The 113821-nt window shown below is 72.0% G+C and carries 95 protein-coding genes, 2 tRNA genes and 11 pseudogenes (2 of these 108 cut by a window edge); 72 read left to right on the forward strand and 36 right to left on the reverse strand.

Going from position 1 to position 113821, the window contains the following annotated elements; genetic code table 11:
* The 3 genes in view from E2C04_RS03515 to E2C04_RS03525 are tightly spaced (at most 17 nt apart) and all read right to left on the reverse strand, a layout consistent with a single transcriptional unit that may run on beyond the window.
* A protein-coding gene (locus E2C04_RS03515) for a DMT family transporter (RefSeq protein WP_135831564.1) crosses the window boundary here: on the reverse strand, positions 1 to 600 show its 5' portion. The gene continues 276 nt to the left of window position 1, outside the view; only the first 600 of its 876 coding nucleotides appear in the window; its start codon is at positions 598 to 600; its stop codon lies beyond the left edge, outside the window.
* A gap of 17 nt (positions 601 to 617) precedes the next feature.
* The gene (locus E2C04_RS03520) at positions 618 to 1295 is read right to left on the reverse strand and encodes a response regulator transcription factor (protein WP_135831565.1); all 678 of its coding nucleotides are present in this window, start codon (positions 1293 to 1295) and stop codon (positions 618 to 620) included.
* Positions 1292 to 2476 carry a sensor histidine kinase gene (locus E2C04_RS03525; protein WP_135831566.1) on the reverse strand — a complete coding sequence of 395 codons (1185 nt, stop codon included), beginning with the start codon at positions 2474 to 2476 and terminating at the stop codon, positions 1292 to 1294. The genes E2C04_RS03520 and E2C04_RS03525 overlap by 4 nt, the downstream gene beginning before the upstream one ends.
* Positions 2477 to 2598: 122 nt before the next feature.
* Between E2C04_RS03525 and phoU the strand changes: the two genes are divergently transcribed.
* Positions 2599 to 3249 carry a phosphate signaling complex protein PhoU gene (phoU, locus tag E2C04_RS03530; protein ID WP_135831567.1) on the forward strand — a complete coding sequence of 217 codons (651 nt, stop codon included), beginning with the start codon at positions 2599 to 2601 and terminating at the stop codon, positions 3247 to 3249.
* 75 nt (positions 3250 to 3324) lie between these two features.
* Here the strand turns inward: phoU and E2C04_RS03535 are convergent.
* Both E2C04_RS03535 and E2C04_RS03540 read right to left on the reverse strand, forming a co-directional pair.
* Positions 3325 to 4067, reverse strand: a pseudogene (locus tag E2C04_RS03535) (phosphoglyceromutase).
* Entirely contained in the window at positions 4067 to 4591 is a 525-nt protein-coding gene (locus E2C04_RS03540) for a hypothetical protein (protein WP_135831568.1), read from the reverse strand. Before E2C04_RS03540 ends, E2C04_RS03535 begins: the two are co-directional and overlap by 1 nt.
* A gap of 314 nt (positions 4592 to 4905) precedes the next feature.
* Here E2C04_RS03540 and E2C04_RS03545 point away from each other — a divergent pair.
* Together E2C04_RS03545 and E2C04_RS03550 are read left to right on the forward strand one after the other, a co-directional pair.
* Positions 4906 to 5390 (forward strand): annotated as a pseudogene (locus E2C04_RS03545) (CarD family transcriptional regulator).
* Between the two features lie 114 nt (positions 5391 to 5504).
* Positions 5505 to 6086 carry a 2-C-methyl-D-erythritol 4-phosphate cytidylyltransferase gene (locus tag E2C04_RS03550; RefSeq protein WP_238694411.1) on the forward strand — a complete coding sequence of 194 codons (582 nt, stop codon included), beginning with the start codon at positions 5505 to 5507 and terminating at the stop codon, positions 6084 to 6086.
* 34 nt (positions 6087 to 6120) lie between these two features.
* On the opposite strand, the gene E2C04_RS03555 is transcribed toward E2C04_RS03550, so the two are convergent.
* Positions 6121 to 6903 carry an IspD/TarI family cytidylyltransferase gene (locus E2C04_RS03555; RefSeq protein ID WP_135831569.1) on the reverse strand — a complete coding sequence of 261 codons (783 nt, stop codon included), beginning with the start codon at positions 6901 to 6903 and terminating at the stop codon, positions 6121 to 6123.
* Positions 6904 to 7017: 114 nt separating this feature from the next.
* On the opposite strand from E2C04_RS03555, the gene nirD reads away from it, so the two are divergent.
* On the forward strand, positions 7018 to 7455 hold the full coding sequence (gene nirD, locus E2C04_RS03560; protein WP_135831570.1) for a nitrite reductase small subunit NirD: 438 nt from the start codon (positions 7018 to 7020) through the stop codon (positions 7453 to 7455).
* Here the strand turns inward: nirD and ispF are convergent.
* Positions 7376 to 7813: a 2-C-methyl-D-erythritol 2,4-cyclodiphosphate synthase gene (gene ispF, locus E2C04_RS03565; protein ID WP_229721425.1), complete on the reverse strand. Its 438-nt coding sequence runs from the start codon at positions 7811 to 7813 to the stop codon at positions 7376 to 7378. The genes nirD and ispF overlap by 80 nt on opposite strands.
* 121 nt (positions 7814 to 7934) lie before the next feature.
* Here ispF and E2C04_RS03570 point away from each other — a divergent pair, with 121 nt between their 5' ends.
* A complete protein-coding gene (locus E2C04_RS03570; protein ID WP_229721333.1) occupies positions 7935 to 9512 on the forward strand; it encodes a molybdopterin-dependent oxidoreductase in 1578 nt (525 codons plus the stop codon).
* A 15-nt stretch (positions 9513 to 9527) separates the two neighbouring features.
* Here the strand turns inward: E2C04_RS03570 and E2C04_RS03575 are convergent, their stop codons facing one another.
* On the reverse strand, positions 9528 to 10715 hold the full coding sequence (locus tag E2C04_RS03575; protein ID WP_238694412.1) for a peptidase C39 family protein: 1188 nt from the start codon (positions 10713 to 10715) through the stop codon (positions 9528 to 9530).
* A gap of 172 nt (positions 10716 to 10887) precedes the next feature.
* On the opposite strand from E2C04_RS03575, the gene cysS reads away from it, so the two are divergent.
* From cysS to E2C04_RS03590, 3 genes and pseudogenes are all read left to right on the forward strand, one after another.
* Positions 10888 to 12324: a cysteine--tRNA ligase gene (cysS, locus tag E2C04_RS03580; protein WP_135831572.1), complete on the forward strand. Its 1437-nt coding sequence runs from the start codon at positions 10888 to 10890 to the stop codon at positions 12322 to 12324.
* A gap of 16 nt (positions 12325 to 12340) precedes the next feature.
* Positions 12341 to 13278: pseudogene (gene rlmB / locus E2C04_RS03585) on the forward strand (23S rRNA (guanosine(2251)-2'-O)-methyltransferase RlmB); the annotation flags it as partial.
* Positions 13279 to 15081: 1803 nt separating this feature from the next.
* Complete coding sequence (locus tag E2C04_RS03590) at positions 15082 to 16233, forward strand: calcium-binding protein (RefSeq protein ID WP_135831573.1); 1152 nt, start codon at positions 15082 to 15084, stop codon at positions 16231 to 16233.
* Here E2C04_RS03590 and E2C04_RS03595 read toward each other — a convergent pair.
* On the reverse strand, positions 16227 to 16814 hold the full coding sequence (locus tag E2C04_RS03595) for a mismatch-specific DNA-glycosylase (protein ID WP_135831574.1): 588 nt from the start codon (positions 16812 to 16814) through the stop codon (positions 16227 to 16229). The genes E2C04_RS03590 and E2C04_RS03595 overlap by 7 nt on opposite strands.
* 56 nt (positions 16815 to 16870) lie before the next feature.
* On the opposite strand from E2C04_RS03595, the gene E2C04_RS03600 reads away from it, so the two are divergent.
* Complete coding sequence (locus tag E2C04_RS03600) at positions 16871 to 17404, forward strand: hypothetical protein (RefSeq protein ID WP_135831575.1); 534 nt, start codon at positions 16871 to 16873, stop codon at positions 17402 to 17404.
* Between the two features lie 10 nt (positions 17405 to 17414).
* Entirely contained in the window at positions 17415 to 18581 is a 1167-nt protein-coding gene (locus tag E2C04_RS03605) for a site-specific DNA-methyltransferase (protein WP_135831576.1), read from the forward strand.
* 10 nt (positions 18582 to 18591) lie between these two features.
* Here the strand turns inward: E2C04_RS03605 and E2C04_RS03610 are convergent.
* Positions 18592 to 19723: pseudogene (locus tag E2C04_RS03610) on the reverse strand (glutamate--cysteine ligase).
* Positions 19724 to 19810: 87 nt separating this feature from the next.
* Here E2C04_RS03610 and E2C04_RS20685 point away from each other — a divergent pair.
* Genes E2C04_RS20685 through E2C04_RS19195 form a run of 3 tightly spaced genes read left to right on the forward strand, consistent with a single transcriptional unit; the run spans position 19811 to position 21163 of the window.
* A complete protein-coding gene (locus E2C04_RS20685; RefSeq protein WP_275106555.1) occupies positions 19811 to 20173 on the forward strand; it encodes a threonine/serine exporter family protein in 363 nt (120 codons plus the stop codon).
* Positions 20128 to 20352, forward strand: coding sequence for a threonine/serine exporter family protein (locus tag E2C04_RS20690; RefSeq protein WP_275106556.1), 225 nt, complete (start codon positions 20128 to 20130; stop codon positions 20350 to 20352). The genes E2C04_RS20685 and E2C04_RS20690 overlap by 46 nt, the downstream gene beginning before the upstream one ends.
* 46 nt (positions 20353 to 20398) lie before the next feature.
* Positions 20399 to 21163, forward strand: a complete 765-nt coding sequence (locus E2C04_RS19195) for a threonine/serine exporter family protein (RefSeq protein ID WP_275106557.1) — start codon at positions 20399 to 20401, stop codon at positions 21161 to 21163.
* Between the two features lie 28 nt (positions 21164 to 21191).
* Here the strand turns inward: E2C04_RS19195 and E2C04_RS03620 are convergent, their stop codons facing one another.
* Positions 21192 to 22019, reverse strand: a complete 828-nt coding sequence (locus E2C04_RS03620) for an SDR family NAD(P)-dependent oxidoreductase (protein ID WP_135831577.1) — start codon at positions 22017 to 22019, stop codon at positions 21192 to 21194.
* Positions 22020 to 22088: 69 nt separating this feature from the next.
* Here E2C04_RS03620 and E2C04_RS03625 point away from each other — a divergent pair, with 69 nt between their 5' ends.
* The 3 genes and pseudogenes from E2C04_RS03625 (at position 22089) to E2C04_RS21215 (ending at position 26552) form a co-directional block, all read left to right on the forward strand.
* A complete protein-coding gene (locus E2C04_RS03625; RefSeq protein ID WP_135831578.1) occupies positions 22089 to 22595 on the forward strand; it encodes a pyridoxamine 5'-phosphate oxidase family protein in 507 nt (168 codons plus the stop codon).
* Positions 22596 to 22648: 53 nt separating this feature from the next.
* Positions 22649 to 25411 (forward strand): annotated as a pseudogene (hrpA, locus tag E2C04_RS22235) (ATP-dependent RNA helicase HrpA); the annotation flags it as partial.
* Positions 25412 to 25518: 107 nt separating this feature from the next.
* Positions 25519 to 26552 (forward strand): annotated as a pseudogene (locus tag E2C04_RS21215) (DUF3418 domain-containing protein).
* An 11-nt stretch (positions 26553 to 26563) separates the two neighbouring features.
* On the opposite strand, the gene E2C04_RS03635 reads toward E2C04_RS21215, so the two are convergent.
* Together E2C04_RS03635 and E2C04_RS03640 are read right to left on the reverse strand one after the other, a co-directional pair.
* Positions 26564 to 27514, reverse strand: a complete 951-nt coding sequence (locus E2C04_RS03635) for an HNH endonuclease signature motif containing protein (protein ID WP_135831579.1) — start codon at positions 27512 to 27514, stop codon at positions 26564 to 26566.
* Positions 27511 to 27837, reverse strand: a complete 327-nt coding sequence (locus tag E2C04_RS03640) for a DUF222 domain-containing protein (RefSeq protein ID WP_135831580.1) — start codon at positions 27835 to 27837, stop codon at positions 27511 to 27513. Before E2C04_RS03640 ends, E2C04_RS03635 begins: the two co-directional genes overlap by 4 nt.
* A 272-nt stretch (positions 27838 to 28109) precedes the next feature.
* Between E2C04_RS03640 and E2C04_RS03645 the strand changes: the two genes are divergently transcribed.
* The 3 genes from E2C04_RS03645 to E2C04_RS03655 all read left to right on the forward strand — a co-directional run bounded on the left by E2C04_RS03645 (position 28110) and on the right by E2C04_RS03655 (position 30943).
* Positions 28110 to 28715 carry a hypothetical protein gene (locus tag E2C04_RS03645; protein ID WP_135831581.1) on the forward strand — a complete coding sequence of 202 codons (606 nt, stop codon included), beginning with the start codon at positions 28110 to 28112 and terminating at the stop codon, positions 28713 to 28715.
* Positions 28716 to 29002: 287 nt separating this feature from the next.
* Positions 29003 to 29458 (forward strand): type II toxin-antitoxin system PemK/MazF family toxin, encoded by a 456-nt coding sequence (locus E2C04_RS03650; protein ID WP_238694413.1) that lies wholly within the window; start codon positions 29003 to 29005, stop codon positions 29456 to 29458.
* Between the two features lie 285 nt (positions 29459 to 29743).
* Complete coding sequence (locus E2C04_RS03655) at positions 29744 to 30943, forward strand: ABC transporter substrate-binding protein (protein ID WP_135831582.1); 1200 nt, start codon at positions 29744 to 29746, stop codon at positions 30941 to 30943.
* Between the two features lie 31 nt (positions 30944 to 30974).
* Here the strand turns inward: E2C04_RS03655 and E2C04_RS21220 are convergent, their stop codons facing one another.
* The 3 genes and pseudogenes from E2C04_RS21220 to E2C04_RS03665 all read right to left on the reverse strand — a co-directional run bounded on the left by E2C04_RS21220 (position 30975) and on the right by E2C04_RS03665 (position 32973).
* Positions 30975 to 31163 (reverse strand): hypothetical protein, encoded by a 189-nt coding sequence (locus E2C04_RS21220; RefSeq protein ID WP_338088802.1) that lies wholly within the window; start codon positions 31161 to 31163, stop codon positions 30975 to 30977.
* A pseudogene (locus E2C04_RS03660) lies at positions 31154 to 32350 on the reverse strand (ribonuclease D); the annotation flags it as partial. The gene E2C04_RS21220 and the pseudogene E2C04_RS03660, both read right to left, overlap by 10 nt.
* On the reverse strand, positions 32347 to 32973 hold the full coding sequence (locus E2C04_RS03665; RefSeq protein ID WP_135831583.1) for a DUF3000 domain-containing protein: 627 nt from the start codon (positions 32971 to 32973) through the stop codon (positions 32347 to 32349). The gene E2C04_RS03665 and the pseudogene E2C04_RS03660, both read right to left, overlap by 4 nt.
* A 69-nt stretch (positions 32974 to 33042) precedes the next feature.
* On the opposite strand from E2C04_RS03665, the gene hemE reads away from it, so the two are divergent.
* From hemE to E2C04_RS03715, 9 genes are all read left to right on the forward strand, one after another.
* The gene (gene hemE / locus E2C04_RS03670) at positions 33043 to 34083 is read left to right on the forward strand and encodes a uroporphyrinogen decarboxylase (RefSeq protein ID WP_135831584.1); all 1041 of its coding nucleotides are present in this window, start codon (positions 33043 to 33045) and stop codon (positions 34081 to 34083) included.
* Between the two features lie 480 nt (positions 34084 to 34563).
* Complete coding sequence (gene sfnG, locus E2C04_RS03680) at positions 34564 to 35679, forward strand: dimethylsulfone monooxygenase SfnG (RefSeq protein ID WP_135831585.1); 1116 nt, start codon at positions 34564 to 34566, stop codon at positions 35677 to 35679.
* Positions 35676 to 36887 carry an SfnB family sulfur acquisition oxidoreductase gene (locus tag E2C04_RS03685; RefSeq protein WP_229721328.1) on the forward strand — a complete coding sequence of 404 codons (1212 nt, stop codon included), beginning with the start codon at positions 35676 to 35678 and terminating at the stop codon, positions 36885 to 36887. Before sfnG ends, E2C04_RS03685 begins: the two co-directional genes overlap by 4 nt.
* Positions 36888 to 36905: 18 nt before the next feature.
* Complete coding sequence (locus E2C04_RS03690; protein ID WP_135831586.1) at positions 36906 to 38060, forward strand: LLM class flavin-dependent oxidoreductase; 1155 nt, start codon at positions 36906 to 36908, stop codon at positions 38058 to 38060.
* Positions 38057 to 38575: an NADPH-dependent FMN reductase gene (locus E2C04_RS03695; protein ID WP_135831587.1), complete on the forward strand. Its 519-nt coding sequence runs from the start codon at positions 38057 to 38059 to the stop codon at positions 38573 to 38575. The genes E2C04_RS03690 and E2C04_RS03695 overlap by 4 nt, the downstream gene beginning before the upstream one ends.
* 25 nt (positions 38576 to 38600) lie before the next feature.
* On the forward strand, positions 38601 to 39194 hold the full coding sequence (locus E2C04_RS03700) for a flavin reductase family protein (RefSeq protein WP_135831588.1): 594 nt from the start codon (positions 38601 to 38603) through the stop codon (positions 39192 to 39194).
* A gap of 75 nt (positions 39195 to 39269) precedes the next feature.
* Positions 39270 to 40613: an FAD-dependent oxidoreductase gene (locus tag E2C04_RS03705; protein ID WP_135831589.1), complete on the forward strand. Its 1344-nt coding sequence runs from the start codon at positions 39270 to 39272 to the stop codon at positions 40611 to 40613.
* 85 nt (positions 40614 to 40698) lie between these two features.
* Entirely contained in the window at positions 40699 to 41427 is a 729-nt protein-coding gene (gene hemQ / locus E2C04_RS03710) for a hydrogen peroxide-dependent heme synthase (RefSeq protein WP_135831590.1), read from the forward strand.
* A gap of 13 nt (positions 41428 to 41440) precedes the next feature.
* Positions 41441 to 41872 carry an SRPBCC family protein gene (locus tag E2C04_RS03715; protein WP_135831591.1) on the forward strand — a complete coding sequence of 144 codons (432 nt, stop codon included), beginning with the start codon at positions 41441 to 41443 and terminating at the stop codon, positions 41870 to 41872.
* A 7-nt stretch (positions 41873 to 41879) separates the two neighbouring features.
* On the opposite strand, the gene msrB is transcribed toward E2C04_RS03715, so the two are convergent.
* Positions 41880 to 42278, reverse strand: coding sequence for a peptide-methionine (R)-S-oxide reductase MsrB (msrB, locus tag E2C04_RS03720; RefSeq protein ID WP_135831592.1), 399 nt, complete (start codon positions 42276 to 42278; stop codon positions 41880 to 41882).
* 69 nt (positions 42279 to 42347) lie between these two features.
* Here msrB and E2C04_RS03725 point away from each other — a divergent pair, with 69 nt between their 5' ends.
* Positions 42348 to 43691 carry an HNH endonuclease gene (locus tag E2C04_RS03725; protein ID WP_135831593.1) on the forward strand — a complete coding sequence of 448 codons (1344 nt, stop codon included), beginning with the start codon at positions 42348 to 42350 and terminating at the stop codon, positions 43689 to 43691.
* A gap of 96 nt (positions 43692 to 43787) precedes the next feature.
* On the opposite strand, the gene E2C04_RS03730 is transcribed toward E2C04_RS03725, so the two are convergent.
* A complete protein-coding gene (locus tag E2C04_RS03730) occupies positions 43788 to 44831 on the reverse strand; it encodes a YncE family protein (protein ID WP_202977884.1) in 1044 nt (347 codons plus the stop codon).
* A 500-nt stretch (positions 44832 to 45331) separates the two neighbouring features.
* On the opposite strand from E2C04_RS03730, the pseudogene E2C04_RS03735 reads away from it, so the two are divergent.
* The 4 genes and pseudogenes from E2C04_RS03735 (at position 45332) to E2C04_RS03750 (ending at position 49463) form a co-directional block, all read left to right on the forward strand.
* Positions 45332 to 46257 (forward strand): annotated as a pseudogene (locus E2C04_RS03735) (DNA polymerase domain-containing protein).
* Between the two features lie 166 nt (positions 46258 to 46423).
* Positions 46424 to 46927 (forward strand): hypothetical protein, encoded by a 504-nt coding sequence (locus tag E2C04_RS03740; RefSeq protein WP_135831595.1) that lies wholly within the window; start codon positions 46424 to 46426, stop codon positions 46925 to 46927.
* A 161-nt stretch (positions 46928 to 47088) separates the two neighbouring features.
* Positions 47089 to 47520 carry an FAD synthase family protein gene (locus tag E2C04_RS03745; RefSeq protein ID WP_135831596.1) on the forward strand — a complete coding sequence of 144 codons (432 nt, stop codon included), beginning with the start codon at positions 47089 to 47091 and terminating at the stop codon, positions 47518 to 47520.
* Positions 47517 to 49463: a DUF6752 domain-containing protein gene (locus E2C04_RS03750; protein WP_135831597.1), complete on the forward strand. Its 1947-nt coding sequence runs from the start codon at positions 47517 to 47519 to the stop codon at positions 49461 to 49463. The genes E2C04_RS03745 and E2C04_RS03750 overlap by 4 nt, the downstream gene beginning before the upstream one ends.
* A 21-nt stretch (positions 49464 to 49484) precedes the next feature.
* On the opposite strand, the gene E2C04_RS03755 is transcribed toward E2C04_RS03750, so the two are convergent.
* Positions 49485 to 52805 carry a stealth conserved region 3 domain-containing protein gene (locus E2C04_RS03755; RefSeq protein WP_238694414.1) on the reverse strand — a complete coding sequence of 1107 codons (3321 nt, stop codon included), beginning with the start codon at positions 52803 to 52805 and terminating at the stop codon, positions 49485 to 49487.
* Positions 52806 to 52816: 11 nt separating this feature from the next.
* The gene (locus tag E2C04_RS03765; RefSeq protein ID WP_135831599.1) at positions 52817 to 53947 is read right to left on the reverse strand and encodes an ATP-dependent DNA ligase; all 1131 of its coding nucleotides are present in this window, start codon (positions 53945 to 53947) and stop codon (positions 52817 to 52819) included.
* Positions 53948 to 54031: 84 nt separating this feature from the next.
* On the opposite strand from E2C04_RS03765, the gene E2C04_RS03770 reads away from it, so the two are divergent.
* Positions 54032 to 55147 (forward strand): hypothetical protein, encoded by a 1116-nt coding sequence (locus E2C04_RS03770; protein ID WP_135831600.1) that lies wholly within the window; start codon positions 54032 to 54034, stop codon positions 55145 to 55147.
* 29 nt (positions 55148 to 55176) lie between these two features.
* A tRNA-Gln gene (locus E2C04_RS03775) sits at positions 55177 to 55255 on the forward strand.
* A 91-nt stretch (positions 55256 to 55346) separates the two neighbouring features.
* Here E2C04_RS03775 and E2C04_RS03780 read toward each other — a convergent pair.
* Positions 55347 to 56438 carry an ABC transporter ATP-binding protein gene (locus tag E2C04_RS03780; RefSeq protein WP_135831601.1) on the reverse strand — a complete coding sequence of 364 codons (1092 nt, stop codon included), beginning with the start codon at positions 56436 to 56438 and terminating at the stop codon, positions 55347 to 55349.
* Positions 56439 to 56682: 244 nt separating this feature from the next.
* Between E2C04_RS03780 and E2C04_RS03785 the strand changes: the two genes are divergently transcribed.
* Genes E2C04_RS03785 through E2C04_RS03805 form a run of 4 tightly spaced genes read left to right on the forward strand, consistent with a single transcriptional unit; the run spans position 56683 to position 62344 of the window.
* Positions 56683 to 57957: an ABC transporter substrate-binding protein gene (locus tag E2C04_RS03785; RefSeq protein WP_202977885.1), complete on the forward strand. Its 1275-nt coding sequence runs from the start codon at positions 56683 to 56685 to the stop codon at positions 57955 to 57957.
* Positions 57958 to 57967: 10 nt separating this feature from the next.
* Positions 57968 to 59782 carry an ABC transporter permease gene (locus E2C04_RS19215; protein WP_238694415.1) on the forward strand — a complete coding sequence of 605 codons (1815 nt, stop codon included), beginning with the start codon at positions 57968 to 57970 and terminating at the stop codon, positions 59780 to 59782.
* On the forward strand, positions 59779 to 61263 hold the full coding sequence (locus E2C04_RS03800) for a glycoside hydrolase family 1 protein (RefSeq protein ID WP_135831603.1): 1485 nt from the start codon (positions 59779 to 59781) through the stop codon (positions 61261 to 61263). The genes E2C04_RS19215 and E2C04_RS03800 overlap by 4 nt, the downstream gene beginning before the upstream one ends.
* Before the next feature lie 43 nt (positions 61264 to 61306).
* A complete protein-coding gene (locus E2C04_RS03805; protein ID WP_202977886.1) occupies positions 61307 to 62344 on the forward strand; it encodes a LacI family DNA-binding transcriptional regulator in 1038 nt (345 codons plus the stop codon).
* A gap of 9 nt (positions 62345 to 62353) precedes the next feature.
* On the opposite strand, the gene E2C04_RS03810 is transcribed toward E2C04_RS03805, so the two are convergent.
* Complete coding sequence (locus E2C04_RS03810) at positions 62354 to 63979, reverse strand: HAMP domain-containing methyl-accepting chemotaxis protein (protein ID WP_135831604.1); 1626 nt, start codon at positions 63977 to 63979, stop codon at positions 62354 to 62356.
* A gap of 167 nt (positions 63980 to 64146) precedes the next feature.
* Here E2C04_RS03810 and glmU point away from each other — a divergent pair, with 167 nt between their 5' ends.
* Together glmU and E2C04_RS03820 are read left to right on the forward strand one after the other, a co-directional pair.
* Positions 64147 to 65580 (forward strand): bifunctional UDP-N-acetylglucosamine diphosphorylase/glucosamine-1-phosphate N-acetyltransferase GlmU, encoded by a 1434-nt coding sequence (glmU, locus tag E2C04_RS03815; RefSeq protein WP_135831605.1) that lies wholly within the window; start codon positions 64147 to 64149, stop codon positions 65578 to 65580.
* A gap of 146 nt (positions 65581 to 65726) precedes the next feature.
* Complete coding sequence (locus E2C04_RS03820; protein WP_135831606.1) at positions 65727 to 66698, forward strand: ribose-phosphate diphosphokinase; 972 nt, start codon at positions 65727 to 65729, stop codon at positions 66696 to 66698.
* Positions 66699 to 66775: 77 nt separating this feature from the next.
* Here the strand turns inward: E2C04_RS03820 and E2C04_RS03825 are convergent, their stop codons facing one another.
* From E2C04_RS03825 to E2C04_RS03830, 3 genes are read right to left on the reverse strand one after another with little or no spacing between them, the layout of a single operon-like run.
* Positions 66776 to 67366 (reverse strand): TetR/AcrR family transcriptional regulator, encoded by a 591-nt coding sequence (locus E2C04_RS03825; RefSeq protein ID WP_135831607.1) that lies wholly within the window; start codon positions 67364 to 67366, stop codon positions 66776 to 66778.
* A gap of 4 nt (positions 67367 to 67370) precedes the next feature.
* Positions 67371 to 67631 carry a neutral/alkaline non-lysosomal ceramidase C-terminal domain-containing protein gene (locus tag E2C04_RS19220; protein WP_238694550.1) on the reverse strand — a complete coding sequence of 87 codons (261 nt, stop codon included), beginning with the start codon at positions 67629 to 67631 and terminating at the stop codon, positions 67371 to 67373.
* Positions 67525 to 69477, reverse strand: a complete 1953-nt coding sequence (locus tag E2C04_RS03830; RefSeq protein WP_202977887.1) for a neutral/alkaline non-lysosomal ceramidase N-terminal domain-containing protein — start codon at positions 69475 to 69477, stop codon at positions 67525 to 67527. Before E2C04_RS03830 ends, E2C04_RS19220 begins: the two co-directional genes overlap by 107 nt.
* 310 nt (positions 69478 to 69787) lie before the next feature.
* Between E2C04_RS03830 and E2C04_RS03835 the strand changes: the two genes are divergently transcribed.
* From E2C04_RS03835 to E2C04_RS03845, 3 genes are all read left to right on the forward strand, one after another.
* Positions 69788 to 70432, forward strand: coding sequence for a 50S ribosomal protein L25/general stress protein Ctc (locus tag E2C04_RS03835; RefSeq protein ID WP_135831608.1), 645 nt, complete (start codon positions 69788 to 69790; stop codon positions 70430 to 70432).
* Positions 70433 to 70561: 129 nt separating this feature from the next.
* Positions 70562 to 71152: an aminoacyl-tRNA hydrolase gene (gene pth, locus E2C04_RS03840; RefSeq protein WP_135831609.1), complete on the forward strand. Its 591-nt coding sequence runs from the start codon at positions 70562 to 70564 to the stop codon at positions 71150 to 71152.
* Positions 71153 to 71303: 151 nt separating this feature from the next.
* The gene (locus E2C04_RS03845) at positions 71304 to 72737 is read left to right on the forward strand and encodes a sugar transferase (RefSeq protein WP_202977888.1); all 1434 of its coding nucleotides are present in this window, start codon (positions 71304 to 71306) and stop codon (positions 72735 to 72737) included.
* Positions 72738 to 72817: 80 nt separating this feature from the next.
* On the opposite strand, the gene E2C04_RS03850 is transcribed toward E2C04_RS03845, so the two are convergent.
* Positions 72818 to 73747: a glycosyltransferase family 2 protein gene (locus E2C04_RS03850; protein WP_135831610.1), complete on the reverse strand. Its 930-nt coding sequence runs from the start codon at positions 73745 to 73747 to the stop codon at positions 72818 to 72820.
* Between the two features lie 150 nt (positions 73748 to 73897).
* On the opposite strand from E2C04_RS03850, the gene E2C04_RS17610 reads away from it, so the two are divergent.
* From E2C04_RS17610 to E2C04_RS03860, 3 genes are read left to right on the forward strand one after another with little or no spacing between them, the layout of a single operon-like run.
* Positions 73898 to 74065 carry a hypothetical protein gene (locus E2C04_RS17610; RefSeq protein WP_158630582.1) on the forward strand — a complete coding sequence of 56 codons (168 nt, stop codon included), beginning with the start codon at positions 73898 to 73900 and terminating at the stop codon, positions 74063 to 74065.
* A complete protein-coding gene (locus E2C04_RS03855) occupies positions 74062 to 75204 on the forward strand; it encodes a GumC domain-containing protein (RefSeq protein WP_135831611.1) in 1143 nt (380 codons plus the stop codon). Before E2C04_RS17610 ends, E2C04_RS03855 begins: the two co-directional genes overlap by 4 nt.
* On the forward strand, positions 75102 to 75983 hold the full coding sequence (locus E2C04_RS03860; protein ID WP_135831612.1) for an ICP22 family protein: 882 nt from the start codon (positions 75102 to 75104) through the stop codon (positions 75981 to 75983). The genes E2C04_RS03855 and E2C04_RS03860 overlap by 103 nt, the downstream gene beginning before the upstream one ends.
* Here the strand turns inward: E2C04_RS03860 and E2C04_RS03865 are convergent.
* Complete coding sequence (locus E2C04_RS03865) at positions 75936 to 76577, reverse strand: RAD23 family protein (protein WP_135831613.1); 642 nt, start codon at positions 76575 to 76577, stop codon at positions 75936 to 75938. The genes E2C04_RS03860 and E2C04_RS03865 overlap by 48 nt on opposite strands.
* Positions 76578 to 76840: 263 nt before the next feature.
* Here E2C04_RS03865 and E2C04_RS03870 point away from each other — a divergent pair, with 263 nt between their 5' ends.
* The 4 genes from E2C04_RS03870 to E2C04_RS03885 all read left to right on the forward strand — a co-directional run bounded on the left by E2C04_RS03870 (position 76841) and on the right by E2C04_RS03885 (position 84533).
* Positions 76841 to 79948, forward strand: a complete 3108-nt coding sequence (locus E2C04_RS03870) for a fibrinogen-like YCDxxxxGGGW domain-containing protein (protein WP_135831614.1) — start codon at positions 76841 to 76843, stop codon at positions 79946 to 79948.
* Between the two features lie 35 nt (positions 79949 to 79983).
* Positions 79984 to 83145 carry a PKD domain-containing protein gene (locus E2C04_RS03875; RefSeq protein ID WP_158630583.1) on the forward strand — a complete coding sequence of 1054 codons (3162 nt, stop codon included), beginning with the start codon at positions 79984 to 79986 and terminating at the stop codon, positions 83143 to 83145.
* Positions 83146 to 83187: 42 nt separating this feature from the next.
* Entirely contained in the window at positions 83188 to 83670 is a 483-nt protein-coding gene (locus E2C04_RS03880; protein WP_202977890.1) for an acyltransferase, read from the forward strand.
* A 122-nt stretch (positions 83671 to 83792) separates the two neighbouring features.
* Complete coding sequence (locus E2C04_RS03885; protein ID WP_135831616.1) at positions 83793 to 84533, forward strand: class I SAM-dependent methyltransferase; 741 nt, start codon at positions 83793 to 83795, stop codon at positions 84531 to 84533.
* Positions 84534 to 84555: 22 nt separating this feature from the next.
* Here the strand turns inward: E2C04_RS03885 and E2C04_RS03890 are convergent, their stop codons facing one another.
* The gene (locus E2C04_RS03890; RefSeq protein WP_338088803.1) at positions 84556 to 86118 is read right to left on the reverse strand and encodes an oligosaccharide flippase family protein; all 1563 of its coding nucleotides are present in this window, start codon (positions 86116 to 86118) and stop codon (positions 84556 to 84558) included.
* Positions 86119 to 86147: 29 nt separating this feature from the next.
* Between E2C04_RS03890 and E2C04_RS03895 the strand changes: the two genes are divergently transcribed.
* Complete coding sequence (locus E2C04_RS03895) at positions 86148 to 87479, forward strand: O-antigen ligase family protein (RefSeq protein ID WP_135831618.1); 1332 nt, start codon at positions 86148 to 86150, stop codon at positions 87477 to 87479.
* Here E2C04_RS03895 and E2C04_RS03900 read toward each other — a convergent pair.
* The 3 genes from E2C04_RS03900 to E2C04_RS03910 all read right to left on the reverse strand — a co-directional run bounded on the left by E2C04_RS03900 (position 87422) and on the right by E2C04_RS03910 (position 91562).
* The gene (locus tag E2C04_RS03900; protein WP_135831619.1) at positions 87422 to 88321 is read right to left on the reverse strand and encodes a sulfotransferase domain-containing protein; all 900 of its coding nucleotides are present in this window, start codon (positions 88319 to 88321) and stop codon (positions 87422 to 87424) included. The genes E2C04_RS03895 and E2C04_RS03900 overlap by 58 nt on opposite strands.
* Before the next feature lie 9 nt (positions 88322 to 88330).
* Positions 88331 to 89620: a phosphotransferase family protein gene (locus E2C04_RS03905; protein ID WP_135831620.1), complete on the reverse strand. Its 1290-nt coding sequence runs from the start codon at positions 89618 to 89620 to the stop codon at positions 88331 to 88333.
* Positions 89621 to 89720: 100 nt separating this feature from the next.
* Entirely contained in the window at positions 89721 to 91562 is a 1842-nt protein-coding gene (locus tag E2C04_RS03910) for a glycoside hydrolase family 16 protein (protein ID WP_158630585.1), read from the reverse strand.
* A 717-nt stretch (positions 91563 to 92279) separates the two neighbouring features.
* Between E2C04_RS03910 and E2C04_RS03915 the strand changes: the two genes are divergently transcribed.
* On the forward strand, positions 92280 to 92870 hold the full coding sequence (locus E2C04_RS03915; RefSeq protein ID WP_238694416.1) for an inositol monophosphatase family protein: 591 nt from the start codon (positions 92280 to 92282) through the stop codon (positions 92868 to 92870).
* A 96-nt stretch (positions 92871 to 92966) separates the two neighbouring features.
* On the opposite strand, the gene E2C04_RS03920 is transcribed toward E2C04_RS03915, so the two are convergent.
* Entirely contained in the window at positions 92967 to 93641 is a 675-nt protein-coding gene (locus E2C04_RS03920; RefSeq protein ID WP_135831623.1) for a hypothetical protein, read from the reverse strand.
* Between the two features lie 268 nt (positions 93642 to 93909).
* On the opposite strand from E2C04_RS03920, the pseudogene mfd reads away from it, so the two are divergent.
* From mfd to E2C04_RS03960, 8 genes and pseudogenes are all read left to right on the forward strand, one after another.
* Positions 93910 to 97502 (forward strand): annotated as a pseudogene (gene mfd / locus E2C04_RS03925) (transcription-repair coupling factor).
* A gap of 11 nt (positions 97503 to 97513) precedes the next feature.
* The gene (locus tag E2C04_RS03930) at positions 97514 to 98233 is read left to right on the forward strand and encodes a hypothetical protein (protein WP_135831624.1); all 720 of its coding nucleotides are present in this window, start codon (positions 97514 to 97516) and stop codon (positions 98231 to 98233) included.
* Between the two features lie 17 nt (positions 98234 to 98250).
* Complete coding sequence (locus tag E2C04_RS03935) at positions 98251 to 98913, forward strand: MazG nucleotide pyrophosphohydrolase domain-containing protein (protein WP_229721441.1); 663 nt, start codon at positions 98251 to 98253, stop codon at positions 98911 to 98913.
* A 113-nt stretch (positions 98914 to 99026) separates the two neighbouring features.
* Positions 99027 to 100304, forward strand: coding sequence for a phosphopyruvate hydratase (gene eno, locus E2C04_RS03940; RefSeq protein ID WP_135831625.1), 1278 nt, complete (start codon positions 99027 to 99029; stop codon positions 100302 to 100304).
* A gap of 171 nt (positions 100305 to 100475) precedes the next feature.
* Positions 100476 to 100988 carry an FtsB family cell division protein gene (locus tag E2C04_RS03945; protein ID WP_229721442.1) on the forward strand — a complete coding sequence of 171 codons (513 nt, stop codon included), beginning with the start codon at positions 100476 to 100478 and terminating at the stop codon, positions 100986 to 100988.
* On the forward strand, positions 100985 to 101518 hold the full coding sequence (locus E2C04_RS03950) for a DUF501 domain-containing protein (RefSeq protein WP_135831627.1): 534 nt from the start codon (positions 100985 to 100987) through the stop codon (positions 101516 to 101518). Before E2C04_RS03945 ends, E2C04_RS03950 begins: the two co-directional genes overlap by 4 nt.
* A 4-nt stretch (positions 101519 to 101522) precedes the next feature.
* Positions 101523 to 102449 (forward strand): Ppx/GppA phosphatase family protein, encoded by a 927-nt coding sequence (locus E2C04_RS03955; protein WP_135831628.1) that lies wholly within the window; start codon positions 101523 to 101525, stop codon positions 102447 to 102449.
* Positions 102450 to 102473: 24 nt separating this feature from the next.
* Entirely contained in the window at positions 102474 to 103334 is an 861-nt protein-coding gene (locus E2C04_RS03960) for a uracil-DNA glycosylase (RefSeq protein WP_135831629.1), read from the forward strand.
* 254 nt (positions 103335 to 103588) lie between these two features.
* On the opposite strand, the gene E2C04_RS19225 is transcribed toward E2C04_RS03960, so the two are convergent.
* Positions 103589 to 103957, reverse strand: coding sequence for a hypothetical protein (locus E2C04_RS19225; RefSeq protein ID WP_238694417.1), 369 nt, complete (start codon positions 103955 to 103957; stop codon positions 103589 to 103591).
* 18 nt (positions 103958 to 103975) lie between these two features.
* Here E2C04_RS19225 and E2C04_RS18480 point away from each other — a divergent pair, with 18 nt between their 5' ends.
* The 4 genes and pseudogenes from E2C04_RS18480 to E2C04_RS03980 all read left to right on the forward strand — a co-directional run bounded on the left by E2C04_RS18480 (position 103976) and on the right by E2C04_RS03980 (position 105442).
* Positions 103976 to 104266 carry an EamA family transporter gene (locus E2C04_RS18480; protein WP_202977891.1) on the forward strand — a complete coding sequence of 97 codons (291 nt, stop codon included), beginning with the start codon at positions 103976 to 103978 and terminating at the stop codon, positions 104264 to 104266.
* Positions 104259 to 104789, forward strand: a complete 531-nt coding sequence (locus tag E2C04_RS03970) for a glycine cleavage system transcriptional repressor (protein ID WP_135831630.1) — start codon at positions 104259 to 104261, stop codon at positions 104787 to 104789. The genes E2C04_RS18480 and E2C04_RS03970 overlap by 8 nt, the downstream gene beginning before the upstream one ends.
* 98 nt (positions 104790 to 104887) lie before the next feature.
* Positions 104888 to 105405: pseudogene (locus tag E2C04_RS03975) on the forward strand (peptide deformylase).
* Positions 105369 to 105442 (forward strand) — tRNA-Leu (locus E2C04_RS03980). Before E2C04_RS03975 ends, E2C04_RS03980 begins: the two are co-directional and overlap by 37 nt.
* A 91-nt stretch (positions 105443 to 105533) precedes the next feature.
* On the opposite strand, the gene E2C04_RS03985 is transcribed toward E2C04_RS03980, so the two are convergent.
* Entirely contained in the window at positions 105534 to 106631 is a 1098-nt protein-coding gene (locus tag E2C04_RS03985; protein ID WP_202977892.1) for a zinc-binding dehydrogenase, read from the reverse strand.
* A gap of 163 nt (positions 106632 to 106794) precedes the next feature.
* Between E2C04_RS03985 and E2C04_RS03990 the strand changes: the two genes are divergently transcribed.
* The 3 genes from E2C04_RS03990 (at position 106795) to E2C04_RS20695 (ending at position 109388) form a co-directional block, all read left to right on the forward strand.
* Entirely contained in the window at positions 106795 to 108411 is a 1617-nt protein-coding gene (locus tag E2C04_RS03990) for an esterase-like activity of phytase family protein (RefSeq protein WP_135831631.1), read from the forward strand.
* Between the two features lie 123 nt (positions 108412 to 108534).
* Positions 108535 to 109077: a Bax inhibitor-1/YccA family membrane protein gene (locus E2C04_RS03995; protein ID WP_275106558.1), complete on the forward strand. Its 543-nt coding sequence runs from the start codon at positions 108535 to 108537 to the stop codon at positions 109075 to 109077.
* On the forward strand, positions 108984 to 109388 hold the full coding sequence (locus E2C04_RS20695) for a Bax inhibitor-1/YccA family membrane protein (protein WP_275106559.1): 405 nt from the start codon (positions 108984 to 108986) through the stop codon (positions 109386 to 109388). The genes E2C04_RS03995 and E2C04_RS20695 overlap by 94 nt, the downstream gene beginning before the upstream one ends.
* A gap of 418 nt (positions 109389 to 109806) precedes the next feature.
* Here E2C04_RS20695 and E2C04_RS20700 read toward each other — a convergent pair.
* Positions 109807 to 110370 (reverse strand): annotated as a pseudogene (locus E2C04_RS20700) (SGNH/GDSL hydrolase family protein); the annotation flags it as partial.
* A gap of 179 nt (positions 110371 to 110549) precedes the next feature.
* Here E2C04_RS20700 and E2C04_RS04005 point away from each other — a divergent pair.
* From E2C04_RS04005 to E2C04_RS04020, 4 genes are read left to right on the forward strand one after another with little or no spacing between them, the layout of a single operon-like run.
* Entirely contained in the window at positions 110550 to 111962 is a 1413-nt protein-coding gene (locus E2C04_RS04005; protein ID WP_135831633.1) for a cystathionine beta-synthase, read from the forward strand.
* Positions 111963 to 111964: 2 nt separating this feature from the next.
* Positions 111965 to 112387 carry a hypothetical protein gene (locus tag E2C04_RS04010; RefSeq protein ID WP_135831634.1) on the forward strand — a complete coding sequence of 141 codons (423 nt, stop codon included), beginning with the start codon at positions 111965 to 111967 and terminating at the stop codon, positions 112385 to 112387.
* 6 nt (positions 112388 to 112393) lie between these two features.
* A complete protein-coding gene (locus tag E2C04_RS04015) occupies positions 112394 to 113173 on the forward strand; it encodes a TSUP family transporter (protein ID WP_135831635.1) in 780 nt (259 codons plus the stop codon).
* On the forward strand, positions 113173 to 113814 hold the full coding sequence (locus tag E2C04_RS04020) for a YigZ family protein (protein WP_135831636.1): 642 nt from the start codon (positions 113173 to 113175) through the stop codon (positions 113812 to 113814). The genes E2C04_RS04015 and E2C04_RS04020 overlap by 1 nt, the downstream gene beginning before the upstream one ends.
* On the opposite strand, the gene E2C04_RS19230 is transcribed toward E2C04_RS04020, so the two are convergent.
* Positions 113804 to 113821: the 3' end of a hypothetical protein gene (locus E2C04_RS19230; RefSeq protein WP_238694418.1), read on the reverse strand. Its footprint extends 207 nt past the window's final position; only the last 18 of its 225 coding nucleotides appear in the window; the start codon falls outside the window, past its right edge; it ends in the stop codon at positions 113804 to 113806. The genes E2C04_RS04020 and E2C04_RS19230 overlap by 11 nt on opposite strands.

Genomic DNA, 113821 nt, shown 5'->3' on the forward strand with positions numbered 1-113821 from the left:
CGGCACCAGCCACGGCAGGCAGACCGCCCAGCCGACGAGGGCGTACCAGAACGTGAGCTGCAGGGCGGGCAGCCCGGCGAGCAGCCGCTTCTGGGTCAGCACGCCGATGGCGAACGAGAACGCCGCGACCACGGCGAGCAGCACGCCCACCACGTCGCCCTCCGGCGTGCTGGAGGAGGCGTAGGCGATCAGCACCACGCCGCCGAAGCCGACCGCCATGCCGAGCAGCAGCCAGCCGGTGAGCCGCTCGCCCAGCAGCGCGGTGGCCAGCAGGCCGACCAGGATCGGCCCGACCTGCACCACCAGCGCCGAGGTCGCGGCGTCGATCCGGCCACCGGCCTCGTTGAGCGCCAGGTTGTAGAGCCCGAACCAGGTCGCCCCGCCGAGCGCCACCAGCGGCCACTCGGCGCGGGTGGGCAGTCGGCCGGGCCGCCCGCGCAGCAGCACCAGCAGGGTCAGCAGCATCACCGACAGCCGGGCCAGCGCGAGCGGGCCGGGCGAGATCGTGCCACCGAGGTGCCGGATCCCGACGAAGGCGCTGGCCCACAGCAGCAACGTCGTGACGGCGGCGAGCAGCGGGAGCCAGGGGCGTGAGGTCACCCGTGCAGGCTAGGGGCTCAGAGGTCGAGCTTGTAGCCCAACCCTCGCACCGTCACCAGGTACTGCGGCTGGCCCGGGTCGGGCTCGAGCTTGGCGCGCAGCCGCTTCACGTGCACGTCCAAGGTCTTGGTGTCGCCGACGTAGTCGGAGCCCCAGACCCGGTCGATCAGCTGGCCGCGGGTGAGCACCCGGCCGGGGTTGCGCAGGAACATCTCCAGGAGCTCGAACTCCTTGAGCGGGAACTTCTGCGTCTCGCCGTTGACGGTCACCACGTGGCGCTCGACGTCCATCCGCACCGGGCCCGCCTCGAGGGTGTCGGGCACCAGCTCGGGCTCCTGGCCGCGGCGCAGGACGGCGCGGATCCGAGCCACGAGCTCGCGGGGGGAGTAGGGCTTGGTCACGTAGTCGTCGGCGCCGAGCTCCAGCCCCACCACCTTGTCCACCTCGTCGTCCTTGGCGCTCACCATGATCACCGGGACGCTGGAGGTGGCGCGGATCTGGCGGCAGACCTCCGTGCCCGGGACGCCGGGCAGCATGAGGTCGAGGAGCACGATGTCGGCCCCGTGGCGGTCGAACTCGGCCAGGGCCTCGGTGCCGGTGGCGGCGATCGCCACCTCGTAGCCCTCCTTGCGGAGCATGTAGGCCAGGGCGTCGCTGTAGCTCTCTTCGTCCTCGACGACGAGTACGCGCGTCATGAGATCGTGCCTTCCTGCTGGTCCCCGACGGTCGGGGCCTCTGCGGTGATGATGCCTGAATCGGCGTTGACGTGGCGGGGGAGGACCAGGGTGAACGTCGACCCCTGTCCCTGCACCGACCAGACCCGGACGTCGCCCCCGTGCGTGGCGGCGACGTGCTTGACGATGGAGAGGCCCAGGCCGGTGCCCCCGGTGGAGCGGTGCCGGGCCGGGTCGACCCGGTAGAACCGCTCGAAGATGCGGTCGATCTCGTCGGTGGGGATGCCGATGCCCTGGTCGACGACGGAGATCTCGACGGTGCGCTCCAGGCCCTTGGTCTCGACGACGACCGAGGTGCGCTCGCCCGAGTAGGCCACGGCGTTGGAGACCAGGTTGCTGACGGCCGCCGCGACCAGCTTGGGGTCGCCGCTGACCGAGAGGCCGGTGTCACCGCGTACGACCAGGGAGATGCCCTTGCTGGCCGCGTCGAGGGCGGAGGTGTCGACCGCCTCGGCGACGACCTGGTCGATGCGGACCTCGGAGCGGGTCTCGACGAGGTCGACCGCCTGCAGGCGGGAGAGCTCGATGACCTGCTGGACCAGGCTGGCCAGCCGGTCGGACTCGACCCGCATCCGGCTCGCGAAGCGGCGCACGGCCTCGGGGTCGTCACTGGCGTCCTCGACGGCCTCGGCCAGGATCTTGATGGCCCCGACGGGGGTCTTGAGCTCGTGGCTGACGTTGGCGACGAAGTCCCGGCGCACGGCCTCGACGCGGCGCTCGCGGGTGCGGTCCTCGAGCAGTGCCAGGACCAGGCGTGAGCCCAGCGGGGCGACCCGGGCGTTGACCATGATCGGCGGGGCCAGCTCGCGCTCCAGGGTCATCTCGCTCTCGCGGATCTGGCCGTCGCGACGCACCTGCCGGACCAGGTCGGCGAGCTCGGCGATCACCAGCTCGTTGCCGCGCACCAGGCCCAACGCGTACGCCGGGGCCGAGGCCTTGAGCACCGTGTCGTGCTCGTCGACGACCACGCCCGAGCTGCGCAGGGTCGAGAGGACGGTGGCGACGCCGGCGGGCAGCACGGGCGGCTCGGGGGTGAGCTCACGGTGCTGGAGGCGGTCGCTCACGTGCCACGCCATGACGCCGACGGCGCCGACGACGACGCCGATGAGCGCCGCCAGCGATGCCTGCAGGGTGGGGTCCACAGTCGTGATCGTACGGGGCGCCACGCGCCTGCCCTGACCGAGGAGACGCAGGTCAGACAGTGTTCACCGGGCGTTCATCCCAGATCGCCGGGAGGTCATCTGGCCTGCCTACCGTGGCCCCCATGCGCGAGGCATTCCACGACGAGCTCGAGTCCGTCTACTCCGACCTGTCCGCCATCTGCGGCCAGGTCAAGGTGTCGGTCGAACGAGCCACCCAGGCCCTCCTGACCGGCGACGCGACCTTGGCCGAGCAGGTGATCACTGCCGACGCCGACATCGACCACCGCCGCGAGCGGGTGGAGGACCAGGCCTTCGCCCTCCTCTCCCTGCAGGCGCCGGTCGCGGGTGACCTGCGGATGGTGGTGGCGGCCCTGCGGATGGTGAGCGAGCTCGAGCGGATGGGCGACCTCTCGGTCCACATTGCCAAGATCGCCCGGCTGCGGGTGCCCGAGGTGGCCGTCCCGGTCGACCAGCGCTCGACCGTGGTGCGGATGGCCCAGATCGCCGAGGGCATGGTCGACAAGGTCGTGCGGATCATCGCCGACCGCGACACCGAGGGGCCCGAGGACCTGCGCCTGCAGGAGGAGGAGATGGACAAGCTGCGCCGCTCCCTCTTCACCGCGATGCTCGGCGACGACTGGCCGCACGGGGTCGAGGCCGCCGTCGACCTGGCCCTGCTGGGTCGCTACTACGAGCGGATCGCCGACCACGCGCTCTCGGTCGCCAACCGGATCGTCTTCGTCGTCACGGGGCAGGCCGCCGCGGTCTCCTGACCTCCAGCAACGCCGAAGGGCCCGTACGCACCTGCGTACGGGCCCTTCGGCGTGACGTGTGTCAGCCCGCCGAGGTCAGCGACCCTGGTTGGCGACGGCCGCGGCAGCAGCCGCAGCGGCCTCCGGGTCGAGGTACTCGCCACCGGGGACGAGGGGCTTGAGGTCCTCGTCGAGGCGGTAGACCAGCGGCATGCCGGTGGGGATGTTGAGCCCCGCGATGTCGTCGTCGCTGATGCCGTCGAGGTGCTTGACGATGCCGCGCAGCGAGTTGCCGTGGGCAGCGATCAGGACCGTCTTGCCGGCCTTGAGGTCGGGGACGACCTCGCTGTCGTAGTACGGCAGCATGCGGGCGATGACGTCCTTGAGGCACTCCGTGCGCGGCAGCTCGTCGCCGAGGTCGGCGTAGCGGGCGTCGCCCACCTGCGAGAACTCGTCGTCGTCGGCCAGCGGCGGCGGCGGGATGTCGAAGGAGCGGCGCCAGAGCATGAACTGCTCCTCACCGAACTCCTCCAGCGTCTGCTTCTTGTCCTTGCCCTGGAGGGCGCCGTAGTGGCGCTCGTTGAGCGCCAGCTGCGCTTCACCGGGATCCAGTGGCGGTCGGCGGCGTCGAGGGAGAGCGCGGCGGTGGTGATCGCACGGCGCTGCAGGGAGGTGTGCACGACGTCGGGGAGCACGCCGGCCTCCACCAGCAGCTCACCTCCGCGCACGGCCTCGGCTCGGCCCTTGTCGGTCAGGTCGACGTCGACCCAGCCGGTGAAGAGGTTCTTGGCGTTCCACTCGCTCTCGCCGTGGCGGAGCAGAACGAGGGTGTAGGCCATCAGTGGCCGCCCTCGGAGTGGTCGTTGCCCGACTCGCACCGCTCGAGGCCGCGGTCGAGGCCGGCGACCTCGGCGTAGGGGCCGCAGTTGTTGACGACGGGCAGCTTCATGTCGGTCGACTCGCCGTTGGAGAAGGCGATGGTGACGGGCAGGAACGTGCCGGCCTCGACGTCACCGGTGACGACGATGGGGGAGTCGCTCGTGGCGAGGCTGTGGAAGCCCTGCGGCGCCAGCTCGATCTCGGCCACGTCGGCGACCTGGGCGCCCTCGGCGGTCACGCCGGTGACGGAGACGGTCTCCTCGGTCGAGTTGTTCGCGAAGGAGGCGACCATGACCGCCTTCGACTCGCCGTCGGTGACGACGACGCCGGCGAGCACGTCGACGGTGGCCTCGCGGCTGTTGGCACCGACGCCCGGCGTGTAGTCGCGGTCCGTGGCGTAGTCGAACCCACAGGAACTCAGCACGGGCGCGAGGACGAGTGCGATGGAGGCGAGCGCAGTCGTACGACGAGAGGGCTTCTGCATGGCTGACAGGGTAGCGAACGTGTGGCCCGGCGCGGCTTCGGGGCGGGGTTTGCGGACGCCGTACCGCGGGTACCTAGCAGCGGGCAGTTACGTCGCGCCCCGTGTCACCCACTGTGACACCCCCCGTGCACGAGGGGTGACAGAAGGGGTGACAGGGGGAGTGGCGGCAGCGGTGCCCCGGGGTCGTCAGGGCACAGATGCGCCCCCCTGTCAAGGGGGTCGCGGCGGCGAAAAGTGCCCCTGACCTGCGCAAACGCCATTTCCCGAAGTGATGTGACGTGTTACACTTCGGGCCGGAAAGGGGAACTGAATACATGACTTACACCGTCGGCGAAACGGTCGTCTACCCGAACCATGGGCTGCAGTCATCGAGGACATCGAGATGCGGACGATCAAGGGGGAGGACCGGCAGTACCTCGTTCTGAGGATCGTGGCCCAGCAGGACCTGGTGGTCCGTGTCCCGTCCAACAACCTCGACCTCGTCGGCGTGCGCGACGTCGTCGACCGTGATGGTCTGGACCGGGTCTTCGACATCCTCAGGGCCTCCCACGTGGAGGAGCCCACCAACTGGTCGCGTCGCTACAAGGCCAACCTGGAGAAGCTGCACAGCGGTGACGTCATGAAGGTCTCCGAGGTCGTGCGCGACCTCTGGCGTCGTGAGCGTGACCGTGGCCTGTCCGCCGGCGAGAAGCGGATGCTGGCGAAGGCTCGTCAGATCCTGGTCTCCGAGCTGGCCCTGGCCGAGAAGACCAACGAGGACAAGGCCGAGGCCATCCTCGACGAGGTGCTCGCCTCCTGAGGCGGTCCCTCACCCCGACAGCGTGACGACGAGGCCCCCACGGTTCGCCCGTGGGGGCCTCGTCGACTCCCGGGCAGCACGCGCCCCCGCGCGGGGGCATACGGTGGAGGCGCCATGAACCAGAACTCGGACGACACCCTCAGCTCGCGTGACCTCCTCGACCTCGAGGACCTGCACCCCCTGGGGCTGCTCCTCGACGAGGGGCGAGGCTCACTGCCGTACGCCCTCATCCACGGCGAGGCGCTCGTCGCCTGCGCCGCCTGGGGCCTGGGGGAGTCCGGCGTGCAGCCGGTCGACACCGGCACCAGCTGGGAGGAGATCGCCGTCGCCGGTGAGCCGGTCGTGCTCCACGACCCGCTCTGCCCGATGACCCCGGCCGACTTCATCGCCGCCTGCGTGCTGCGCGCCGTCACCGAGGACGTCGTGGTCGTCGCCGTCCGACCCGTCACCGACACCGTGAAGACGGTCGACGACGGAGCCGTCGGCGAGACGGTCGACCGTGAAAGCTGCGTGCGCTGGCCTCGCCCGTCGTGCTGCCCGCCTCGGTGGTCGCCGCCCTGCCGTCACTGCCCAGCGTCCACTTCGAGGAGCTGGTGCCGATGCTGCGCGAGCACTTCCGGGTCGAGCTCGTGCCGGCGCCCGCGCAGGCCCGCCGCGTCGCCGATGTCGACGACGTCGCGCTGCTCGAGGCCCTGACCCAGCGCTGACGGTGCTGCCCCAGCGCTGATGGTCAGCTCGACCGCAGCAGGTGGGCGGCGAGCGCGACATCCTCGGGGAAGGTGACCTTGAGGTTGCGCGCCGTCGACGGCACCGCCGCGATGCGTACGCCCTCGGCCCACCGCTCCACGCAGCTCGCGGTGTCGGTGCCCTCGAAGCCCTCACGCTCGGCGCGGGAGTAGGCCGCCAGCAGCAGCCCGGCGCGGAACGCCTGCGGCGTCTGGACGCCCGCCAGTCCGGTCGGTGCCGACCGGGCGTCGGCGGTGACCAGCCCGGTCGCAGGGACCACCGGGATCGCCCCGCCATGCTCGGCCGCGGCCGCCACGGTGGCGCTGAAGAGCGCGGCGCCGACCAGGGGGCGGGCGCCGTCGTGGATTGCGACGACCTCGATCTCGCCGGCCGCCACCCACGGCGTCAGGGTCGCCAGGGCGGCCCGCTCCGAGGCGTGGCGGGTGGCGCCGCCGGTGACCAGGGCGACCTCCGGAGTGCCGGACGACTCCGGGTCGGCCGGCAGGTGCGGCACCAGTGCCTCGGTCACCTGCGCCTCCTCGCCCGGGCGGGCGACCACGACCACGCGGCGTACGCCTGGGGTGGCCAGCGCGGCGCGCACCGAGTGCACGAGCACCGGGGCGTCGAGCAGCGGCAGCAGCACCTTGTTGACCGGCACGCCGTCGAGCTGTGCGCCGACCCGGGAGCCCGACCCTGCGGCCAGGATGACGATCGCGCTGCTGGGGGCGCTGGTGGGGGCGCTGGTGGGGGCGCTGAGGGGGGCGCTGAGGGGGGCGCTGCTGCTCATGGCGGACAGGTTATCCGCGCACGACCCCGATCCGTTTTCACACCTGAAACACGGGTGCACCCTCCCGGCAACGTCGCCTTCCTAGTCTCGACCCCCTTGACGGAAGGAAGTCGGATGACCGACGAGACCTGGCAGGCGGTGTGCGACTTCGAGGAGATCGAGGTCGACCGTGGGGTGGCGGCGCTGGTGCACGGGCAGGCGATCGCCATCTTCCGCACGGCCCTGGGGGCCGTGTACGCCCTCGCCAACCAGGACCCGTTCTCCAAGGCCTCGGTGCTGGCGCGCGGCATCCTGGGGCGTCGGGGCGGCCTCGACTTCATCGCCTCGCCCGTGAGCCGCCACTCCTTCGACCTGCTGACCGGGCAGTGCCGCGAGGACCCGTCGATCCAGGTCGCCGTCTACGACGTGCGCGTGGTCGACGGCGTCGTCGAGGTCGGGGCGCGCCGGGAGCGCACCCCCGTCGAGCGACCCGTCAGGCAGGCGCGGCGGGCGCCGACGGTCCGACGACCAGAGCTGCCGCAATGGCCGCCACGCCTTCGCCGCGTCCAGTGAGGCCCAGCCCGTCGGTGGTCGTGGCGGTCACCGTCACCGGTGCTCCGGCGGCGGCGCTCAGCGCCGCAGCGGCCTCCTCGCGACGCGGCCCCAGGCGGGGGCGGTTGCCGATGACCTGCACGGCGACGTTGCCGATCTCGTAGCCGGCGGCGCGCACCCGGCGAGCGGTCTCGGTGAGCAGCGCGCTGCCCGCGGCGCCCGCCCACTCGGGGGCGGACGTACCGAAGTTGGAGCCCAGGTCGCCGAGGCCGGCGGCCGAGAAGAGGGCGTCGCAGGCGGCGTGGGCGGCCACGTCGGCGTCGGAGTGACCCTCCAGCCCCACCGTCTCCTCGGGCCAGTGCAGGCCGCCCAGGTGCATGGGCTCGCCCTCCACCAGGCGGTGCACGTCGGTGCCGATCCCGACGCGCGGCAGGGGGAAGGGGACGTCGAAGGCGTGGCGGTGGGTCACGGAACGATCATGCCTGAGGAAGAATCGCCGCATGACCTCGACGCGGACCTCGATGCGCACCCCGACGCGCCGCTGGGCAGTGGCCGGCGTCGTCACCGGTGCCACCGGTGTCGCCGCGAGCCAGCTGGTCGCCTCCCTGCTCTCGGTCCGGGAGTCGCCGCTGGTGGCGGTGGCCGAGGTCGCGATCCGCGCCACCCCCGGCCCGCTGGCGAGTCGGGCGATCGAGGTGCTCGGCTCCTCGGCCAAGCCGCTGCTGGTCGGCACCATCGTCGTCGCGCTGCTGGCGTTCTTCGCGGTGGCCGGCTGGCTCTGGGCCCGCCGGACGTGGGCCTCGGTGCTGCTCTGGGTCGGCCTGGGGGCGGTCGGCCTGGGCGCGGTCGCCCTGCGCAACGGCACCGCCCCGTCGGAGACGCTGCCCGTCCTCACCGGCGTCGCGGTCTGGCTGGTCGCCATGCAGGTCTTCGCATGGGTGCTGGCGGAGCCGGCCCCCTCCGCCGACGAGCCCTCCTCCGACGAGCCGGTCGCCGACGCGCCCGGTCGCCGCGGCTTCCTGGCCGCGGTCGCGACCGTCGGTCTGCTGGGTGCCTGCTCGGGCGTCACCGCCCAGTTCCTCGAGCGCCGCAAGGCCGCCGTCCTCGACCGCCGCCGGCTGCTGCGGATCCCCGGGGTGACGCAGCGTACGACGCCGGCGCGGGCCCGCATCGGAGTGCCGGGGGTGACCCCGTGGCGCACCGAGAACGACAACTTCTACCTGATCCACACCGCACTGGCCGTTCCGGCCATCGACCCCGCCAACTGGCGCCTGCGGATCCACGGCATGGTCGACCGCGAGATCGTGCTCACCTTCGACCAGCTGATCGCCCGCAACCTCCAGGAGGAGTGGATGACGCTCAACTGCGTCTCCAACGAGGTCGGTGGCCAGCTGGTCGGCAACGCCTGGTGGAGCGGTGTGATGACGCGCGACCTGCTGCGTGAGGCCGGTCCGCTGCCCGGCGCCGACGCGGTGCTCCAGACCTCCGACGACGGCTGGACCTGCTCGACCCCGCTCGACGCGATGACGGACGACCGCGGCGCGATGATCGCCGTCGCCATGAACGGTGAGCCGCTGCCGCTGGAGCACGGCTTCCCGGCCCGCACGATCGTGCCCGGGCTCTACGGCTACACGTCGGCCTGCAAGTGGGTGGTCGACCTCGAGGTGACCCGTTTCTCCGACGTCCAGTCCTACTGGACGGAGCGTGGGTGGGCCGAGCAGGCGCCCGTACGCCTGGCCTCGCGCATCGACGTGCCGCGCTCGGGCGACGAGGTGCCGTCGGGCCGCCTCGCCGTCGCCGGTGTCGCCTGGCAGCAGACGGTCGGCATCTCCGAGGTCCAGGTCTCCGTCGACGGGGGCGCGTGGACGCCGGGTCGGATCGCCTCACCCAGCACCGACGACACCTGGGTGCAGTGGGCCGCCGACGTACGCGTGGAGCCCGGCGAGCACCGGGTGCGGGTCCGTGCGGTCAGCAAGGCCGGCGAGGTGCAGACCGGCGTCGAGCGCAACCCGCTGCCCGACGGGGCGTCGGGGTGGCACGAGGTCTCGTTCACCGCGGTCGACGACGACCCGCTCTGACCGTGAGGGTTGAGCTCAGTCCTCGTAGACGTAGGTGAGGCCGCCGGACTTCGTCAGCCAGGCCTTCTCGAACTGCGCCCGGTCGTAGGTCCGGCGCACGCCCGCGTTGCTGCTCGCGGCCGGGTCGTTGACGACCACGTCGCCCTTCGCGGTGAAGCCGACCAGGACCATCAGGTGGCCGGCGGTCGAGGAGATGGGGGCGCCGCGCAGGCCGCCCTTGGCGAAGGCGACCGAGACGATCAGCGGGGTGCCGGCCTTGATGAAGGGCTCGGCGGCGCGCAGGTCGGCCAGCCGGGTCACGTAGGTGCGGCGCAGGTGGCTGCCGGCGTGGGCGGCGTTGAACGCCCAGTTGCCGGTGCCGCGGTAGCCGTGGTCGTAGGTCTGCATAGCGGTCCAGTCGACGACGGCGTCGGCGTGGCCGCTCTTGAAGGCGTGGCCGGCTGCCGGGTTGGCGCCGTAGTGCTCGAGCACCATCGCGGTGGAGGTGGGGGAGCACCACGCCTCGCCGCCGTTGCCCCACTCGGGGTGGTGGCCGCGGTGGGTCATCTGCGAGTAGCGGGGCACGTCGATCACGGTGCCGACGACCTTGCCCGGCTTCGAGGTGGTGGTGCGGGCGACGACCTTGCTGGTCATCGCGCCGACGCGGGTGACCTGCGGGCGGGCCGGGGCGCCCTTGCGGCGCATCAGCACGACCTTCACCTGCCAGCCGGTGGCGCCGGCCGAGGAGTTCGCCTTCACGGTGTCGACGGCGACGCGGGCGAGGTCGTCGCCCTGCGCAGCGAGGCTCGTGCGCTTGAAGAAGGTGTTGTCCTTGGTCCAGCGGGCCACGGTGTCCCAGCTGCCGGTGGTGGTGCGGGTGCCGGACTTCGTCCGCAGCCGCACCTGCACCTCGACCAGGCTGCGGCCGGGCGTCTTCGCCTGCCACGAGGGGATCAGCTCGGTGAAGGCGAACTTCTCGTCCACCCACGGCGACGTCCAGGTGCCGACGTCGTACGTCGTGGTGCCCAGCTTGCGGGTCGCCTTCGGGTAGCGCAGGCGCACGGCGTCACCGGAGACGACGGCACCGGAGCGGCTGCCCCGGGCGAAGTCGGCGGCCAGGTCGAAGGAGGTGTGGCGGACCTGGGTGGTCTCGGCCTTCTTCCTGGCAGCCTGGGCTGACTGGCCTGCCTGGGCGGCGGGGACGCTCGAGACGGCCAACGTCACGCCGAGGGCGCAGGTCAGGAGCGTGGCAAGGGAGTTCCGAGAGGTTCGCAGCAGAGGACGCACCGGTCGACCATAAGTCACATCTGCCACAGCAGTCACAGGAACGGGTGCGGGCGTCAGCCGCGGAGCGACGATGCGCGCGCCGCGCCGCGGCCCCTCTAGACTCGCGGGCGTGAGCCTGCGCATCTACGACACCGCGACCCGAGAGGTCCGTGACTTCGTCCCCCTCGTCGAGGGCAAGGTCGGTCTGTACGTCTGCGGCCTCACCGTGCAGAGCGAGCCGCACGTCGGCCACGTCCGCTCGGGGGTCAACTTCGACGTCCTCCAGCGCTGGTTGCGCGTGCTCGGCAACGACGTCACGTTCATCCGCAACACCACCGACATCGACGACAAGATCCTCGCCAAGGCCGCCGAGCAGGGCCGTCCTTGGTACAACCTCGCCTACGACATGCACCGCGAGCTGACGAAGGCGTACGCCGCCCTCAACGTCGCCGCCCCGACCTACGAGCCCGCGGCCACCGGTCACGTGCCGGAGATGGTCGAGCTGATCGAGGCGCTGATCGAGCGCGGCCACGCCTACCCGGCGGCCGACGGCTCGGGTGACGTCTACTTCGACGTCCGCTCCTTCGCCGACTACGGCGCCCTGACCCGTCAGAAGGTCGAGGACATGGAGGCCGCCCCCGACGCGGACCCGCGCGGCAAGCGTGACCCGCGCGACTTCGCGCTGTGGAAGGGCTGGAAGTCGGCGACCGAGCCGCGTACGGCGTCGTGGCCCTCGCCCTGGGGACGCGGTCGCCCCGGCTGGCACATCGAGTGCTCGGCGATGGCGGCCAAGTACCTCGGCGACGCCTTCGACATCCACGGCGGAGGCATGGACCTGCGCTTCCCGCACCACGAGAACGAGCAGGCCCAGTCGCGCGCGGCCGGCCAGGGCTTCGCCTCCTACTGGATGCACAACGCCTGGATCACCACGGCCGGCGAGAAGATGAGCAAGTCGCTCGGCAACTCGCTCACCATCCCCGCGGTGCTGCAGAAGTACCGCGGCATCGAGCTGCGCTACTACCTGGTGCAGGCGCACTACCGCAGCCACGTCGAGTTCTCCTTCGAGGCGCTCGACGAGGCCGTCACCGGCTTCGGCCGCATCGAGTCGTTCCTGGAGCGGGTGGACGCCGACGGGCGGGCCGCGGGCGGCGTCACGCTCGCCGACCTCCCCGACGCCTTCGTCGCCGCGATGAACGACGACATCGGTACGCCGGCGGCCGTCGCGGTCATCCACGACACCGTCCGTGCGGGCAACAAGGCGCTGGCCGACGGCGACGACGCCACCGCGCAGCGCGCCGCGAAGGAGGTGCTGGCGATGCTCGACGTCTTCGGCCTGCACCCCGCCGACCCCGCCTGGGCGCAGGGTGCGGGTGGCGACACCGACCGACTCACCGAGGCGGTCGACGCCCTGGTCGCCGGCCTGCTCGAGCAGCGCCAGCAGGCCCGGGCCGACAAGGACTTCGCCGCTGCCGACGCGATCCGTGACCGGATCAAGGCAGCTGGCATCGAGATCGAGGACACTCCGCAGGGGCCGCGCTGGTCGCTGGGGCAGTCCTCCACCCACTGAACGCGAGGACTCTCCAATGGCAGGCAACTCCAACCGCAAGGGCGCGATCCGCAAGCAGAAGAAGGGCGCGACCGTCGGCACCGGCGGCCACGTCCGTCGCGGGCTGGAGGGCAAGGGTCCGACGCCCAAGGCCTCCGAGCGGCCGTACCACAAGCAGTACAAGATCAAGGCGAAGCAGGAGAAGGTCGCCGCGACCAAGCCCCGTCGCGCCCCGAAGTCGACCGACGCCGAGTGGGCCGCCGGCCGCAACTCCGTCGTCGAGGTGCTGCGCGCCCAGATCCCCGTGACCGCGGTCTACGTCGCCGAGGGCGCGAGACGGTCGTCTGCGGGAGGCCTTCAAGCTGGCCGCCGAGCAGGGGCTGAACATGCTCGAGGTCACCCGCGGCGAGATGGACCGGATGACCGGCGGCGCCGTCCACCAGGGACTGGCCGCGCGATTGCCCGCGTACGAGTACGCCCACCCCGACGACCTGCTCGAGCGTGCGACGGACAACGACGAGGTGCCGCTGATCCTGGCGCTCGACTCGATCACCGACCCGCGCAACCTCGGTGCCGCGATTCGTTCGGCCGCTGGCTTCGGCGCCCACGGCGTCCTGATCCCCGAGCGTCGTGCCGCCGGCATGACCGCCTCGGCGTGGAAGACGTCGGGGTGCCGCCGCCCGCATCCCGGTCGCCCAGACCGTCAACCTGGTCCGCCAGCTGAAGGCCTACCAGGCGGCTGGCTGCATGGTCATCGGCCTCGACGCCGAGGGCGACGTGACGCTGCCCGAGCTCTGCACGCCCGAGGGCCTGGCAGGCGGCCCGCTGGTCGTCGTGGTCGGGTCGGAGGGCAAGGGGCTCTCGCGCCTGGTCACCGAGACCTGCGACCAGATCGTCTCCATCCCGATGGTCAACGACCTGGAGTCGCTCAACGCGGGTGTCGCCGCCTCGGTGACGCTGTACGCGATCTCCAGGCCCGCGGCTGACGCCAAGACCGGCTGCGTAGGTCGACCCGTGCCCCGTCCCTCCAGGCCCCAGGTGGTGCGCTGGCTGGTGCTGCTGGCCGTGTGGCTGGTGACGGCGGTCGTGGTCGGCTCGGCGCTCTTCTTCAACTCCAGCCGCAACGTCCCGCTGGCCGGGCACGACGCCGAGGTGAGCCCGACGCTCAGCGGGCACGCGGTCCTCGAGACCGGCCCGGTGCTGCCGGACGTGCGCTTCGACCTGCCCGGTCGCCTCGGCGTCACCATCGTGCTCGGCAAGACCGATGCCGAGTCGACCGAGGAGCTCTTCGCCCGCTACGCGCTGATCGCCTCCAACGTTGAGCCGCAGGTCGCCGGCGTACGGGACGCGGTCGTCGAGCTCGCCCTCGCCTCCGCGTTGCGTGGCCTGGCTGCTGGCTCGTTGCCGGTGATCGTCCACCTGCTGCTGGGGCCGGCTCGTCGCCGCGACCTGTGGGAGGACCTGCGCACGCTGCGTCCCCGCCCCGTGCTCGCCGTCGCGCTCGTGCTCGCCGCGATCGTCGCGCTGTGGCAGCCCTGGCTCGACGAGGAGCCGGAGGTCGCGCGCACCCGCTCGTGGATGCCGCTGCAGGAGTTCCTCGGCGACGAGGTGCCGGTGCCCGAGCAGGCCCGGCGCGTCGAGGTCAGTGCCGACAGCACCGCCACCGGCACCCAGCGCCTGATCGGGAGCGCGCTCGACACCTACGCCAAGTCGCAGGTCTTCTACGACGCCGCTGTCGAGAAGGCCGCCGACCTCGAGGTGCGGGAGCCGGCCGACGACGAGACCGTCGCGCTGCTGGTCTCCGACCGCCACGACAACGTCGGGATGGACCGGGTGGCCGGGCGGTCGCCGACCGCGCCGGCGCGACCACCTTCCTCGGTGGCGGCGACGACACCTCGACGGGCAAGGCCTGGGAGGCATTCTCGCTCGACTCGATGGACAAGACCTTCGGTGACATGGAGCGCTGGTTCGTCACCGGCAACCACGACCACGGCTCCTTCGTCGGTGACTACCTGGTCGGCAAGGGGTGGACCGAGCTCGACGGCGAGGTCGTCGAGGGGCCCGGTGGCGGGACGTTGCTCGGCTTCCCGGACCCGCGCAGCAGCGGGCTGGGCAGCTGGCGCGACGAGAAGGGGGTCTCCTTCGCCGAGGCCGCACAGACCGTCGCCGACGTGGCCTGCGACTCCCAGGAGGCGGGGGAGCGGGTCAACACCCTGCTCGTCCACGACGCCAACCTCGGGAAGGTCGCGCTGGAGCTGCGCTGCGCCGACCTGGTGGTGGGCGGCCACACCACGTCCCGGCCGGCCCGACCGCCGTCGAGGGCGAGGACGGCCAGCTCGGCTACACCTTCACCAACGGCACCACGGGTGGGGCGGCGTACGCGATCGCGGTCGGCAGCAAGCCGCGCCGCGACGCCTCCATGACGCTCGTGACCTACGACGGGGCGGGCCGCCCGGCCGGAGTCCAGGTCGTGCGGCTGCTCACCGACGGACGCTTCCAGGTCGACCCGTACGCCGCGCTCTCCCTGCCCGAGGGCGTCTGAGAGGTCGCGCTCCTCGGCCGAGCTGGTCCAGACCGCGGTGGCGCAGGGCGAACGCCCGTACGTCGCTGTGACCTCAGTCACACGGTTTGCGTGCGTTGGCGAAGCGTTGTCGCCGAGGTCTGCTCCTGAATCGCCGGATCCGGCATCGTATATCTCCAATAATTGGTAGGGATCCCCAATTTTAGGGACACTCGAGAACAGTCTCTGCACTCGTTGCCTTCCAGGGAGGCACCCCCATGCGACGCATTCTCGTACTCCTCGTCATCGCGGGCCTGGCAGCCCTCTCCGTCGGTCCGGCCCACGCGCTGCGCAAGGCCACCAACGGCAACGACGTGATCCGCGGCAACGCCAAGGCCAACACCGTGCGCGCCTTCGGCGGCCACGACCGGGTCTCCGTCCTGGGGGGCCGCGACCTCGTCTACGCCGGCTCCGGCAACGACTCGATCTGGGGCGGCCCCGGCGGGGACCGGCTCCACCTCGGTGACGGTACGGACCGTGGCTACGGCGACGCGGGCAACGACCTGCTCCTGGGCCAGGGCGGCAACGACCAGCTCTGGGGTGGCGGCGGACGCGACGCCGTCCACGGCGGCCCGGCCAATGACCGGATCCACGGCGGTCCCGGCGACGACGACGTCAAGATCGGTGCCATCCGTGGCCTCACCGGCTCTGACGGCCACGACCAGATCTTCGGCGAGGCCGGCAACGACTACCTGCTCGGTGGGCGTGGCAACGACAAGGCCTGGGGCGGCGACGACAACGACCTCTTCTACCTCGGCCAGGGCGATGACCTGGGCCACGGTGACGCCGGCAACGACGACCTCTACGGCGACGCGGGCAACGACGAGCTGCACGGCGACGCCGGCAGCGACATCATCTTCGGCGGCTTCGGCGACGACCTGGTCCTCGGTGGCGACGGCAACGACAACCGCCGCCGCGCCGGCAAGCCCAACGAGCCCGGCGGCCTCTACGGCAGCGAGGGCAACGACCGCGTCTACGGCGGCAACGGCAACGACCACGTCTCCGGCGGCCCGGGCAACGACCGTGTCTACGGTGGCGCGGGCGACGACGAGCTCGACGGCGACATGGGCGCCGACCTGCTGGTCGACGACACCGGTGACGACGACAACATCACCGGCGACGAGGGCAACGACGTCTTCTACATGGGCCCCGGTCGTGACCAGGTCTACGGCGAGGAGGGCGACGACGTCATCTACGTGCACAACGACGGTGACGCCGACCGCATCCACTGCAACGACGGCTACGACCGCGTCTACTTCGTCGGCTCGCGCGACGCCAACGACGGCATCCAGCTCTACGGTGGCGCCATCGACTGCGAGGTCGTCAAGGTGATCCCGCGCTCGGCCGCCCCCAGCGACTGGCCCTACTGAGCGGGCGACTCGTCCGGCACCAGCCCGGCGGCGCGGGCCGGGGCTGCGTACTCCTCGGCCAGGCTGGCCACCGTGTGGTGCGCGTTGAGCCCTGACGGGTTCGGCACCACCCACAGCTCGGCGCTGCCGAGCGGCTCGGGCTGACGGCCGGTCGTGGCCCTGGGCCGTCCGAAGGCCTGCCGGTAGGCGGTGATCCCCGCGACCGCGACGACCCTGGGCCGCACCCGCTCGACCAACGCGGCCAAGGCCTCGCCGCCCTCGCGCAACTCGTCCCGGGTCAGCTCGTCGGCGCGGGCGGTGGCACGACGTACGAGGTTGGTGATGCCGATGCCGCGCTCGCGCATCGCGTCGCGGTCCTCCGGCGTCATCCCCGCCGAGGGGTCGATGCGGCGGTCGATGATCCCGGCCAGGTGCAGCGCCGGGTAGAAGCGGTTGACCGGGTGGGCGAAGTGGGTCTGCGTCGCAGCGGTCCACAGCCCCGGGTTGATGCCGACGAAGAGCAGGCGTACGTCGTCGCCGAGCAGGTCCGGGACCTCCGTGTCGCGGTAGGACTCGAGCTCAGCGCGGGAGAAACGGGCCATGGCGCGAGGGTAGTCACCCGGTGGAACCGGTCGAGCACGGCTATCGTCAGATCACCATGACCATCTCTGCGGACACCGCCACCGTCGCACGCACCGCCGTCGCCCGCACCGCCGGGCTCCTGCTGGTCGCCGGCCTCGCCCTCGGGACGCTGGTCGCCTGCGGCACCGACGAGGCCACCACCGAGCCGGACGACACGGGCGCCCCGTCGCCCAGCGAGTCTCAGTCACCCACCGGGTCGCCGAGCGACGGCGAGGCTGCCTTCACCGAGGTCGCCACCTTCACCGACACCCGGATCAAGGTCCGCGAGGCCGGGGGCGCGACCGTCCCCCTCGCCAGCTCCGCCGACGTCAAGGCGTGGCTGGCGCCCGCCAAGGCACCGGCCTCGTTGATCCACGACGTGCAGGAGGCCGTCGAGCGCGAGCCCGACAAGAACCTGCAGGGGGCCGTGCTGTGGGTGGGCTGCGACGCCCCCTCCGACTGGACGGTCGTGCCGGTGGGCGACTCCTACGAGGTGCGGGTCAGCCCGCCCAAGCATCAGACCCAGTGCCTGGCCCCGATGACCTGGCTCGCCCTGGTCGCCGTCGACTGACGGGGTCGGCGTGGGCGTCTGGAACACGTTCGTCGAGGGCGACAACCTCGAGGTGATGGCCGGCCTCGAGCCCGGCTCGTTCGACCTGGTGTGCAGCGACCCGCCCTACAACACCGGCTCGCTCTTCTCGTACGTCGACGACTTCCGCGGCCCGGACGGGGGCCGTGCCGGGCGCCACCAGGCGTGGGTCGACTTCATGCGCCCGCGGCTCGAGGCGGTGCGTGAGCTGCTCGCCCCCTCCGGCGCCGTCTTCCTGAGCATCGACGACAATGAGCAGGCGCGGTTGCGGCTGCTGATGGACGAGGTCTTCGGCGAGCAGAACTTCCTCGCCCAGGTCGTCGTCAACCTCAACGCCAAGGGCCGCCAGCTCGGCAGCGGCTTCGCCACCAACCACGAGTACCTGCTCGTGTACGCCCGGGACGCCCGCGCCTGCGTCCTCGACGCCCGCACCCCCGACACCGTCGACCCCGACGACTTCCCGCAGACCGCCGACGACGGCCGCGCCTTCCGGCACCTGCCGCTGCGCAACACGAACAAGAAGTTCAACCCGGTCTCCACCCCGACCATGCACTTCCCGCTCTGGGGCGACCCGGTCAGCGGGCGGGTGGCCAGCGAGCCGTTCGACGGCGGCCAGGAGATCACCCCGGTCTTCGGCGACGGGCGACCGGCGGTGTGGCGGTGGTCGCGGCCCCTGGTCGACGCCCGCCCCGACGACCTGGTCTGCCGGGAGATCCGTGGCAAGCACGGTCCGCGCGTCGACGTCTTCCAGCGCGACTGGCTCGAGGCGCCGGGCGGGCGCCGCAAGAAGCTGCGCACGATCTGGCTGGCCGAGGAGGTCGGCTCCACCGACACCGCGGTGGCCGAGCTGAAGAGCGTGGTCGGCCACGTCTTCGAGTCGCCCAAGCCGACCGGGCTGGCCCGCCGGATCCTGCGCACGATGCCGGCCGACGCGCGCGTCCTCGACCCCTTCGCCGGCAGCGGCACCACCGGCCACGCGGTGGCGCTGCTCAACGTCGAGGACGGCGGCTCTCGCACCTGCCTGTCGATCAACGTGGCCGAGCCGGTCCGGCCCGGCTCCAACGCCGCCCTGGCCGGGCTGGCCACGGTCGCCGACATCACCCGCGCCCGGCTGCGGGCGGTCGCCGAGCAGGTGGGCGGCGGTCTCGAGGAACGCTGACGGCCCGCGGTCAGCGGGCGAGCGACGTACGCAGCTCGTCGACGACCGAGTCGACGACGGCGACGAGGTCCCCGGCGCTGGCCTCGGCGACCCGCCGCTGCCGCTGGTAGCTGGCGCCGGAGCGTACGACGTCCTCGACGCTGCGCAGCTCGTCCACGCAGTCGAGGCGCCGGGCCACCGGTTCCAGCCGCTCGAGGGTGTCGGTCAGGTCGTCGGTGACGAGCCGCTCGCGGTTGTCGGCGTCGAGGATCACGATGGCGTCGAGGCCGTAGCGGGCCGCACGCCACTTGTTCTCCTGCACGTGCCACGGCGGCATCGTCGGGACCTCCTCGCCGGCCGCGAGCCGGGTGTCGAGGTCGACCACCAGGCAGTGCACCAGCGCCGTCAACGCGCCGAGCTCCTCCACGGTGGAGACGCCGTCGCAGACCCGGGTCTCGACGGTGCCCAGGTGCGGCGCGGGCCGGATGTCCCACCGGATCTCATCGATGTGGTCGATGACCCCGGTGGTGAGCTGGTCGTCGGCGAACGACTCGAACTGCTGCCAGGTCTCGAACTGGAAGGGCAGCCCGGCGGTCGGCAGCTGCTGGAACATCAAGGCCCGGTTGGAGGCGTAGCCGGTGTCGACCCCGCCCCAGATCGGCGAGGAGGCCGACAGTGCGAGCAGGTGCGGGTAGTGGTTGAGCAGACCGTTGAGCACCCCCATGACCCGCTTCTCCTCGGGCAGCCCGACGTGCACGTGGACGCCCCAGATCAACATCTGCCGGCCCCAGTACTGGGTGCGGTTGATCAGCTCGGCGTAGCGGTGCCGCGGGTGAGCTCCTGCGCGGTCCAGTCGGCGAAGGGTGGGCGCCGCCGCCGAAGAGGTCGACCCCCATCTCGTCGGCGACGGGCAGCAGGGCGCGCAACGTCGTACGCATCTGGTCCATCGCCTCGGCGGTCGTGCCGCAAATCCCGGTCACCACCTCGACGGTTTGCGCAGCATCTCGCGGTGCAGCCGCTCGGGGTGCGGCAGGCCGGGCTGGGCTGCCGCGAAGAACTCGCGGGCCGCCGTTGACCAGGTCGCGGGAGGTGCGGTCGACCAGCGCGAGCTCCCACTCGACGCCCAGGGTCGGACGGGGGGAAGGGGTGAAGTCGATGCGCACCCCACCACCCTAGGCGCGGGCGGGTGCGACGGGTTGAACGCAACTGGCACCATGACGCAGGTGCCCCAGTCACCACCCGAAGTGGACGTGAAGGAACTCAACCTCACGATCGACCTGTGCCTGCGCATCGGCGAGATGCTGCTCTCCAACGGCGCGGGCGCGGCGGACGTGACCGCCACGATGCGGGCGGTGGCCCAGCACCTGGGGCTGCGCCGCCACAGCGACATCGACGTGACCTTCACGCAGGTCTCGATGAGCTACCAGTACGACGCCGCGGAGCCGACGCTGGTGATGATCCGGCAGGTCGCCCAGCGCACCATCGACTACGACGACCTGACCAACGTCGACCACCTGGTCCGTGACCTGCTGGCCGCGAGCTCGACCTCTACCTGGCCCGCACCCGGATGGCCACCATCGTCTCGGTCGCGCCGCCCACCCGGCGATGGCTGATCACCGTCGCGACCGGCGTCACCTGCGCCTCCGTCGTCGGCCTCTTCCTGGGCGGCAACTGGCTGGTGGTGCTCAGCGCCTTCGTCGCGGCCATGGCGATCGACCAGGCCCAGCTGCTGCTCGCCCCAGCGGCTCCCGCTCTTCTACCTCCAGGTCGTGCGGCATCATCGCCAGCCTGATGGCAGTCGCGGTCGCGGCCCTGCCGCTCGACGTCGATCCTCACTGGTGGTCACGGCCAACATCGTCATGCTGCTCGCCGGGGTCGGCTTCATGGGTGCGCTGCAGGACGCCCTGTCGGGCTTCTACCTGACCGGCACGGCCCGGATCACCGAGGCGATCATGGCCACCGTCGGCATCGTCGCCGGCGTCAGTGGCGGCCTCTCGTTCGGCGCGATGGTCGGCCTCGACATCGGCACCTACGAGCCGGGCCGCTCGGGGTGGCAAGGGCTCGGCGTGCTGATCCTGGGCTCGGCGCTCTGCTCGGCCGCCTTTGCCTTCTCGGTGTACGCCCCGCGCCGGGCCGCTCCCCATCGCGGTGATCGGTGGTGCCTCCTCGCGGCCTACCGGCTGGTGGTGGAGGCCGGGATGGAGCGCCCGCTGGCGGCCGCCGTCGCGGCCTTCTTCATCGGCGTCGTCAGCTACTCGGTCGCCGGCCGGGTGCGGGTCCCGCCGCTGGTCGTGGTGGTGCCCGCGGTCGTCCCGCTGCTGCCGGGCCTCACGATCTACCGCGGCCTCTCGCTCCTGCTCAAAGGCGGGGAGGCGACCTCGCTGGGCCTGCTGGCCATGGTCACCGCCGCCTCGGTCGCGCTCGCGCTGGCCGCCGGCGTGATCCTGGGCGAGTTCGTCGCCCAGCCGGTCAAGCGCGAGGCGCGCCGCCTCGAGCAGCGGCTCGCCGGTCCGCGCCTGGTCGGTGTCTCCCGGGCTCGGTCACGCGCCAGCGAGCGGGAGCGCCGGCGGCGACTGGGGCCGCGTACGGAGTCGGAGGCCTGAGCCCGAGGTCTGAGCCCGGCCCGCCGGCTCAGCGGGCGTCGAAGCGCTTGCTGAGCCTGGCCGCGACGTCCTGGTAGCGCGCGCCGACCAGCTTGGCGAGCGTGTGGACGACGTGGGCGTCGGCCCCGACCAGCACCCGCGGCTTGCCGGCCAGCATGCCGCGCAGGATCACCCGGGCCGCCTCGTCGGGGGTGGTGCGGGCGAGCTGCTCGTCGAACTTGCGGGCCAGCTCGGACTGGTCCTCCCCGGGGGCGCAGCGACCGTTGCGGGCAATCGCGGTCTTGATGCCGCCGGGGTGCACGACGGTCACGTGCACGGGGTGGCCGGCGACGAGCATCTCCTCGCGCAGCGACTCGCTCAGCCCGCGGACCGCGTACTTCGAGGCGTTGTAGAGGCTCTGCGACGGCATCGACACCAGCCCGAAGAGCGACGAGACGTTGACCAGGTGGCCGTCGCCGGAGGCGATCAGGTGGGGCAGGAAGGCTCGGGAGCCGTGCACGACGCCCCAGAAGTTGATCGCCATGATCCACTCCATGTCCTTGGGCTCCAGGTCGAGGAAGTCGCCCGACAGGGAGACACCGGCGTTGTTGATCACCGCGTCGACCCAGCCGTAGTGCTCGACCACGGCGTCGGCCCAGGCGTGGACCGCCTCCGCGCTGGCGACGTCGACGACCTCGGTGTGCACCGACTTCGCGCCGACCTGGCTGGCGAGCAGCGCGGTCTCGGCCAGGGACGGCGCGTCGATGTCGCTCAACGCGAGCCGCGACCCCTGCTGCGCGCACCGCAGGGCCAGCGCGCGGCCGATCCCCGACCCGGCTCCGGTGATGACGACGACCTTGCCGCTCAGACTCCTCATGGGGCGCGACAGTAGCGCCCCCGGGCCGAGACCGGCGACGTCCTCGCCGGGACGTGGGACGATGGGTGGATGGCGACGAACGACAAGGACGCCGGCACCGGATCGGCGGTCGACCTCACGCTCGAGGAGTGTCACACGCTCCTGCACAGCCAACCCGTCGGACGGGTGGGTTTCCAGACGCCCGACGGGCCGCGGATCGTCCCGGTCAACTTCAGCGTCGACGACGCGGGGGCGATCGAGTTCCGCACCACCTCCTACTCGGAGCTGGCGTCGTACGCCCCGGGCGCGGCCGTGGCGTTCGAGGTCGACGAGCTCGACCCCGAGCACCATGCCGGGTGGAGCGTGGTCGCCCTCGGCACCTGCGAGCGGGTGATGGAGAAGGACGGTGCGGTCTTCGGTGCAGCGTCGGAGCCGCGTACGACGCCGTGGGCCGGCGGCCGCCGCCCGATGCTGCTGCGGATCCCCTCACCGACGCTGAGTGGACGCCGGGTCGGCCCCGGTCAGGCGGGCCACGAGGTGCACCATCCCGACGCCCGCCCCGACGCCCGCCCCGACGCCCGCCCCGACGGTCGGTGAGCCGACCGGAGGGTTCGGGCTCGGCTTCCTCGTCAGGGCACAATGGGCGCACGATGTCCGCGCCCCCTGCTGCCACCCCTGAGCCCACCGCCCAGGCCACCCTGGCGATCACCTACCCCGAGCACCTCCCGGTCTCCCAGCGGCGCGACGACATCGCCGAGGCGATCCGCGACCACCAGGTCGTGATCGTGGCCGGCGAGACCGGCTCGGGCAAGACGACGCAGCTGCCCAAGATCTGCCTGGAGCTCGGCCGTGGCCGTCGCCGAGGGCGCGGCGACCGGGCCGCCGGCGGACTCATCGGCCACACCCAGCCGCGCCGGATCGCGGCCCGCTCGGTCGCCGAGCGGATCACCGAGGAGCTCGCCGCCGACGGCATCGGCGAGGGCCTCGGTGACGTGGTCGGCTACCAGGTGCGCTTCACCGACCAGACCTCGCGCTCGTCGCGGGTCAAGCTGATGACCGACGGCATCCTGCTCGCCGAGCTGCAGCGCGACCGGATGCTGCGCAAGTACGACACGATCATCATCGACGAGGCCCACGAGCGCAGCCTCAACATCGACTTCCTGCTCGGCTACCTGCGTCGGCTGCTGCCGAAGCGCCCCGACCTCAAGCTGATCGTCACCTCCGCCACCATCGACGTGGAGCGCTTCGCCGCGCACTTCGCGGCGCCCGACGGGACGCCGGCGCCGATCATCGAGGTCTCCGGGCGGACGTACCCCGTCGAGGTCCGCTACCGCCCGCTGATGGAGCTCGGCTCCACCGACGAGGAGGGCGAGCCGGTCGTCCGCGACCAGACCGAGGCGATCGTCGAGGCCGTGCGCGAGCTCTCCGCCGAGGGGCCCGGCGACGTGCTCGTCTTCCTGCCCGGCGAGCGCGAGATCCGCGACACCGCCGATGCCTTCGAGTCGCTCAAGTCCGACCGGCTCGAGATCGTGCCGCTCTACTCGCGGCTCTCCGCCGCCGAGCAGCACCGCGTCTTCTCCTCGCACCCCTCGACGGTGCGCCGCGTCGTGCTCGCCACCAACGTCGCCGAGACGTCGCTGACCGTGCCCGGCATCAAGTACGTCGTTGACACCGGCGTCGCGCGCATCTCGCGCTACTCGGTGCGCACGAAGGTGCAGCGGCTGCCGATCGAGCCGATCAGCCAGGCCAGCGCCAACCAGCGCTCGGGCCGCTGCGGCCGCGTCAGCGAGGGCGTCGCGATCCGGCTCTACTCCGAGGAAGACTTCGAGGGCCGCCCCGAGTTCACCGACCCCGAGATCCTGCGCACCAACCTGGCCAGCGTCATCCTGCAGATGACCTCGCTCGGCCTGGGCGACATCGCCCGCTTCCCGTTCGTCGAGCCGCCGGACAAGCGCAACGTCACCGCCGGCGTCCAGCTGCTCGAGGACTGGGTGCCTTCTCGACGAAGGCCAGCGACCAGCGTCGCCTCACCAGCTGGGCCAGCGTCTGGCCCGACTGCCGATCGACCCCCGTCTGGGCCGGATGATCCTGGAGGCGGATCGGCTCGGCTGCGTGCGCGACGTCATCGTCATCGCCGCCCCCTCTCGCTGCAGGACCCGCGCGAGCGCCCGGCCGAGGCGCAGGCGCAGGCCGACCAGCTCCACGCCCGCTTCAAGGACAAGACGTCGGACTTCCTGACGTGGCTCAACCTGTGGCAGTACCTGCGGACGCAGCAGCGTGAGCTCTCCTCGTCGGCCTTCCGGCGGATGTGCAAGCGGGAGTACCTCAACTACCTGCGGGTGCGCGAGTGGCAGGACTTCGAGTCGCAGCTGCGCCAGGTCTGCAAGGAGATGAAGGTCGACCTCGGCCAGGCCCGGGGAAGCCACGACGTCGCCGAGGACGGCGAGGGCGGGGCGGCGTACGACGCCGACGGCATCCACCAGGCGCTGCTCGCCGGGCTCCTCTCGCACGTCGGTGCCCTGGAGGAGCGCGAGCGCCCGCGGCCGGGCGCGAAGCCGACCGAGCGCCGTGCGATGCGTGAATACCTGGGGGCGAGGGGGTCGCGCTTCGCGATCTTCCCCGGCAGCGCGTTGAAGGGGGCCAACCCGGCCTTCGTGATGGCCGGCGAGCTGGTGGAGACGTCGCGGCTGTGGGCCCGGCAGAACGCCGCGATCAACCCGGAGTGGGCCGAGCGCCTCGGCGCCCACCTGGTGAAGCGCAGCTACTCCGAGCCGGCCTGGTCGAAGAAGCGGGCCGCCGTGACCGCGCTGGAGAAGGTGACGCTCTACGGCGTCCCGCTGGTCTCCGACCGCCCGGTCAACTACGGCCGCATCGACCCCGAGGTGTCGCGCGAGCTCTTCATCCGCCACGCGCTGGTGCAGGGGGAGTGGGGCGAGCTGACCTCGGGGCGGCACAAGTTCTTCACCCGCAACAACGAGATGCTGGCCCAGGCCGAGGAGCTGGAGCACCGTGCCCGGCGCCGCGACATCGTGGTCGACGAGCACACCCTCTTCGACTTCTACGACCAGCGGATCCCGGCCGACGTCGTCTCGGGGGCGCACTTCAACGCGTGGTGGAAGGACGAGCGCCGCAAGCGGCCCGAGCTGCTCACCTTCGACCTGGAGATGCTGACCAACCAGGCCGCCGACGAGGTCGCGGCGAGCGACTTCCCGACACAGTGGCACGGCGAGGCGCTGACCTTCCCGATCAGCTACCACTTCGAGCCGGGGGCGGCCGACGACGGCCTCACCATCGAGGTGCCGGTGGCGACCCTCAACCAGGTCGAGGCCGACGACTTCTCGTGGCTGGTGCCGGGGCTGCGCGAGGAGCTGGTCGTCAACCTGATCCGTACGCTGCCGAAGCCGCTGCGGGTCTCGTTCGTGCCCGCACCCAACACGGCCAAGGCGTTCCTGGCGGCCGTGCCGCCGGGGAGGAGCCGCTGCTGGACTCCCTGGAGCGCTTCCTGCGCGCGACCACCGGCGTGCACGTGCCGCGCGAGGCGTGGGAGCTCGACAAGCTGCCCGCACACCTGCGCCCCACCTTCAAGGTGGTCGCCGACAACGGCAAGGTCGCCGCGACCGGCAAGGACCTCGACGCCCTCAAGGCGCCACTGCGGCCGAAGTTCGCTGCCGCGATGGCCGAGGTCGCCCAGGACACCGGCGTCACCGCCACCGGTCAGACGTCGTGGACCTTCGGCACGATCGAGAGCTCGTTCACTCAGCGTCGGGCCGGCCACGAGGTACGCGGCTTCCCGGCGCTCACCGACGAGGGATCGACCGTGGGGCTGGGTGTCTTCGGCTCCGCGGAGGAGGCCGCTGCCCGACACCGTCTGGGCGTACGCGCCTCCTGCTGCTCGCGCTGCCCAGCGCCGAGCCGCTGCTCAGCGGACTCTCCAACCTGGAGAAGCTTGCCCTGGCGTCGTCGCCCTACCCGACCGTGCAGGAGATGGTCGAGGACCTGCGGGCCGCCGTCGTCAGCGACGTCGTCGACGCGCGCCCGGTCGTGCGCGACCAGGCGGCGTACGACGCGCTGCTCGCCGTGGCTCGCACCGAGCTGGACCGGATGCTGCCCACCGCCTTCGCCGACCTGGCGAAGGTGCTGGCCGCGTGGCGGGAGACCGAGAAGGCGCTGTCAGGTCGGGCGGACCTGCACACCCCCCTGCCGGCGCTCACCGACATGAAGGCGCAGCTCGAGCGGTTGGTGCACCGCGGCTTCCTCGGCGAGGCCGGCGCCGCGCAGTTGCGGCACTACCCGCGCTACCTGGCCGCGATCGTCCACCGCCGGGACAAGCTCGCCGCGCAGGTCGCCCGCGACCGCCAGCTCATGGACCAGGTCGCCGACCTCCAGGACTCCTGGCTCCATCAGGTCGCCGCGCTGCCCGCCGGGCGTCCACCGAACGCGAACCTGCGCGAGGCCCGCTGGATGCTCGAGGAGTACCGCGTGCAGCTCTGGGCGCAGCACCTGGGCACCTCGATGAAGGTGAGCGACCAGAGGATCCGCAAGGCGCTGGGCTGACCAGTGCTGGCCTACGTCCGCCGGTGGAATCTCAGGTCGCCGTTGGCGAGTGTGGTGAGGTCGTACGCGGTGTCGTGGGCGCGGTGGTGGTGTCGGCTGCAGAGGAGCGCTGCGTTGTCGAGATCGGTGACCCCGCCGTGGGCCCAGGGGACGAGGTGGTGGGCCTCGGACCAGGTGCCGGGGATGTCGCAGCCTTCGGCGCGGCAGGTGCCGTCGCGCAGGGCGAGGGCCCGGCGTTGGGCCTTGGTGAAGAGCCGGGAGGCGCGTCCGACGTCGAGGACCTCGCCGTGGGTGCCGAGGACGGCGGGGATGATCCGGGCGGTGCAGGCCAGGCGTCGGGCGTGGGCGGCGGTGATGGTGTCGAACCCGTCACCGGGGGTGGCGTTGTCGATCGTGGCCACACCGAGGTCGCGCTTCAACGCCTCGAACGGGATGGTGACCATGACGTGCGTGGCGTCGCCACCGTGGATGGGCAGGCGCGTGGGGTCGAGGGTCTCGAGGAGCTGGGTGAAGGCCTCAGCCATGCGGCGGGGTTGGGTGACCCGGGCCCCGAACCCCGCAGGCTTCTCGTCCTCTTGGTCGGTCGCGTTGGCACGTACCGCCCCGTCGGCCAGGCGCGGGTTGGTGAAGGCGTGAAGGTAGGTCCCCAGCCGGGCGGCGGTGGCGTCGGGCACGACTGCGGTGATCCGGGTGGTGCCGTCGCCCAGGGCCCGCATCCGCAGGCGCTGCCGCTCGCTGGCGTGCTTCTCGGCATCGGCCAGCCGGCGGGCTTCTTCGTCCTCGAACCGGTCGGGGTCGACGACCTCGAGGATCCGGCGGCCGAGCTTGGCCAGGTCGCTGGGGTCGTGGTCGGCGGCGAGCTCGACCAGCTTGGCCTCGGCGGCCTCGATCACGTCACAACCGACCCGGTCCGGGATCGCCTCGACGGCAGCCGCGATCACGCGGGCCTGCGCAATCGTCACCGGCCCTCGCGCACACCCGCCGCCAACGTCGGCCGCTCCCGGTCCAACGCCTCGGCCAGGCGCAGGTCAGCGGCGGCGTCGGCGCGACGTACGTGCCCGTGGTGGGCCAGCCAGGTCGCGATCGACCGGAATCCCTCGCCTTCGGCCACGTCGCCCGCGGCGGCCATCACCCGCATCCGCAGTTCGGCGGTGCGCGACTCGACCTCCAGCAGCGACAGCAGCGCACTGGCCTTCTCGTCGGTGCTCATGAACGTCGGGTTCACGTCGCACACCGACTTCAGCGACGCACTCATCTCCTCGGCGACCTCGTTCACCGGATGCATGACCCACCTCCTCGACAACGACGACGAGCACCACCACACGTGGCACCCACTCGTTCGCTGCTCCTGGAGGCCCGGCACCCGAGCTATCACGTCACCCTCGCAACTGGCCCCACCGTCTCCGGCTGCCCCTCGAGAGAGGCCCGGTGTCCTGGGAGGAACCTGACACCCACATTATTCGAATGTGTGTTCGAACAGCAGTCCCAGAATGGGGTATCCGCACGGCCTTCGGGGACCCGTCACGACCTCACCCGCTGCGGCGTACCGTGGGGCGCATGAGTGACAGCCCCGCCGCACGCCCTCACCACCGCCCGGTGGTGCGCACCGACGCCTTCTTCGAGGAGATGACCGGCAGCGACCCGGCGCAGGTCCGCGAGGCGGGCGAGCTGGCCGCGACGATGCTCGTGCGCGGCGTACGCCGTGAGGGCGACGAGGTGCTCATCGACCGCGTCGTGCGCCTCGCCGAGACCGAAGGGCTGGAGGTGCTCGCCGACATCTGGTCCGGGTCGCCGAGCGACTCGCTGGCCGGCACGCTGTGGCGGCTCTACCTGCTGACCACCTGGGTGAAGGGCAACCCGCGTCGGGTCGCCGAGGAGTTCCGCGCCGGTCGCGGGACCGCCCAGGCCGCCGGCGTCGTGGCCGGCGTCGCCGACCCGCCCGGCCCCGAGCAGGTGCTGGTGATGGTCGACGAGGTGCTCCACGGCATCGTGCGCGGCGACTTCGTCGACGTGCTCCACCGCACCGCCGCCTTCGCCCACGTCGTCGCCACCGGCCGCGCCCACCTCGGCCACGCGAGCCACGACGAGACCGTCCGGATGCTCCAGCTCGCCGAGCAACTCGAGGCCGCGTCGCGCCTCGAGTCGCGTGGCGCGCTCGTCTGAACCAGCGGCCAGCATTCCCGCTGGTCCGTGTGAGAACGAACTCGCGCGAGGGGCTCGCGGCCTCACCGACCGCGGCATAGACTCTCCACGTGCGCCGGGCTGCTGAAGCCCCGGGTCCCAAAATTAGCCGCTACGAGCGGCCACGCGCCGAGAGGTGCTCTCGGCCCGGCGCACCCCACTCCTCCCGCGGCACCGCCGCTACGCTGCCGGGCATGGGCCCTCTCCGCACCTCTGTCCAGCGTCTGGTCCGTCGAGCGATCGCGTCGTCCTCGCCGACCGTCCGCCGCATGCCGAGCGGCCGCCCCGCGCGCTACGTCCAGCCGGGCGGGCGCGCCCGTCCGCAGCCCACCCAGGAGCGTCCCGTCGTGCAGTACGCCGTCGAGGTCGACGGCGAGCCCGACCCGGGCGAGGTCGTCTGGGGCTGGGTGCCCTACGAGGACGACCCCACGCGCGGCAAGGACCGCCCCGTGCTGCTCCTGGCGCACCACGACTCCGAGTGGGTCGGACTCATGCTCAGCAGCCAGGACCACACCCGCGACCCCGAGCGTGAGGCCCGCCACGGCCGTCACTGGATGGACGTCGGCGCCGGTGGCTGGGACCGCGAGGGTCGCCCCAGCGAGGTCCGCCTCGACCGGCTGCTCCGCCTCGACGACGCCTCGATCCGGCGCGAGGGCGCCGCGCTGCCCAGGCCGGTCTTCGACCAGGTGGTGGCCCGCGCCAAGCAGTTCCACGACCTCGGATGAGCCGACCTCGGCGGCGTCGGCCACTCACCCGACGGTCGGTAGGCTGACCCGGCGACACACCCCGCGCACCTCCGTGCGCGCTCGGCCTGAAAGAGATGATCCCCGCCCCATGACGACCCGCCGCCCTGCCCTGGTCCTGGCCTCGCTGCTCACCTCGCGCTCACCGCGAGCGCCTGCACGAATGGCGAGAAGGAGCCCACCGGCGGGCCCAGCGGCACCCCGAGCCCGACCATCGCCGCGGAGCCGGACAACCTCAGCTTCGGCGTCTTCGGGACCGAGGCCGAGATGGTGGCGTGGGACTCGGTGCTCCGCGACTTCAACGACGGCAACCGCAGCACCCGGGCCAACCTGGTCGAGTGGACGTCGCAGAAGGCGGGGCGTGACGCGCTGGCCAGCGGCGACCCCGAGCAGGTGCCCGACGTCTTCCTGCTCTCGCGCACCGACCTGCGCCTCGCGATGGACGAGGAGCTGACGCGCCCGGTGAGCGAGCTGCTCGACGAGCGCGGCGTAGACTTCGGCGACAAGTTCTCCCGCGACGCGGTGGAGTCCTTCAGCCTCGACGGCGACCTGCAGTGCATGGCGTACTCGATCTCGCCGACGGTCATGTTCATCAACGAGAAGTTCGTCGACTTCGACGCGATGACCGAGCGTGGCCTCGACGTCTCCTCGCGCTGGGACCGCTGGCGGATGCCGCAGTTCGCGGAGGCGGCCCGCTTCGGCACCCGTCCCGTACGCGGCGTCTCCGGCGTCCACATCGACGCCACGGTCGAGGGGCTCGCCCCCTTCATCCTGTCCGCAGGCGGCTCGCTCTTCGACGACGACAAGCAACCGACGTCGCTGAACTTCTCCTCCGGCGAGACCCGCGAGGCGCTCGAGGAGGCCCTGCCGGTGCTGCGCGACGCCAGCATCACGTTGCCGGAGGACAAGCTGGCCAAGCGCTCGGCGCTCGAGTGGTTCAAGCGCGGCAAGGTCTCGATGATCGCCGGCCAGCGCGCCCTCGTCCCCGAGCTGCGCCGCGAGAAGAACCTGCAGTTCAACGTCATGCCGATGCCCTACCTGGGCAGCGCCGCCACCGTCGGTGACGTGCACGGCCTCTGCATCTCCGCCGAGACCGAGCACCCCGGCCAGGCGGCCGACCTGATCGCCCACCTCGTCGGCGACAAGGCCACGGTCGAGGTCACGAAGGCCGGCGCGATCGTGCCCGCCAACCTGACGGTGGCCGCCTCCGACGACTTCCTGCAGAAGGGCCAGATGCCGGCCCGCTCGCGGGTCTTCAACTCCGCGATCCGCGGCATCGAGTTCCCGCCGCTGGTGGCGTCGTGGGACGAGCTCGAGAAGGCGGTGCGTCCGTTCGTCCGCCAGCTGCTGCTCGACCCGGGCGAGATCGACCTCGAGGCGATCACCGAGAAGATCGACGAGGCCTCGCGCACCGTGCTGAGCCCCGAGACCCTCGAGCCGAGCGAGAGCCCCGACGACCAGGAGTGACGCCCGCCGTCCGGCGGACGCCGGGTGAGGCTCAGCCCTCGGGCTGAGCCTCGTCCGTTCCGGCGACCTGTTCCGCGACCGGCTCGTCGGCGCGCAGCGTCGCGTCGACGAGTGCGTCGAGCACCAGGTCGACCTGCCAGCGGCGCGCGCCCAGCGCCATGAGCTGCTCCCGCAGCTGCGCAGTGAGCGCCTCGGGTCGCGGGTCGACGGCGGCGTCCACATCGCGCGGCGTACGTAGTCGGGGGTGATGAGGTTCTCCACGGGGAGGTGGTGCTCCTCGGCGATCGCGAGCGTCGCGTCGCGGGCCGCCTTGTACCGGCGGTCGGCGACGGGGTCGCGGTCCGCCCACGCCTTCACCGGCGGCGGGCCGTCGCCCCGCAACGTACGCGGCGGCAGCTCGTCCTCGGGGATCTGCATCGCGGCGGCGATCGCGTCCATCCACCGGTTCGCGTAGCGCTCGGCGCCACGACCGTGGAAGCCGCGGGTCGCCAGCAGCGCGTTGCGGTTGGCCGGCATCGCGGTCGCGGCGGCGACCAGTGCCGCGTCGGGGATGACCCGGCCGGGCGTCACGTCGCGGGTGCGCGCGATTTCGTCGCGGGTCTCCCACAGGGCCCGCGCCACCGCCAGGGCACGTCGTCCGCGCAGCTTGTGCAGGCCGGAGACGCGGCGCCAGGCGTCGACACGCACGGTCGGCTGGAAGTCGAGCAGGTGGGTGAACTCCTGCTGGGCCCACTCCCACTTGCCGGCCTTCTCCAGCTCGGTCTGCATGTGGTCGCGCAGCTCGACGAGCACCTCGACGTCGAGGGCGGCGTACTCCAACCACGGGTTGGGGAGCGGACGCTTGGACCAGTCGGCAGCCGAGTGCTCCTTGCGCATCCGCAGGCCGACGACCTCCTCGACCAGGGTGGCCAGGCCGACGCGGGGCATGCCCAGCAGGCGACCGGCGAGCTCGGTGTCGAAGATCGTGGTCGGCTCGAGCCCGACCTCGCGCAGGCAGGGCAGGTCCTGGGTGGCGGCGTGCAGGATCCACTCCGCGTCACCGAGCGCCTCGGCCAGCGTCGGAAGGTCGGAGTCGAAGGCGATGGGGTCGATCAGCCAGGTGCCGGAGTCGCCGCGGCGCAGCTGGATCAGGTAGGCCCGCTGCGAGTAGCGGTAGCCCGACGCACGCTCGGCGTCGAGGGCGACGGGGCCGGAGGCGCCGGCCAGGGCCGCGCAGGCCTCCTCGAGGCGGGAGGGGGTGTCAACGACGTCGGGGATGCCACCGCTCAGCGTGAGCAGGGGAGCAGGCGGCGGGGGAGTGGCCTCGGCATCCGGGGCCTTGGCATCCGCGTCCTGGGCGTCCGTGTTCTCCGCACCCGTCGGGTCCGGCTCCGTCGGCGCGGTGCCGGGTGCGTCGTCAGGGGTCATGGGGTCGTGTTGCTCCGCTGTCCACGTCGTTGGGGGAAGGCGGTGACGCCTTCGGGCACCGGCGGGAGGCCGACTGCCGTACAGAGAAGTTCACCCCATGCCTCGACGTGGGCGCGCAGGGAGGTCTGGTCGTCGTCGATGTCGGGCGTCCAGGAGGCCCTGATCTCGACCTGCGCGGTGGCCGGCTCGTCGGCCATCCCGCCGAAGCTCTCGGTGGCCACCCGGGTGACGGTGCCCGACGCCGCGCGCCAGGTTGCGCCGTGCGCGGTGAGGGCGTCGGTCAGCCAGGTCCAGGCGACCGCGCCGAGCAGCGGGTCGATGGAGAGCTCGGGGTCGATCTGGGCCCGGGAGTAGGCGACCAGGCGGAAGGTGCCCTCCCACGTGTCGTTGCCGGTGGGGTCGTGCAGCAGGATCAGCCGTCCGGTGCCGACCTCGTCCTCCTCGACCTCGACGTCGGCGGTGATGGCCGTCGCCCACGGCGCGATGCGCTGCGGTGCCGGCATCTCCTCGACGGCGACTTCGGCGCGCATCGTGGCCGAACGCATCTGGTCCAGGGCCCTGAGGAACGCGGCGGGGGGTTCCTCGACCCCCTGCCCGCGGCGAGTCTCCGAGTACGCGACCATGGGCCCACGCTAAGTCACGGTCTCGTCGGTGATGTGCCAACACGCCGCCTGACCTGCGATGATCGCCGGGTGAGCCCGTCCCCCGCCGCCGCCGACAGTGTCTTCCTCGCCGCCGCCCGCGGAGAGGCGGTGAGCCACACCCCGGTCTGGTACATGCGACAGGCGGGTCGCTCGCTGCCGGAGTACCTCAAGGTGCGTGAGGGCATCGGCATGCTCGAGTCGTGCATGGACCCCGACCTGGTCGTCGAGATCACCATGCAGCCGGTGCGTCGCTACGGCGTCGACGCCGCCATCTTCTTCTCCGACATCGTGCTGCCCTTGAAGGCCGTCGGTGTCGACCTCGACATCAAGCCCGGCGTCGGGCCGGTCGTCGCGGAGCCCGTACGCACCCTCGCCGACGTCGAGCGCATCCCCGACCTCACCCCGGAGCACGTCACCTTCATCACCCAGGCCGTGCAGGGCCTCGTCGGCGAGCTCGGCGCGACCCCGCTGATCGGCTTCGCCGGCGCCCCGTTCACCGTCGCGTCGTACCTCGTCGAGGGCGGTCCGTCGAAGGACCACGCCAAGACCAAGGCGATGATGCTCGGCGCCCCCGACGTCTGGGACGCGCTCATGCGCAAGATCGCGCAGATCGCCTCGGCCTACCTCAAGGTCCAGGTCGACGCCGGCGCCTCCGCCGTCCAGCTCTTCGACTCGTGGGCCGGCGCGCTGACCCCGCAGGACTACACCGAGCACGTCATGCCGCACTCCTCGCGCGTGCTCGCCGAGGCCGGCGAGCTGGGCGTGCCCCGCATCCACTTCGGTGTGGGCACCACCAACCTGCTCACCCTGATGGGTGAGGCCGGCGCCGACGTCGTCGGCATCGACTGGCGTACGCCGCTCGAGCGCGGCATCGAGCTCGTCGGCGACCGCGCCGTGCAGGGCAACCTCGACCCGACGCTGGTCTTCGCGCCGACTGACGTGATGACCGCCCGCGCCGCGCAGGTGATCGAGGCCGGTCGCTCCGCCAAGGGCCACATCTTCAACCTCGGCCACGGCGTCATCCCGAGCACGAACCCCGACCAGCTCAAGAAGCTGACGGACTTCGTGCACTCCTACCCGCTGGGCTGACCGCTCACCCGGACGGTGGCCGCGGCTCGCCTCCGCCTGGAGGCAGAGCACGAGGTCGCGCACCGGCGCCGACAGCTGGTGGCTGCGGTGCTGCAGCACCAGGCGTACGGCCGTGCGGTCGTCGCGCAGCGGGCGCGTGGTGAGCAGCCCCGCGGTGTGCAGCGGGTCGCCGACGACGCTGAAGTCGGGCAGCAGGGTGATGCCCAGGCCGTCGGCGACCATCAGCTTGCCGAGGTCTGCGCCGTCGGTGCTGTGTGCCCGCGGCGGCAGCTCGCTGCCGAAGAGCCGGCGGCTCCTTGCTGGTGGGGGTGGCGAGGGGATGAGTGAGAGGCAGTGCCTGTCACCCGGCAGACAGAAGCGCGCGTGGGACGACCGGGCTGCCTTGCGCCCAGCATAAGTCTAGTGTTTTGATTGACAAACGCGAGAGAGGTCTCGCGTCTGGCAGCACACGCTGGACCGACCCCCACGGAGGACCTGAGCATGACCACCACCGAGCGCGCGCCGCTCCAGTTCGCCTGCTGGGTGCCCAACGTCAGCGGCGGCCGCGTCGTCAGCAACGTCGAGCAGCGCACCGACTGGAGCTACGACTACAACGTCGAGCTGGCCCGCACCGCCGAGCGCAACGGCTTCGACTACGCGCTCACCCAGGTGCGCTACCTCGCCTCGTACGGCGCGGCGAACCAGCACGAGTCGACCTCCTTCTCGCTCGCGCTGCTGGCAGCCACCGAGCGCCTCAAGGTGATCGCGGCGGTCCACCCCGGCATGTGGCAGCGCGGCGTGCTGGCCAAGTTCCTCACCACGGCCGACCACATCTCCGGCGGCCGTGCCGCGGTCAACGTGGTCAGCGGCTGGCTCAAGAACGAGTTCACCCAGCACGGTGAGCCCTGGCTCGAGCACGGCGAGCGCTACCGCCGGGCCGAGGAGCTCATCCAGTACCTGCGCGAGGTCTGGACCGCCGACTCCGCGGAGTTCTCCGGCGACTTCTACCGCCTCCACGACTTCGCGATGCGTCCCAAGCCGCTCGACCTCCCGGGCCGCCCGCACCCCGAGATCTTCATGGGGGGCAACTCGACCGCCGCCCGCGGCATGGGTGGACGCGTCGCCGACTGGTACTTCATGAACGGCAACAGCTACGACGGCGCCCAGGAGCAGGTCGAGGAGGTGTCCGCGCACGCCGCCGCTGCCGGGCGCACCGTGAAGTTCGGCCTCAACGGCTTCATGATCGCCCGCGACACCGAGGCCGAGGCCCACGGCGTGCTCGAGGAGATCATCACCCACGCCGACCGCGAGGCCGTCGAGAGCTTCGGCGAGGCCGTGAAGCAGGCAGGTGCCTCGACAGCGGACCGCAAGGGCATGTGGGCCGACGCGAAGTTCGACGACATGGTCCAGTACAACGAGGGCTTCCGCACCGGACTCGTCGGCACGCCCGAGCAGGTCGCGACCCGGCTCCTGGAGTACCGCCGCCGCGGCGTCGACCTGATGCTCCTGGGCTTCCTGCACTTCCAGGAGGAGGTCGAGTACTTCGGCCGCGAGGTGCTGCCGGTCTACCGCGAGCTCGAGGCCCGTGACCTGGCCGTCCCGGCGGTCGCGTCGTGAGCCTCGCTCCCTCCGCCCCGTCGGAGACCCGTGTCCCCGTGCTCAGCGCCGAGACCGCCCGCGCCGAGGCGACGCGACTGCGCGACCGCTTCGCCGTGGGGGCTGTCGAGCGTGACGCGCAGCGGATCCTGCCGCACGAGCAGGTGCGTGAGCTCGCCGCCTTTGGGCTGCTGGCGATCACCGTGCCGGCTGCCCACGGCGGCGCCGACCTGCCGGTCGAGGTCGTGGCCGAGGTCGTCCGGCTGATCTCCGAGGGTGACCCCAACCTGGGCCAGATCCCGCAGAGCCACTTCGCCTACGTCAACTCGCTGCGGCTGACCGCGGCGCCCGAGCAGCAGGCGTACTTCTTCGGCGAGGTGCTGGCCGGGAAGATGTTCGGCAACGCCCAGTCCGAGCTCGGCACCAAGCACGTCCGCGACTACCGCGCGACCCTGCGCCCCGTCGGCGAGGGGGAGTGGGTGCTCGACGCCGACAAGGGCTACTGCACGGGCGCCCTCTTCGCAGACTGGATCCCCGTGCTCGCCCACCTCGACGTCGACGGCCCGCTGCACGTCGCCTGGGTCGAGCGGCACGCCGCCGGCGTCACCGTCGTCGACGACTGGGACGGCGTCGGCCAGCGCACCACGGCGAGCGGGGGCGTACGCCTCGTCGACGTCGCCGTGCGCAGCGACCGGATCACGCCCTTCCACGCGACCTTCGACGGCCGCCCGCAGACCTACGGCTCGTACGCCCAGACCCTGCACGCGGCGATCGACGCGGGCATCGCGCGTGCCGCGCTCACGGAGGCGGCTGCCTTCGTGACCACGAAGTCGCGGCCCTACCCCGACGCCGGGGTCGAGCGGCACGCGGACGACCCGTTGGTCGTGCAGGCGTTCGGCGAGATGGAGGTGGCCGTACGCGGCGCCGAGGCCCTGCTGGCCGAGGCGGCGCGGGCGGTCGACCGGGCCAACGCCGACCTGACTGCCGAGACGGCCGGTGCCGTCAGCCTCGCCCTGGCCGCCGCCCGCGCGGCGTCCACCCGCGCCAGCGTCGAGACCGCCAGCCGCCTCTTCGAGGTCGCCGGCACCCGCTCGGCCCTGGGCCGGCTCAACCTCGACCGGCACTGGCGCAACGCCCACACCCTGCACGACCCGGCCGCCTGGAAGATCCAGCACCTGGGCCGCCACACGCTCGACGGGGTCCTGCCCCCGAGCCACGGACAGATCTGACCCGAGGAGAGACGCACCATGAGCAAGCTCAAGTTCCACTGGTTCCTGCCGACCAACGGTGGCGACAGCCGCGACGTCGTCGGCGGTGGCCACGGGGTCGACGCGACCGCCTCGTCGCGTCCCGCGACCGTGTCCTACCTCGGTCAGATCGCCCGCTCGGCCGAGCAGCTCGGCTTCGAGGCGGCGCTGACGCCGACCGGCGCCTGGTGCGAGGACGCCTGGGTGAGCACGGCGATGCTCAGCAGCCTCTCGGAGCGGCTGAAGTTCCTGGTCGCCTTCCGCCCCGGCCTGGTCGCGCCCTTCCTCGGCGCGCAGATGGGTGGCACCTTCCAGAACCTCTCCGGCGGCCGCCTGGCCGTCAACGTCGTGGTCGGCGGCGAGGACCACGAGCAGCGGATGTTCGGCGACTTCTCGACCAAGGACGAGCGCTACGAGTCGGCCGGCGAGTTCCTGCACATCGTGCGTGCGCTGTGGGCCGGCGAGACGGTCAACTTCACCGGCAAGCACCACTCCGTGGAGAACGCGACGCTCCACCAGATCCCCTCGCCGGTGCCCGAGGTCTACTTCGGCGGGTCGTCGCCGGCGGCCGGTGACGTCGCTGCGAAGTACGCCGACGTCTACCTGACCTGGGGCGAGCCGCCGGCCGCCGTCAGGGAGAAGGTCGACTGGATCAAGAAGCTGGCCGCGAACGAGGGCCGCCAGCTCAAGTACGGCATCCGCCTGCACTCGATCGCCCGCGACACCTCCGAGGAGGCCTGGGCCGTGGCGAGGCGGATGCTCAACGGCATCTCCGAGGAGCAGATCGCCACGATCCAGGCGGGTCTGGCGCGCAGCGCCTCGGTCGGCCAGAAGCGGATGCTCGAGCTCAACAAGGGCTCGAAGGAGCACCTCGAGGTGCACCCCAACCTGTGGGCCGGAATCGGCCTGGTCCGCGGCGGGGCCGGCACCGCGATGGTCGGCTCGCACGCCGAGGTCGCCGACCTCGTCGAGCAGTACGTCGACGCGGGCATCACAGAGTTCGTGATGTCGGGCTACCCGCACCTGGAGGAGTCCTACCACTTCGGTGAGGGCGTCCTGCCGGAGCTGACCCGCCGCGGCCTGTGGGAGCACCCGGCCCCGGTCGGCCCGGGGAAGGCTGCCGTCCCGTTCGGTGGCGTGGCGGTGCTGCGATGAGCACTCCCCGCACCGTCGTCCTGGTCGGCAACCCGAAGCCTGCCTCACGCACGCTCGACGCTGCCCTGCTGGTGGCCCGCGCGCTCGACGGCGAGCCCGACCTGGTCGTCGACCTCGCCACCTGGGGCCCGCGACTCCTGGACTGGTCCGACGCCGAGGTCTCCGAGTTGGTCGCCCAGGTCAGCGCGGCGAAGCTGCTGGTCGTCGCCAGCCCCACCTACAAGGCCTCGTTCACCGGCCTGTTGAAGGTCTTCCTCGACCGGGTCGCCGGCGACGGCCTGGCCGGGACCGTCGCGGTGCCGCTGATGCTCTCGGCAGCCCCGCGCCACGCGATGGCCGCCGAGACCTTCCTGCGCCCCGTGCTCACCGAGCTCGGTGCCACCGTTCCCGGAGCAGCGCTGAGCGTCGTCGACAAGGCCTACGACGACCCCGCGGCGTACGAGGCGTGGCTCGCCGCCGTGCGTCCCGTCGTCGCCGCGCTGCTCGACCCGATCGCGACCCCCGTGGCCGGCTGACGCCCGCCCCCTCGAGAGGAACCCCATGACCCAGCACCAGAACGCCCGCCCGCAGCAGAGCACCGACGTGACCGACCAGCGCGCGCTGCGCGACGCGTACGGCACCTTCCCCTCCGGCGTCGTGGCCGTCGCCGCCCGCGTCGGGGGACAGCTGGTCGGCATCGCCGCCAGCTCGTTCACCTCGATCAGCGTCGAGCCTGCGCTCGTCTCCTTCTCGATCGCCAGGTCGTCGCAGACCTGGCCGGTGCTGCGCGAGGCAGGTGAGATCGGCGTCAGCGTGCTCGCCGACCACCACGACCTGCTCTGCCGCCAGCTCGCCGGGCCGGCCGACCAGCGCTTCGAGGGCCTGCGCCTGCGCACCTCGGCCGCCGGTGCGGTGCTGCTCGACGAGGCCGTCAGCACCTTCACCACGACCATCCACTCCGAGCTGGAGGCGGGCGACCACCTGATCGTGCTGCTGGAGGTGTCGGCCGTGGAGTCGGCCGGCGACCGTGAGCCGCTGGTCTTCCACCGCAGCGGCTTCCAGCGCCTGCACCGTGACGACCTCGACCCGGCGACGCTGTCGGGTCGGATCAACGGCGAGCCCGTCGAGGGCGACCGGGACGCCGACGCCGCCTGACCCGGGCCGAACCGCCCGGCGGGGGCGTGGCACATTGGGAGGCATGGCCCTCCCCGCTGCTGACGCCCCGTCGTCGTGGTCGGAGCCGGCATCGCCGGACTCGCCGCCGCCCGCCGCCTGGCCGACGTCGGCCGCCGCGTGCTGGTGCTGGAGGCGAGCGACCACCTCGGTGGCAAGCTCCGCACCGCCGAGGTCGCGGGCGTCACCGTCGACGTCGGCGCCGAGGCGATGCTCAACCGCCGCCCCGAGGGAGTGGCCCTGGCGCACTCGGTGGGCATCGAGCTGGAGCACCCCACCGTCGCCTCGTCACGGATCTGGACCCGCGGAGGGCTGCGGCCGCTGCCGCGCTCGCTGATGGGGGTGCCGCTCGACCTCGAGGGGCTCGAGGCCTCCGGCGTGCTGAGCGAGGCCGGCCTGGAGCGGGTCCGTCAGGAGCCCACGCTGCCGCCGACGGTGGTCACCGACGACGTCTCCGTCGGCGACCTGGTGGCCGCACGGTTCGGCGACGAGGTGGTCGACCGCCTCGTCGAGCCGCTCCTCGGTGGCGTGTACGCCGGTGACGCACGCCGCCTCTCGGCGCGCGCCTGCGTGCCGCAGCTGGTCGCCTTCGCGGAGCGCGGCTCGCTGCTCCAGCAGGGCTCCGCCATCCCGACGACGTACGACGTGCCGGTCTTCGCGGGCATCTCCGGGGGCATGGGGTCGTGGCCGGCGCTGCTGGCCGAGGCCCCGGGGGTCACGGTCCGCACGGGCGCGACGGTGCGCGAGCTGCGGCGTACGTCGACCGGCTGGGAGCTGGTCGTCGGACCGACCACCGCGCCGGAGGTCGTCGAGGCCAGCGGCGTGGTCCTCGCCGCGCCCGCCGCCCCCACCGCCCGGTTGCTCGCCGAGGTCGCGCCGGCCGCCAGCGCTGCGCTGGCCGGGCTGGAGTACGCCTCGATGGCCGTCATCACCTTCGCCTTCGCCCTCGACGACGTCGCCGAGCTCGACGCGACGGGCTCCTCGGGCTTCCTCGTCCCGCCGACCGAGGGGCGCCGGATCAAGGCCTCCACCTTCTCCTTCGCCAAGTGGGGCTGGGTGCGCCGCGCGGGCGAGGCCGCGGGCGTCGCCCACCTGCGTACGTCGTTGGGTCGCCACGGTGAGGAGGCCACGCTGCAGGCCAGCGACGACGAACTCGTCGCCTGGTCGCTCGGCGACCTGGGCGAGGCCACCGGGCTGCGCGCGACGCCCGTGGACGTGCACGTGCAGCGCTGGGGTGGCGGGTTGCCGCAGTACGCCGTCGGCCACCTCGACCGCGTCGCCACGGTGCGTGCCGGCCTGCCGAACGGCGTGGTCGTCGCGGGAGCTGCGTACGACGGCGTCGGGATCCCGGCCGTGATCGGCTCGGCGCACCGCGCCGTCGCGCACCTGCTGGAGTCGTGACGCCGGAGTCGTGACGTCGAGTCGCGACAGCGGTGTGGCCACGCCCACGTGGGGTCGCAGCCGCGGGACGGGCACAATGGCAGGCATGAGCGAGCAGTCCGCCCCTGAGAAGGCCAGCCAGTCCAACGCCTCCCGCATCAACGAGCTCAACGACACGATCCGCTACACGATGTGGTCGGTCTTCAAGCTCCGCGACGTCCTCGGTGACGCCGACCGTGGCGCCGAGGCGGCCGAGGTCGAGGAGCTCTTCGCGACGCTGGCCGGTGAGGACGTGAAGGTCCGCGGCACCTACGACGTCTCCGGCCTGCGCGCTGACGCCGACGTGATGATCTGGTGGCACGCCGAGGACTCGGTGCAGCTGCAGTCCGCCTACAACCGCTTCCGGCGCACGGCGTTTGGCTCGCGCCTCGAGCCGGTCTGGTCGCAGATGGCGCTGCACCGCCCGGCCGAGTTCAACCGCAGCCACATCCCGGCCTTCCTGGCCGACGAGACGCCGCGCAAGCACATCTGCGTCTACCCCTTCGTCCGCTCCTACGAGTGGTACCTGCTGGAGGACGGCGAGCGTCGCCGCATGCTCGCCGAGCACGGGCAGATGGCGCGTGGCTACGCCGACGTGCGGGCCAACACCGTCGCGTCGTTCGCGCTCGGCGACTACGAGTGGATGCTGGCCTTCGAGGCCGACGAGCTGCACCGGATCGTCGACCTGATGCGCCACCTGCGCGCCTCGGACGCCCGCAAGCACGTGCGCGAGGAAGTGCCGTTCTACACCGGCGCCCGCGTCGAGGTCAGCGAGCTGCTCGACCTGCTGCCGTGACGGGACTGCGCTGATGGCCGGGGGCGCCGTCGACTTCGCGGTGCCCGCGGAGGCTGCGTACGACTTCCTCGTCGACCCGACGCAGCGGCCGCGCTGGCAGTCGTCGTTGCGTGCCGTCGAGCTGCGCGACGGGTGGGAGCCCGGTGACCCGGTCGAGGCGGGGTTGCGCTGGGTCGACGTGACCTGGCCGGGGTTGCGGCCGCGGATGACGTTGACGCGGGCCGAGCGGCCCGGGCTGTGGGCGGAGTCGGGGGAGTGGGGCGCCTTCTCGGCGGACCTGACGCTCACCTTCACGCCCAGGGCCGCGGGCTGCCGCGTGCTCGCCGACTTCGAGGTGCGCGCCGCCGGCCGCTGGTCGCCGCTGGGGCGGGTGGCGACGGTCGCGGGCGTACGCCCGGTGCTCGCTGACCTGCGCCGGGCGGCGCGGATCCTCGGCGCGGCCTGAGCGGCGCTCAGCCCTTCGGGTGCAGGGTGATGCTGAGCGAGTTGATGCAGTAGCGGTCGCCGGTCGGGGTGCCGTAGCCGTCGGGGAAGACGTGGCCCAGGTGCGAGCCGCAGCTGGCGCAGCGCACCTCGACGCGCTTCATGCCGAACGAGTTGTCCTCGATGTACTCGATGGTGTCGGTCACCGGCTGGTAGAAGCTCGGCCAGCCGCAGCCCGAGTGGAACTTGGTGTCGGAGACGAAGAGCTCGGCGTCGCACGCCCGGCACGAGTAGGTGCCGGTCGTCTCGGTGTCGGTGTACTCGCCCGTGAACGCGCGCTCGGTGCCGGCCTCGCGCAGCACGTGGTACTCCTCGGGGGACAGCTGCTCACGCCACTCCGCGTCGGTCTTCTCCACCTTGTAACCCATGGCTCCAGCGTACGAGGCGGGGGAAGCGCGGCCCCACTAACTGTCGGCGGTCGCTGGTTGTGTTGACCCATGGAAGCGGCCACCCACACCACCGACGCAGCACTGCTACGTGAGCTGGGTGCTCACCGGCAGCTGATCGCGGCCGCTGAGTCCGAAGAGCTCGAGCTGGTCTACGCGTGGGTGGTCAGCCACCCAGCACTGGGCGAGGGTGGCGTGCTGACGGCTGACGAGTTCCCGGGCGGCGACGGTACGCCCGGGGTGGCGGCGTTCACCGCCGAACCGTTGGCGGGGGTGCTGCGGGTCTCGCCGGCGGCTGCGCAGGCGTTGCTGGCCGACACGGTCGACCTGGTGCACCGGTTGCCGCGGTTGTGGGACCAGGTGCAGGCCCTCGAGGTCGCGGTGTGGAAGGCCCGCCGGATCGCGACCGCGACGCGGAGTCTTTCGTTGGAGGCCGCGCGGTGGGTGGATCGGCAGCTGATCGGCGCTGCGGGGTCGATCGGCGCGGCGGCGTTGGACCGGTTGATCGCGCTTGCGGTCGCCCGGGTCGACCCCGAGGGCCAGAAGGAGAAGGAAGCCGCCGAGCGTGCGAAGTGGGACGTGGACCTGACCCACCCGCGGGGCTGGGCGGGCACCAGCCAGCTGACCGCCGTCGGCGACACCGTCGCTCTTGGTGAGGTGAGGGACCGGATCAGCGCCGACGCCGATGCCCTGGCTGGCGCCGGGGACGCTGACGCGGGGTGTGCGCGGCGGGTGAAGGCGCTGGTGTCGCTCGCTCGCGAAGGTGTCGACCAGCTCGCGTTCGGGTTCGGCGCCGCCGACGCCGCTGCGTCCAAGACCGGTCGCGGGGCGCCGGGGCAGGCGCTCAAGGTGTACGTCCACGCCTCGTTGGCGGACCTGGCCACGCTGAGCCAGATGGGTGATGACAGCCAAGCCGGCGCAGAGATGGCGGTCGCCGAGGTGGAGCGGCTCGGACCGATCACCACCGACCTCCTCAAGCAGTGGCTCGGGGTCACGAGGGTGAGCGTCACTCCGGTCCTCGACCTCGCCGACACCACCTGGAGCCCACGGCACGACCCGCCGCCACGGATGCGCGACCAGGTGGTGCTGCGGCACCGCGGCTGCGTCTTTCCGTTCTGCGGCCGCAACGCCCGCTCCGGCGACCTCGACCACGTCGCTCCTTGGGCCCCCGACGACCATGCAACTCCGGGGACCACCCCCGACAACCTCGCCCCGCTGTGCCGACGCCACCACCGCGCCAAGACCGACGGGCGCTGGCGCTACGTCGTACTGGCCGAACCAACAACCGGCCCGGATGACAGACCGGGCCACCCACCCGACCACCTCTGGACCGGCCCCCACGGCCAGACCTTCCTCGTCACCGGCGGCCGGACCATCGCCCTCGGCGACCCCTGAGGCTCTCGCACGCAGGGAAGTCGGTGCACCCCTCGGGGCGGAGAAGCCGAGGGGCGCACCGGGTCAGTGAGGGCTCAACGTGCGTTCAACGTGGCTTCAGTGGTCGTGCCCGTGGTCGCCCGCGGCGTCGGCCGCGACGCCCGTGGTCACGACGAGCTCGACGGCCGGGTGCGGCAGGTCGAGGCGGCGTACGACCTCGGCGCGCTCCAGGTCGACGACCACGAGCTCGTTGGTCAAGGCGTCGCTGACGTAGGCGTACGACCCGGCGACCTCCAGCACGGGACCGGGCTCCTGCCAGTCGTCCTTCTCGCGCCACGGCTTGATCGCCTGGATGCGGGCGACCTCCTTGCCGGTCTCCTCGTCGAGGACCCGCAGGGTGCCGTCGTACGTGAGGACCACCGCCTCGCCGTGCGGTCCACGGCCGAGCGAGCGGAACCAGTACGAGCTGCCGAGGTCGGCCGTCCGCAGGGTGTCGGTGCGGGTGTCGAGGAGTCCGACCTGCTCGGGCCGCTCGAGGTCGGCGTCGGGGTCGACCTTCCAGTCGGTCAGGACGACGGGGGAGTCGGGGTGGCCGGCCAGGTTGCCGGTGCGGACGTACGGCCGGTCGACCTCCACCTTGCGGAACTCGCCCTTCCGCAGCACGACGGGGCCGTCCTCGCAGCCCAGCACGACGACGACGTCGTCGCCGACGATCGGGGCCGCGGTCGCCTCGCCGTGGACGCCGGGGCACGCGTCGGTCTCGGCGACCACCTGGCCGTCGCGGATGACCTGCGCGCTCGACCGCTCCTTCTCGGTGCCCTGGGTGGTGAGCAGCGAACCGTCGGCCAACGTCAGGGCCACGCCGTGGTGGGGAGCGTCGGTGCGGTGCTCGGCGTAGGCGTCCGGGTCGGTCAGCTCGTCGGTGTCGACGACGCTGATCTCGCCAGTTCCGTCGGCGAAGAAGGTGGTGCGGCCGGCGTGGGGGACGACGTGGCCGGCGCCCTCAGCCGCGCGGACCTGGTCGAGGAGCCCGGGCGTGAAGGTGCGGAAGTGGGCGTGGTCGCCGTGCTGGTCGGCGCTCAGGCCGGTGTCGTAGAGGCGGAATCCCGCGTCGCCGGCGATCGCGACGTGCCGGCCGTCGCCGGTCTCGGAGAGCCGCACGAAGGCGTCGTCCTCGACCGCGTCGAGCGTCTCTCCCGTTTCGGTGTCGAGGAGCAGCAGTCCCTCCGTGTGCGCGACCAGGGCGCGGGGGACCAGCTTCCTGACCTCGGTGGACTCCGCCCCGGCGGCAGGGCGGTCGCGGGCGGGATCGGGTGAGTCGGTGGTCGTGCCGCAGCTCGTCAGCAGGGCAAGGGCGCAGAGGCTGGGGACAAGGACATGGCGTGTACGTCGGTGGTTTCATGGGCCAGAACCGTACATGACAATGAGAATCATTCTCAATAGGGGTGGGAGTCAGTGTGGTGCGCGCGCCCGGGAGCCACTGTCGGCCGGTACCTCTAGCGTGGCCTCCATGGCGAAGACGACCGAGGCATACGTGCAGGCTGGCGAGCGAGAGGTACGCGTCTCGTCGCCCGAGCGGGTGATCTACGAGGCCACCGACGCGACCCCGGAGGACGAAGCTGCAGGTGGCGCAGTACTTCGCCGACGTCGAGGACGGGCTGATGCGCGCCCTGCGCGACCGCCCCACCGCGATGGAGCGCTGGCCCTCGGGGTGGCGTGAAGGGATGCAGCTGGCCACCGGCCCGCAGGACAAGGACGCCGACGGCTTCTACCAGAAACGCGTGCCACGCGGCGCTCCCGACTACCTCGAGACGGCCCGCATCACGTTCCCGTCCGGCCGCACCGCCGACGAGATGTGTCCGACCGAGATCGCCGTCCCCGTCTGGGCCGCCCACATGGGCACGCTCACCTTCCACCCGTGGCCGGTCCGCCGTGACGACGTCGACCACCCCGACGAGCTGCGCATCGACCTCGACCCGCAACCGGGCACCGACCTGCGCGACGCCGTCCGGGTCGCGCTGGTCGCCCAGGAGCTGCTCGCCGACCTGGGCATGACCGGCTTCGTGAAGACCTCGGGCAACCGCGGCCTCCATGTCTACGTCCGCATCGAGCCGCGCTGGGAGTTCGCCGAGGTCCGCCACGCCGCCATCGCCTTCGGCCGTGAGCTCGAGAAGCGCGACGACGGCGTCACCACCGCCTGGTGGAAGGAGGAGCGCGGGGAGAGGATCTTCGTCGACTTCAACCAGAACACCCGTGACCGCACCATCGCCTGGCCTACTCCCTGCGCCCGCGGCCCGGCGCGCCGGTCTCGACGCCGCTCGACTGGGACGAGCTCGCCGACCTGACGGACCCGGCGCAGCTCAACCTCTTCACCATCCCCGAGCGGCTGGCCGACCGCGGCGACGCGTGGGCGGCGATCGACGACACCGCGTACTCCCTCGAACCGCTGCTCGAGAAGTGGGCCGAGCATCCCGTCGAGCTCAACTTCCCACCCGACCACCCCAAGATGCCGGGCGAGCCGCCGCGCGTGCAGCCCTCCAAGAAGGTCGCCTCGCACTGGGACGAGGAGGGCAACCGCATCGAGTGAGGCGTGACGTGGTCGACGTCACACCAGTTTCTCCAAAGGTCCGCGCGCGCCCGGATCGGGACGTACCTTGTGAGAAACCTGCTCGTAACAACCCGTGGGGGGCGGTCCGATGAGGCAGCAGCACAGCAGCGCACGCAGGGTGCGACGTGGGGGAGTGGCCTTGGCGGTGGCCACCCTCGTCGCGTTGACGGCGTCGGCCTGTGGTGACGACGACGGCAAGGGGGCTGCGAGCGCAGAGGCCTCCGGCTCCTCCGTGAAGGTCTTCATGGTCGACGACGACGGCAATCTCGTCGGCGTCGAGAAGGAGGTCGACGGGGCCGAGCAGATGCGGCCGCAGGGCCGTGCGCTCGCGGCCGTCAAGCTCCTCGTCTCCACGACGACCGCCAAGGGCGACAGCCCGCTCAGCCACTGGGGTGGCCGATGTGCCGCCGGCGCCAAGGTCGAGGGTCTGGAGGAGGAGGGCCGGGTCATCAGCGTGCGCGTCAACGGTCCCGCCGGGGTCATGTGCTCGCGCTCCGGCGCCGAGCTCACCCAGCAGCGCCAGCAGCTGGCGTGGACCGTCATCGAGAACATGGGCGCCGACCCCAGCACCCCGGTCCGCCTCTACGGGCCCAACCGTGCCGTGATGTGGGAGGACGTCGTGGCGAGCGAGAAGGTCCTCGCCGACTGAGCACCTGACGGTTCGCGGGGCCTTCCGGCCCCGGCGAGGTCGTCGACCCCCGGCGTCCTGCGGTGACTTCCGCAGGAACGTTGGGGGGTCCTTCGTTTGAATCCAGTTAAAGTCGAGTAAGTTGCTCGCATAACTCACGGTTCGTTCGAAGGAAGTGCGTCATGGGCCCCGTCATCGGCTACGTCCCCGGTGTGTTCGACCTGTTCCACATCGGCCACCTCACCATGCTGCGCCACGCCCGGCAGCACTGCGACGTACTGGTCGCCGGAGTGGTCTCCGACGAGGTCTGTCTGGCCGGCAAGGGGGTGCAGCCCACCGTGCCCGAGGCCGAGCGCGCCGAGATCGTCGAGGCGATCGGCATCGTCGACGCCGTCTACGTCGAGCGCTCCCTCGACAAGGCCGAGGCCTGGGCGCAGGTCGGCTTCAAGCGCCTCTTCAAGGGCGACGACTGGCGCGGCACCGCCAAGGGCGACGCGCTCGAGCGGCAGATGCGCGGCCTCGGCGTCGAGCTCGTCTACTTCCCCTACACGATGCACACCTCCAGCACCGCCCTGCGCCGCAAGCTCGGTGTCCCCGGCGAGCGCGTCTCGTGAGCGCCCCCACGGCTGAGCGCACGACGGCCCCGCCGACGCCTGCCACCGGCGTACGCGTGGACGACGCGGGCGTCCTGGTGCCCGGGGCCCCCGGCCCGTTGGTCCTGCGCGTCGACGGCACCTACGTCTGGTCGTTCACGCCGGCCCGCGACGGACGCCCCGAGCGCGACGGCCTGCTCGTCGCCTGGCCGCCCGTCCTGCGCCCCTACCTGAAGGGCCGCGCCCGGGTCACCGTCACCGACGTGCCGGGCTCGACGGTGCTCCACGACGCCGAGGTCTCGTTCGGCGGCGGCGCCGGTCCGGTCGCCATCGTCGACTCCTCGGGCCACCCGCTCTGCGTCGACAAGGTCGGTCACCTCACCCGCTCCTTCGCCGACACCGCCCACGAGGTCCGCGAGGAGATCCTCCTCGGCACCCAGCGCGCGCTGCGCGACCTGCGCGAGGGCGCCGGCGTCGAGGCCTACCTCAACTACGGCGCGCTGCTCGGCGCGGTCCGCGACGGCGCGATGATCGCCCACGACTCCGACACCGACGTCTGCTACGTCTCGAAGCACGAGTCGCCCGCCGACGTCATCGCCGAGTCCTACCGGGTCGAGCGCGAGATGCTGCGCCGCGGCTGGAGCCTGCTGCGCATGTCGGGGGGTGACATCAAGCTGCTGCTGCCCCTCAGCGACGGCCGCAACTGCCACATCGACGTCTTCGTCGCCTTCTGGGTCCGGGGCACCTTCTACCAGCTCGGCAACCGCTCGGGGCAGCTCGAGCGCAGCGCCGTGCTGCCGCTGTCGACCATCGAGCTGCACGGCCACACGTTCCCCGCGCCCGCCGACCCCGAGGCGATGCTCGCCTTCGTCTACGGCCCCGGCTGGCGGGTGCCCGACCCGTCGTTCACCTACGCCGACCCCCGGGCAGGCGTACGCCGCCTCGACGGCTGGCTGCGCGGCTTCCGCACCCACATGGGTCGCTGGACCGAGTTCCACATCGGCCCCGGACGCCAGGTCCGGCTCCGGCGCAGCCCGTTCGCGGTCTGGGTCCGGCGCCAGGTCGGTGCCGGCGATCCGATCGCCGACATCGGCGCCGGCGCGGGCTGCGACGCCCTCTTCTACGGTCGCAAGGGTCACCCGGTACGGGCGTACGACTACTCCCGCGTCGCCCGTTCGCGGGCCAGGGGGCTGACCCAGCGCAACTGCGTCGCCGCGCGCATCGACAAGCTGATCCTCGGTGAGCTGCGGACCGTGCTGCTCACCGGTGCCGAGCTGGCGCGCGACCCGCACCACCTCACGGCCCGCCTGGTCCTCGGAGCGCTGGAGGACCACGAGCGCGACAACTTCTGGCGGCTGGCCCGGATGGCCCTGCGCGGCAGCGACCGGTCGCTCTTCGTCGAGTTCAGCGCCCGGGTGCCGGGCGTCGTGGCCGACGACGGCAGCCGGCTCGACACCCCCGGCCCGGACCACCTGGTGCACCGGCTCTCGCCGCGCACCGTACGCCGCGAGGTCGAGGCCGCCGGCGGTGTCGTCGAGCTCGTCGAGATCGCGCCCGGTCTCGACGTCACCGAGGCCGAGGACCCGGCCGTCTGCCGGATGCGGATCACCTTCCCGCGCACGCCGTCACCTCCGCCGTCACCTCCGCCGTCACGCCGACCCCCGCAGCACTGCCCGAGAGGACCCAGCCATGAGCACCAGTCACGCAGCCCCCGCCAGCCCATCGCCCAGAAGGTCGCCGGCCGCGTGGCCTGGGCCAAGGAGAAGGCGCGCCGCGCCCGCGACCAGCGGCTCGGAGTGCACGCCCGCCTGGCCGCCCTGGAGGCCGAGGTGCAGGAGAACCGCCACCTCAACCGCCGCATCACCGAGCTCACCGACGTGGTCGGCGAGCTCCTGGTGCCGCTGCACGCCCGCGACGAGGAGCGCGTCGCCGAGGTGCTGGCGGCCTACCGCAGGAGCATCTGAGCGCTGCTCACTTCTCCCTGCTCATTTCTCCCAAGGCGCCGCGACCGGGAACTGGTGCTCCATCGCCTCGGTGAGCATGGCCGAGACGGCGTCCTCGTCGAAGGCGGAGTCGTGGTTGTCGGCGATGCAGAAGAAGTCCAGGTCGCGGCGGCGCAGCGCGCGCAGCTGACCCTGGACGTTCTGGTGGCCCAGGTCGACGTAGGCGTGCTCCGCGGTCGCGGGGAACGCTGCGCCGGTCAGCAGTCCGTAGTGCTGCGCGAACGACGACAGCAGTGACAGGTCCGTCTCGGAGCGGAAGGGGGCGTACGTCGTCGCGCGGTGCTCGACGGGGAAGCGCTCCTCGATCTCGGCCAGGACCGAGCGGCGCATCGGGTGCGGGCTGTGTGCCATGGTGTGGGTGAGGTTGACCCCGAAGGTCTCGCGCAGCAGGCGCTGGTTGTTCCACGCCGCGTGCAGGTAGGCCAGCTCCTCCGAGCCGGGCAGCCCGACCGGGCGCAGCGCCTCGAAGGTGGCGAACGCGCCGGCCGCGGAGAAGAAGAGCTCCGGTCGCAGCGGGCGGCCCAGCATCACGTCGTCGTTGACGTAGAGGAAGTGCTCGGCCAGGTCGGGCACGTGGTGCAGCCGCGACTCGATCGCGTGCGACGAGAAGGTCGGCAGCGCGTCGGCCGGGAAGATGTCGCGGTGGTCGACCAGCGCGATCTTCTCGTGGCTGGTGTCGAGCCACGCCGGCACCTGCCCGGCGGTGACCAGGTGGATGCGGCGCACCCACGGCGCGAAGAGGTGGAGGCTGCGCATCGACCAGCGCAGCTCGTCGCGGCTGCGGTAGCGCGCGGCCCCGCTGGACGACTCGGTCGTCGCGGCCCCGGTACGCCCCGCCAGCCGCTCGGCGCGCGCCGCCTGCCAGGCGGGATCGTCACCGTCGACCCAGGTGTAGACGACGTCGACCTCGACGCGGGTGTCGTGCACTGTCGGCAGCATTGTCGCCGGGATCGCGCGCACGCCCACGCCCCACACCTCGGCCTCGACGGTCTCGGTCTCGGCGGGGAGTCGCGGACCGAAGCGCGACGGGCCGGGCGCGATCAGCGCGCCGGTGGCGTCGGGCTGCCAGAACTCCACGCGTACGCCCTGACCGGCGAGCAGGCCGCGGTGGCCGCCGCGACCGGGCCACGGCTCGAGGTGCAGCGCGCCGCTGCCGGAGCGGCGCAGCGCCTCGGCCATCGCCTCGACGGTGCCGCGGCGCTCGGGCCAGCCGTTCTCCTCCGGCTCGAGCAGGCTCAGCCACACCGGGGGAGCGGCGTCGACCAGCGCGGTCAGGAAGTCGGCGCGCCTGTGCGACGGCACCACGACGACGGCGGTCGGGTCGTCGCCGTGCGGCGGCAGGACGCACCAGGTCGCCCCGGCGGCGGCGCGACGGGCGGCGCCGGCGGCGTGCTCGAGCGCGGTGCGGCGGGCCTCGACCGGTGTGATCCCCACGGCAGAGTCGCCGACGGCCAGCTTGCCGATCGGGCCGACGGTGCGCCCGTGCAGCACCTTGCGGGGGGCCAGCGGGTCGCGACGCCGGGCGACGGCGCGGTGGAAGACCTCCACCCACTCCAGCGCCAGCGTGTCGGCCGACCACTGCTGCGCGGAGAGGCGCGCGGCGGCGCCCATGGTGCGGCGTACGTCGTCGTCGAGCGCGAGGTGGCGCATCGCGGCGGCCAGCCCGGCGCGCGACTCCGGCGGCACCAGGTAGCCGTCGACGCCGTCGGTGATGATCTCGCGCGGACCGGCTGGCACGTCGTAGCTGACGACCGGGACGCCGGCGGCCATGGCTTCCTGCAGCACCAGGCCGAACCCTTCGGCGCGCGAGGTCAGCAGGCCGACGCTGCCACGCGCCCACTCGGTGGGCATGTCGTCGGTCGAGCCTGGCAGCTCGACGCGCCCGGTGAGGCCGCGACGGCGTACGAGCGCCTCCAGCGAGGCCCGGCGGGGGCCCTCGCCCCAGATCCGTAGCCGCCAGTCGGGCAGCTCGTCGGCGATCGAGGCGAAGGCGTCGACCATCTGCTCGAAGCGCTTTTCCACCGAGAGGCGACCGGCGGCGACGAAGACCTTCTCCTCCAGCGTCGCGCGGGGCGCGGGCGTCGGCGGGAGCGGGTTGGGCATGACGACCATGTCGGGCGCGGCGCCGCGCAGCTGGGCGGCGAGCCAGTCGTTCATGGAGCCGGTCAGGGAGGCGACGACGTCGGCGCGCGGGGCGAAGGTCAGCAGCGCGTCCATGTCGTAGACACGGGTCGAGGACGCCCGGTGCTCCTGGTGGACCACCGCCACCGACGGCGGCGCGAGCTGCACGACGGCGGCGAGCAGCTCGGGGATGGTGGTGACGAGGACGTCGACGTCGACCGTCGGGAGGAACTCCTGCAGCACCACGTCGGTGAGACCGTCGTACGTCGCGTCCCAGCGCCGCGGGACCAGCGTCGCCTCGCGCTGCGCCAGGGTCGCAGCCTGGGCCGGGGTGGCGACGCCGCGGCGCAGGGGTCGCGGCGCCTCGGGGTCGCGGACGTCGAGCAGGTGGGTGACGGTGACCCGGGGGTCGACCTCGTAGTGCGGTCGGTCGGCGGTGCGCAGCAGCGACAGCAGGGTGACGTCGTGGCCCTCCGGCAGCGCGGCGAGCGCGTTGGCCTGGGTGATCACCGAGCGCTCGGTGCCGGCGCCGCCGTCGATGGTGTGCACGACGAAGCCGATCCGCAGCCGCTTGGGCGTGCGGGCGCGCAGCTGGCCGGCGGCGCTGCGCAGCCGCCCGGAGAGGCCTGTCACAGATCGGTCGTGAGGTGGCGGACCTCGTGCTCGATGAGGTGCAGCACCGGGACGCCGAGCTTGCGGCGGGCGCGCGAGGTCCAGTCGACGTGGAAGAACTCCGAGACCAGGTGCGGGCTGGTCAGCACGATGGCCTCGCTGGCGTCGACCTGCTTGGTTCGAGGCGAGCGCGCCGACCGGCTCGGAGTCGAAGACGACGCCGCGGGCGGTGGCCCCGGCCGTACGCAGCGCCGCGAGGCTGCGGGTCAGCTCGCCCTCGGCGGCCTCCTCGCTCTCCTCGCGCAGCTTCTCCAGGTCGAGGTCGTTGACGACCGCCGGGGCCGCCAGCATCTCGCCGGCGCCGAGCGAGCCGAGCGCTGCCTCGATCCGCGCCGAGGCGTCCTCGAGCGGGATGAGCACGTGGTAGACGACCTCGTCGGCGATCTGGTCGTGGAGGCCGAAGATCTGGGCGGCGTCGGCGGGACTGACCTCGTGCTCGGCCAGGACCACGACGTCGTAGGTGCCGATGCCGTCGTCGATCGGTTCGTTGCTGCTGGTCTGCTCGGTCATGACGGGCTCCCTCAGTCGTCGGTGCCCAGAATCCTAGCGAGGTCGTACCTGACCGGTTCGTCCAGTTGCTCGTAGCCGCACGAGTGCGGATCGCGGTCGGGGCGCCACCGCTGGAACTGCGCGGTGTGGCGGAAGCGACGACCCTCCATGTGGTCGTACTTCACCTCCAGCACCCGCTCGGGACGCAGCGGCGTGAAGGCCAGGTCCTTGCCCGCGCTCCAGCGGCTCTGGGTGCCCGGGACGCGGTCGGGGTTGGCGATCGCCCACTGGCCCCACGGGTGCTCGGAGAGGTCGCAGACAAGGTCGGCCAGCTCCTCCATCAGCTCGGCGCGGCGGGCAGCGGTGAAGCTGGCCGCGACGCCGACGTGGTGGAGCTGCAGGTCGCCGTCGACGTCGTCGTACAGCCCCAGCAGGAGGCTGCCGAGCAGCGGCTTCTCGGGGGTGGAGGTCTTGTGCTCGCGGTAGCCGGCGAGCACCACGTCGGCGGTGCGCACGTGCTTGACCTTCACCATCGTGCGCTTGTTGGGGGTGTAGACGGCGTCGAGCGGCTTGGCGACGACGCCGTCCAGCCCGGCGCCCTCGAACTGGGTGAACCACTCGGTCGCCTCGTCGACGTCGTCGGTGGTGCGCGACAGGTGGCAGCGTCCGCCGAGCATCGACCCGTCGCTCCCGGTCGTGGGGGAGAGGTGGGCCAGGGCCTCCTCGAGGGCGGCGCGCCGCTCCGCGAACGGACGGTCGAGGAAGGAGTCGTCGCCCAGCGCGAGCAGGTCGAAGGCGACGAAACCGGCGGGCGTGGTCTCCGAGAGCATCGTCACCCGCGACTTCGCGGGGTGGATCCGCTCCGAGAGCGCGTCGAACTGGAGCCGCTGCTGCCCGTCGTCGGTGGGCAGCGCGACGAAGAGCTCGCCGTCGAGGACCACCCGCTCGGGCAGGTCGCGCAGCACCGCCTCGACGACCTCGGGGAAGTAGCGGGTCAGCGGCTTGGTGTTGCGGCTGGCGAGCTCGACCTCGTCGCCGTCGCGGAAGACGATGCAGCGGAAGCCGTCCCACTTCGGCTCGAAGCTCATCCCTCCACCCGTGGGCACCTTCGGCGCCGAGGTGGCGAGCATGGGGAGCAGGGGCGGCATCACGGGAAGGTCCACGCTGGCGAATCTAGTCCTGCGGCCACAGGTAGGGTGTGGCCCACTTCACGGCGTGTCAGCAACCGATCCCTGAGGTGTCCCCCCGTGCCCCACCCTGCCGCCTCCGCCCCCGCGGACGAGCCGGCGCGCCCGAGGTTGGTGCTGGTCTCGGGGTCGGGGCGCAGCGGTACGAGCTCGCTCGCGGGCAGCCTGGCCCGGCTCGGCCTGCGCGTGCCCGGGCCACAGGTGCCGCCGTCGCAGACCAACCCGCGGGGCTTCTACGAGCCGCAGTGGGTGACCGCGTTCCACAAGGGCTACCTGCGCGAGGCGATCGTCTCCAACATCGACAGCCGACCCGAGGCGCCCGCACGGGTGGCCGAGGTGGTCGCCTCCGGCGAGGCGCACGCCCGCCTGCGGGAGTGGCTCTCGGGCCAGCTCGAGCACCCGATGCTGGTGGTGAAGGACCCGCACGCCTTCTGGTTCGCCGAGGTGTGGCGCGACGTCTGCGCCGAGCTCGGCGTCGACCTCAAGTGGCTGACCGCGGTGCGGCACCCGGCCGAGGTGGTCGGGTCGCGCGACCTCGCCTACCGCCAGGACACCCCCGAGCACGTCCGCCGGGCCAAGGAGACCTCCAACGTCGCCGGGTGGGTGCATGCGGCGCTGCTCACCGAGCAGGTCGGTCGGACTGCCGGGCCGCACGGCCGGGCGTTCGTTCGGTACGACGACCTGCTCGACGACTGGCGCACCGCGCTGGTGCCGGTGCAGGAGCAGCTCGCCCTGCCCTTCACCGCCCGCCTGGCCAGCCGTGAGCGTCACCCGGTCGACGACTTCCTCACCCCGCAGCTGCGCCACTCGCAGCTGACCTGGGACGACCTCTCCACCCCCGACTGGCTGCGCGAGATGGCCGAGGAGGTGTGGGAGCTGCTCGGCCGCCTGGTCGCCGAGCCCGCCGACCCGGTGGTGCTGGCCCGGCTCGACGAGATCCACGCCGACTACGACGCCCGCTACGCCGAGGCCGTCGCGCTGACCTTCGACCACACCGAGGCCGCACGGCAGGCGCGAGCACGCGTCGTACGCGCGCAGATGCGGGAGCGGATCGCCGTCGTGCGCGCCGACCTGCGCCGGACGCGGGCTGAGCTGCAGTACGCCCGTGGTCGCGAGGGCAGCCCGCGGGCGCTGGGTGGGTGGATCGGGCGCAAGTGGCGTTCGCTGCTCCACTAGAGTGCGGGGCGGTGGGCTGGTCCCACCGTTCCCCGGTTGGTCTGCCGGCAGGGCCCGCCTGACTTTGAATCAGGACTAGCGACGTAGGTTCGACTCCTACCCGGGGAGCAAACGCGCAACTGGTCGATGGATGTCGATCAGGAGGCGTGGATCTGCATCCATCGACCAGTTCGTACGGTCGGCCGTCAGGCGCTGGGTCTCAGGCGCTCAGCCGCTCCCCGCTCGCGGTGTCGAAGACCGCGACCTGCCCCGGCGTCGGCACCAGGCGTACGGTCTCGCCCTTCGTCAGCTTCATCCGGCCGGGCACCCGCGCGACGACCTGGTGCAGCACGGTCTCGGCGCCGGTCGCGGCGGGCGTCGCGTAGAGGTAGGCGTCGGCGCCCAGCTCCTCGCTGACCGTCACCGTGACCGGGTAGCCGGGCTCGCCGTCGGCGGCCAGGCGCCAGGCCTCGGGGCGTACACCGATGGTCACCTCGCCCGAGGCCCTCGCGATGGTCTCGCGCTCGACCGCGAACTCGAAGCCGTCGACCTCGACACCGGTGGCGGTGGGGCGGCCCGACATCAGGTTCATCGCGGGGGAGCCGATGAAGCTGGCGACGAAGAGGTTGGCCGGGCGGTCGTAGAGCGCGAGCGGGGTGTCGACCTGTTGGAGCACGCCGTCCTTCATCACCGCGACCCGGTCACCCATCGTCATCGCCTCCACCTGGTCGTGGGTGACGTAGACGGTGGTGGTGCCGAGGCGCTGCTGGAGCGCTGCGATCTGGGTGCGGGTGGCGACGCGCAGCTTGGCGTCGAGGTTGGAGAGCGGCTCGTCCATGCAGAAGACGCGGGGCTGGCGCACGATCGCCCGCCCCATCGCGACGCGCTGGCGCTGGCCTCCCGACAGGGAGCGCGGTTTGCGGTCGAGGTGCTCGGTGAGGTCGAGCATCTCTGCCGCCTCGGCCACCCGCTGCGTGCGCTCGGCCTTGGGGACGCCGGCGAGCTTGAGCGCGAAGGCCATGTTGTCGCCGACGCTCATGTGCGGGTAGAGCGCGTAGCTCTGGAAGACCATGGCGATGTCGCGGTCCTTCGGCGGCACGTCGTTGACGACCTGGCCGTCGATCCGCACCTCGCCGGAGGTCACCTCCTCGAGCCCCGCGAGCATCCGCAGGGAGGTCGACTTGCCACAGCCGGACGGACCGACGAGCACCATGAACTCGCCGTCGCCGACCTCCAGGCTGAAGTCGTCGACGGCCGGCCGCGGGCTGCCGGGGTAGACCCGCTGCGCGTGGTCGAAGGTCACTGTTGCCATGGTGTTCGCCTCTGGTTCTTGGTAGCGCTTCCACACCTTTCTCACGGCGGTGCGGTCGCTGCGGTTCTCGCATACTTGCAGGCCGCAGCGGGAGGAAGCAAGGACTTCTTGACACGGATTGTGATCCCTGTCACGGTGAGAACGTAACAGGAGTGGAAGCGCTCTCACGCCGTTCGACCTCAAGGTCCACGACGAGTGCCTCCGCGTCAGTGGCCCGTCCGGGCCCGGAGCCCAGGGAGAGAACGTGCGTACAAGGACCAATGGACGGGGCAGGCGCCTGCGCCCCGTCGCTGCTGCCACCACGGCGGCGCTGCTGGCACTGACCGTCGTCGGCTGCTCGTCTGACGACTCGGCCGACGACGGCACGGTGGAGCTCACCATCGCCACCTTCAACGAGTTCGGCTACGAGGAGCTCATCAAGGAGTGGAACGCCGACAACCCCGACATCCAGGTGAAGCAGAAGAAGGTCGGCACTTGGGACGATGCCAAGGAGAACCTCTTCACCAAGCTCGCCAGCGGCTCGGGGCTCAGCGACATCGAGGCCATCGAGGGTGACGCGATGCCGGCGATCCTGGCCGAGTCCGACGCCTTCGTCGACCTCACCGACCCCGAGCTGGAGGGCCGCTGGCTCGACTGGAAGGCCGAGGCCGCCACCAACGCCGACGGCCAGATGATCGGCTACGGCACCGACGCCGGCCCCGAGGGCATCTGCTACCGCGCCGACCTCTTCAAGAAGGCCGGCATGCCGACCGACCGCGCCGAGGTCGCCAAGCGCTGGAAGACATGGGACGACTACTTCGCCGACGGCAAGGAGTTCATCTCCAAGGTGAAGGGCACCGCCTGGTACGACTCCAGCCAGGGCACCGCGCAGGCGATGCTCAACCAGGTCGAGAACCCCTTTGAGCAGGACGACAACACCATCGACGTCGAGAACCCCGAGCTCGCCGAGGTCTGGAAGGCCGTCACCGGCAACGTCGACCTCTCCACCCGGCTCTCGCAGTGGGGTGACGACTGGGTCGCCTCCTTCCAGAACGACGGCTTCGCCACGATGGCGTGCCCCGGCTGGATGCTCGGCGTGGTCTCGGGCAACGCCGAGGGCGTCGAGGGATGGGACTTCGCCGACGTCTTCCCCGGCGGCGGTGGCAACTGGGGCGGCTCGTTCCTGACGGTCCCCGCCCAGAGCGACCACCCCGAGGAGGCCAAGGAGTTCGCGGCGTGGATCACCGCGCCCGAGCAGCAGGTCCGCGCCTTCGAGGCGATCGGTGCCTTCCCGAGCCAGGTCGACGCGCTCGACGCCCCCGAGGTGCTCGAGGCGAGCAACGAGTTCTTCAACGACGCCCCGGTCGGCGAGATCCTCTCCAACCGCGCCGAGGCGATCACGGTCCAGCCCTACAAGGGCCCGAAGTACTCCGACATCCTCCAGGCCTTCCAGGCCGCGGTGACCCGCGTCGACGACGGCTCCACCAGCGCCGACAAGTCGTGGCAGACCTTCCTGGCCGACGTCGAGCGGTTGGGCTGACCCACCTCCCATGACCACCCACCCCAGCGCTGGCGCCCTTCGGACCGAGGACACCCCCGTGCCCCTCGGCCCGGAGGGCGCCGCGCCCGTACGCCCGACCTGGCGCCAGCGGCTCAACCGCGCCGACGCCAAGTACTCCGGCTACCTCTACGTCGCGCCGTTCTTCGTCGTCTTCGCCGTGGTCGGGCTCTTCCCGCTGGCCTACACGGCGTACGTGTCGGTGCACGAGTGGAGCCTGATCGGCGGCAAGGGGGAGTTCGTCGGCCTCGAGAACTACCGCGAGGTGCTCGACAACCCCTACTTCCTCAAGTCGCTGGTCAACACCTTCAGCATTTTCCTGCTCTCCTCGGTGCCGCAGGTCCTGATCGCGCTGGTGCTGGCCGGCCTGCTCAACAGCGGCCTGCGCGGCGCGACCTTCTGGCGGATGAGCATCCTGGTGCCGTTCGTGGTGGCTCCGGTCGCGGTGGCGATCATCTTCGGCAACCTCTTCGGTGACCGCTACGGGCTGGTCAACGAGGTGCTGGGGCTGGTCGGGATCGACCCGATCCGGTGGCACGTCGACCGGTTCGCCAGCCACGTCGCGATCGCGACGATGGTCAACTGGCGCTGGACCGGCTACAACGCACTGATCCTGCTCGCGGCCATGCAGGCCGTGCCCAAGGAGCTCTACGAGTCGGCGGCGCTCGACGGCGCCGGCCGGGTGCGGCAGTTCCTCTCGATCACCGTGCCGATGATCCGACCGACCATGATCTTCGTGGTGGTCACCTCCACGATCGGTGGCCTGCAGATCTTCGCCGAGCCCCGGCTCTTCGACGACACGATGGGGCAACGGCGGCAGCGACCGGCAGTTCAGCACCGTGACCATGCTCGTGTACGACTTCGGCTGGCGCCTGCGCGACCTCGGCGCCGCCTCGGCGACGGCCTGGATGCTCTTCCTGGTCATCGTCGTGGTCGCCGTCGTCAACTTCACCCTCACCCGGCGGCTCTCCGGGGTCGGGGGCCGACGATGACGCGCCGCCCGGGCTTCCTGGTCTACGGCCTGCTGGCCGCCTTCGTCCTCGGCTCGACCTTCCCGCTCTACTGGTCGTTCCTCTCCGGCTCCCGTACGCAGGCCGAGATGTCCGGTGGTGACCCGCCGCTGCTGCCCGGCGGGCACTTCCTCGACAACGCGGCCCGCGTGCTCGACACGGTCCCGTTCTGGAAGGCGATGGGCAACAGCCTGCTCGTCTCCGGGGTCACCGCCACGTCGGTCGTCTTCTTCTGCACGCTGGCCGGCTTCGCCTTCGCCAAGTTCAGCTTCCGCGGTCGCACGCCGCTGCTCGTCTTCGTGATCGCGACCATGGCGGTGCCGACCCAGCTCGGCGTGGTGCCGCTCTTCATCCTGATGGCCAAGCTCGGCTGGGCCGGCACGACCTGGTCGGTGATGGTGCCGTGGCTGGTGACGGCCTTCGGCGTCTTCTTCATGCGCCAGTACCTGGTCGACGCCGTGCCCGACGAGCTCGTCGAGGCCGCCCGGATGGACGGCTGCTCGAGCTTCCGGACCTTCCTCAGCGTCGGGCTGCCCGCCGCCCGGCCGGCCGCCGCGATCCTCTGGCTCTTCACCTTCATGCAGGTGTGGACCGACTTCTTCTGGCCGCTGATCGCGCTCAACTCCGACAACCCGACCCTCCAGATCGCCCTCAACCAGTTGCAGAGCGGGTACTTCAAGGACTACAGCCTCGTGCTCGCCGGCACGACGCTCGCCAGCATCCCGCTCCTCGTCCTGTTCGCCTTCACCGGACGCCAGTTCGTGTCCGGCATCATGCAAGGAGCGGTCAAGGGATGACCTCCACCCAGCAGACCAGCCAGCAGACCAGCCAGCAGACCAGCCAGACCGATCAGCAGGCCAGCCGCACGGGCGCCGAGACCCGCCGCTTCCCCGAGGGGTTCTGGTTCGGGGCGGCCACCGCGTCGTACCAGATCGAGGGGGCCGTGACCGCCGACGGCCGCACGCCGTCGATCTGGGACACCTTCTGCCGCGTACCGGGCGCCGTCGCCTCCGGCGACACCGGCGACGAGGCCTGCCAGCACTACCTGCGGATGCCTGACGACGTCCGGCTCATGAAGGACCTGGGGCTCGACTCCTACCGCTTCTCGATCGCCTGGCCGCGCGTGCGTCCCGACGGGGGAGCGCCCCACCAGGCGGGCCTCGACTTCTACCGGCGCCTCGTCGACGAGCTGCTCGAGGCCCAGATCACGCCGTGGGTGACGCTCTACCACTGGGACCTGCCCCAGGCGCTCGAGGACGCCGGCGGCTGGCTGGCGCGCGACACCGCGCACCGGTTCGTCGACTACGCGCTCACGACGTACGAGGCCCTGGGTGACCGGGTGCCGGTGTGGACGACGCTCAACGAGCCGTGGTGCTCGGCCTTCCTGGGCTATACCTCCGGCGAGCACGCGCCGGGACGGCAGGAGGGGGCCGCCGGCCTCGTCGCCGCGCACCACCTGATGCTCGCGCACGGCCAGGCGACGGAGGCGCTGCGGGCGACCGGCACGAGCTCCGACCTCGGGATCACCCTCAACTTCACCGTCGCCGACCCGGCCGACCCCGGTTCGGCGGCCGACGTCGACGCCGCGCGCCGGATCGACGGGCTGCACAACCGGCTCTTCCTCGAGCCGGTCCTGCGCGGGGCCTACCCGGCCGACGTGCTGGCCGACACCGAGGCGCTCACCTTCGAGGGGCGCGGCTGGCAGGAGGTCATCCGCGACGGCGACCTGGAGCGCATCCACCAGCCGCTCGACCTGCTCGGGGTCAACTACTACGAGGGCCAGGCTGTCTCCGCGACCCCGTCGGCCGACGGCGGCGGGCCGCGACCCGGCCCGGGCGGGCGACCGGTGCACAGCCCGTTCCCGGGGTGCGAGTCGTTCTCAACCGTCGACCGTGGGCTGCCGCGTACCGACATGGGCTGGACCGTGCAGCCGGAGGGACTGACCCGGCTGCTCGTCCGGCTCCAGGAGTACGGCCTGCCGCTGCACGTCACCGAGAACGGCGCCGCCTACGACGACGAGGTGGTCGACGGCCGGGTCGACGACTCCGGGCGCACGTCCTTCCTCGAGCAGCACCTGGCAGCCGTGCTCGACGCGGTGGACGCCGGGGCGGACGTACGCGGCTTCTTCTACTGGTCGCTCCTCGACAACTTCGAGTGGGCGCACGGTTATCGCCGGCGCTTCGGCATCGTGCACGTCGACTACGACACCCAGGTGCGCACGCCCAAGGCCAGCGCCTTGCGCTACGCCGAGATCGCGCGGCGCCGGAGCCTGCCGTGAGCAACGCCGGGTGCCGCCGGCGGGGTGTCGTAGCGTGAGCCGCGTGAGGAGCGCGCCCGAGTCCGTCGACCCGCGCGGGGCCGTCACCCTGGACCAGGTGGCGAGCGCGGCCGGTGTCTCCCGCGCCACGGCGTCTCGGGCCATCAACGGCGGCAACCGGGTCTCCCCGGCTGCGCGGAGCGCGGTCGAGACGGCCGTGCGTGAGCTCGGCTACCGCCCCAACCTGGCCGCCCGCAGCCTGGTCACGCGTCGTACCGACTCGATCGCCGTCGTCGTGCCCGAGCCCGACGAGCGGGTCTTCGCCGACCCCTTCTTCGCCCGCACGCTCAGCGCGGTCAACCGGGTGCTCGCCGAGAAGGACCTCCAGCTGGTGCTGCTGCTCGCGCGCCCCGGGCGGGACGACGACCGGCTGCTGCGCTACCTCGGCAACAGCCACGTCGACGGCGTGCTCGTCGTCTCGCACCACCGCTCCGACGGCCTCTCGGACCGGCTGGCCGCGCTGCAGCTGCACGCCGCGTTCGTGGGGCGGCCCTGGACCCATGCGGACAAGCTCTCCTTCGTCGACACCGACAACGTCGAGGGTGGCCGGCTCGCCACCCAGGTGCTGCTCGAGCGGGGTTGCTCGCGCATCGGCACCGTCTCAGGTCCCGCCGACATGACGGCCAGCCTCGACCGGCTCGAGGGGTGGCGCAGTGCGATGAGGGAGGCCGGCCAGCCGCTCGACGTCGTCGAGCAGGGCGACTTCACCGAGGAGGGCGGGGCGCGGGCCACGCGGGCGCTGCTCGAGCGCCACGGTGACCTCGACGGCCTCTTCGTCGCCTCCGACCTGATGGCCGCCGGCGCGCTGCGGGTGCTCGCCGAGGCCGGGCGACGGGTGCCCGACGACGTGGCGGTGGTCGGCTACGACGACCTTGGCGTCGCGGAGCGTACGACGCCCCCGCTGACCACGGTCTCCAACCCGACCGGTGAGCTGGCGACGCGCGCCACCCGGATGCTGCTGGAGTCGTTGGCCGGTGGGGAGCCGGCCACGCCGATGCGGTTGATCGTCACCCCGACGCTCGTACGCCGCGCCAGCGCGTAGCGGCGGTCCTCACTCGTGGCGGAAGGTCGCGACCAGCTCCTGCAGCTGGGACGACATCCGCGACAGGTCGGCCACGGCGCCGTGCAGCTGCTGCACGCTCTCGGTGGTGTCGCGGGAGGCGCCGGCGACCCGGTCGACGGTCCGTGCGATCTCGGTGGATCCCGTGGCGGCGTCGGAGACGTTGCGGTTCATCTCGCGGGTGGTGAGCGTCTGCTCCTCGACCGCGGCCGCGATGGTGATCTGCGAGCTGTTGATGCGCGCGACGATCGTGCCGATCTCGCTGATCGCGTCGGCCGCACCGGAGGCGTCGGACTGGATGGCGCTGACCCGCTGGGTGATCTCCTCGGTGGCCCGGGCCGTCTCCTGGGCGAGCTCCTTGACTTCGTTGGCGACGACGGCGAAGCCCTTGCCGGCCTCGCCGGCACGGGCGGCCTCGATGGTCGCGTTGAGGGCCAGCAGGTTGGTCTGCTCGGCGATCGAGGTGATGACCTTGACGACCTGGCCGATCTCCTGCGACGAGACACCGAGCTTGGCGACCGTCACCCCGGTCGCCTCGGCGGCGTGCACGGCCTCGGTGGCCACGTCCGCGGCGTCGCTGGCGTTGCGGGCGATCTCCTGGATCGAGGCGCCCATCTGCTCCGACCCGGCCGCGACGGTCTGGACGTTCTGCGAGACGGCGTCGGCAGCGGCGCTGGCCGTCTGGGCCTCGGCCGAGGTCTGCACGGCGGAGGACGAGATCGAGTCGGAGGTCGCGGCGATCTCCTCGGCGGCCGAGGCCACCGTGGTCGCCGAGGCGGCCATGGTGGAGACGATGCCGCGCAGCGCGCCCATCGTGGTGTCGAACGACTGCGCCAGCTGACCGATCTCGTCACGACGCTCGATCCCGGGGGAGGCGGTGAGGTCGCCACCGGCGACGGCGTCGAGGGCGGTGACGAGGCGGTCGACCGGGCGGACGATGGAGCGCGCGACGGCGCGGCCCATGGCCACGGCGGCCAGCAGCGCGAGGAGCGCGGCGACCACGACGCGGCGTTGGGCCTGGGCGGCGACCGAGTCGGCGTGCGCGGCCAGGTCGGCGGTGCGCTGGTCGACCGAGCTGGCCAGCGCCTCGGTGCTGTCGAGGAGCGCGGACCACGCCGCGTCGAGCTCACCCTCGTTGAGGGCCGTGAACGCCGCGCGCATCGCCCGGGGCGTGGTGGCCCGGCCGAGCTGCTCGGTCCAGTCGTCGGAGACGGCGAAGAAGGTCTCCCACTCACCCTCGATCCGGTCGAGCAGGACCCGCTCCTCCTCGCTCAGGGCGTCCACGTCGAACTCCGCCAGGAGCTCGGCCACCTGGTCACGCACCTCGCGCAGGCCGACGACGTTGTAGGCGTCCGGCGCGGTGGCCGCGGCGGGGCTGGTCGTCGTGGCCTCCGCGAAGATGAAGCACTGCCACCCGTTCGCGTCGGTGTCGAGGTAGCGCAGCTCGATCACGTCGTCGCGCATCGCCGCCAGGCGCTGCTGGTCGTCGGCCACCTCCGACTGCTTCTGCACGGCCAACCCACCCGTGCCGGCCACGACGGCGAGCAGGAGGCAGAGGGCGCCGAAGGCGGCGGCGAGCCGTCGTCCGATCGACATGTCGCAGAACAGTGTGCGCATGGAGGTGCCTCGCTGTCGGGAAGTCCGCCGCGGGAGCGGGAAGGTGGAGCTGACCCGCGTCCCATCGGCGCTCCCGCGGTCGACCTGAGTGCTTCGCGGTCGGGCCGCGTGGGACGCCTCGACGGCGCCTGCCACCTTGTCGGCGACCGGGTCTAGGGTTGGCGGTCATGGAGAACGTCACCGTCATCGTCCTGGCCGCTGGGGGCGGCACCCGGATGAAGTCAAAGACCATGAAGGTCCTTCACCCGGTTGCCGGCCGTTCCATGATCGGCCACGTCCTTCGCGCCGTGCAGGCCGTCGAGCCCGAGCGCGTCGTCGCCGTGGTCGGCCACCAGCGCGAGCAGGTCGGCCCGCACATCACCGAGCTGCTGCCCGGCGCCCTGCTGGCCGTGCAGGAGACCCAGGACGGCACCGGCCACGCGGTCCGCGTCGCCGTCGAGGCGGCGGCTGCCGGTCCCGTACGCGGCACGGTGCTGGTCTCCGCCGGTGACACCCCGCTGCTGCGCGGCGAGAGCCTGCGCGAGTTCGTCGAGGAGCACGCCGCCTCCGGCCGCGCCGTCTCCGTGCTGACCGGTCGGGTCGCCAACCCGTTCGGCTACGGCCGCATCGTGCGGGACGCCGACGGCGGCGTCGCCGCGATCGTGGAGGAGAAGGACGCCACCGACGAACAGCGACGGATCGACGAGATCAACTCCGGGATCCTGGCCTTCGACGCCGACTTCCTGCTGGGCGCCCTGCCGCGCCTGACCAACGACAACGCCAACGGCGAGTACTACCTCACCGACACCGTCAAGATCGCCCGCCAGGACGGCCTGTCCGTGGGTGCCCACATGGTCGACGACGTCTCACAGACCGAGGGCGCCAACGACCGCGCCCAGCTGGCCGAGCTGCACCGCCAGCTCAACGCCCGCACCGTCACCGCCTGGATGAAGGCCGGCGTCACCGTCATGGACCCGGCCACCACGTGGATCGACGACGACGTCGTGCTCGAGCGGGACGTCACCATCCTTCCGAACACCCAGCTGCTGGGCGCCACGGTCGTCCGTGAGGACGCGGTCGTCGGCCCCGACACCACGCTCAAGGACTGCGAGGTGGGCGAGGGTGCCCGCGTCGTGCGTACGCACGCCGAGCTCGCCGTCGTCGGCGACGGCGCCACCGTCGGCCCCTTCTCCTACCTGCGGCCCGGCACGCAGGTCGGCGCGACCGGCAAGGTCGGCGCCTTCGTCGAGACGAAGAACGCCGTGCTCGGCGAGGGGGCCAAGGTGCCGCACCTCTCCTACGTCGGCGACGCGACGATCGGGGAGGGCACCAACATCGGCGCCGGTACGATCTTCGCCAACTACGACGGGGTCAACAAGCACCACACCGTCGTCGGCAAGCACGCCCGCACCGGCTCCAACAACACCTTCGTGGCGCCGGTGACGATCGGCGACGGCGCCGCCACCGGGGGCGGCACCGTGGTGCGCCAGGACGTCCCGCCGGGAGCCCTGGTCGTGCCCGGCGCGACGCAGCGCGTCATCGAGGACTGGGTGCTCGAGCGCCGCGAGGGCACCGCCCAGGCCGACGCCGCCCGCTCCGCCCGCTCCGAGTCCACGGACTGAGGCCACCCGCGGTGCGCTCGGTGTGGCGTGCGCGACTTCCGGGGGCGTCCTGCGTCGCCCCGGCTTGGGGTCGAGCCACGACGTGGTGAACACTTGGCGAAGGTTGTCTGTGCGTCATCGGCCGAGGAGCTGCCAACGTGAGCGGAATGAAGCGAACCCCCGAGAAGAACCTCATGGTCTTCAGCGGCCGGGCCCACCCCGAGCTGGCCAACGAGATCGGTGACATGCTCGGCAGCGGCCTGGTCCCGCAGTCGGCCTACGCGTTCGCCAACGGCGAGCTCTACGTGCGCTTCGAGGAGTCGGTGCGTGGCTCCGACGCCTTCGTGATCCAGTCCCACACCGCTCCGATCAACGAGTGGCTGATGGAGCACCTGATCATGGTCGACGCCCTCAAGCGCGCCTCCGCCAAGCGGATCACCGTGGTGATGCCCTTCTACGGCTACGGTCGTCAGGACAAGAAGCACCGCGGTCGCGAGCCGATCTCGGCCCGTCTGATCGCCGACCTCTTCAAGACCGCCGGCGCCGACCGCCTGATCACGGTCGACCTGCACGCCGACCAGATCCAGGGCTTCTTCGACGGCCCCGTCGACCACCTGATGGCGCTGCCGATCCTGGCCGACTACGTCAAGGAGAAGTACGGCGCCAAGCAGCTCGCCGTCGTCTCGCCCGACGCCGGCCGGATCAAGGTCGCCGAGCGCTGGTCGGCCCGCCTCGGCGGCGTCCCGCTGGCCTTCATCCACAAGACCCGTCGCACCGACCGCCCCAACGAGGTGGCCGCCAACCGCGTCGTCGGTGACGTCGAGGGCCGCATCTGCGTGCTGACCGACGACATGATCGACACCGGCGGCACCATCGTGAAGGCCGCGGAGGCCTGCATGGACGCCGGCGCGGCGGGGGTGGTCATCGCCGCCACCCACGCGATCCTCTCCGACCCCGCCGTCGACCGCCTGAAGAACTCCCCGGCCGTCGAGGTGATCGTCACCAACACGTTGCCGATCCCCGAGGACAAGCAGTTCGACAAGCTGACCACGCTCTCGATCGCCCCGCTCATCTCGCGCGCGATCCGCGAGGTCTTCGAGGACGGCTCGGTCACGTCGATGTTCGACGGCCACGCCTGACCCTCCCACGGTGCCACGGCGGGAGCCCCCGACGCCTCGGCGTCGGGGGCTCCTTGCTGCTCGGGCCGGAAGCTGCCTCAGCCGGCGTCGAGCAGGGTGTTGACGTGGGCGGCGACCGTCTCCAGGACCGCCACCGCCTGCTCGTCGTTGCGGCGCACCAGCCAGTCGAAGGTCAGCCCGTCGATCACGACCGCCAGGTAGCGCGAGACCTCCTCCAGCGCCGGCGACTCGCTCGCGCCGGGGACGTTGGTGCGCAGGTGCCCGGCGATGACGCCGGCGTAGTGGTCGTACTGCGTACGCCCCACCTCCGCGAGCTCGGGGTCGCGCAGGCAGTGCTGGGCGACCTCGTAGGTGAGCTGGTGCTCGTCCGGGTGGGCGGTGACGTGGGCCCAGTAGGCCATCAGGCTCGTGTGCAGCGGGTCGCTGCCGGGCTCGACCGTGTGCAGCGCCTCGCGCGCCATCGCCGCGGTCCGGTTGACGAGCGTACGCACGACGTCCTCCAGCAGCGCCCGCTTCGAGTCGAAGCAGTAGTGGAAGACGCTGAGCGAGGCCCCCGCCTCGGCGACGATCGCGCGGGTCGTCGCCCTGCGCACGCCCTCCCTGGTCATCACCGCGATCGCGGCGTCGACGAGCTGGGCGCGGCGGTCCTCGACGGGCATACGGGCCATTGCCTCACCGTACCGCGAAGGTCGGGGAGGTTCCGCTGACGGGCCGCACCGTGCCGAGCAGCGACCTGGCGTCGCCGAAGTAGCGGATCCGGTAGGAGCCGGCCGGGGTCCCGCGCGGCACGTCCCAGGTGATGGTGATCCGCGAGGCGCTGATCCCGTCACGCCTCCACCGGAACCGGGTCTCCCAGTCGCCGTCGTCGGCGACGCGCTGCCACGAGGCCCCGACCTTGCGCTCGACGGTCAGGTAGGTGCTGCCGTGCCGCAGGTGGTTGTTGGGGTGGGCGCCGGAGAACTCCACCTGCACGCGCTGCCGACGTCGTACGCCGCGGACGGCGCCGTGAGCACGTCACCGAACTTCTTGAACAGGTGCGGGTCGTCGACCACCACCTTGCCCTGCAACGACGGGACCTGGCCGGCCGAGCGGTCGCGCTCCTTGGCGCCGAGCGGGGAGTGGTCCCCGCCTTCATGTGCGCGGCCAGGCCGTGCACGGTCTGCACGAAGGCGGGAAGCTCGTAGCGCCCGAAGAGTGTGCTGGCGCCCTCGTACTCGCCGGCGTCGTACTCCTCGGGGGTGGTCACGTAGTGCGCGTAGGCGTTGGTGTAGCCCTGCACCAGGACCTTGTCGATGCCGACGCCCATCACCTCGGCCACCGCTCGCCGCAGCCGCAGGCCGGAGACGATGGTGACCTCGGCGGGCATGCCCACGACGTACAGGTCGCCGATGCGGACCAGCTGCACCGGCAGCTTCTGCTGGACCAGGTCGAGGGCGCCGACCGGCAGCAGCACCTCCTTCGGCGCCTGGCAGGCCTTGAGGCTGGGGGAGGCGGTGTAGAGCGCGTCGGCGACCACCTTGACCAACGGGTTGCCGCCGTCCTTGCCCTCCTTGAAGATCGGCAGGCCACCGCCGCCGTCCTCGGTGCTTCCAGCCGCGAAGGCGGCGCCGAAGGCCGCCGGGCAGGTGCGGTGGTCCTGGCCGTCGGGGGTGAACTGGCCGTCGACCAGGGTGTCGGCGAGGTCGACGTGGACCAGGCGTGAGTCGACGCCCCCGACCAGGCGCCGGGTGGGGGAGGTGAGGGAGCGCTGGGCGGCGCCCACCATCCGCGTGCCGATGATCCGGGTGTTCTCGAACTGGTCGGAGGTCGGTCCGGTGCCGGGGCGCAGGTCGAGGTTGGGCGACATGTCGCCGGAGTTGGTCTGCGCGAAGGAGGCGACGAAGTCGGGGTCGGCCGAGTCGTCGAGGTAGTCGACCCCCTCGTGCTCGTGCTCCCACAGGTAGCCGGCGTAGCCCTTGTTGTCGGGGCTGACGAGCTGGTTGTCCGTGCTCATGGAGGTGGCGTGCACGGCGAACCAGTTGAGGACGCCGTCGAGCCTGCCGTCGCGCAGCACCTGCAGGGTGGTCGAGGCGGTGTCGGTGCCGCCGGCGGAGAACTGGGCGCGGTCGGCGGCGGGGTTGCGGTCGTACGCCCGCTTCGAGCGGTTGGCGCTGGCGTTGCCGAGCTGCGTGGTCGCCACGCGCAGGTCGGCCGGCGCGAGGTCGGCCTCGGCGCGCTCGGCGGCAGCGACGATCCCGTCGACGGTCGCCCGGAAGGTCTTGTCGTGGTAGCCCAGCGTGGTGATGTTGTAGAGGTTGTGGTGGCTGAAGCCCCCCGGCCCGGCGTGGGTGTGGGTGGCCGTGAGCATCACGTTGGCCTCGCGGTAGCGGTCGCCGAAGCGAGCCGTCAGCCGCGCCAGCACGGCGTCGCGCACGCTCTGGAAGATCATCCCGACGTCGGCGTTGACGTGCAGGACCCGGCGGTCGGTGGCGCGGTCGACGATGACGAAGGCGCGCGCCCGCTGACGCATGTGGAGGCCGTTGGAGGTCTGGCCGAGGTCGGCGTAGCCCATCATCCCGGCCTCGGCGGGCTCGCCGGTGACGTCGGCGATGCCGCGCCCGACCAGATAGGGCTGGGCCGCGACGCTGGCGGCGTTCGCGCTGGTCGCGCTGGTCGCGGGGCTCTGGAACGCTGCGACTGGGGCGGTGGCGGCGAGGACGAGCCCGCCGGTCAGGGCGACGGCGGCGGCTCGGAGCCTGCCGGTCCGGGGGGTACGGGCAGGGCGGGGGCGAGGGCTCACGGGGGACTCCTGGGTCGGCGTACGCCACACTCTGAGGCGTGGGTCACATCGATGGCAAGGGGTCTGGGACAAATGACCTGATCTTGGGGACGGTGCCCGGCTCCGGGATTTCGACATCCGGTCGGCCGCCCGCCTAGACTGCTCGGGTTGCCCCGGCGAGGGAGCTCGACTCCGTGATCGACGTGGCAGGTTCGCGACGCCGTGCCTGACCATGTCATGCGCGGCGTTTCTCGTCTCCGGGTGATCGACCAGACCGGCCGCGGACCTCGCGGTCACGCTGCGAGAAGCTGCCACCACACAGGAGAGTGACATGTCCGCTGAGAAGCTGAAGGCCGAGAAGCGCACCGAGTTCGGCAAGGGCGCCGCCCGCCGCCTCCGTGCCGCCGGCCAGATCCCCGCCGTCGTCTACGGCCACGGCAACGACCCGATCCACCTGGCCCTCCCCGGCCACGCCACGATGATGGCGCTGCGCCACGGTGGCGCCAACGCGCTGCTCGACCTCGACATCGACGGTGACCACCAGCTCACGCTGGCCAAGGAGGTCCAGGTCGACCCGATCCGTCGCGTCATCGAGCACGTCGACCTCATCGTCGTCGTCCGCGGCGAGAAGGTCGTCGTCGAGGTCCCCGTCCTCGTCGTCGGCGAGCCCGGCCCCGACGCCCTGGTCGTCACCGACTCCGCGACCGTCCAGGTCGAGGCCGAGGCCACCCACCTGCCCGAGCAGATCGAGGTCAGCGTCGAGGGTCTCGCCGCCGGCACCCAGATCCACGCCTCCGACCTCGAGCTGCCCCAGGGCGTCACCCTGGCCGGCGACGGCGACGTGCTGATCGTCAACGTCACCGCCCAGGTCACCGCCGAGGCCCTCGAGGCCGAGCTGGCCGAGTCGCCCGCCGGCCAGGCCGAGGCCGAGGCCCAGGCGACCGACGAGGCCGCCGGCGAGGCTGCTGCCGAGTGATCCCCCGGGCGTGACCACCTCGGTCCGCCCACCCGCCACGGCGCCGCAGGAGGTCCTCCTGCGGCGCCGTCGGCGTTCCTGCGCCGGGCGTCAGCCACGTCGGCCGGCGCGTGGTCGATACTGGTCCCCATGAGTTCTGAGGTGTGGCTTGTCGTCGGCCTGGGCAACCCCGGCCCGGAGTACGCCGGGCACCGGCACAACGTCGGCTACATGGTCAACGACGTGCTGGCCGAGCGGATGGGGTCCGGCTTCCGGGCGCACAAGACCGGCCGCGCCGACGTCGTCGAGGGACGCCTGGGCACCCCCGGCAATCCCGGCCCCCGGGTCGTGCTGGTGCGCCCCAAGAGCTACATGAACACCACGGGCGGCCCGGTCCAGGCCGTCGCGAAGTTCTACGGCGTGGAGCCCGACCACGTCATCGCCGTCCACGACGAGCTCGACATCGCGTTCGGCACGTTGCGGCTGAAGAAGGGCGGCGGCGACAACGGCCACAACGGGCTGCGGTCGATGCGCTCGTCCCTGGGCACCGGTGACTTCTACCGCGTACGCGCGGGCATCGGCCGTCCGCCCGGTCGCCAGGACGTCGCCGACTTCGTGCTCTCGAACTACTCGACGGTCGAGCGCAAGGAGCTCCCGATCCAGCTCGTCGAGGCCGCCGACGCGGTCGAGAGCCTGATCACCGAGGGCCTCGAGAAGGCGCAGTCACGCTTCAACTCCTGACCTTTACCCGATATCAGTGAGAGGTCCGAAAACAGTCACCCAATATCGGGCATGTGGCAGTAATCCCTCCCCTCTAGTGTCTTGAGACAGCAAGAGGGGTCGCGTCACGTTTGGCGGCGTGAGTGCGACATCAGGGTCATGGGGGACAGACGTGAGCATTCTCGAAGCGCGTGCACCCGTCACGTCGCGCGGGTTGGACCGCGCCCGGCGGACAGAGGGCGGCAAGCGCCAGGACAGGTCAGCAGCACACACCCGACGGCGTGACCGGTGGAAGGTCGAGCTGGTCCTCTCGGCCGTCGTCATGGCGCTCGTCGCCTGGGCGGTCCGGGCCACGGTCGACGTCGCGCTGACCATGGTCGCCGCCTCGCTGGTGGTCCGTCACTGGACAGGTCGGGCGCTGGTGCGTCCGGGGCTGCCGCGGGTCGGGGTCGTCGTGCGGGAGACCGCGACGCCGTTCTGCCTCGCGGCGGTGGTCGTCGCCACCGGACTGTGGAGCCGGGCCGACCTGGTCGCCGCCGGAGCCATCACCCTGGCCGGCGCAGCGGTGGCGCTCGTCGCGGTGGCCCAGCGTCGTCTCTTCCCCACCCCGCAACGGGTCGTGGTGGTCGGGTCGACCGTGGGTGTCGCCGAGGCGGCCACCCGCTGGGCACGCAGCCGGGAGGTCGACGTCGTGGGCAGTCTCGTCGTCGACGCCGATCGGCCCCACGTGCCGCGACCGCGCACGGGCCTGGTCGAGGGCTTCCTCGACCTGTCCAAGGAGATCGAGGCCGCCGAGCTCACCCGTGCCGACCCGGACATGGTCCTGGTCGTCCCCGGTCCGGGCATCGACGCCGAGTGCATCCGCCGCGTCGGGTGGGCCCTGGAGGGCACCCCCGCGTCGCTGGCGGTCCAGTCGCACCTCGACGGCATCGCGCCGCACCGCCTCGAGCACACCTCGTACGCCGGTGCCGGCCTCACGCACATCACCTCCAGCCGCCCCGCGCGCCTGCCGATGGCGGTGAAGTCGGTGCTCGACCGCGTGGTCGGTGCGCTGATCCTGGTCGCGGTCGCCCCGCTGCTGGGCGTGCTGATCCTGGCGATCCGGTCCACCTCCCAGGGGCCTGGCATCTTCCGGCAGATTCGCGTCGGCCAGGACGGCTCGCTCTTCGAGATGTACAAGCTGCGCACCATGGCGACCTCGGCCGAGGCCGACAAGGCGAGCCTGATGGCGGCCAACGAGGGGAGCGGCGTCCTCTTCAAGATGACCGCCGACCCGCGGGTCACCCCGTTGGGCCGGGTGCTGAGGAAGTTCTCGCTCGACGAGCTGCCCCAGCTGGTCAACGTGGTCAAGGGCGAGATGTCGCTGGTCGGCCCCCGCCCGGCGCTGCCGGAGGAGGTCGCGCAGTACACCTCGCTGCAGCGTCGTCGGCTCGTCGCCAAGCCCGGCCTCACCGGTCTGTGGCAGGTGTCGGGTCGCTCCGACCTCAGTGGCGAGGACACGATCCGCCTCGACAACCACTACACAGAGAACTGGCGCCTCACCGACGACGTCGCCATCCTCGCCCGCACCGTCAACGCGGTGCTCGGCTCCAAGGGAGCCTACTGACCCGATCTGGCCCTGGTCCGGCCCAGATCCGTTGCCGCAAGGCCGGCGCCCCGCGAGCGGGACGCCGGTCTTGTGGTGTCTCAGACGCCGCGACCGAACTTGTGCAGCGTGTTCAGCACCCGCGCCGGCGTGACGACCCGGGCGGCCACGAGGGCAGCGACGTACGCCCGCCACTGCGTCGGGTCCTGGCGCACGGCCTTGCCCGCCCAGGAGAGCGCGGCGCGGCGGTCCGGGCGGCTGGCCTCGCCGAAGGCGATCTGGCCGTAGACACGGCCGACCCCCTTGCGGTCGGCGACGATCTCGGGGTGCTGGGCCATCATCCAGTGCAGCGAGGAGACCTTGGTGTCCCAGGTGCGGGTGAAGAAGGACGCCGCACCCCACGAGACCACGATGAGCGGCTCGTCGACGTGCACGATGTCGCCCTGCTTCACCGACCGGAGGAGGAGGTCCCAGTCCTCGTTCTGGCTGCCCGGCACCTCCTCGTCGACCAGCCCGATCCGGTCGAGCAGCGCCTGACGGTCGAAGAGCAGCGCGGAGGAGTGGAGCATCGACATCCGCGAGCGGGTGAGGTGGGCCAGGGTGATGCGCTCGGTCCCGGCGAGGCGCGGCGTGCGCTGGCCCTCGAAGTCGACCTCCATCGCGGTGGTGACCAGGTGCGGGGTGCGCCCCGTGCGGGCCCGCTCCGCGGCGATCGCCTCAAGCTGGCGGCGCAGCTTGGCGGGCTTCCACCAGTCGTCGTCGTCGCAGAAGGCGACGAGCTCGCCGCGGGAGGCGAGGATGCCGGAGTTGCGCGCGCCGGCGAGCCCGGGCGTACGAGTGTTGCGCACGATCCGCACCGAGCGCCCCGGTGCCTCGCGCAGCAGGGACTCCTCGGGGTCGGACTGGTCGAAGACCACGACCACCTCGACGTCGCCGGGGTGGTCCTGGGCGAAGACGGCGTCGATCGCGCGGCGCACCAGCTCGGGCCGGTCGCGGGTGGGGATGACGACGGAGACCAACGGGTGACTCATCGACTCCTCCGGACGAGGCGCCTGGCCGCGGTTGGGCCCCCTGCCGTTCGCTCCACGTCATTCGAGCGATGGGGCGGCGCGCGCTGCTTATCATAGGGGGCGTGGCGGGGTCTGCCCGAGGATCTCGCACCACATGACTGGGGGACGTCTGTGAGCAGCAGCAACGCGCCGGCAGGATCGGTGGACCTGTCCTACTACGGCCAGGTCATCCGGCGCCGTTGGAAGCTGGCCGTGCTCGGACTGCTCGTGGGCATCCTGGCCGCGGTGGCGCTGCTGCAGGTCCAGCCGCAGCGCGCCACGTCGTCTCGGTCAACGTGAACCCCATCACCGACAACGCCTTCAGCAGCTCGCGGCCCGCCTCCGACCTGCTCGTCCCGGAGACCGAGCAGGCGATGGCGCGCTCCACCACGGTGGTCCGCAACGTCGCCGAGCTCTCCGACGGCGACCTCACGGCCGCCCAGGTGCGGGCCAACATGGTGGCGACGCTGCTGCCCGACAGCACCGTGGTGCGCATCGACTACACCGCGTCCACGCCCCGGGAGTCGGCCGACGGGGCCGTGCTCGTCGCCAAGGAGTACCTCACCTACCGCTCGGCCGTGGCCGAGGAGCGCATCGACCAGGCGGTGCAGCAGCTGGAGAAGCGGCGCAAGCCTCTGGAGGCGAGCCTGGTCGACGCCAACCGGGCGGTCTCGGCGGCCCAGACCGGGGCTGACCGGGCGGCAGCCGAGGCGCGCCTCCAGTCCGTCACCGCCGACCTCACCTCGGTCAACAGCCAGATCAACCAGCTGCGGGCGATCAGCACGAGCGGCGGCACGATCATCAGCGAGCCCGACCCCCAGCGCGCCGTGGTCTCGCCGGACCGGGCCGCCATCCTGGTCGCCGGAGTGCTGGGTGGGCTGCTGCTCGGGCTCGTGCTCCCGTTCATGGGCAACGCCTTCGACCGCCGCGTCCGCAGCGCCCACGACGTGGCGCGGGCCGGCGGCGGTGGGGTCGTGGCCACCCTCGACCAGCCCCGCGCCGTGGTGCCTCCGGGCGACGAGGACGCCGACGAGATCCGCGCGCTGCGCGAGCGGCTGCTGGCCGTGGTGGTCGCCGAGCGTCCGGTGCTCGTGGTCGCCGACGTGGGTCCTGCCGACCACCTGCCGTCGGACGTCGCCACCAACCTCGCGGTCCTCATCGCCGACTCCGGCAAGGCCACGACGCTGCTGCTGCCGAACTACCCCGACGAGTCGCTGGCCCAGGTGGTCAGCGCCCTCGGCCTGGTGGAGGGCGGTACGCCCAGGGGGCGCGCTGGTTCCACAGCCGGGTGGTCGCCTCGCTGGTGGTCGCCGTCCCGGCGCCCGACACCGACCGCGTGTCGGCCGCCGACATCGTCGCTGGCCTCCTCCAGGACACCGCCCGCCGCAGCGCCGTCACCGTGGTGGGCCTGGCGCCGGGCAGCCACTCGATCCGGCTGACCGCCGCCCGCCTGGCCCACCAGGTCGTGCTGAGCGTCGCCAAGATGTCCACGCGTGCCGAGGATCTGAACGGCGTCGTCACCGAGCTGGGAGCGGTCGGGGCGCCCGTCCACGGCAGCGTCCTGGTCCACTCGAAGCGCGTGCTGAGCGCCGACGTCTCGCTGCTGCGTACGCCCACGTCGGACGTCGTCCCCGTGGCAGCCGCGCAGCCGGCGGAAGAGGTTCCGGAGGTCGCCACCGAAGGTGCAACCGACCCGGGCCACGAGCAGCACCGGGCTCCCGGGGCCCACGCCGACGAAGGTGGCCACTTCAACCCCTTCACCTCGTGGTTCGCCCGCGGGGACCACGCGGAGCACGGGGAGCACAAGGAGACCTCTGCGCCCGTCGAGGTGGAGTCGGACGTCGCCAGCAATCACGTCGCCAGTCACGACTCCCCGGTGGCAGAGGCTGCCGAGAGCGAGCCCGTCCAGCGCGAAGCTGTCGAAGACGAAGCTGCCGAGGACGACGCTGTCGAGTCGGAGGCTGCCGAGGCGGTGGATGCCGGGGCGGAGACCGACGGCGCCGCGGCCGACGAGGGCGAGGTCGAGCAGGACCAGGAGTCCGAGGCCGACGGCCCCGTGGACGAGGAGCTGGTGGACGAGGAGCTGGTGGACGAGGACCCGTCAGAGGCGGACCCGTCGGCAGCCGGCGTCGCCGACGACGGCCCCTCGCCGGACTGGTTCGGTCCGCCGTCAGCAGTTGGGCCGGGTGGCCGGCCGTTGCGCGGCGACCACCCATGAGTCGCCGTCGCGGACCAGGGTGAGCACGTTCCTGGTCCGCGGCTTCGGCGACCTGCTGTTGGGGACCTCGTCGCCGTTGCGGTCGACGATCCTGATGGCGGAGTTGTCCACGCAGGCCCGGACGACGACGGTGTCGGGATCCTTGGTGGCCCGCACGACTTCCTGGTCGACCACGGTGGCCTCGCCCTCGACGCGCCAGCCGTTCTCCTCGTACTCCGTGAGGGTGTTGACCAGCTCGGCCAGCGCCGCACCGGTGATGCCCTCGAACTCCTCGGGGTCGTCGGTGTCGGCCCTCGACGGGTCCCCGAGCGCGTCGGTCAGCGCCTCGTAGTAGTCGGTGCTCCCTTCGCCGACGGCCTTCACCGTCGCTGCCGGGAGGGTGCCGGGGTCAACCTTGCTGCCCGTTGCCGTGGGGGCTGCCGTGGGGGAGGGCGTCGCGGAAGCCGAGGCCTTCGGCGCCGGGTCGTCCGCGGCCTCCTCGTCGGAGCCCGAGCACCCGGTCAGCGCGAGCCCCAGGGCCAGTCCGACGGCCAGCGCCGACACGGTCTGCAGGCGGGCGCCTCGGCCCGGACGAGCAGGGAGCAACACCCTCATACGACAACCCCGTTCACTGTTGCTGACACGTCCGGCACCTCGCCGTCCCGACCGTTCGGGACCCGGACCGGGCCAGCGTCGCACGGGTCCGGTTGTTGCGCGAGGCGCTCGTGGAACAAAGCCTTACCGAATACTCGGCAAATGCAACTCCGTCCCGGCTTTTCGTCGGAGCCCGCCCATAGCATCGCAACCGTTCCCTTGGCGAGGGGACCAGGCAGGAGCCCTCCGGGCCGATGCCAGTCAGTGCATCAACCGGGGGTCAAGTGTTCACTGTCAAGCGTGCCGTTGCGGCCGTCCTCACCGTCGTCGTCCCACTCGCGGCCGTCCCGTGGATCTCCGGATCCACGGCGGTGGCCGCCACACCGATCGCGAGTGCGGTGATCGGCACCAGCGTCGACACGGCTGCCGGCTCCTGCTGGGAGGTGAAGCAGAAGCGACCGTCCGCTGCCAACGGCAGCTACTGGCTGCTCACCCCGGCGATGTCGAAGCCGGCCCAGTTCTACTGCGACATGACCACCGATGGCGGTGGCTGGGTTCTGGTCGGCAAGGGTCGCGAGGGCTGGACGACCGACTACCTCGGCACAGGCGACGCGGCGGAGCTGCAGTCGCCCACGACGGTCCCGATGTCGTCGGCCACGCACCAGCTCCCCTCGCCGGTGATCGACCAGCTCCTCAACAACAAGCGCGTCGACCAGCTCTCCGAGGGCGTCCGCGTACGCCGCGCGACCAACCGGGACGGCACCTCGTGGCAGGAGGCCCGCATGCGGTTCTCCCGGAAGGGCCGCTGGACCTGGACCTTCGGCGCTGAGCACCCGCTCGCCGGATGGCAGCTCGGCACCTCGATCGGTTTCTCGGGGACCACGCCCACCTTCGGCATCGGTCAGTCGCTGTCGCGGATGGTCAACACCACCGACTCGTCCAAGCGCTTCATGATCGGGTTCGGCTACGGCACCCAGGTGGCGGGCTACACCGACCCCAGCAGCCACCTGTGGGCGGCGACCAACGGCGCGGGCGGCGCACTGCCCTACGCCCAGGTCTACCTGCGGCCGCGGGTCACCTCGACCGACGCGGGCTTCACTGCGATCCCCGACAGCGGCACCCCCAGGATCGAGCAACCCGAGGGCGTCGACTCCAACGCGTTGCCGTCGTCGTGGGGTGTCTCCGGCCTCAAGGGCAACACCGCCTCCGAGGGCAACGTGGAGGTCCAGGCCTTCACACAGTCCGGCTCGCGGATGTACGTCGGTGGCAACTTCCGGTACGTCCAGCGCGACGCCGCCGGGAGTGGTCAGGTCGAGCAGTCGTTCCTGGCCGCCTTCGACCTGGCCACCGGCGAGTGGGACCCGTCGTTCCGCCCGGTGCTCAACGAGCAGGTCAACGCGCTGGCCACCCTGCCCGACGGCAGCGTCGTGGCCGGCGGCAGCTTCAGCGAGGCAAACGGGGCGCCTGCGACCGCGATCGTGGCCCTCGACCCCCTCACCGGGGCGACCAAGCAGGGCTGGAACCTCAAGCTGGAGAACCGAATCACCGGCGGCGTGCTGCGGGTCCGCTCGCTCGACGTCACCAACGGCAAGCTCTACATCGGTGGCGCCCTGACGCACATGTCGGGCGGGCAGTACCCCAACCGGGCGATCTACACGAAGAATGCGGGCCGCGTCGACGCCGCGACCGCGACGCCCAGCGCCGACTGGAACCCGGAGTTCAACGGCACCGTGATCGCGATGGACGGGTCGGACGACGCCGCCCGCCTCTACGCCGCCGGCCACTTCAGCACCTCGAAGACCTCCGCCGCGCTCCGGGTCGCTGCCGTCCTCACCGACGACGGGGCCCCGCTGGCCACCCCGGCCTGGACGCCCACGTGGAGCTCCACCGGGGCCAACTACCAGCAGGCGATCCGCCAGGTCGGCGACAAGGTCTTCTCCGGCGGCTCCGAGCACGCGCTCTTCCAGTACGACACGAGCACCTTCTCGCGCCTCTCGGGCAACATCACCAAGCAGGGGGGCGACTTCCAGTCCGCCGACTCCGACGGCGAGCTGCTGCTGGCCGGCTGCCACTGCGGCCAGTGGACCTACTCCAACGCCTACACCTGGTCGAGCATCGGCACCGGGTGGACCGAGGCCGACGCGATCCGGTGGGTCGGCGCGTGGGACGCCTCCACGGGGGCGTACGTCCCGAGCTTCAACCCCAGCTTCACCCTGCGCCTCGACTCGGGCATCTGGGCGGTCAAGACCGACACGGCCGGCAACTTCTGGGTGGGCGGCGACATCGTCAACGTGCGCACGGCCAACGGGCGTGCCTTCTCGGGCGGCTTCGCCCGGTTCCGTCGCTCCGACTCCACCGCCCCTGACGCGCCCAGCGGCCTCACGGTGGCCGACGGGACGGCGGACACGGCCACCCTGACGTGGAACCCCGTCACCGACCCCGCCGGCGGCGTCCGCTACGAGCTCCTGCGCGACGACCGCACCGTCGCCTTCACCACCGAGGCCGGCACCCAGCTGACGGTGCCTCGCGTGGTCGGGGGTCGTTACTTCGTCCGGGCGGTCGACCGCAAGGGCAACGTGAGCGCCTCGTCCCCGGTCCTGGTGATGCCGGCCGAGGTGCCCAACCAGGCACCCGTCGCCGCCTTCGCCAGCACGACCAAGGACCTGACGGTCGACCTCGACGCCTCCACGTCCACCGACGACCGTGGGGTCACCTCGTACGCCTGGACGTTCGGCGACGGCGAGAGCGGCACCGGCGCGACGACGAGCCACACGTACGCCGCGGGCGGCAGCCACGAGGTCACGCTGACGGTCACGGACGCCCAGGGGCTGACGTCGTCGGTGAGCCGGACCGTCGAGGTCAAGGCTCCCGACCCGCAGGTGATCGCGCTCGGCTCCGCCTGGCACTGGTACTACCAGGCGGCCGCGCCCGCGGCGACGTGGCGCAACCACGACTTCGACGACGCCGCGTGGAGCTCGGGCAACGGGACGTTCGGCTGGGGAGCGCCCACGGTGGCCACTCGGATCGACGCCGCCTTCGCGTCCGAGACCGACCGGCCGGTCACGGCGTACTTCCGCAAGTCCTTCCAGGTCGACGACCCCTCGCGCGTCGTCAGCCTGCGGCTGGACACGGTGGCCGACGACGGCGCCGTGGTCCACGTCAACGGGGTCGAGGTGGCCCGGCAGAACATGGGGACCGGCGTGGTGGGACATACCACGTACGCCCAGACGGCGCGCCGCTACACGGCTGCGGCAGCCGATCCGCTCGTGGTCGAGGTGCCTCTTGGCCTCCTCCGTGCGGGCACCAACGTCGTGGCGGTGGAGACGCACGTCAACTACCGCAGGACGCCAGACCTGACCTTCGACCTGAAGGCCACCCTGGTCGCCCGCTGATGGAATCCATGGGTCGAGGAGAAGAGGTACCGAAGATGAGTCGACGACTGACGCGCATGGCCATGGCCGCTGCGCTGGCGGTCCTGGTGGCCGTACCGGGGGCAGGAATCGTCGCTCCGACGCAGGCGGTCGTGGCGACGGCAGGAGACCCGGCTCCGGCCGCGGTCATCGGCAGTGCCCCCGAGCACGCCGCCGCCTCCTGCTTCGAGATCAAGGAGCTGCGTCCTGCGGCCCCCGACGGGGTGTACTGGCTGTACACGCCCCGGCTGACCCAGCCGATGCAGTTCTACTGCGACCAGACCACCGACGGCGGTGGCTGGGTGCTGGTCGGCAAGGGCCGCGAGATGTGGAGCCTCAACTACAGCGGGCAGAACGGTCTCGCCGCCGACGGCAACACCTCCACCGCGATCCGCAGCCCCGAGCCGGGCGCCACGCTCAACAGCGCGACCCAGCTCGACGTCCGCACCGTCGACGGCCTGCTCAACGGCGCCGACGTCAGCACGCTCTCGATCGGCAACACCGGCGACGGGGTCAGGATCCGACGGGCCCTGAACGCCAACGGCCTCGCGTGGCAGGAGGTCCGGACCAGGTACCGCAGCATGAAGGGATGGTCCTGGAGCATCTTGGGCGCCGAGCACCCGCTCAACGGCTCGACCATCGGTGGGCTCACCTTCACCAACGGCAACAACGCCAGCTACGGCATCTCGACCCTGGTCAACCGTGTCATCACAGGCGGTGGCCAGGCGCGCGGATGGCGCTACGGCTTCCGCTACGGGAGCCTGATCACCGGCCAGAACAACAACACCAGCTACCTGTGGGCCCCCACCAACGGTGGCGGCGAGGCCGCGCCCTACGCCCAGGTCTACCTGCGCCCGCGCGTCACCTCCTCTGCCTTCGAGGCGGTCCCCAACGGCGGCACGCCGGTGCGCGAGATCCCCAAGGGCCTGCGCGACACCGCCGACGTGATGCCCTGGGGCGTCAACGGGACCCGCGGCAGCACCTCCTCGGAGTACAACAAGGAGGTCCAGGCGTTCGCGGAGTCGGGCAACGTGATGTTCGTGGGTGGCAACTTCCGCTACGTCCAGCGCGACAGCGGTGGCACCGGTCGGGTCGAGCAGTCCTACCTGGCCGCGTTCAACCGCACGACGGGTGAGTGGATCAGCAGCTTCCGCCCGCAGCTCAACGAACAGGTCCACTCCCTGACGGTGCTGCCCGACGGCACCCTGGTCGCGGGTGGTCTCTTCAGCCAGGCCAACGGCCAGCCGGCCACCGCCCTGGTCGCCCTCGACCCGGTCACCGGGGCCACGAGGAGCGGCTGGAACGTCCGCGTCGAGAACAGGGTGACCGGTGGGGGCCTGCGCATCCTCACCACCGAGTACCGCGACGGGTTCCTCTACTTCGGCGGCGCCCTGACCCACGTGGCCGGCGGCACCGCGCCGAGCACCTTCCGCTACGCGAAGAACCTGGCCCGGGTCGCGGTCCCGAGCTGGACCCCGAGCATCGCGTGGAACCCGGACCTCAACGGCACGGTCTTCGACGTCTCACCGTCGTCCTCGACGGCCAAGCTGTACGCCTCCGGCTTCTTCACCACGGCGGGCGCGCTGACGGCGACCAGCGCGGCGGTGGTCTCGACCGCCGACGCCAGCCTGGTCTCGGCCTCGTGGAGCCCGACCTGGTCGTCCACGAAGAGCTACCAGATGACGATCATCGAGGGCGACGACAACCGCTTCTACTCCGGCGGCTCCGAGCACCTGGTCTTCGGCTTCGACCGTGACACCTACGAGCGCAAGAGCGGCACGATCACCAAGAACTTCGGTGGTGACACCCAGTCGTCGGCGGCCTCGGACGACGGGCTGCTCTTCTTCGGCAGCCACTCCAACGAGTTCGTCTTCAACGACGCCTACCGGTGGCCCTCGATCGGCACGAGCTGGAGCGACGCGCACAACATCAAGTGGCTCGCCGTCTACGACTCGGCGACGGGTCGCAACCTGCCGGCCTTCAGCCCGACGCTCAACATGCGCGCCGGCAGCGGCATCTGGGACATCGCCGTCGACTCCGACGGCAAGGTCTGGGCCGGTGGCGACGTGGCCAGCGTGGGCACGCCCAACGGAACGCGCTGGTCGGGCGGCTTCGCCCGCTTCCCGCGCAACGACGCGACGGCCCCGGGCACCCCGGGCAACCTGCGCCGCGTCTCCTCGACCGCGACCACGGCGACGCTCGCCTGGAACGCCTCGTCCGGCACGCCGGCCCGCTACCAGGTGCTGCGCGACGACCGGGTGATCGGCTACACCACGGGCACGCAGATCACGGTCCCGCTGGGCAGCGCGAACCGGTTCTTCGTCCGGGCCGTCGACGCGGCAGGCAACGCCAGTGCCTCCACGCCGGTGCTCAACCTGGACGCGATCCCGGCCAACCAGCTGCCGACCGCCAGCTTCACGGCGACCGTCTCCAGCCAGACCGTCCAGCTCGACGCGGCCGCCTCGTCGGACCCCGACGGCGCGATCACCTCGTACGCCTGGACCTTCGGTGACGGCTCGACGGGCACCGGGGTCTCCCCGTCGCACACCTACGCCGCCGGCGGCACCTACACGGTGCGGCTGACGGTCACCGACGACGCCGGAGCCACCGCCGTCGCGGAGCGCAGCGTCACCGTCGAGGAGCCGACCACGTCCACCACCCGGGTGGTCCCGTTCGGGTCGGAGTGGAAGTGGCGCTACGAGAGCACCGCCCCGGCGGCCGACTGGAAGAGCAACCCCGCCACCTCGGCAGGGTGGACCTCGGGGGCCGGCACGTTGGGCTGGGGCACCAGTCCGCTCGGGACGAAGATCGACGACGCCTTCGCGACGACGTCCGCCCGTCCGCTGACGGCCTACTTCACCAGGACGATCGAGATCTCCGACGTCACCAAGGTCGTCGACCTGAAGATCGACACGTGGGCCGACGACGGTGCGGTCTTCTACGTCAACGGTGTCGAGGTGGCCCGGCAGAACATGCCGGCCGGCACCATCACGCACGGTTCCTACGCGGTCTCGGCCCGCCAGACCACGGTGGCCCAGGCCAGCCCGGTCCGGGTCACGATCCCGGCCAGCGCCCTGCGCAACGGCACGAACCTGATCGCGGCGGAGAGCCACGTCAACTACCGTGCGACGCCCAACATGTCGTTCGACCTCGCCGCTGACCTCACGGTCAACAACTGAGGTCCGGACGGCCGAGGAGAGACGAAGAGCAGGAGGCTGGGGATGAGGGAGCTGAGCGGGGTCCGTCGGGTGGCGGCGGAGTCCGTCTTCGCCCTCCGGCGGGCCTGGTACAGGACCCGCTACCCCAGCCTCACGCTCGGCAAGGACGTCCGCATCGTCGGACGCCTGCGGGTGCGGGGCGGCACGAAGGTCGTCCTGGGTGACCGTGTCCGCGTCCGCAAGCTCGTCCGGTTCAACGGGGGCGGGGTCGTCCACGTCGGCCCCGACACCCTGCTCAACGGCTGCTGGATCATGGCGTCGACGTCGGTGGAGATCGGCGCGCGGTGCCTGCTCTCCGACGGTGGCATCCTCGACACCGACTACCACAACCTCGACCCCGAGACCCGGCACGATCCGCCCACGGACCGCACCCGTGCCCCGGTCGTCCTCGAGGACAACGTCTGGCTCGGCACCGCGTCCCTGGTGCTCAAGGGCACGCGCGTCGGGTGCGACAGCGTCGTGGCGGCGGGCGCCGTCGTACGCTGACGTGCCACCCCGCGTCGTGGTCTCTGGCAACCCTGCCGCCATCGTCAAGAAGTTCCCCGCCGCCCCTCAGCAGGCAGCCCCTGATCCAGAAGCTTCAGAAGACTGAGCCAAAGGATGACGCCATGGATGATCGACAGAAGCTGGAGAACTACTTCGCTGAAGTGGACGCGAGTCAGGTCCGCCTGAAGTCCACCAAACCTTCCGACAGCAAGCTGCGGGTGGCCGCCAAGAGGCTGGTGCCCATGAGTCGCCGGAGCGCCGCCCGGATGGCGGTGACCAACGCGGTGCGCCCCTTCGAGCGGCGCAAGGCCGAGCGCATCGAGGCGACGACCCACCCGCTGCGCCTCCACCTCGGGTCCGGCGGCGAGCACAAGGACGGCTGGATCAACATCGACTGCGTCGGTGACCCGGTGGAGCTGGCCTGGAACCTGGTCCACGGCATCCCGTTCAGTGACGGCTCCGCCCAGGCGATCTTCCACGAGCACCTCTTCGAGCACATCCCGTTGCAGGCGGGCCTCGGCCTGATGGACGAGTGCTTCCGAGTGCTCGAGCCGGGCGGCATCCTGCGCGTCGGCGTCCCCGACGCGGGTGCGCTCATCCGCTCCTACGTCGGCGACGGGGAGTACGTCGACGCCCTGCACCCGGGCCGCCCGACCCGGCTGCTCGGCGTCCAGGAGCTCTTCTACTGGCACGCGCACGTGACGATGTACGACGACGAGACGCTGGCGACGGTCTTCCGTGCCGGCGGCTTCCCCGACCCGGTGAAGCGGAAGTACCAGGACACCGACCTGGAGAAGGCCCCGGACACCCCGACGCGCGCGTCGCAGACGCTCTACATGGAGGCCCGTAAGCCGCTGTCCTGACGGCAGAGGCTGCGCGCCGGGCTCAGGCTCGGGCCCGCACCTGGTCCAGCTTGAGGTGGCGCCGGTCGAGCACCAGGTAGGCGCCGAAGGCGACACCGCCCGCGGCGATGCCGACGGCCAGGGCGGGCGTGGTCTGGCCCAGGACGCTCGCCACCAGCAGCTGGGGGGCCGCCACGCAGACGGTCAACGCCGCCAGGACGCGCACGGCCGGGCGCCAGGGCAGCTTGACGTGCGTGGTCCGGCGGACCTGGACGGCGGCCAGGGCCGTGTCGAGCAGCATGCTCGCCGTCCAGGCCACCGCCGCGCCCTCGATGCCCCAGCGGGGCACCAGGACGAGGTTGGCGACGATGTTGACGGCCACGACCACCGACTTGTTGACCATCACCAGGCCGCTGCGACCGGTCATGATCAGCAGCGTCTGGATGTTGCCCGCACCGACGAGCACCAGCGCACCCACGCAGAGCAACGTCATCGCGGGGCGCGCGCCGTCGAAGTCGTCGCCGAGCCAGCCGAGCACGACGGGGGAGAAGATCGCCAGGGTCACGTAGACCGGGCCTCCCAGCAGCAGCGCCCACCCGGCGGTGGCCGAGTAGAGCTCAGAGAGCGTCGTACGGTCGCCCGACCCGACCAGGGCGCTGAAGCGGGGGCCGACGGCGATCCGCAGCGCCGTGACCACGATGAAGCCGGCGAAGACGAAGCGGGCGGCGGCGCCGTACATGCCGGCGGCCGCCGCTCCGGCCAGCGCACCGACGATCAGCACGTCGGCCCAGACCAAGGTCTGGTCGAGGCCGTTGGAGACGGTGCGCGGCACGGCGAAGGTGAGGATGCGGCGTACGACGTCGCGGGAGGGCAGCAGCCGCTCGGAGGGCGCCGAGCGGCGGCGTACGACGACCCACAGCGTCGCCAGCGAGACCAGCGCGCCGACCGCCCAGGGCAGGGTCCAGGCCGCGGTGACGGCCAGCGTGCCGGTGCCGAGCACGCCGGTGGCCAGGAGCAGCAGCCGCAGGCCGGGCACCAGGGTGCGGTCTATGACGGCGAAGGGGTAGACGGTGCCCAGGGCCCGCGTCCCGGCGACGAAGATCGTCAGCAGGACCGCTGCCACGAGGAACGGGGCCGCCAGGTCGAGGGTCGATCCGACCTCGTCGAGCGGCAGGAAGGTGGAGACGGCGTACCAGGCCAGGACCACGAGGCACGACCACGCCAGGCCGATGAGCACCATGCCCACCAGCGCCGGACGGACCAGCTCGGGTTGCTCCTGGCGGAGCCGGGGGAGCAGCCAGATCGCGGCCGTGTCGAGGCCGAGGGCGCCGATGCTGAGGGCGATCGTGAAGACCGCCACCATCTGCAGCACCACGCCGGAGCCGTCGGCGCCCAGCAGTCGACCGAGGAGGATGACGAAGGCGAATCCCAGCAGGGCGCTCAGCGCCGAGCCGACGAGCACGACGGCGGCACCCCGCGCGGCTCGACCGAGCTCCTGGCTCGGCCTCTCCTCCGTGGTGCTGATGGCGGCGCCCCTCCCCCTGACGGACCCGATGGATGAGTCACCCCCCACCGGGCCGCGACCGTGCCTATAGTACAAGCGCACTGACCCGCCCGCTTTGACTTGAGGTGCCCGTGAGCACAGTGGTGTCCCAGCCGTCAGGGGCCGACGCTGCCGTGCCGACCCGGCCCCTTCCGGCGTGGCCGCTGCTCTGGCTCTTCGGGCCGTTCCTGCTGTGGTGGGCGCTCGGGCTCTCCGACTCGATGTGGATCCCCGCGGCCGGGGTGATGGCCTACCAGCTCGTCTCCCGGGGGCACGTCCAGGCGCCGCGAGGCTTCGGCGTGTGGCTCCTGCTCATGGTGTGGATCACCTTCGCCACGCTCCGCGTCGCCTCCGGCGGCGACCTCATCGGGGGGCTCTACCGTCTGGCGCTCTACTACTCGCTCACGGTGATCTTCCTGTACGTCTACAACGCGCGTACGACGCTCACCGTGCGGAGGGTGACGGGCATCCTCACGCTCTGGTTCATCACGCTCGTCATCGGCGGCTACCTCGGGATCTTCTTCCCGGCGGCCGAGTTCACCACCCCGATGAGCAAGGTCATCCCGGGCGGGCTGCTGCAGAACCCGATGATCCACGACATGGTCGTCCGGCCGCTGTCGCAGTTCGACGACGGCTACAACCAGTTCGAGCCGCGCCCCAACGTGCCGTTCCTGTACACGAACAACTGGGGCAACGTGTACTCGATGCTGCTGCCGCTCGTGGCGGTCTACATGCTCGAGGTGCGCGGCACCAGGCGCTACTGGTACGTGCTGGCGCTCTTCCCGATCTCGGCCGTCCCCGCCCTGCTGACGCTGAACCGGGGGATGTTCCTGGGGATCGGCCTGACCATCGTCTACGTCGCGGTACGGCTGGCGCTCCAGCGGCACTACAAGGCGATCGTCGGGGTGCTGGGCCTGGGCCTGGTCGGCCTGGTCCTCTACAACGTGCTGCCGGTCGCGGAGCGGATGAACAACCGCCTCCCGCCCGAGGGCAACAGCACGACCACCCGGTTGAGCCTGTACGAGCAGGCCCTGGCGCTGGTGCCCGGCTCACCGATCTTCGGCTACGGGGCGCCGCAGCCACCCGCCAACCCCTTCGAGGCGCCGGTGGGCACCCAGGGCTACATCTGGATGCTCCTGGTCTCCTTCGGTCCGATGGCGGTCGTCCTCTTCGTGGCCTTCTTCCTGGTGGCACTGTCCAAGGTCTTCCGGCGGCACGACGCCCTCGGCATGGCGTTGAGCTCGGTGCTCATGGTCGGGCTGGTCGAGCACGTCTACTACGGCCTGCTGCCGCACGGGCTGGCGGTCATGCTGCCGGTGGCGGCGCTCGCCTTCCGGGGCGAGGAGGAGATTGCGCCACCGACGGGTCAGGGAGCAGTCCAACCCATCGAACGACCGAGCGCGGCCTCCAGCGCCGCGTTGTGAGGCGCGTAGAACTCGGCGAGCTCGGCACGCACCGCGTCGTCGTCGATCGCTGACGGCGCGATGCCGTTGAAGGCCTTGGTGTCGGGCAGCCGGTGCTGGGGCAGGCCCAGGAACTCGCAGACGGTGTCGAAGGTGCCCTGCACGTCGGCGTACAGGTCCTCGCTGCGCAGGACGAGCAGCTGCTCGCGGCCGAAGGTCGACCACCAGTTCTCGAGGGAGGGCAGGTAGATGCCGCGCGAGCGGTAGGTGTACCAGTCGTGCGCCTCGCTGTAGTAGGTCCGGTCGGCCGCCATCCGCTCCAGCTCGCCCTCGAGGCGGGTCGGCTCGGCGGCCAGCGCGTCGACGAAGCTCAACGGCTCGACGCCGTTCTTCCGGCGCTCGTGGTAGTGCGACCAGGCGCGCTCGACCGGGTCGCGGAGCAGGGCGATCGCCTTCACCTCGGGTGCGATCGCGTGGACCTCACCGGCCACCCGGTGGTCCCACAGGTAGTAGGGGGAGGCCTCGCCGCTGATCGGACGGTGGCCCAGGCGGCGCTGCATCCGCTCGCGGTGGGCCTCGGTGTGGAAGTGCGACCGGTACCACTCCGGGCCGCGGTCGAGCTCCTTGAAGAAGTAGTCGGTGCTCTTCTTGCCCCGACTCTGGGGGAAGAGCCCGAGCGCGCCGGGGTGCATGAGCAGGTAGTTGAAGAGCGAGGTGGTGCCGCCCCGCTTCGTCCCGATGATCAGGAAGTCGGGCGCGGGCCGCTGCCCCACCGTGGCCCGGGCGTAGGCGCGGGTCGTGACGTTGGCGCTGTCCTTGAGCCAGCGCGGTGACCGGTCCTTGATCGCGGAGAGGGCTGCCATGCGCAGATCCTAGGAGGATTCGGAGGTGCTGTGGAGGTGCTGACGGGTGACGCGCACCATGTCGTCGAGCTGGGGGCGGAGCATCCAGCTCTCCTGCCACCCGCCGTCGCCCAGGGCGTGGGCGAGCACCCGCTCGGCCAGGGCAGCCACGTGGATGGCGGTGAGCGTGGGCCACGCGGCGCGGCTGATGCCCAGCGCGCGCAGGACCGGGGCGGCGTCGGCCTGGGCCTTGAGCACCACCGCGCCGTCCCACCGGTCGCCGTGGGTCTCCTGGCGTACGCCGATCGCCCAGTGCAGGGCGTCCATCCCGGCGGGGGCGTCGAGCTCGCTGGTCTCCCAGTCCCAGACCCAGAGCGTCCCGGTGCCGTCCCGCGCGGCGTTCCACGGGGTGAAGTCGCCGTGCCACCGGTGGGCGGCGGGGAGCTCGACCTCGCTGGCGAGGGCGTCGGTGAGCAGGGCGCGGGCGGCGCCGACGGTGGCGTCCTGCGGGTGCGCCTCGGCCAGGGCGTGGAGCCGGTTGGCCAGCGCCCGGCACATCGCCAGCTGCCGGGCCGGGGCGCGGCGGGTGAGGGGGAGGAGGTCGTGGATCTCGACTGCCGTGGGGGGACGGCGGCGCGGGCCGTCGCCGCGTACGTCGGTGGGCAGCGGGGCGGCGACGACGACCGGCCGGTCGTGGTGCTCGCCCAGTGCGCGCAGTGCAGGCACCCGAGCGACCCTGACCGAGGTCGCGAGGTCGCGCAGGGCGGCGGCCTCACGTCGTACGCCCTCGACCGACAGCGGCTCCCAGGCAAACTTCGCCAGACCCAGCGGGTGTCCGGTGCTGTCGAGCAGCTGCAGCGTCGCCTTGCGGTTGGTGTTGAGGTTGACGCGCATCGCCGCGTGCAGGTCCGGCTCCCCGAGCAGCGTACGCAGCGTGGTCACCGGCGTGCAGGCGTCCACGCCGCGCCGCGCTTGGAGCGCGACCCGCTCGGAGACCAGGGGGAGCCCGGCCCAGCTGCCGACGGTGAGCGCGGTGCGCCGGGCGTGGGCACCGGTGGTGAGCAGGGCGCGGTAGTTGCCGACGGCGGCGGCCGCGAGCCGGCGCGACCCCTCGGGGACCAGGAGCCGGGCGTGGGCGACGGAGGGCACCGCTCGGTAGGCCTCGACGGTGTGCCACTGCTCGTCGCCGGGACTCTGCTCCGGGTCGTCGCCGGTGACCAGCCGGACGTCACCGGTCGCGAGGGCCGGGCGCCACAGCTGCTCGACGACCGCGGCGAGGGGGCCGGCGGGCAGCTCGGAACCCAGGTCGTACGCAGGCATGTGTCCCCTCCCTCCAGACGCACGAGAGCCGTGCTCGGCGCTCAGGGTAGCGCCGAACACGGCTTCGTGAGGGTGGGAGCTCAGACCCCTCGCATGCTGGTCAGGACTGGGGGACCCAGGTCTTGAGGTAGTCCAGCTGCATGGCGGTCTTGTCGCCCGACCAGTCGGTGCTGGCGTCGGGCAGGCCGCCCCACGTGCCACCGACCTGGAGGTTGATGCGGAGGTTCCACCGGTCACCCACGTCGTAGTAGGCGTTGTACCAGGTGGGGTTGGCGTTGGTGAACTCAGCGGTCTTGACGCAGTCGACCCACATCACGATCTTGCCCGGGGTCTTCTCGATCGTGTAGGTGTGCCAGCCGGTCGCCTCGCCCGGGAGCTCGGAGAACTTCTTGGAGCGCACGGACTGCTTGTGGGTCGAGCCGTACTCGGTGTGGATGGTGTGGTGCGCGGCGGCACGGCCGGCCTTGGCGTCGCTGCCGAGGGTCTCGACCAGGTCGATCTCGCCGGCCTGGCCGTCGGTGGGACGGAACCACAGCGGGGCGGCCCACATGCCCTGCTCGAGCGGCACCTTGGCGCGGACCTCGGCCCGGAAGGTCGAGGGCAGCGAGTACTTGCCGATGCTCTCCACGTAGCCCGAGGTGAAGTTGCGGGTGCGGTAGGTCTCCTTCTTCGCCTGGATGCGAAGGATGCTGTTGTTGACGGAGACGTTCTGCGCGCGCAGGTAGGAGTCCTCGTTGGACGCGTAGGTGTCGTTCTTGATGTTCCACACCTTCGGGTCGAGGGCGTCGAAGTTGTCGTTGAGCTCCTGCTTCCAGGCGCTCGACGGGACGCAGCCGGCCGGGGTCGGCGTGGGCGTGGGGGTCGGCGTCGGCGTCGGCGTCGGGGTGGGAGTCGGCGTCGGGGTGGGCGTCGGCGTCGGGGTGGGCGTCGGCGTCGGCGTCGGGGTGGGAGTCGGAGTCGGGGTCGGCGTGGGGGTCGGCGTCGGCGTCGGGGTCGGCGTCGGGGTGGGCGTCGGGGTCGGCGTCGGGGTCGGCGTCGGGGTGGGCGTCGGGGTCGGGGTCGGCGTCGGGGTCGGCGTCGGAGTGGGCGTGGGCGTCGGGGTCGGCGTCGGCGTCGGGGTGGAGGTCCCCGGCTTGGCCATGGCGACCTTGTAGACCGGGCTGCCGACACCCTCGCTGCCGACCAGCACGGACGCGCCGGTGCGGTCGACCTCGAGCGACTCACCCATGCGGCGGTCCGGCAGGACGCTCACGACGGGGGTCGAGCCGAAGCTCGAGTAGGTGAAGGAGTGGGTGTAGCTGCCGAGCACGATGGTCTTGCCGTCGGGCGAGAACGAGGCCGCGGTGATGTTGGCCGGTGCGTCGGCGATGCGGGTCAGCTTGTTGGTCGAGGAGGTCGAGAGCTTGGCGGGGGCCTGGTAGATGCCGGCGCTCTGCTCGGACTTGGTGACCACGTAGACCTGACCGGTGGTCGGGTGCACGAGGATCGCCTCGGCGTCACGCGCCCGGTCGGGGTAGGTGAAGTTGTAGCGGGTGGGCCGGACCTCGACCGTGCGGCCGTCGGTGGGCACGGAGCTCGGCTCGGTGAACCGGTAGAGCTGGATGCTGGTGCGGGTGCGCGGGTTGTCGCCCACGTCGCCGACCCAGATGCTGCGGCCGGGGCCCGACGAGATGTCTTCCCAGTCGTTGGCGGTGGCGTCGCGCAGCCGGTAGACGGCCCGGGTCTTGCCCACGCTGTTGATCGCGAAGACGCGGTTGGAGTCGCCGCTGTCATTGTGCGTCCAGAGCATGTCGCGGGCGTAGGTGCTGCGCGCCAGGCCGGAGGACTCGGTGATGCGCGAGTCGGTGAGGGTGCGCTCGACCGTGTGGGGGACCGGCTCGCTCGCTCGGAAGATGGAGGCCGAGGAGGTGCCGGAGTCGGTGAGGGCGGCGTTCGTCGGCATGGAGAAGCCGATCGTGAGTGCGGAACCAGCCAGAACAGTCAGCCCGAGTCCGCGGACAGCAGTGCCTTTGAGCACGTGCGTATCCCTTTCTGTGTGTGCTGGTGGCCGCACGCGGGGGAACGCGTGCGACAACCTCCGAGCGCGCATGACCTGGGACCATGCGCGGGCAGGGCGGGGGCCCTGCACGAGGCGCGAGGACGAGGTCCTTCGCGATGGCTCAGTCGCGGCGACGAGAGTCGGCCGCGAGCCGGGTGGAGTCAGCGGTGACTCTCGATGATGCCGCGGGAACTCAACGGCTTATACCCAATAAGGTAGATGACAATCTCCCTCCCGTGCCAATTGCTCCTACCCAATGAGAGGTATTCCACATGGGTCATCGGCGTGTTGGGCCGGTTTTCCGGGACAACGGGACCTAAGTCCGATCGGGCATAACCCGGTCGGGCTATGCCGACGGAACCCGCGTGTTCGTCGGCGCGGCGTCGACCGGTCGGCTGGGTAGGCTGACGCGGGTGAGCACAGAGAGCACTGACGCCCAGATCCCCGCCGTTGCCCGTTCCGACGACCACGCGTTCGCGGTGTGGGTGGCCGAGCAGGCCGGGCACCGACTGCTGCAGGTGCGCGAGCAGGGCCTCGAGGGCAAGGCGCTCAAGGACGCCGGAGACGCGGCGGCCCAGGAGATCATCGCGGCGCCTCGCCGAGCACCGCCCCGACGACCGCGTGCTCTCCGAGGAGGCGAGCGACGACCGGGTCCGGCTCGAGGCCGACCGCGTGTGGATCATCGACCCGCTCGACGGCACGCGCGAGTTCTCCGAGCCGCCCCGCGACGACTGGGCCGTGCACGTTGCCCTGTGGGAGAAGGGGGCAGGGGAGAAGGGCGACCTGACCGTCGGCGCCGTCGCGCAGCCGGCGCTGGGGGAGACGTTCAACACCGCCATGCCGTCGGTGGTCCCGCCGCGTACGTCCGCCCGCCCGCGCATCGCCGTCTCCCGGTCGCGTCCCCCGGCCTTCGTGGAGGCGCTCGCCGCCGAGCTCGACGCCGAGCTGGTCCCGATGGGCAGCGCCGGCGTGAAGGTGATGAGCGTGGTCCGCGACGTCGCCGACGCCTACGTGCACGCCGGCGGCCAGTACGAGTGGGACAACGCCGCCCCCGTGGCCGTCGCCCGCGCGGCCGGGCTCTTCTGCTCGCGCGTCGACGGCTCCGAGCTCGTCTACAACAAGGACGACGTGCAGCTGCCCGACCTGATCGTCTGCCGCCCCGAGCTGGCCGACGCGATCGTCGACTTCGTCAAGCGCCACGGCGTCGGCTGACCGGGACTCACCGGCCACCTACCGGCCACCGACCGCAGCACGAAGAAGAGCCCCGCCCGGAGTGATCCGGACGGGGCGCTTCCTGTTGCTGCTGCGTCAGTAGACGCGAGCGGTCATCACGAACTCGTTGGCGGCGTAGTTCTTGTCGCCCTTGACGATGAAGCGGTAGTACCAGGTGCCCTTGCGGCGGGGCAGCTTGATCTTGAACTGGCCCTTCTTGTTCGTCTTGATGGTGCGGAAGTTCTTGTAGCCGCGCTTCTCGCGCTTGGAGACCTTGATGAGGATCTTCTTCTTGGCGAACTGCGGCGTGACCTTGCCCTTGACGACGAAGGTGCGGGAGTTGCCCGAGGCGCGGACCTTGCGCGCCACCTTGACGGTCAGCGACTTCGAGGTGCTGGCAGCGTAGCTGTCGTAGGAGCTGGCCCCACCCTTGTAGAGGACCCGGTAGGTCGTGTTCTTGGCCGGCACGACGTCGGAGAAGCTGATGTAGCCGCTCGCCTCGACGGTGCGGATCGTCTTGAAGCCGGCGCCGGCCACGTTGGCCTGGAGCTCGACGTTGCCGTAGTAGACGGACGAGCCCTCCGAGGTCTTCACCGAGGCCTCGAGGTAGGGCTTGTAGCTGCCCTTGTACTCGATCAGGGTGCGCGAGGCGCCGATCTCGGTGACGGTGGTGTAGCTGGCGGCGTGGGCCGGGGCGCTGGCGAGGGCCACGGGGGCCAGGCCGAGGAGCGCGGCGGAGAGGACGCCGGCGACGAGGCGGGTGAGACGCATGAAGGGCCTTTCTGACGTGTGGTGCCCGAGACAGGAAGCGGGCCGGGTGCTTTCTACCCCGACTCGCGTCCGCCAACCGGGACCGACACACTGGTCCAGACCGCGTACTGCGAGTACGCCGCCGCAGGCGTCGGCCTCGCTCCCTCGCGGCCCGCTGGGAACCGCCCGTAGAGTGGACCGGCGCCCTCGCGCGTGGCCGGACGTCGCCGCTCGCGCGTGGGACCAGATCCGTGTGCGAGAGGACAGCGTGACCACCCCCCTTCGGCCCCTGACCGACCTGCCGAGCCCACTCGTACGCTTCTCCGAGCGGCTGCTGGGCGACTCCGTGCTCGGCCGGGCCACCGAGGCGGCCGCCACCACGCGCGCCCTCGACCTCACCGGTCCCGGCACCGTGCGCCCCTTCGTCGTCCACGGGCTCGCGCTCGCCGGGCGTACGGTCCTCGCGGTCACCGCCACCTCCCGTGAGGCCGAGGACCTGGTCAGCGAGCTCGGTGACCTGATCGACCCCAGCGAGGTCGCCCTCTACCCGAGCTGGGAGACGCTGCCGCACGAGCGCCTCAGCCCCCGCAGCGACACCGTCGGACGCCGCCTGGCCGTGCTGCGCCGCCTGCGCCACCCGGGCCGCGACGCCACCAATGGTCCGCTGCGCGTCGTGGTCGCCCCGATCCGCTCGGTGCTCCAGCCGCAGGTCAAGGGCCTGGCCGACATCGCGCCCGTCGAGCTGGCGGCCGGCGAGACCCGGGTCCTGGAGGAGGTCGTCGCGGGGCTCGCCGCCGCCGCGTACACGCGTGTCGACATGGTCGAGAAGCGCGGCGAGTTCGCCGTACGCGGTGGCCTCGTCGACGTCTTCCCGCCGACCGAGGAGCACCCGCTGCGCGTCGAGTTCTTCGGCGACGAGGTCGACGAGATCCGCACCTTCTCGGTGGCCGACCAGCGCACCCTCGACAAGGTCACCCGGCTCTGGGCACCGCCGTGCCGCGAGCTGCTGCTCACCGACGAGGTCCGGGCCCGCGCCGCGGCGCTGGGCGAGGCGCACCCGCAGCTGCTCGAGATCACCGACAAGATCGCCAACGGCATCCCCGCCGAGGGCATGGAGTCGCTCGCCCCGGTCCTGGTCGACGACATGGAGCTGCTCGTCGACCTGATGCCGGTGGAGACCACGGTCCTGCTGCTCGACCCCGAGCGTGCCCGCACCCGAGCCCACGACCTGGTCGCCACCAGCGAGGAGTTCCTCGGGCGTCGTGGGCGGCCGCGGCCAGCGGCGGCACCGCTCCCATCGACCTGGGCGCGGCGTCGTACCGCGAGATCGGTGAGGTGCGCGAGCACGCCCTCACCCGGGGCCTGGCCTGGTGGTCGGTCAGCCCGTTCGGCATCGACGACGGCGGCAGCGAGGAGCGGCAGGTCACCGACGTCGACGCCCTGGCCGGCGCCGTCGAGTCACGCAGCCTCGGCATGACCCCCGCCGAGCAGTACCGCGGCGACTTCGAGTGGGCGGTCCGCGACCTGCGCACGTGGCTCGACGAGGGCTACGCCGTCACCACCGTCCACGCCGGCCACGGCACCGCCCAGCGCATGATGGAGCTGCTCGGCGAGCACGACGTGCCGGCCTCGCTGGTCGAGGACGGCGAGCCCGCCGGGCCCGGCGTCGTCACGGTCACCTGCGGCCGGGTCGCGCACGGCCTCGTCGACCCCGGCACCCGCAGCGTCGTGGTCACCGGCGACGACCTCACCGGCCAGAAGTCGTCGACGCGCGACATGCGCAAGATGCCGACGCGGCGCAAGAAGCAGATCGACCCGCTCGAGCTCAAGGCCGGCGACTTCGTCGTCCACGAGAAGCACGGCGTCGGCAAGTTCATCGAGATGAAGCAGCGCGAGGTGCAGGGCGCCACGCGCGAGTACCTCGTCCTCGAGTACGGCGCCTCCAAGCGCGGAGCCCCGCCGGACCGGCTCTACGTGCCGGCCGACACCCTCGACCAGGTCACCCGCTACGTCGGCGGCGAGCAGCCCAGCCTGGACCGCCTCGGCGGCGCCGACTGGACCAACCGCAAGAACAAGGCGCGCAAGGCCGTCAAGGAGATCGCCGCCGAGCTGATCAAGCTGTACGCGGCGCGCCAGGCGACCAAGGGCTACGCCTACGGTCCCGACACCCCGTGGCAGCGCGAGCTGGAGGACGCGTTCCCCTTCGCCGAGACGCCCGACCAGCTCAGCACGGTCGAGGAGGTCAAGGCCGACATGCGCCAGACGGTCCCGATGGACCGCCTGATCTGCGGCGACGTCGGCTACGGCAAGACCGAGATCGCGGTGCGCGCCGCCTTCAAGGCCGTGCAGGAGGGCAAGCAGGTCGCCGTCCTCGTGCCGACCACGCTGCTGGTCACCCAGCACCTGTCGACCTTCACCGAGCGGATGAGCGGCTTCCCGGTGGTGCTCAAGGGGCTCAGCCGCTTCCAGAGCGACAAGGAGGCGAAGGAGGTCATGGCCGGCATGGCCGACGGCACCGTCGACGTCGTCGTCGGCACCCACCGCCTCTTCAACCCCGACGTGCGCTTCAAGGACCTCGGCCTGATCATCGTCGACGAGGAGCAGCGCTTCGGCGTGGAGCACAAGGAGGCGATGAAGCGCCTGCGCACCAGCGTCGACGTGCTCTCCATGAGTGCCACCCCGATCCCACGCACCCTGGAGATGGCGATCACCGGCATCCGGGAGATGTCGACGATCACCACCCCGCCCGAGGAGCGGCACCCGGTGCTGACGTACGTCGGTGCCTACGAGGACCGCCAGGTCATCGCCGCGGTGCGCCGCGAGCTGCTCCGCGACGGGCAGGTCTTCTACATCCACAACCGGGTGCAGTCGATCGAGAAGGCGGCCGGCAAGATCCGCGAGCTGGTCCCCGAGGCCCGGGTCGCGGTCGCCCACGGCCAGATGAACGAGAAGCAGCTCGAGCAGGTGATGCTCGACTTCTGGGAGAAGAAGTTCGACGTCCTCGTCTGCACCACGCTGGTCGAGTCGGGCCTCGACGTCTCCAACGCCAACACGATGATCATCGAGCGGGCCGACACCCTCGGCCTCAGCCAGCTGCACCAGCTGCGTGGCCGCGTCGGCCGCTCGCGGGAGCGGGCGTACGCCTACTTCCTCTACCCGAGCGAGAAGCCGCTGACCGAGACCGCCCACGAGCGGCTCGCGACCCTGGCGCAGCACTCCGACCTCGGCGGCGGCATGGCGATCGCGATGAAGGACCTGGAGATCCGCGGCGCGGGCAACCTGCTCGGAGGGCAGCAGTCGGGCCACATCGCCGACGTCGGGTTCGACCTGTACGTCCGCCTCGTCGGCGAGGCGGTGGCCGACTTCCGCGGCGAGGAGACCGACGAGCTCGACGAGGTGCGCATCGACCTGCCGGTCGACGCCCACCTGCCGCACGAGTACGTCTCCTCGGAGCGGCTGCGCCTGGAGATGTACAAGCGGCTCTCGGAGGTGCGCAACGACGACGACGTGGACGAGATCCGCGCCGAGCTCGTCGACCGCTACGGCACCCCGCCCGACGTGGTCGAGTCGCTGCTCGTCGTCGCCCGCCTGCGGGCCCGGGCCCGCCGCGCCGGCCTCACCGACATCGTGGTGATGGGCAAGAACGTGCGCTTCTTCCCGGTCAGGTCGCTGCCCGACTCCCGCGTCGTCCGGCTCAACCGGATGTATCCCAAGGCGAAGGTGCACAGCCAGACCGACGCCCTTCTCGTCCCGCGTCCGCTCGGGTCGGCCAAGGGAACTGGCGTGGTGCTGCTTGAATGGGCGCGAGGTGTCATCGATCACATCGTCGACCCGCCCGCCACACCGCCTGCCACACCGCCTGCCACACCGCCTGCCACGTAGGAGAGTCAGCCGTGACCCAGCCCCGCCTCCGTCGTCACCTCGTCACCGGCCTCGCGGCGGTGTCGATGCTCGGCCTCACCGGGTGCGGTGGCGCCGTGACCACCACGACCACCGGTCCGGGCACGGCGGCGCAGATCGGCGACGTCACCATCACGCAGGCCACCCTCGACGACACCACCGACGCGATCTGCGCCGACCTCACCCCGCAGCTCCAGCAGGACGGGCCGGTCGCGCTGATGCAGGTCAAGCAGTACGCGCTCAACCTGCTCACCGCGCGGGCCCAGGCCGAGCAGCTCGCCGAGGAGTACGACGTGGAGCCCGGCCCCGAGGTCGCCCAGGACCTCGCGCAGTGGAAGGCGCAGTCGGAGCGGGTGCCCGAGCGGCTGCGCGACGAGTTCGCCGCCGCGATGAACACCGAGGCCCTGGTCAACTCCGTGCTCGACGGTGCGGGCACCGCGGCGCTGGCGCGCGACGGCGTACGCAACCCGACGCAGGAGCAGGTCCAGCAGCGTGGCTCCGACCTCTTTGCCACCTGGTCGGACACCGTCGACGTGACCATCGACCCGCGCTACGGCGCCGTGGTCGAGGAGGGGCTCCTGCAGCCCGCCCGCACGTCGCTCTCGGTGCCGGTGAGCGCCCAGGCGGTGAAGGCGTGGGCGCAGGTCAACGACCGCGAGAACGCCTCGCCCGACTTCGTGGAGACCCTGCCGGAGTCGCAGCGCTGCGGCTGACCGGTGAGACTTCTCCCGTGAGCGTCGACCCCACCCACCCCGAGCCGCTCGTCGCCTTCGCCGACCTGATGCGGCAGCTGCGCAGCGCGTGCGCCTGGAAGGCGGAGCAGACCCACACCAGCCTGACCCGCTACCTGGTGGAGGAGGCGTACGAGACCCTCGAGGCGATCGAGCTCGGGGAGGCCACGGGAGACTGGTCGCACCTGCGAGAGGAGCTCGGCGACCTGCTGCTGCAGGTCTACTTCCACGGGGTCGTGGCCGAGGGCAACGGCGAGTTCACGCTCGACGACGTCGCGCGCGACATCCACGCCAAGATGGTGCGCCGCAACCCGCACGTCTTCGCCGGCGTCGATGCCGAGGGGCTGACGCCGGAGGCGATCAACGACCTGTGGCAGGCCGCCAAGGCGCGCGAGAAGGCCGAGAAGGCTGTGCAGAGCCAGGAGCCGGCGCGGGGCTCCGCGCTCGACCGCCTGCCGTCCGGGCTGCCCGCCCTGCTCGCCGCCGACAAGGTGCTCGACCGGACCGCCCGCGCCGGGCAGCCGCTGGATCTCACCGGCGCCGCCGAGTCGCCCGACGTCGGCGACCGGCTGCTGGCCCTGGTCGCGGAGGCCGCGGCCGAGGGCGTCGACCCCGAGCAGGCACTGCGCGACGCGCTGCGCCGCCGGCTTCCGCCCGCCTGAGCGCCGCCCCAACGGCCGTGGCTGCCCATCCAGCGACGGCCCGCAGGACGCGCCCGACGCCCCGGTTAGGCTGGCACCGCTCGTCCCACGTCACCCTTACAGGAGCAGTCACGATGGCAGCCATCGAAGCAGTCGGCGCACGCGAGATCCTCGACTCGCGCGGCAACCCCACGGTCGAGGTCGAGGTCCTCCTGGAGGACGGCTCTTTCGGCCGCGCGGCCGTCCCGTCGGGCGCCTCCACCGGTGCCTTCGAGGCGGTGGAGCTCCGCGACGAGACCCCCCGCTACCTGGGCAAGGGCGTCGCCAAGGCCGTCCAGGCCGTGATCGAGAAGATCGGCCCCGCCATCGAGGGCCTCGACGCCGACGACCAGCGCCTCATCGACGAGACGATGCTGCAGCTCGACGGCACCCCCAACAAGGCGAGCTTCGGCGCCAACGCGATCCTGGGCGTCTCCCTGGCCGTGGCCCACGCCGCCGCCGAGTCGGCCGGCCTGCCGCTCTTCCGCTACGTCGGTGGCCCGAACGCCCACGTGCTGCCCGTCCCGATGATGAACATCCTCAACGGTGGTGCGCACGCCGACACCAACGTCGACATCCAGGAGTTCATGATCGCCCCGATCGGTGCCGCCACCTTCGGTGAGGCGCTGCAGCAGGGCGCCGAGGTCTACCACCACCTCAAGGCCGTCCTGAAGAAGAAGGGCCTGGCCACCGCCGTCGGCGACGAGGGTGGCTTCGCCCCCAACCTCGAGTCGAACCGTGCCGCCCTCGACCTGATCGCCGAGGCCGTCGAGGCCGCCGGCCTGACCGTCGGCAAGGACATCGTCTTCGCGCTCGACGTGGCCGCCTCCGAGTTCCACGACAACGGCTCCTACACCTTCGAGGGCCAGCAGAAGTCGGCCGCCGAGATGTCGGCCTACTACGCCGAGCTCGTCGACGCCTACCCGATCGTCTCCATCGAGGACCCGCTGGACGAGGATGACTGGGAGGGTTGGAAGACGCTCACCGACACCCTCGGCGACAAGACCCAGCTCGTCGGCGACGACCTCTTCGTCACCAACGTCGAGCGCCTCCAGCGCGGCATCGCCGGCGGCCAGGCCAACGCCATGCTGGTCAAGGTCAACCAGATCGGCTCGCTCACCGAGACCCTCGACGCCGTCGACCTCGCGCACCGCGCCGGCTTCCGCAACATGATGTCGCACCGCTCCGGCGAGACCGAGGACGTCACCATCGCCGACCTTGCCGTCGCCACCAACTGCGGCCAGATCAAGACCGGCGCCCCGGCCCGCTCCGAGCGCGTCGCCAAGTACAACCAGCTCCTGCGCATCGAGGACCACCTCGGCGACGCCGCGCGCTACGCCGGCGCGGCCGCGTTCCCGCGATTCAAGGGCTGATCAGGGGACAATCGTCTCCTGATGACGCAACGACGTACGTCCCCCACACCAGGGGGTAGCCGGCGACCCGGCCAGCGGGGGGCATCCCCGCGGGCCCGGGTCGCCGCGCCGTCTCGCCACGACTCCGCCGGCGAGTCCACCGGCTCCGGCCCGGGCCGTTCGACGCACCGCGTGACGCCGCGCTCGACGCCGGGGCAGCGTACGGTCGCCAGCCGGCCGCCGCAGCCGCCGCGCACCCGCTTCACCAGCCGTGCCGGGATCCTGCTGCTGGTCGTGCTCGTGCTCGGCGTCTCGTACGCCTCCTCGCTGCGCGCCTACCTCGACCAGCGCGCCACGATCGAGGAGACGAAGGCCCAGATCGCGAAGTCGGAGAAGGCGATCGCCGAGCTGGAGCGCGAGAAGCGTCGGTGGTCCGACGAGGCCTACGTGAAGGCGCAGGCCCGGCAGCACCTCGGCTACCTGATGCCCGGCGAGACCGGCTACCAGGTCCTCGACGAGAACGGTGAGCCGCTCGACAGCGTGGCCGAGCTCGCCGACCCCGACGAGGTCATCAAGGAGAAGCCGGTGGCCTGGTGGGAGACTGTGTGGACCTCCGTCGAGCTGGCGGGCAACCCGCCGCCGGCGAGGAGCACGGCGCCGAGGATCATCGACGGCGTGAAGAAGAGCGAGCAGGAGAAGCAGTGATCGAGCAGGCTGACGTCGAGGCGATCGAGCAGCAGCTGGGGCGCACGCCCCGCGGGATCGCCGAGGTGGGTCACCGCTGCCCCTGCGGCCACCCCGACGTGGTGACCACCGAGCCGAGGCTGCCCAACGGCACGCCGTTCCCCACGACGTACTACCTGACCTGTCCGAAGGCGGCGTCGAGGATCGGCACCCTCGAGGGCAGCGGCCTGATGAAGGAGATGCAGGCGCGCCTCGGCACCGACCCGGAGCTGGCCGCGGCCTACCGCGCCGCCCACGAGCGCTACCTCGCCGCGCGCGCTGAGATCGGTGCGGCCGCCGGCCACGACGTGCCCGAGATCGAGGGCATCTCGGCGGGCGGCATGCCCGACCGCGTGAAGTGCCTGCACGTGCTGGCCGGCCAGTCGCTGGCCCAGGGCCGCGGCGTCAACCCGCTCGGTGACGAGGTCCTCGACCTCCTCGGCGAGTGGTGGGCCGACGGGTCCTGCATCGGCGCCTGCGACGCCGAGCCCGCCGCTGCTGCTGCGGAGTGAACGCGTGGCGACGATCGCCGCGATTGACTGCGGCACCAACACGATCAAGCTGTTGATCGGCGACCTGCCGCAGGTGGCCGTGCGCCAGACCCGGATGGTCCGCCTCGGCCAGGGCGTCGACGCCACCGGCGAGCTGCACCCCGAGGCGCTCGAGCGTGCCTTTGCGGCCCTCGACGAGTACGCCGTGCTCATCACCGAGCACGGGGTCACCCCTGACCGGATCCGCTTCTGCGCGACCTCGGCGACCCGCGACGCCTCCAACGCCGACGTCTTCGCCGCCGGCGTCGAGGCCCGGCTCGGCGTGAGGCCCGAGGTGATCCCGGGCGCGGAGGAGGCCGAGCTGGCCTACTCCGGGGCGATCCGCGGCCTGGCCGGCGAGGTCGCCCACCCGGTGCTGGTGATCGACATCGGCGGCGGGTCGACCGAGCTGGTCCTCGGCGACGCCGACGGGCCGGTGGCTGCGCACTCCGCCGACATCGGCTCGGTGCGGCTGGCCGAGCGCCACCTGCACTCCGACCCCTCGTCACCCGACGAGGTCGCGGCCTGCGTCACCGACGTCGAGCGCGCCCTGGACGCCGCCCGGGCGGCCGGGGTCGACATCGCCTCGGCAGCCACCGTCGTGGGGATCGCGGGCACCTGCACGACGATCGCCGCCGGCGTGCTGATGCTGCCGGAGTACGACGCCGATGCGGTCGACCACGCCGTGCTCCCGGTCGCCTCGGCGCGGGAGTTCTGCGCGGACCTGATCGCCGCGACCACGGCCCAGCGTCGGGCGCTGCCCTTCATGCACCCCGGCCGCGCCGACGTGATCGACGCCGGGGCGCTGATCATGGACCGGGTCCTCGAGCGGGTCAGCGTGGAGACCTGGACGGTCTCGGAGGCGGACATCCTCGAGGGGATCGCCTGGTCGGTGGCCAGACGAGTGAACTGACGCCCCACCGGGCAGGCTGGGCGGGTGACCGTCTGGCTGCCGCACCCGCTCACGGGTGAGCTCTTCGACTCGCCCGTGCCCCCGGGCACCGGGTGGCCGGAGGACCCGGCGCCCACCGGCACGTTGGTCGCGCGGTCGGCCGCCGGCGTACGACGTCTGGCCGCCGCGGCCGACCTGGCCGAGGTGGAGGCGCGGGTCAGCGTCTGCGCGGCCTGTCCGCGGCTGGTCGAGTGGCGCGAGACGAATGCCCGGGGGAAGCGGGCCGCCTTCGCCGACCAGCCCTACTGGGGGCGTCCGATCCCGGGCTGGGGTGACCCGGAGCCGCGGGTCCTGGTCGTCGGGCTGGCTCCTGCCGCGCACGGCGGCAACCGGACCGGCAGGGTCTTCACCGGTGACCCCAGCGGGGACTGGCTCTTCGCCAGCCTGCACCGGGTGGGGCTGGCGGTGCAGGCGACCTCGGAGCACGCCGGCGACGGACAGCGTCTCGTCGGCGCCCGGATGGTGGCCCGGGTGCGCTGCGCCCCGCCGGACAACAAGCCGACCCCGACCGAGCGGGACACCTGCGCCCCGTGGGTGCAGCGCGAGGTGGGGCTGGTGCTGCCGACCGTGCGAGCGGTCGTCGCGCTGGGGGCGTACGGCTGGGGCGGTGCCCTGGAGGCGCTGGCCGGGGCGGGCGTCGAGGTGCCGCGCCCCCGACCCCGCTTCGGCCACGGCGCCGAGGTCGTGATGCAGGGGCCGCACGGCCCGGTGACCCTGCTCGGCTGCTTCCACCCCTCGCCGCACAACACGTTCACCGGTCGGCTGACGGCTGAGATGACCGACGCCGTGCTGGCCCGGGCGCGCGACCTGGGGACTGACTCGGGGATCAAACAGTTGGACGGTTGACCCGCAGAGGGCGGACGATGGAGCGCATGCCCCTGAAGGGACTCCCTCCTCGCCGTCCTCGTCGCCGTCATCTGGGGCATCAACTTCGTCGCGATCGAGCTGGGCCTCGACGACGTGCCGCCGCTGCTCTTCCTGTCGCTGCGCTTCTTCGTGGTGGCTGCGCCCGCCCTCTGGCTGGTGGCCCGCCCGCAGGTGCCGTGGCAGCTGGTGCTGCAGGTCGGCCTCTTCATGAGCCTGGGTCAGTTCGGCCTGCTCTACACGGCGATGGCGGGGGATGCCGCCCGGCCTGGCCTCTTGGTGCCAGGCGCAGGTGGTGCTGACGGTGTCTTCGCGAGCGTCCGGCTGCACGAGATGCCGACCTCGCGCCAGGTCGTGGGGGTGGTCCTCGGCGTGATCGGCCTGGCCGTGGTGGCGTGGGGCCGCAGCGCGGCGACGCCGCTGCTCGGGCTGCTGCTGACCTTCGCCGCGGCCACGTCGTGGGCCTGCGGCAACGTGGTCGCACGCCGGGTCGGGCCGAGCTCCGGGCTGTCGATGGTGGTCTGGTCGGCGATCGTCGTGCCGGTCCCGCTGCTGCGGCTCAGCTTGGTCGTCGACGGGCCCAGCGAGGTGGCGCGGGCGCTCACCCACTCTCGCTGGCAGCGGTGCTCTCGACCGCGTACACGGCGGTGCTCGCCTCGTTCGTGGGCTACGGCATCTGGAACTCGCTGCTCGGGCGTCACCAGGCCTCCGCGGTCGTGCCGTTCATGCTGCTGGTGCCGGTCTTCGGGATGGGCTCGGCGTGGCTGGTCTTCGACGAGGTGCCCAACGCCGCCGAGGCCAGCGGGGGAGCGCTGCTGCTCGCGGGGGTGGCCACGGTCGCGCTGGCAGGGCGTCGTACGCGTGCCGCTGCGACCGCCGCGCCGGTCGCGGTGGACAATGGGCGGCATGACTGACGCCGGGACCCTCCACGCCATCACCGTCCTGGGCCACGACCGGCCCGGGATCATCGCCTGGACCACCGACCGCCTCGCCGCGCTCGGGCTCAACCTCGAGGACTCCTCGATGACCCTGCTGCGTGGCCACTTCGCCATGACGCTGGTCTGCGCGGGCGACGCCTCCGGCGAGGAGATCGCCGCCGCGCTGGCGCCCCTGGCCGCCGACGGCACCCTGACCGTCACGGTCGGCGAGGTCCCCGTCGAGGAGCCGCACGCCGCGGCCGGCAGCCAGTGGGTCCTCACGGTGCACGGCGGCGACCGCCCCGGCATCGTCTCGTCGGTCGCCGGCGTGGTCGCCGGGGTCGGCGGCAACATCACCGACCTCACCACCCGCCTGGCCGGTGAGCTCTACCTGGTGGTCGCCGAGGTCTCCCTGCCCGAGGGCGTGGACGGCGCGGCGCTGGAGGCCGACATCAAGGCGGCGGCCAGCGAGCTCGGCGTCGGCGCGACCCTGCGGGCCGTGGAGGCCGACGAGCTGTGAGCACCCCTGAAGGGTTCAACGAGCGCGTCGCTGCCTGGTCGGAGGACGAGCTCGGGGTCACCGGGCGCGTCCTCGACGTCGTGACCGCCCCGGCCACGGTGCTGTCCAGCGACGGCGCCGTCGTCGACCCCACCGCGCCCGAGATCGTCCAGCTCGCCGCTGACCTGGTCGCCACCATGCGCGTCTCGCCCGGCTGCGTCGGCCTGGCGGCCCCGCAGGTCGGGGAGGGCGTCAAGGTCTTCTGCGTCGACGTCTCGCAGCACCCCAAGACGCGCACGCACCACGGCACGTACGTCCTGTGCAACGCCGAGGTCGTCGAGTCGAGCCGCAACGAGAAGGCCCGTGAGGGCTGCATGAGCGTGCCCGACCTCACGGTGACGTGAAGCGCGCGAGCCGCATCCTCGTACGCGGTCAGCTGCCGGGCACGGGGGAGTGGGTCGAGATCCGCACCGACGCCTTCGAGGCCCGCTGCCTGCAGCACGAGATGGACCACTGCAACGGCTACCTCTTCCTCGACGGGTCGCCGGCGCGCACGCGATCTACCAGCGTCAGACGTATCTGTGATGCTGTGAGGCGCACGCCCCCGTGTCCCAATCGGCAGAGGAAGCCGTCTTAAAAACGGTTCAGTGTGGGTTCGAGTCCCACCGGGGGCACCCAGCCACCATCGGGCGGCGTCCCTTGCGGCATCCCGAAGGCGGTATGCGCCGAATGGGGTATTGCCGGGCCCGTGACGCGGTGATTGAGTCAGAGGTGCGTCCGGGTACGTGGGGTTCCGGGCGAGTCGCCGGGCGACCCCGGTGGGTCACTCAAGGGTCCAGTGCCCTCCCGGGGTCGCCGTGGACCACCACGCTCCCCGGGACGCCTCTCGTCAGGGGCGCAGCAGCACCTTGCCCCGACGGCCGGGCCGCGCGTTGGCCTCAGCCGCGCGGGCGATCTCGTCGAGGGGAAGGACTCCTCGGCCGTGAGCTTGAGCGTGCCGTCGGCGATCCGGGTCATGACCTCGGTGAAGGCGGCCTGGCGCGCCTCTCGGCTCATCGTGCCCATCACCTTGGTCAGCCAGAAGCCTCGCACCGTCTTGCCCTGGAAGAGCACGTCGGCGACGCCGAGCTCGACGGTGAGGGCGTCCATCGCGCCGAAGACGACGAGCTCCCCGCCCGGCGCCAGCAGGCTGAAGACCTGCTTCGAGCCCTTGCCGCCCACCGAGTCGACGCCCGCCCTGATCGGGGCGCCGCCGGTCACCTCGGCGACCTTGGCCCGCCAGTCGTCGGTGTCGGTGGCGACGACCCGGTCGATGCCGACCGCGGCCAGCTCCTCGACGGCGGCGGCACGGCGTACGAGGCCCAGGACGTTGATCCCGCGGGCGCGCGCCAGCGTCGCCACGTAGCGTCCGACCGCGCCGTTCGCCGCGTTCTGGACGATCCAGTCGCCCTCGGAGAGACCGAGCGACTCGAGCAGGGCGACGGCGCTGAAGGGCATCGCGAAGAGCTGGGCGGCCGCCTCGTCGGGCAGGTCGTCGGAGACCGGGATGAGCCCGGCGGCAGGTGCGAGGAAGTACTCGGCCCAGGTGCCGGTCGCGGAGGCGGCGACGCGCTGGCCCACCTCGACGCCCGTGACGCCCTCGCCGAGCGCGTCGACGACGCCGACCGCCTCGCTGCCGGCGCGTGCCGGGAGGTCGGGACGGATGCCGTAGAGGCCGGCCGCGGTGAGCAGGTCGTGGTTGTGCACCGCGGCCATCAGGGTGCGGACCCGGACCTCTCCGGGGCCCGGCTCGGGCACCGGCACCTCCTCCACGGAGAGAACCTGACCGGGGTCGCCGAACTTGTGCTGGACGAGTGCTCGCATGCAGGGAGTCTGGCAGCCGTCGCCAACTTAGGGCCACCGTCGACCGGGCGCCCCAACCCCCAATTTCAAGGGTGAAGGGTCGGCCGTCGGATCGCTACGGTGGCCCGACGGTGGATCGGGTCGGTCTCCGGGGGAGGCGCGCATGGGACGACGCACTGGATCAATGGCACTGACGACGGCACTCGCCGCAGCACTCGTGACGGGGCTGCTGGTCGGCGGCCCGACCGCAGCCGGGCAGGAGCCGGAGCCGCCCTCGGCCGCCCAGACGTGGCCGGGCGGTCGGACGGCCTCCGCCGTCGACGTCGCCGGCGAGCTGGGCACCGACGTCAGCGGGCTCTCCTTCCGCGCCGGCGGGAGTGCCGCCGCCGACGTCCTGTGGGGTGTCGACGACCGCGCCGGACTCGTCCACCGGCTGGTGCAGAGCTCCGGCAAGTGGCGGCCCGACCAGGCCGGAGGGTGGCGGGCGGGCAAGACCTTCACCTTCCCCGACGGGCGTGTGCCGGACGCCGAGGGCATCGTCGTCAGCGGCGACGACGCCTGGGTCTCGACCGAGCGTGACAGCACCGGCACCTCCCGGCTGAGCATCCTGCGGGTCCCGCTCGGCGGCAGCTCCGCCGCGCTGGGCCCGACCACCGAGTGGAGCCTGGCGAGGGAGTTCCCTGCGCTCGGGGCCAACTCGGGGCTGGAGGCGCTGGACCTCGTCCCCGACGCCTCCCTGGTCGCCCACGGCTTCGTCGACGAGGCGCGGGGGACGACGTACGACCCGGCGGCCTACCCGGGCAAGGTGGGTGGCGGCGTCTTCTTCGTGGCGGCCGAGGCGGCCAGCCTCAAGGGCCAGGTGCGGGGCTACGTCCTCCGGGCCGACGGCAGCGTGGTCCGGGTCGCCACCGTGGCCAACCCGCTCGGGCTCGTCCAGGCCCTGGAGTGGGACGCCGACGCGGGGCTGCTCTGGATCGTCTGCGACGACGCCTGCGACGGGCGCACCGCGACGGCCCGGCTGCGGAGTGGCCGCTTCGTGGTGAGTGCGACGTACGCCCGCGCCGCCGGCCTCCCCAACTACAACTTCGAGGGCTTCACGGTCGCGCCGCGCGCGCGATGCTCGGGAGGGGTGCGCCCGGTCTTCTGGAGCAACGACGCCAACGACCGTAGCCACGCGATCTGGGCGGGCACCCTGCCCTGCCCGGCGGCGCCCGCCCCCGACCCCGGCCCCGACCCAGGCAAGGTCGCCACCCGGCTCACCGCCACCGTTGCGCCGACCCAGGCCGGGCAGCGGGTGCGCGTCGTCGTGGGCGCCACCGCGGTCGGTGCCACACCCACCGGCCAGGTCCAGGTCTCCGTCGGCAGTCGGGTGAGGACCGGGACGCTGGCCGACGGGGCCGCGACCGTCTGGATGGGCGCCTTCACCAGCCCCGGCGTGCGGCCGGTCACGGTCTCCTACGCAGGCAACGACGGGACCTACGCCGCTGAGTCCACCGCCCGGCTCACGGTCGGCAGGGCCGCCACCCGGCTGCGCCCCGTGGTGCGCCGCGTCGCCGTCAACCGCGGCAAGCGGGCTCGACTGTCCGCCAGGATCACCGCCAACGGCCTGCCCACCCCGGGCCAGGTGCGGGTGCGCGTGAAGGGCCGCCTGGTGAAGGCCACCGTGCGTCGGACCGACGGCCGCCTCGTCGTGCGTACGCCCGCCCTGCGCGCCCGGGGCCGGGTCACCGTCACCGTCCGCTACCGGGGCTCCGCGGCCACCGCGCCGGCGAGCGCGACCTTCGTCGTCCGGGTGCGCTGACGCCGAGGGCCGGCGGGAACTCCCGTACGCGCCCGGACGTTGAGCACCACATCACCCGTAGAGTTGACGACAGCGAACGCGGTCAGCCAGACCACGTCCGAGGCCTCCGAGGAGAGACCAACCATGCGTAGCAACAACCCGGTGTTCAACCGGTCCGAGGCGTTCAACGGCTCGAGCGTCCAGACCCAGTCGCCGTACGGCCAGAGCCCGTACGGCCAGACCGCCCCCTACTCCGAGTACGGCGAGCCGTCCCAGTGGGGCACCGGCACGCCGACGCACCAGCAGCCCGCCCAGCGGATGACGATCGACAGCGTGGTCCAGAAGACCGGCATCACGCTGGGCATCACCGTGCTCGCGGCGATCGCCGTCTGGATCTGGGCCGGCGACCCCGCCACCTGGACCGCTGCCGAGGCCAACCGCGTGACCCTGGCTGCCATGGGTGGTGGCGGTCTCGCCTTCGTCCTCTCGCTGGTCAACTCCTTCAAGAAGGTCCCCAGCCCGCCGCTGGTGATGGCGTTCGCCGCCGCCGAGGGTGTCGCGCTGGGTGGATCATCAGCAAGTTCTTCGACACGATGTTCCCCGGCATCGTCAGCGGTGCCGTGCTCGGCACGATGGCCGCCTTCGCCGGTGTGCTCGCGGCCTACAAGATCTTCGACATCAAGCTGAGCGACAAGTTCAAGCGCGGCGTCACGGCCGTCATGTTCGGCATGGTGGCCCTGAGCCTCGTGGGCGTGGTGCTGAGCTTCTTCGGCGCCAACTTCCTGAGCTTCGACTCCGGCTTCGGCCTGGTCTTCTCGATCGTCGGTCTCGCCCTCGGTGTCTTCATGCTGATGATGGACTTCGACTTCGTCGAGCAGGGCATCGCCGCCGGCATCGACGAGCGCTACTCCTGGACCGCCGCCTTCGCCATGCTGGTCTCGCTGGTCTGGATCTACACCAACCTGCTCCGCATCCTGGCCTTCTTCCAAGAGGACTGAGCCTCTCCCGGGCCCCGGCTGCCCGGACACTCGACGCCCCGCTCCCGCCTCGGCGGGGGCGGGGCGTTCGTCGTCGCGCCGTGGGGTGGGAGGGGGAGCCCTCAGGCCACGTCGATCGGCGACGGGGTCTCCGCCTCCGGGGTGTGCGGGTGACGGCGGTGGCGCAGCTCGACCCAGCGGCCGCGGATGGCCCGGCGGTTGCTGGTGAGGTCGAGCGGGTCCAGCTCGGTGCCGGCGCGGTCCGCAGCCTCGACGGCGGCGGCCGCGGTCGGGCGTACGCCCTCACCGCGCTGCGCGCGGGCAGCAGCTCGTCGGGCTCGACCAGGCCGACGGCCGCCAGAGTCGTCGGGAGCAGCACGTCGGCGCAGGCGTGGTAGCCCTCGGGGGAGGGGAACTTGTCGGGCCCGAAGAGCTCGGCCGGGGCGGCCTCGAACTCGGGGCCGAGGATGTCGCCCAGAGACACCGTGCGGGCGCCCTCGTCGAGCGCGACGATCGCCTGGGCCGCGGCCAGCCGGCGCGACCAGTGACGCGCGACCTGGCGCAGCGGCGGCAGGATCGGGCGGATCGTGCCGAGGTCCGGGCAGGTGCCGACGACGACCTCGACGCCGGCCTGGCGCAGCCGGCGCACGGCCTCGGCCAGGTGTCGCACCGACGCGGCGGGGCGCACCATGTGGGTCACGTCGTTGGGGCCGATCAGGATCATCGCGACGTCGCAGGGGCCCTCGAGGACCTGGTCGACCTGGATCCGCAGGTCGGAGGACTGCGCCCCGACGACGGGGAAGGAGCGCAGGTGGACGCGGCGGTCGGCGGCGGTCGCCATGCCGGAGGCCCAGTAGGCACCGGGGGTGTGCTCGACCCGGTCGACGCCGTAGCCGATGGCCGCGGAGTCGCCGAGCAGCGCGATCTGGATCGGCGGGCCGGGACGGCCGCGACCGTAGAAGCCGGTGGCGTCGTAGACGGGCTTGGTGGCCCGCCCGATCATCTTGCGGGCCGCCAGGGCCTCCGCCACGAGGACGCCGTAGAGGGCTGCGCCGACCACGGAAAGGCCCCGGCCACCGTAGGCGGCGGCAGAGGCCAGACGACGTGCTGCGGAGGCTTTGCTCACGGGGGCCAGTCTACGGAGTTCACGCTTGCGCACTTGCCCCGGCTAGATTGGCGAACATGCAGTACGTGAACTCGCTCCTGGACCTCATCGGCAACACCCCGCTCCTGAAGCTGTCGACCTCGTTGGCCCCCGAGCTGCAGGTCGAGAAGTACGGCGAGCCGAAGGGGCCGCTCCTGCTGGCGAAGGTCGAGTACCTGAACCCGGGTGGCTCGGTGAAGGACCGCATCGCCACGCGGATGATCGAGGCCGCCGAGGCCTCCGGTGAGCTCCAGCCGGGCGGCACCATCGTGGAGCCGACGTCGGGCAACACCGGTGTCGGCCTGGCGATGGTGGCCCAGGAGAAGGGCTACAAGTGCGTCTTCGTCTGCCCCGACAAGGTCAGCGAGGACAAGCGCAACGTGCTGCGTGCCTACGGCGCCGAGGTCGTGGTCTGCCCGACCGCGGTCCCGCCGGAGCACCCCGACTCCTACTACAACGTCTCCGACCGCCTGGCCTCGCAGCCCGGCGCCTGGAAGCCGAACCAGTACGCGAACCCGAACAACCCGCGCTCCCACTACGAGACCACCGGTCCGGAGATCTGGGCGCAGACGGAGGGGAAGATCACCCACTTCGTCGCGGGCGTGGGCACCGGCGGCACGATCTCCGGCATCGGTCGCTACCTCAAGGAGCAGAACCCCGACATCCAGGTGATCGGCGCCGACCCCGCCGGCTCGGTCTACTCCGGTGGCGACGGCCGTCCCTACCTCGTCGAGGGCGTCGGTGAGGACTTCTGGCCCGAGACCTACGACAAGTCGGTCGCCGACCGCATCATCGAGGTCTCCGACGCCGACTCCTTCGCCTTCACCCGCCGCCTGGCCCGCGAGGAGGCGCTGCTGGTCGGTGGCTCCGCCGGCATGGCTGCCTTCGCCGCGAAGAAGCTCGCGGTCGAGCTGGCCGAGGAGGGCCGCGACGACGCCGTCATCGTCGTGCTGCTCCCCGACTCCGGCCGCGGCTACCTGACCAAGGTCTTCAACGACCAGTGGCTGGGCCAGTACGGCTTCGCGACCGAGTCGACCGCCGACGTCGAGCTGACCGTGGGCGACGTCCTGCGCGGCAAGCAGGGCACCCTGCCCGACCTGGTCCACACGCACCCGGGCGAGACCATCGCCGAGGCCATCCACATCCTGCAGGAGTACTCGGTCTCGCAGATGCCGGTCGTTCGCGCCGAGCCGCCCGTGGTGGCCGCCGAGGTCGCCGGGTCTGTCTCCGAGCGTGACCTCCTCGACGCCCTCTTCACCGGCAAGGCCAAGCTGACCGACGCCGTCGAGCAGCACATGTCGGCCCCGCTGCCGACCATCGGCTCGACCGAGTCGGTGAAGGACGCGGTGCACCTGCTCGAGACCGGCGACGCGGTCCTGGTCCACGAGGACGGTGCCCCGGTCGGCGTCGTCACCCGCCACGACCTGCTGGCCAACCTGGCCAAGGGCTGAGCGTGGGCCGCCGCCTGCTGGCGGGGTTCGTCATCGTCGCGCTGGTCGTCGGTGGCGTCGCCGGCGGCGTGGTGGCGCTCGTCCAGGGATTCCGGGGCGGCGACGAGGTCGCCCTCTCCGAAGGGTTCACCGTCGACGGGCTCACCGTGGAGGACGGCTGGTGGCTGGTGGCCTCCGACCCGTCCTCCACGCCCGGCGCTCCCCGCGAGGTGCTGACCGGTGTCCGGGTGCGCCACGACGGCCCCGACTCCCGTGAGGTGCGCTTCGAGATGCACTTCCACGCCGACGGGCAGCTCGTCACGACGGTCTCCTGCCGTGCCGCCGGCGAGGTGGCGCCCGGCGTCGAGGTGCCCGCGACCTGCCTGGGCACCCGGCTGCTGGTCCCCACGGACTTCGACCGGGTCACCGTCCGGCCGGTCGGCTGACGCGGCGTGGAGGTCTCGTACGAGGTGCTGGCGGCGCTGCTCGTGGCGGCGCTCGCCGCGGGCTTCGTCGACGCCGTCGTGGGCGGTGGCGGGCTGATCCAGCTGCCGGCGATCCTGCTCGGACTGCCCGGCGCGACGCCGGTGCAGATCCTGGCGACCAACAAGCTGTCGTCCTTCTGCGGCACCACCGTGGCCGCGGCGACGTACGCCCGGCGGGTGCGGCCCGACCCGCGCACCTTCGCGCCCCTGATGCTGGCCGCCTTCGTCGGGTCGGCGCTGGGGGCGTTGCTGGCCAGCATGATCCCCAAGTCGGCCTTCGACCCTATCGTGCTGGTCGCCCTGGTCGTGGTCGGCGCCTACGTCGTGGCCCGTCCGACGCTCGGGGCTGCCACCTCGCTCCGCTTCGCCGGCCACCACCACACGCTCGCGGCGCTGGTCACCGGACTGGTCGTCGGCGTCTATGACGGCGCGCTGGGGCCGGGCACCGGTTCCTTCTTCGTGCTGGCCCTGGTCAGCGTGCTGGGCTACAACTTCCTCGAGGCCTCGGCCAAGGCGCGGCTGGCCAACTGGGCCACCAACCTGGCGGCGCTGATCGTCTTCGCCTCCCAGGACGCGTTGCTGTGGGGCGTCGGCCTGGCGATGGGCCTGACCAACATGGTCGGCGGCTACCTCGGTGCCCGGATCGCCATCGGGCGCGGCGCGGCCTTTGTGCGGGTCTTCTTCATCGTCGTGGTCTCGGGCTTCGTGGTCCGCATCGGCGGTGGCCTGCTCGGCTGGTGGGGCTGATGGCTGCTCCGACCCGCTACCTCACGATCGCGCGCGACGGGGAGGCGGAGCTGGAGGTCAAGCGGAGCCGTTTCCTCTGCACGCTGCGTCGCGTCGAGACCGAGGAGGCGGCGCGGGCCCTGGTCGAGGAGATGCGCAAGGCCCACTGGGACGCGCGCCACCACTGCTCGGCCTTCGTGCTGGGCGCCGACGCGATGCTGCAGCGCTCCAACGACGACGGGGAGCCGGCCGGCACCGCCGGCGCGCCGATGCTGGAGGTCCTCCGCGGCGCGCGGGGGGAGGGCGTGAGCGACGTCGTCGCGGTCGTGACCCGCTGGTTCGGTGGCATCCTGCTCGGCGCCGGCGGGCTGGTCCGCGCCTACGGCGACGCGGTGCAGGCCGGACTCGCCGAGGTCGGCACGCTCGAGCGGCGCCTGCTCCAGGAGTGGAGCCTGGTCCTCGACCACGGCGAGGCGGGCCGGGTGGAGAGCGACCTGCGCTCGCGCGGCGTCCAGGTCCTCGACACGACGTACGACGCCCGCGTGCGCCTGCTCCTCGGCTGCGAGGACGGCGCAGCGCTGGGCGTGCAGGTCGCCGAGCTGACCGCGGGGCGCGGCGCGCTGACCCGCGCCGGCGAGCGCTGGGTCGACGTCAGGGCGTGAAGCGGGG

Source organism: Nocardioides daphniae, assembly GCF_004777465.1.
GTDB classification, from domain to species: domain Bacteria; phylum Actinomycetota; class Actinomycetes; order Propionibacteriales; family Nocardioidaceae; genus Nocardioides; species Nocardioides daphniae.

Bases quoted from the DNA above. Each gene is read 5' to 3' on its own strand.
- E2C04_RS03520 (WP_135831565.1), bottom strand. From the start codon at position 1,295: ATGACGCGCGTACTCGTCGTCGAGGACGAAGAGAGCTACAGCGACGCC.
- phoU (WP_135831567.1), top strand. From the start codon at position 2,599: ATGCGCGAGGCATTCCACGACGAGCTCGAGTCCGTCTACTCCGACCTG.
- E2C04_RS03540 (WP_135831568.1), bottom strand. From the start codon at position 4,591: ATGCAGAAGCCCTCTCGTCGTACGACTGCGCTCGCCTCCATCGCACTC.
- E2C04_RS03550 (WP_238694411.1), top strand. From the start codon at position 5,505: ATGAACCAGAACTCGGACGACACCCTCAGCTCGCGTGACCTCCTCGAC.
- E2C04_RS03555 (WP_135831569.1), bottom strand. From the start codon at position 6,903: ATGAGCAGCAGCGCCCCCCTCAGCGCCCCCCTCAGCGCCCCCACCAGC.
- nirD (WP_135831570.1), top strand. From the start codon at position 7,018: ATGACCGACGAGACCTGGCAGGCGGTGTGCGACTTCGAGGAGATCGAG.
- ispF (WP_229721425.1), bottom strand. From the start codon at position 7,813: ATGCACCTGGGCGGCCTGCACTGGCCCGAGGAGACGGTGGGGCTGGAG.
- E2C04_RS03570 (WP_229721333.1), top strand. From the start codon at position 7,935: ATGACCTCGACGCGGACCTCGATGCGCACCCCGACGCGCCGCTGGGCA.
- E2C04_RS03590 (WP_135831573.1), top strand. From the start codon at position 15,082: ATGCGACGCATTCTCGTACTCCTCGTCATCGCGGGCCTGGCAGCCCTC.
- E2C04_RS03595 (WP_135831574.1), bottom strand. From the start codon at position 16,814: ATGGCCCGTTTCTCCCGCGCTGAGCTCGAGTCCTACCGCGACACGGAG.
- E2C04_RS03600 (WP_135831575.1), top strand. From the start codon at position 16,871: ATGACCATCTCTGCGGACACCGCCACCGTCGCACGCACCGCCGTCGCC.
- E2C04_RS20690 (WP_275106556.1), top strand. From the start codon at position 20,128: ATGGCCACCATCGTCTCGGTCGCGCCGCCCACCCGGCGATGGCTGATC.
- E2C04_RS03620 (WP_135831577.1), bottom strand. From the start codon at position 22,019: ATGAGGAGTCTGAGCGGCAAGGTCGTCGTCATCACCGGAGCCGGGTCG.
- E2C04_RS03625 (WP_135831578.1), top strand. From the start codon at position 22,089: ATGGCGACGAACGACAAGGACGCCGGCACCGGATCGGCGGTCGACCTC.
- E2C04_RS03640 (WP_135831580.1), bottom strand. From the start codon at position 27,837: ATGCATCCGGTGAACGAGGTCGCCGAGGAGATGAGTGCGTCGCTGAAG.
- E2C04_RS03645 (WP_135831581.1), top strand. From the start codon at position 28,110: ATGAGTGACAGCCCCGCCGCACGCCCTCACCACCGCCCGGTGGTGCGC.
- E2C04_RS03650 (WP_238694413.1), top strand. From the start codon at position 29,003: ATGCCGAGCGGCCGCCCCGCGCGCTACGTCCAGCCGGGCGGGCGCGCC.
- E2C04_RS03655 (WP_135831582.1), top strand. From the start codon at position 29,744: ATGGTGGCGTGGGACTCGGTGCTCCGCGACTTCAACGACGGCAACCGC.
- E2C04_RS03665 (WP_135831583.1), bottom strand. From the start codon at position 32,973: ATGGTCGCGTACTCGGAGACTCGCCGCGGGCAGGGGGTCGAGGAACCC.
- sfnG (WP_135831585.1), top strand. From the start codon at position 34,564: ATGACCACCACCGAGCGCGCGCCGCTCCAGTTCGCCTGCTGGGTGCCC.
- E2C04_RS03690 (WP_135831586.1), top strand. From the start codon at position 36,906: ATGAGCAAGCTCAAGTTCCACTGGTTCCTGCCGACCAACGGTGGCGAC.
- E2C04_RS03695 (WP_135831587.1), top strand. From the start codon at position 38,057: ATGAGCACTCCCCGCACCGTCGTCCTGGTCGGCAACCCGAAGCCTGCC.
- E2C04_RS03700 (WP_135831588.1), top strand. From the start codon at position 38,601: ATGACCCAGCACCAGAACGCCCGCCCGCAGCAGAGCACCGACGTGACC.
- hemQ (WP_135831590.1), top strand. From the start codon at position 40,699: ATGAGCGAGCAGTCCGCCCCTGAGAAGGCCAGCCAGTCCAACGCCTCC.
- E2C04_RS03715 (WP_135831591.1), top strand. From the start codon at position 41,441: ATGGCCGGGGGCGCCGTCGACTTCGCGGTGCCCGCGGAGGCTGCGTAC.
- msrB (WP_135831592.1), bottom strand. From the start codon at position 42,278: ATGGGTTACAAGGTGGAGAAGACCGACGCGGAGTGGCGTGAGCAGCTG.
- E2C04_RS03725 (WP_135831593.1), top strand. From the start codon at position 42,348: ATGGAAGCGGCCACCCACACCACCGACGCAGCACTGCTACGTGAGCTG.
- E2C04_RS03745 (WP_135831596.1), top strand. From the start codon at position 47,089: ATGGGCCCCGTCATCGGCTACGTCCCCGGTGTGTTCGACCTGTTCCAC.
- E2C04_RS03755 (WP_238694414.1), bottom strand. From the start codon at position 52,805: ATGACCGAGCAGACCAGCAGCAACGAACCGATCGACGACGGCATCGGC.
- E2C04_RS03780 (WP_135831601.1), bottom strand. From the start codon at position 56,438: ATGGCAACAGTGACCTTCGACCACGCGCAGCGGGTCTACCCCGGCAGC.
- E2C04_RS19215 (WP_238694415.1), top strand. From the start codon at position 57,968: ATGACCACCCACCCCAGCGCTGGCGCCCTTCGGACCGAGGACACCCCC.
- E2C04_RS03800 (WP_135831603.1), top strand. From the start codon at position 59,779: ATGACCTCCACCCAGCAGACCAGCCAGCAGACCAGCCAGCAGACCAGC.
- E2C04_RS03810 (WP_135831604.1), bottom strand. From the start codon at position 63,979: ATGCGCACACTGTTCTGCGACATGTCGATCGGACGACGGCTCGCCGCC.
- glmU (WP_135831605.1), top strand. From the start codon at position 64,147: ATGGAGAACGTCACCGTCATCGTCCTGGCCGCTGGGGGCGGCACCCGG.
- E2C04_RS03820 (WP_135831606.1), top strand. From the start codon at position 65,727: ATGAAGCGAACCCCCGAGAAGAACCTCATGGTCTTCAGCGGCCGGGCC.
- E2C04_RS03825 (WP_135831607.1), bottom strand. From the start codon at position 67,366: ATGGCCCGTATGCCCGTCGAGGACCGCCGCGCCCAGCTCGTCGACGCC.
- E2C04_RS03835 (WP_135831608.1), top strand. From the start codon at position 69,788: ATGTCCGCTGAGAAGCTGAAGGCCGAGAAGCGCACCGAGTTCGGCAAG.
- pth (WP_135831609.1), top strand. From the start codon at position 70,562: ATGAGTTCTGAGGTGTGGCTTGTCGTCGGCCTGGGCAACCCCGGCCCG.
- E2C04_RS03850 (WP_135831610.1), bottom strand. From the start codon at position 73,747: ATGAGTCACCCGTTGGTCTCCGTCGTCATCCCCACCCGCGACCGGCCC.
- E2C04_RS03865 (WP_135831613.1), bottom strand. From the start codon at position 76,577: ATGAGGGTGTTGCTCCCTGCTCGTCCGGGCCGAGGCGCCCGCCTGCAG.
- E2C04_RS03875 (WP_158630583.1), top strand. From the start codon at position 79,984: ATGAGTCGACGACTGACGCGCATGGCCATGGCCGCTGCGCTGGCGGTC.
- E2C04_RS03880 (WP_202977890.1), top strand. From the start codon at position 83,188: ATGAGGGAGCTGAGCGGGGTCCGTCGGGTGGCGGCGGAGTCCGTCTTC.
- E2C04_RS03885 (WP_135831616.1), top strand. From the start codon at position 83,793: ATGGATGATCGACAGAAGCTGGAGAACTACTTCGCTGAAGTGGACGCG.
- E2C04_RS03900 (WP_135831619.1), bottom strand. From the start codon at position 88,321: ATGGCAGCCCTCTCCGCGATCAAGGACCGGTCACCGCGCTGGCTCAAG.
- E2C04_RS03905 (WP_135831620.1), bottom strand. From the start codon at position 89,620: ATGCCTGCGTACGACCTGGGTTCCGAGCTGCCCGCCGGCCCCCTCGCC.
- E2C04_RS03910 (WP_158630585.1), bottom strand. From the start codon at position 91,562: ATGCCGACGAACGCCGCCCTCACCGACTCCGGCACCTCCTCGGCCTCC.
- E2C04_RS03920 (WP_135831623.1), bottom strand. From the start codon at position 93,641: ATGCGTCTCACCCGCCTCGTCGCCGGCGTCCTCTCCGCCGCGCTCCTC.
- eno (WP_135831625.1), top strand. From the start codon at position 99,027: ATGGCAGCCATCGAAGCAGTCGGCGCACGCGAGATCCTCGACTCGCGC.
- E2C04_RS03970 (WP_135831630.1), top strand. From the start codon at position 104,259: ATGACTGACGCCGGGACCCTCCACGCCATCACCGTCCTGGGCCACGAC.
- E2C04_RS03985 (WP_202977892.1), bottom strand. From the start codon at position 106,631: ATGCGAGCACTCGTCCAGCACAAGTTCGGCGACCCCGGTCAGGTTCTC.
- E2C04_RS03990 (WP_135831631.1), top strand. From the start codon at position 106,795: ATGGCACTGACGACGGCACTCGCCGCAGCACTCGTGACGGGGCTGCTG.
- E2C04_RS03995 (WP_275106558.1), top strand. From the start codon at position 108,535: ATGCGTAGCAACAACCCGGTGTTCAACCGGTCCGAGGCGTTCAACGGC.
- E2C04_RS20695 (WP_275106559.1), top strand. From the start codon at position 108,984: ATGTTCCCCGGCATCGTCAGCGGTGCCGTGCTCGGCACGATGGCCGCC.
- E2C04_RS04005 (WP_135831633.1), top strand. From the start codon at position 110,550: ATGCAGTACGTGAACTCGCTCCTGGACCTCATCGGCAACACCCCGCTC.
- E2C04_RS04020 (WP_135831636.1), top strand. From the start codon at position 113,173: ATGGCTGCTCCGACCCGCTACCTCACGATCGCGCGCGACGGGGAGGCG.